The following is a 115,343-nucleotide window of genomic DNA, read 5'->3' as shown; positions in this document are numbered from 1 at the left end:
TTATCTTATTATTTAGAACGCTATTTAACTATATAAAAGCGCTTAAACACTGAAATAACAATAAAAAAAGGGATGCTAAATCATAAGTGATTTACATCCCTAATTTGTATGTTATTTTATATTTTCACTCCCGTAACTATACCCGTTATCATACGAAAAGGACTCTTTTTATTTCACATTACGGGGCAAAACTAATTTGACCAGTAAACAATAGGATAATTGCTATGATCCAAAATATAAAAAATGATGAGGACAGTATTAATGAAAGAATAGCAATTCCCTTCTTCTCTGTTCTTTTCGTCATTGTGATTATTGAAAGTGTGATACCTACACCTGTCAGGGCAATTGTAATATAATCTCCAACTATATTACCTGCATTGGCTATCCTTGTTGGCGTTATAAAAACGAATAGAAAACACAAAATGCCGATGAGTAAAGATACATAGCTTATTATACTGTACTTCTTTTTAGGAACTATTTCAGTTTTCATACTAACCCCACCCCTTCTATATAGCTATGAGTTCATATTAACATGAATAACCATATTTTAGTTAAAATAAACTGGCCACTTCCTTAATAAAGATGGACGATTATCCTTTAATCTCTAGTAATTATTATATACAGAAAATAAAGTGAAACTTTAATCAGTAGAGGTTTTGTTCACCCTCCACTGATTATTAGTTGAAGCAATCAGGCTGCCCGTTATTACGGAATAAAATGAAAGAGTTCTAAAAAATAAAGACTGTACCTTTAAAATAAAAGATTCAGTCTTTATTAATAACTTTTTTTATAAAGAAAACTCTCTATCACTCACTATCTTAAAAAACTCCGAGTAATGTGATAAAGAATAATCCGCTACATCACAATTACCTTGAAACATACATGTTGAAATACCTAATTCTTTTGCAGGTAATAAATCTAATTCTCTATCTCCAATAGCTAAATCAATATTATGCTTTTTATGTAAATGATTATAAGCTAAAGAGTTGGGCTTTCGGGGAAAGCCATCGTCAATTGTAACCATATCTACAAAGTATTCTTCCCAGCCGTAATATTTTAAAATGTCCATAACCCCTGCCCTATGTTTATGGGTCATAATCACATTTTTATCTGCAAATTTCAAAACCTCTTCGACACCTGCAAAAGGTTTCATATCTTTTGGCGTGAATTTCTCCTTCAAAACTTTAATCTTTTCTTCCTGCTCGCATGAAATATTATAATACTGAATTGCATGAGAGTATTATATTTTTAAGTTTTTGTATATTTCTTGTTTTTCTACTGAGTCACCTAATATTTCAGAAAGCATCATTGTATATGCAGGATACGTATCAAATAACGTCCCATCAAAATCCCATAAAATATTCATTCTATTCACCTTCTATTTTCTAATCATTCAATGACTAAATCCGCCCTATCCCTCGGCAATTCCGTTTCTAAGTAATAATCCTCTGCTTTCCAATACCTATTTTCAAATTTTGAAAGGTTTTTCTGTGTCTCCTCACTCTCACGTAGAAACCTTGTCTCTCTTGGACAGTCCAAATAGACCATATAATGAAAGAAATCTCTCCATTCTTTTCGCTGCAGAAAAACTCCTTCAATAACAATTACCCCTACAATAGGAATCTGTACTTTTTCCATTTCACATATATCTGTTTCTCCATGAAAGAAAGGTAATTTCAATTTTGTTTCATGTTGTAGCTTTTGAAAAAATTTCTGCCTTAACCATTCAATGTCCCATTGTAAATAATAATACTCGTACCATTCTTCATATCCAGTATGATATCGTTTATTACGCTCCACTATGTGATCATCAATATGGAAAATATGAAACGGAATGCCTTCTTGTTTCATATTTTCTTTTAAATTTGCTACGAATGTTGTTTTTCCAGATCGACTTAAACCATCTATACCTAAAATGAATCTATTTTCCCTATGCTTCTTCATAATCTTTATAAGTTCGTTTGTGCTCATTACTTCTTCCACTCTTCTTTTAATAAAGAATATAAAATAGTATCATGAGCAACTCCATTTTGAATCATATGTTTTCGAAGTAATCCTTCTTCTTGAAACCCTGCTTTACTTAATAATTTTTGAGAAGCTTTATTTTCTACATATACAACAGCAGCAATTCTTATAAGTTGCAATGTTTCAAACCCGTAAGCTAAAATCGCCTGTAACGCTTCCGTTGCGTACCCTTGTCCCCAATATGTATCATCTAATTCATAACCAATTTCAGCTCGTTTATGATGATTATTAATTAAATGAAATCCGCACGTTCCGATTAATTGGCCCGTCCCTTTTTTCTCGATTCCCCAGCGAAATACACTGCCCTCTTCATAACGATTTTTAAACGTTTGAATCGTTGTTTTCGCTTGCTCAATATTTTCGAAAGAATCCATTCCGAAATAACGTATAACTGATTCTTTCGAAAAATATTCAAACATCGTTTCTGCATCTAATAGTGTAAGTTCTCTTAATCGTAAACGTTCTGTTTCTAGTTTCGGAAATCCCATCTCTCTTTCTCCCTCTATTCTAATGAACTACAGATTTCAATATAATTTCCATCTGGATCAGCAATGTAGGCAATTGTTTGTCCCCACGGTTTCACAATTGGCTCCACTAAAATTTTAATACCTTGCTCTCTAAATTGCTCAATCGTTTCTTGTACATTCTCAACAACGAATCCTAATTCGAAATGCGAAGACTGTAATTCACCTGCTGTAAGCGGTAATCCTGTTAATTCTTTCACATCTTGCCGCGTATTCATCGCTAAAATGGTAGATCCAGTATTAAATTCAATATATGTACCGTGCTCTGCTTTTATAGGTAATTGTAAAATATCTTTATAGAACTTTAAACATTCCTCAAACTTTTCTACATATAAAATGATGTACTTCATTTTCAAATTCATTTTACATCCCCCTTTGTATCTATCCCTAAAATTTCGACAAAAGTCTCATAAAACCTTGTTCCTTGTAGTAATGAGCAAAAAAAATGAGGCCGATTTCTCGGCCCCCCAGCTTATTGGCATAAAACAGGAGATTTGGTTTGGACATAACCAGTTCGTACTTTTATTATATTTTATTTTTTCTGAACTTTAAATACATTAAACACCTATTTATATTGAGAAAGTTTTTTGCTTGCATAAAATTAAAGATTTTAAGAAATGATACAAATGGAGGTGTATACATATGGAACCAATGCTATGTCCAAGCTGTAAAACGAACCGTACACGCTTTAATATTCTTGAGCAACAAGTAAAACCAGTCAAAATAAATCCACAAACTGGTCAAGTAGAAGAAGAATACACAAATGAAACGATGAATGCTTTTCATATGGCCTATCAAGGACCTACTTATCGTGTCCAATGCGCTGTATGTGGGCTTGTTGAAAACCCAGAACAATTTATTAAACCTGCTCAAAATCAGTCTTTCTAATAAAAACATGATTATCCCTTATAGAAATAGATTTTTCTATAAGGGATTTTTTCGTTTAATACGCTAATTAAAAATGGATTTCTTCCTTATTATATATTAACCTTCACACTCTTTTGGTCATTTTTAAATAAGGGAGGTAAAACAAATGATTTTAAATAAAAAGATAATGCTTCCATCAACATTTCTACCATTAACTTGTCACATAGTCATCTTTTACTTTTGGACTTTCGATTGGAAGAAAATAACGACTCCTTACGGTCTAATGATATGGATTGTTTCTACTATTTGTGGTCTTTTACTTTACTACCATTTTTAAAATCAAAAATCTAATAAATTAATATTAATTGCTAGTTCGTTATTGTTAATTATTTCTTCTTCATTTATGATTTTTTTAGGTATTGTTACTGGTATCATCTTTGTAACTGTTAATTCTATGCCTTAAATATACAATATTTTATTATATAAAAAATACCCAACAAAACAAGGGTATATAGAAATTAAAGAGGATGATTTCCATTCAATATACAACCATCTTCTTTAATAAACCCAATCTTTGTTACAATATTTCATTTTTTAACTTTTTAATTTTCCGATATACATTAATAAATATATACAAATACATACAACCTATAAATCCTATCATGCCTTTAAATATATAAGGAATTCTAGATTCTGATGGTCCAAGAAAACATAAGTAAAGCGCTGGCATTATTGTTACAAACATAATTACAAAAAACTGTAACAACTCAGTAAGTTTTTGTATCCTCGTTTCCTTCTCTGAATATATATCAGGTAACTCATTTTCCTCTTCTACTTCTTTACAAAAGTAATTCCACTTCGCAAAACTCGTTACATGTTTCCAGCCACACATTTCATATATTTGGATATATTCTTTTTGTTTTTCTGTCGAATCTTTATACTCTAATCTAAAGTCTGCTTTATATACTACATCTTTCGGCTCAGTTTTCTTAAACGTATACATTACGTTATACTTTTGTAACGCCCAGCCTTGTTGATGCATTTTACGTAAATACGCTTCTTCTTTTTCTAAGCTCCATACTGCGAAAGGTTTGAATATCTTCTTTGTCTCCATCTCTCATTCACTCCCCTAATATACTATTTCCATTCCTTACAGATCTCTGCAATCTGTTATACTCGAGCTCTAACACTTCTCTCCCAAACGGCGTTAACTCATAGCACTTCTTTCTATCTGTAGAGGCAACTTCAACAATTAACTTCTCTTTTAGTAATTTCGTCGTATTTCCATATAAAGTACCAGGGCCGAGCTTTACTTCCCCATTTGTCATCTCTTCTACCATTTGCATAATTCCGTAGCCATGCAACGGCTTCACGAGTGACAATAATATGTAATATGTCGCCTCAGTTAACGGAATATATTTTTGCGCCTTCGCATTCATTATAACTACCTCCGATACATCGCTTTATGATATATCGCTTTACGATACATCGTATATCGATATTGTATAATTATATTCCAAAATATGCAAGAGTAATTTAATAATCAAATATCCATTTCTTTGAATTAAAAAATCATACCAATTTTCTGAATGATTTGTTAAAATATAGAAATATTAGCTCTTTTATAATGAAAGGAATGGTACATATGATAAATAAATTGAAAGAAAACATCGGATCTGTGTTTGTTGGTAAAGAAAATGTTATTGATCTACTGCTCGTTTCACTTCTTGCTGATGGACATGTACTACTCGAAGACGTGCCTGGTACTGGGAAAACGTTACTGGCGAAAACCATTTCAAAAAGTATTGGTGGTAGTTTTTCTCGCGTTCAATTTACCCCTGATGTACTTCCAAGTGATGTAACAGGTATTGAATACTTCAACCCAAAAACAAGCGAATTCGAATTAAGAATTGGACCAGTTATGACAAACATTTTGCTAGCAGATGAAATTAACCGTGCAATGCCGAGAACGCAGTCGAGTTTATTAGAAGCGATGGAAGAACGACAAGTGACACTCGAAAAACAATCTACGCCTCTGCCAAAACCGTTCTTTGTTATTGCGACGCAAAACCCAATTGAATCACAAGGGACTTTCCCTCTTCCAGATGCACAGCTTGATCGCTTTTTAATGACGATTTCAATCGGTTATCCTACTCCTGAAGATGAGCTACAAATGATGCGACGTTTTCGGAACGATTTACCATTAGAAAGTGTCACATCTGTCATCTCATTAGAAGATATTTTAGAATCTCAAAAACGAGTAAAAGAAATATTTGTTTCGGAACCGTTAGAACATTACATTATTAAACTTGCTCATGCTACAAGAAATCATGATTATATCGCTAACGGTGTAAGCCCACGTGCCACATTAGCTTTAGTACGTGCTGTTCAAGCTTTAGCCTTTTTACGCGGGAGAGAATATTGCACACCAGAAGATATACAATTGTTAGTTCCTTCTGTTTGGAATCACCGTATCGTCTTATCAATGGAAGGTGCCCTGCGTACGACAAAGAATGATATTATGCAAAGTATTTTAAAAGAAGTTGACGTACCTGTGGAGATTGAACAAGCATGAATAGACAGCGTGTTGTAACTGTGCCTTTATTTTTTCAACTCCATATTATTCAACTAACCGTTCCAATCGCATTACTTTTCACATTCTTTTTCCCGCAACGAATGCTTATGTTTCTCTTTTTCTTCTATTATTTATTTGCGATTTTTATTTATAAATATGTCGCTTTCATAGAGAAGAAGTTTCAAATCATAAATGAGAAACAAACTACACGGATTTTTCCTGAGGAATCTGGACAGTTTTTTATTCATTTAAAAAATGGAGCCAGCATACCAATCGTTAATGGTGTTTGTTACTTTCATTTAAATTCGTCCCTTATACCGCATAAAGAGCAAGGCATTGAACAAATATCAAAAACGTTATTCTCTTTCCCATTTTCACAACCTGCACATTCGGCACAAAAATGGGGGTTAACATTAACCGCCACGAAGCGTGGTGTGTTTCAAATTGAACAATTTGAATGTGTATTAAAAGATCCATTTCATCTATTGACTGTACATTTACCTGTTTTTGATAAATTAAGGACTGAAATTATTGTGTATCCTTCTCCTAAAGAAGTAGCAGGTTTGCAAGAACTTCAGCAACTTTTGAATGGATCTTATCGAACGAATTTTTCTTTTTACAATGATGAAACATCTATTATCGGTGTAAAGCGATATGAGCGTGAGTCTTTCCGCTCTATTCATTGGAAGGCATCTGCTAAAATGCAGGAATTACAAGCGAAGCAATATGAACCTGTAAAAAATTATAGTTGGACGATTTGTCTTTCTTTAGCTGCCGATCGTGGATTTGGTTGGAAAGATAATGTTGAAGATTTAATTTCATTCGCAACATACATTTGCCAATATGCAACGAAGCATCACATACCGTTTGAATTATTTATTAGTGTATTAGCAGAAGGCGGTGCATTACATGTACCGTTAAATGAAGGACAAACACAATATGCAAAAGCTTTAGAAGAATTAGCCCGTATTTCAGATGATAGTACGTTACTTCCGAAACAAGGATTCCTTCATTATGTAAAGAGAAAGAGAGAACGATCGTCTACAATGATACACATTGGTTTACAAAGAAATGAACTCCCTCTTCTCTCGCAGCCAACGTTTCTCATTACTAGTGAAGGGATGGTGGAACCAGTTGAAAACTTGGCTATATCACATTCATGATTTCATTCTGCTCCTCCTGCTTTCATTATTAACAGAAAGAGATGAACTAATTAGTATTGCAATATTTTTAACAACAGGCTATATTGGAGTATTCCTTATTCATAAATTTATGCAGAAAAAAACAACAGGATTTGTAATACTTTTAGTCCTTCAAATCGTTCTTTTCTCTTTATTTTTACCTTTTTCTCTTTTTGGCACAATCATATTACCACTATTTTTCTTTATCGTACATGCGATCGGACCTGGATATCCAGTTCAAAAATCTTTAGGCGGTATTGTATGGTTTGTCGTTTCAGCTATATTTTATGCACCCTTTCCACCGTTGTGGAAACTATTAATGTTAGCCTTGCATCTTATGATTACATTTTGGTTAACCGGGGCAAATCGCAAACAACAACTACTACGTTTTGCTTCTATCATTACGATTGGCTTAATGAGTATATTAATTGTTCAAGTATTTCCTTTCATTCGACTTATTTTTGGTTTTATAACGGAAGTAGTCGCATTAGGCGTCGGCTATGCTTTAATGCCATTAATTAAAGCAGCGGAATTAAAAGATACTGAAGATGTTTGGGCAAATAAAGGACATCTCTTAAAACCAAAAATTGAAGACGGGAAAAAAACCCCTGATTTTGATCCATTACTCATAAATAGCGCTACAATAATAGTCTGTACAGTCATTGCAATTTACGTCGTTTGGAAAATAGTAAAAAAACGAAAACATTTAAGTTTACCAAATATGCCCGCCTTCGAATCTACTATCATTACTGATAAAGAAGGAATGAGCCAAAATCGTTTTAAACGAAATAAACCGCCACATAACGAAATTCGGAAGGAAATTTTCAAGCTAGAGAGTAAGTTAACCCCTCCTTTAAATAGAAAACGTGGAGAAACTGTTGAGGCTTGGCTAGAAAGAATAAACGATGAAGAAGATGTAAATATTCAAAGTGATATAATTATAGATGCTTATAATACGGTGCGTTATTCAAATGGTGCAAACACTGTACTTCTACATGAATTTAAGGAAGAGATTCATAAGCTTTATGCATATCAAAAAAGTTTGAAGAAACGAAAGAAATAACGTAACAAAAAGACTCCTATATTCATAGGAGTCTTTTTATACTTCTACGTTGCTTTTTAAATGGAAGCATTCTTCCCTGCTTCAATTTCTAATGACTCTTCATGCCACCAAAGTGTTTCTTCAGGGTCTTCTTTAGCGATTTGGTGTGCTTCTTTTTTCGTTTCTACTGTAGGATATGAACCTTTTAGCGCACGCCCTGAAGTCGTAACGAATAGTACACTAAATACAACTAATCCAATAATACTTACACCTGCTAAATAAAACGCCGGTGCGAGCGGGTTACCAGTTGCATGAACTAAGTATGAACATACAAGCGGTGTTGTTCCACCGAATATCGATACAGAAATATTAAATGAGATCGAAAGTGCTCGATAACGTACATCAGTGAAAAAGAGTGATGGTAATAATGAAGGTAATGTTCCTTCATATACACTTAAGAAGAAACCTAGTACGAAAATACCTGCAAATATAGCTGCAATATGTCCGTTACCTATTAGTAAAAATGCTGGAATTGCAAATACAGTTAAACCAAGTAAACCAATTTGCACAACGCGTTTATTACCAATTTTATCACTTAATTTACCGAAATATAGTGCTAGTGGAATCATAAGTGCCATCGTAATAGAAATAATTAATAAGCCTGTTGTTTCTTCGACTTTAAGTACTTGAGTTAGATAAGAAGGAATATACGAAAGAATCATATAATTTGTAATATTAAAGAAGGCGACAATTACTGTGCTTAATAAGAAGTCTTTTTTGTGATATTTAATAATATCCATGAATGAAAATTGTTCATTGTCTTCAGATTCCTCTTGTGCTTTTTCCATCTCTTCAAAGATTGGAGATTCATCTAGATGACGGCGTAAGTATAAACCGACCAAACCAATTGGTGCAGCTATTAAGAATGGAATACGCCATCCCCAGCTGAGCATTTGCTCATCTGTTAACAATAACGTCAAAATGGTAACAATTACCGATGCAGCAATGTAACCTGAGAGTGTTCCAATTTCAAGACCACTACCGAGTATACCACGCTTTTTATCTGGAGAAGATTCTGCGATATAAACCATTGCTCCTGAATATTCGCCGCCTGTAGAGAAGCCTTGAATCATTCGGGCAACTAAAAGTAGTATTGGTGCCCATACACCAATTTGTTCATAGGTTGGTAGTAATGCGATGAATAATGTAGAAAGTGCCATTAAAATAATAGTAGTACTTAACACGATTTTTCGGCCGTACTTATCTCCTATTCTACCAAAGAATACACCTCCGATTGGTCGAACGAGAAAGGCTGCTGCAAATGTACCGAATGTAAGTACAAGTTGCAATCCACTATTATCAACACCTGAGAAGAATAATTGACTTAAAATTACCGCTAAATACGCGTATAATCCGAAGTCAAACCACTCCATTGCGTTCCCTATACCAGTAGCAATTACTGCTTTCCTGGCTTGTTTAGGATTGACAATATTAACGTCTTGAGGTTCAAAATTTAAATCATTATTTTGTTGCATATAATAAAACAGCTCCTTATTTAATTTAACTTCTTTAAGCACACCTTCTCTTATTGAATAAAATTAATTCGAAGCACTTAAGGAAAATCAACGTCTCCTTATCTGTTATTATTATTTCACATAATTAATTATTTGTCCAATTAAATGCTCTTTTTATATAAAATTACACCCTGTTTAACTTGTTATAAAATGACGTTTAGCTTATATAATATATACCTTTACACTACAAATGAAGCTTTCATTTATTTATATTTATAACGTTTCTATAATTGCTTCCTCTAACTTAGAAATCAGTAACTTTTACTTAAGATTTGCATATATTTAAAAAGTGAACTCATTAACTCGAATTCTGTTTTATTACATTTAACTATAATATTATTATAGTTTTAAAGGAGGCTCTTTTATGTTGGAAATAATACTTTTACTTACTACTGTTTCTTTTCTCTTCATTATTTCTGGATTTTTCATTACCTTAAAACAATATAAAGAAATAAAAAATATAAAGACTATATTAACTACAAAAAAAGAAAATGAGAAAACTACATCCAAAAACTCAATCCCTATGCAATTAGACCTTAGCGTTCTCAATAATTTACTCGCTTCTGGAATAAATAAAAAGTCTAACTCAAGTAATGAAAATTGTGAATCTGATAAAAACAAATGATTGTTATGCTTATAACAAAAAGAAAATATATCTCCTATTTTATCTAATCTTATTAACAACTACCTCTGATTAAAAAGGAGACTGCTTATGTGTAAACATTCAATTTCTATTATTATCCCCATACAACATAAAATAAAAAAATTACCTAGAATTTTGGAAGCATGTGAACAACTACAGCCTTTAGAAATTATCCTTACTATTAACGGATATACCCAGGATTCAATTGGGAGTGCAGATTTCTACAATTGTGAAATTATTACACTAGAAGAACCGATAGAATCTCCTAATCTTTATGTAATTGGTGCAAAAAAAGCAAAGGGGCAGTATCTCTTATTTTTAGATGAAAATTACATGGTTCTCCCCTCCTTACTTATACAATTTCTTCAACCATTACTAAATGGATGTGCTGACGTCGTATTAAATAATTTAGACGATTTTTTTTATCAAAAACAACAGCCAAATATAGCAATGATTTGGCAACAAGTTACGAATCATTTTTTTCATCGCCCAGATTTAAATATTAACTCCTTATTATTTCCTCCCTACGCACTGACAAAAGAAGCGCTTGAGGTAATTACTCCAGATAGTTTATCAAATCCAATATTGGCCCAAATGAAAATTATTGAACATAAATTTCGGATTTGCGATCAATTAAACATTTCTATCCCTCAAGTTCCCTCTTTTCCTTCAAGTCAATTCATTCATTATCATCTTGAAGCCATTGCAAATTGGATAAGTAAAATGCAAGATCCAAGAGGAAACTATACCGATAATAATCGAAAGCGGGATATTATTTTAGGGCTTCAAAACGGAGAACAAAAATCCATTCCAAAAATAATTACAGGTAAAGAGTTTTATTCAAATACTTATGGAGATCAACAATTATCAGTTATCATCCCTGTTCAAAATGAAGAAAAAACGATAGAATCTGTCATTTTTGAGGTACAAAAATTAAAACCTTTTGAAATTATTGTTATTGTTAATGGATCAACAGATAAAACAGAGGAATTGGCGAAGAGTTGCGGTGCAACAGTTATAAGCTACGAAGAAGCACTTGGAAATGATACAGGACGTGCTGTTGGTGCCTTTTTTGCAAAAGGTGAAATACTATTATTTATAGATGGAGATTTCTTAATTTCTAGTCATGATTTATTACCATTTGTACAATCTATTCAAAATGGCACAGACTTAGCTTTAAATAAACTAGAGCACTACTATATGTATCGTCTACCGTATTCTATTGTCACCGCATGTAAATATGCTATCAACTTAGCATGTAATCGAAAAGATTTAGGTATGGGATCCACAATTGCTGTCCCTCATGCTTTTAGTCGAAAATGCATTCATACAATTGGGTTTGATTCACTTCTTTCACCAACTTTAAGTCAAGTAAAAACAATTGTAGCAGGCTTACATGTACAAAATGTCCATTCTGTCGACGTTGATAAATTGAATCGTGTTCGACCTGAAAAACACTTCTCTGAGGAAGGTTCCCTTTCATTAGCAACACAACAAATCATTGGCGATCATATAGAAGCAATTTCTTACCTCATCGAACAAAAAAGAGGTAAAGAGTGCTTCTAATTATACATCCTGCCTACTAAATAATATATTATATCATTTTTAATATATGACAGAATAAAAAAGATGGGTTGTAACCATCTTTTTTATTTTTACATCAACTCAAAAGAAAAGTAGAAGGCAGGTTTTTCATTTCTGTATCTTCTTAAGAAGTTTGAAAAGAAAGGCTTGTTAATGAAGATTCAACACTTAAATCATCATTTAGTCCAATTGAGAAACATGCAACTAATGGTAAAGTAATAACAATTGATCCACTAGGATTAATTATAATTGTAGGACTTGTCCCACATTCGCCTCCACAATCTACTACTGCATCAATTCCACTACCAGGGGTAATTGTAATTTTAAGACACACATCTAAACAAACATTATTCGTAATACATGCCATAACTCTCCCTCCTTTCCTTTAACAATATATGCAGTTGATTAAATTCGGACACGACTCTCGTACTAATATTTATAAATTAGATGCTATTTTACTATTCGTTTTATAGGCAATTAACGTTTGATTAAACTATCTAAATTAACTAAGAAACTCAAATCATCTTTCACTGCAATAGAAATACATGCGCTAAATGGTATTACATTAAAATTAGACAAACTTTCATCATTGCACCTTACGAATATTTCTGCACCACCATTTGGATTGACTTTAGTTTCTAAATAAATCTTAAAATACCTTTTATTGATGTAAAAAAGGTATTCTCTCCTTTCTTGCATCTAATATTAAGTTAATTCCGTTACTGCTTTATTTACTCTTTACTTTATATACTTATAATAAATTGAAATAAAAAAGTAAAAACTTCTTCATGTATTTGAAGAGGTTTTTACTTTTCACTTACACTGAATTAAAAAAGCAATTTTAAAAATTTTGTTTTTATTCCAATACGTAACTCATACTTTATCCGTTGCTATTTCAAGCCGATTAATAAAGTAGCTTCCAAATTAAAATAAATCTTTAAAATCCCTATTCTTTAGTAAATAAGAAAACCCTTCTACATGATCACCGGTAATTCTCAATACAGCTGGTGGATGTCCTACTGTTGCGAAGTGTTCATTTGGACGAATACGATTTGGTTTCATTACATCTACAAAATGGACACATTCGACTTTATACCCTTCTAATATTGCCTTTACTTGTGCAACACACGCTGTGTGAAGAGTGTCCCAGCCAATTCCCTCTAAACATTTTCTACTAATAGCATGGGGAACAGCAATTGTAGATCCTACCCCTAAATCTTTACGGTTACAGGCAATATTCAACATATATTTATATAAATTTACAATGTATAGAGGAAATCTAAGATTTAAATTTAAATCATTTAAAACCATATCAACACCATCCGCAACAGCTTGCGTTAACGGATGAAGATCTTTTGCTGGAATAGCAAAATCAGCATCAATAAAGAGAAGTATATCTCCTGTCGCTTCTTGTGCACCAATTGCCCGTCCTACATCATGCCCTAATCTTTCTTCATAAACAATTACTGTTGCCCCTGATTGCTTAGCAATTGCTTCTGTTTGATCTGTTGACCCATTAATGACAACAATTATTTCTTTTGGTTCAATTTTTCTTGCCTCAAGAATAACTTCTTTAATCGTTGATTCTTCATTTTGTGCTGGTATAATAATTGATAACTGTTTTCCATTATAAATAGAGGAATTCATTCCCCATCCTTTATGGAAACGTGAATAATTCTTTTGTTTTTTTAACTGCTCTATAATTTCTCTTTTTCTTCCTCCATCTGTATAATTACCTCTATCATCTTTTCGTTGTAACCAACTCTCCAAAGCTTTTATATTTTCTTTAATCTCATATACTTCTAATTTAGTTAATCCATTTTTATAGAAAGAGGTTTTGTTTGCAGGCATATTATTCAAGGAGGTGTTAGTGATGGCTGACGAGGATTGTAGTCGCCACCCTTTCTCAATAAGAGTTACTTGGGACAGAATAGGGTTCTGCAAGATATCATATCCAATGTCTTCAATTGCTTTTTTAGTAATAGCATATGGCATAGATAACATCGAATCATATTTTAAATCCATACGCCCCAATACATCGTTTACTATTTTTCTATACACCATAGCAATGCTTGGCCATTCTACTCTCATCTTTTCAAAACAAACCGAGTCTATATTATTTAAAATTACATCCTGTTCCTTTTTTAGTAGTGGTTCTATAAATCGCTCTAATTCTACCGAAAAAATAACATCTTCCCCATCTAAAAATAAGACTACATCACCATTGGCGATTTTTGCCCCATGAACTGGTGCTTTCCGTTTACTTTTCTCCTCAATCACAACAACGTTACTTTCAACAAATGTTGGTATAGATTGTATCGCACTCATTCTATCATCAGATACAATAATTATTTCTAGTGGTTTTATATGCTGCACTTTATTTAAAATTTGATTCAATTTTGATTTATCTTCTCCTAAAACTATAACGACTGATAGGTCTACTTCTTTTTGTTCTTCTTTTACAGTCTGATTAGGTTTTACTTTTTTTATATATTCAATTGTTTCACTCTTACCTACAGCTGCATGCCCTGCTTTTTTATCAAAATATAAGTCAATTATAATTTGATTTACTTTCGTGTCTTTATCAAGTTGCTCTAATTCGGAAATAAATGGTAGCAAATGATTTTGAACATCAAATTCACACGCGAAATTTTGCAAAAAATAAATATTCGGTACATATTTAATGTGATTAAAAAATTTCACAACATTAATTCTTTCGCCAAATTTCTCCTCAACTTCTTCTCTTGATAAATTTGGATAAGACAAATCGAAAACTAGATTTATTGGTACAGGTATCCATTTTAATAAATTTGTTTGAGGATTATTAATGAAAGCTGTGGAGCCCTTAACGAATCCAGCTAAAATTAAAGACATAAATCCTCCCCCGGAACTGCCATAAAACAACACATTTTTCGAATCAACTTTTAACTTTGCAAATACTATTTCTAAAATATTTGCTATATCTTGTAAATAAAATCTATTTAACTCTCCCTGTCCCCAGCCTAAAGATAATTTTCCAAGATATAACGTAGGGTCATTATAATATATGACAGTATCTTCAAATTCATCCATCCAAGAATGTCGATGAAAAATAGGTGGACCAATTGGCTGTTCTTGAAACCCACCTGCTCCGGATCCAAAAACAATAGTGTTAGAAGCATCGGGTTTAATACGAATTAAAAATTCATACGTTACTTTATCCCAATCAACCTTGAGTATAAATGGTTCTGTAATTTGAAAATCCATTTGCCATAATTGTTCATATGAAATGTTAATTTTTTTGTACTGGTCTAACAGTTTAATCACCCTTTCCATCTATTTCAAGATGTTCTATTAAGTAAGAGAGAGCTTCAACGTGATCACCAATTATTCTTAATACTGCCGGAGGATGTCCATTGTGACTTACATTCTCCATTAAACGAATTCTATTCGGTTTTACAACATCAACGTAATGTACACATTCTACTCTATACCCTTGTAATATAGCTTTTACTTGTGCAAGACTAGGGCATAGTAAGCTTTCCCAGCCTATTGCATCTAAACATGATCTACTCATAGCATGTGGAATTGCTACTAATGAGCCATTGCTTAATTCTGGACGATTATATGCTAAATTAAGCATATATTTTACGACGTCTACAACATAAAACGGAGGGTGTAACATCGGATTCAAATCATTTAATGCTATGTCTACACCAGCTGAAACTGCTTTTGTAAAATGATGCAAATTACTTCCTGAAACACTAAAATCACCATCAATAAATAAAAGAATATCTCCTGTAGCTTCAAGCGCTCCAATAGCACGTCCAACATTATGACCAAGTCTTTCGTTATATTCAATAATAGTAACACCAAGTCTTTTAGCAATATTAGCCGTTTGATCTGTCGAACCATTTACAACGACGATGATTTCTAGTGGTTCTATTTTTCTCGCCTCAAGTATTACTTGTTCTATAGTCTCTTCTTCATTTTGTACTGGTATAATGACAGAAAGTTGTTTCCCGTTATAAATTGAAGAATGCATTCCCCAGCCTCGATGATACGAAGGATACTGCTTGCTTTCACCTAATCTTTGAATAATATCTCTTCTTTTTCCTGCATCAGTAAACCCTACTCTTCTTCCCTTTTTCTCTATCCATTTGGATATACCAATTAAATATTTTTCTACTTTCTCTTTTTCATTTTCTAATAATTCTTTTTTAAATAAATACCCTTCTTCTTCGAACATTTCATCTTTAGATAACGTTCTTATTGCATATTGATTGTTAATCCGCCAGCCTTGATTCACTATGTTCATATGAGCTAGAACGATATCTTTTATATAATCAAACCCGATATTTACCACTACTTCTTTCGTAAGTGCATATGGTAATGAAAGTATTGAATTGCTTTTTAAATCTGGTCGACTTAAAATTTCATTTAACATTTTTCTCCAAACAATATCCATATTCGGACATTTACCAACTTCTATGAATTTATCTATTTTGTTTAATACTACATCAGCCTGATTTGTAACAACTGGCTCAATAAAATTCTTCATTTCAGTTGAAGATAATAAAAAATTACTATCTACAAATAACAATACATCTCCTTTTGCTGCCTTTACAGAAGCTTCATACCCATCATAATACGTACTATATTTATCCATCAAAACAATATGGCATTTATGTTTCTTTGCTATTTCATACAAATTACTTCTATCGTTAGGAACGAAAATTATAATTTCAAGAGGATTTAGCTTCCATATAGATTGAATTGACTCTTCTAATATTTGCTCTCTTTCACTATACAAAATAATAACCGTTAACGATTTCATTACACGCCCCCTTTACACATCATGTGACATAAAATATTAAGTATTACCATTCCCTATGAATTTGCTACTTTATTAACATATTCAAAAGTGAATTATACTGTGTGAAAACAAACGTCTATTTTTGAAAATATAATCTCTACACTTGTATCCCTCCTCTTATCGTTGTCTGTTACAACTCTCACCATTTAAAAATAAAAAAAGTCCTAATTTCTTTAGGACTCTTTTACACTAATTTATAAATATCATTAATTTTATATACAACCTTTTTCCATGTTATACCTCTATCCGTTGTAGTAAATATTTCTTTTTTATTACAAGCCCAACCTTTACGCCGATTAAAAAAATGTAAACAAAATACATTTTTCAACAATGGATTACTTGATACCTTTATCCATTTTGCTCCTTTTTTTATTATTTGATATACACTTCCATGTTCACTATTTATAACCCAGCCATAATAGGAACTAAAAAAAGAAACAGCCGCTTTACTAGTATTTATTGTTTTATTTGAAATATGCCACGAATTCCCCTTATCAAATGAGTAATTCATTAAAAATACATCATTATTCATTTTAGTTGGTATTACTAACAAGTTATTTTTATAGATTGCTTTATAAGCCATAGTAGTCTCATTATTAATTCCTTCAAGACTTGGAATATCTTTTATAGGATGCCAACTTTCCCCACCATTTATTGTTTTAAATACCGTTGATGTTTCATAATGTTTTTGTAATGAAATAAACCCAATTAGATCATTTATAAATGTTATCCCTAAAATACTATCACGAATACTTATATTTTTTATTACTTTCCATACTTTCCCTTTCGTTTTCAAATAGTATAAATTATGTTCAAATTTATTTGATGCAAGCTTTCTAGATAGTACAATCCATATACTATCCATATTAGTGGCATGCAATTGTACTTGAACATCCGTCGATTTCTCCCACTCTTCTTCAATTGGTAATATAAACTCACTCCATCTTTCCCCTCTATTAACTGTATAAAATATAGCGGGTAATAAATCATCATTCTTTTTTGTTAAACCATATGCCCAAGAGCTTCGAGCATTTATTGGATATCCAAATATTACAATTGAATTTAGAGGGTTAACAACATCCCATTCTACTCCTCCGTTTCGAGTATATAAGATGGCTTGCTTTTTATTTGTATATTGAATACCAGCCCACCCAAATCTATCAGTTCGCATTTGTAAAGAAGTAAATTGAATATCATTATTTTCCAATATATCACCTCATTCTTATCATATATATATTCGTATGCTATTATTTTCAAAACGTTCTATCATTAGCTATTTAAACCACCCGCTTTATCTACTATCTTTATACTTTCCCTTTTCTTCACCACTCAAATATAACGAAATTCCTTCTATTTTTCCGTTATCATATACAAACGACTGTATTTTACAAAATTCAACTATAAAAAATGCACTCCAATTGTAAACTATCCCCAACAATTAGAGTGCACTTTATATAAAATATAGCTTTTAATTTTTAAGCACTTACTACAGTAGCAACCTTATCCATACAAGTAATAAATTGAGTAATAAATATATCAATTTCTTCTTTTGTAATTATATATGGCGGAAGTAAACGGATGATATTCCCTTGTGTTACGTCAACTAATATCCCTTTCTCCATTAGCTCTACCTGTAATTTTTTCACATTTTCATTTGTATCATTTAAACTAATTCCAAACATCATACCAGCATGACGTACTTCCTGAATATAATAAGAATTTTCTTTCTGAATTTCTTGTAATTTATCATTTAAATATAGTGACGTTTCATACGCTTCGTGCATTAAACCTTCTTCAATCAATGTGTTTAATACCGTTAACCCTAAAGCCGTTCCCATTGATGAATGAGCAAATGTTGTTCCATGATCTCCAGGTGCAAATACATCACATAGCTTTTCACCTACAATAATTCCTCCTAGCGGTATCCCGCCTCCTGCTCCTTTACCAATTTGAATAATGTCCGGTGTGATATTAAAATTTTGATACGCAAACAGTTTCCCGGTTCTCCCCATACCACTTTGAATTTCATCAACGATAAGTAGTAGATTGTATTTCTCACATAAGTTTTGAACGCCATGCAAATATTCACTTGATAAAGGATAAATTCCCCCACTTCCTAAAACAGGCTCTAGCATAATCGCAATTGGTTTTTCTTTAATAATGGTCTCCTCTAATTGGTCTATATTCTCACGCTCTACTTCGTATACAGGAATAGATGTTTTAGGGAAATTTTGATATACCTTTTCTTGTCTCGTAAAATGTAGTGCCCCTAACGTCCTCCCGTGAAAACTATCTTTTAACACAACTACTCCGTCACGCTCTTCAGTCGCAATAGATCTATATTTATCAATTAATTTTAATGTCGTTTCTGTCGCTTCCGTACCAGAGTTTGTAAAAAAGACTTTTCCGCTTTTTAAAGTACACTCTACTAATTTCTTTGCATACTCAATTGCAACTGGGTTTAAGAAATGAAACGGTAAATGCAACGATTTCACAACTTGCTCCATTGTCGTTTGTACAATTTTAGGATGATTGTATCCTAGTACATTTACTCCTACGCCAGAAAATAAATCTAAATACTCTTTACCATCTACATCATATAGTTTACATCCTTCTCCTCTTTCCATTGCAACCTCTGTCCGACAATATGTAGACATCATATATTCTTTATCTAATTGAAACCAATCCGACATGTTAAATTCCTCCTAGTTATTTTTCCTTTTTTAACGTTTATTCTCTATATAATCGTTTGTAAATTAAGTTTTAAGATTGAAATTTTAATAGTGGTTTTCTTCCACATTTTTTATTAAAACGTGTGCTTTCTCTTCCCGATATTCATTTTTCCATAATTTCTTCTATTTCAACAGGTCCACTACATATGTGTTTTTTTCATCTAGCGGTATGTTACTGCTTTGAACTTTGTATGTCATACATAATCGAGACTATAAAATCATATTTAGTAACAATCGACGAAAAAATTTGGAGGCTATATCGATGAATGAAAAATATGATAAACATAGGAAAGAATTATTAGAAGAAGACTTTAATAAACATCGAGAACTTACTGAACCAGCTAAATTTCACTCTCAAACAGTTGGTTCACGTGGACCCGTACTAGAGCAAGATAGTGTACTGCATGAATCATTACAACAATTTATTCATGAAAAAATTTTAGAAAGACCTGTTCATGTAAAAGGATTTGGTGCGTTCGGTTATTTTCAAACGATATATTCGATGTCTGAACATACTAAATTAAGTTTTTTACAAAATTCTAATGAGAAAGTTCCTGTTATGGTTCGATTTTCGTTAGCTGTTAGTACGAAAGGAACACCGGATACTGCTAGAAATGTACGCGGTTTTTCCACAAAATTTTATTCAAAAGAAGGCATTTTTGACCTTTTATGTAATCACATTCCTGTTTTTTCTGTTCGTGATCCGATGCGTTTCCCTGAAACGATTCAAGCATTATTGCCTTCACCTAAAAATAACTTAATAGACCCTAATAGATTTTGGAGTTTTGTCGCTAAAGCACCTGAATCTATTCATTTTGTTGTCCGTTTATACTCTAATAATGGTACGGCCAAAAGTCTTCGCCACATTCCAGGACATAGTGTTAATACATATGTATGGAGAAATGCGGAAGGTAATCGAAAGTATGTAAAGTATCATTGGTACCCATTTGAAGGTGTACAGTACATTACTAGTAAAGAAGCAATTAAATTAGCTGCTGAAAATCCTGATTATAGCGGGAAAGATTTATATGATGCTATTGAAAATGGTAAACCAGTGGAGTATGGTTTATACGTCCAGCTCATGGATCCGAAAGATGAAGCGCACCTTTCTTATGATCCTTTAGATGACACAAAAGTATGGGATGAACAGACGTATCCTCTCATACCAGTCGGGAAAATGGTATTAAATAAAAATCCTGAAAATTTTATGGAACAAGTAGAAAAGGTCGCATTCTCTCCTTCTAATTTACTGGATGGTGCAGAACTATCAGATGATAAAATGCTGCAAGGGCGCGCTAACATTTACAGTGATTCACAAAGAAGAAGAATTGGTCCAGAATTTCGCAAATTAACGATTAACCAGCAGCAAGATTGGACACCTGCTAATCAAATTACAACCGGTGAAGGAAGGTACGTTGAAGGTAAACTTGAAAGAACTTCTATAATGAAACAGGATGACTTTACGCAGGCTGGTGAATTTTATACGAAGTTACAGCCAATAGAAAAAGAACATCTCGCTGAAAACTTAGCTAGTGATTTGAAAGTTATATCCGATGATATTAGGGAGATCGTTTTGGGGTATTTCAATCAAGTATCAACTGATTTGAAAACAAGCATTGAGACAAAAATGAAAGAGCATTAAGAAGATTAAAACATGCTTTACGAATAAGAATTCAAATCTATATTAATTATTTTCTTATCAAAATCCAATGAGGTTATTTAATTTGAAAATATAAAGCCAACATATCCCTGTTCTATAATTAGAACAGGGATATGTTGGCTTAGTTTAATGTTTAACATTACATACTTTATTTCGCTAAAAAATGCGATAAGTAGCCTTTCAAAACAAACTATAGTAAACTATTTTACTTGTACCGTATAATTCCCTGTTCCACCACCATACTTATATACACTTAAGTAATATTTCCCTGGCTTTGCATTATAATTTCCAAGCAATTTGTTTCCATCACGTTTTGTTGCATAAGCTACATAATTATTTAAATCTGATTCAGAATATAATACCCAGTTCAGTCCAAGATTTTGTTCGTTCGTAACAGAAATTTGTAAATCTTTTTGATCCTTTACATCAATAACAAATTTATCCCCCTGATCTTGATCGCTCAAGGTTCCTCTTAACAAAATATTCAAAGATAGTGGGTTTGCTGTTTCAAATGAATTATTTGGTTCTTTTTCTACAGCCGTACCTTCTTCCGTATTCACTCCGCTAAACACAACATCATATTCAAATTGCCCAGCATTATTTACACGGTAATTTACAAAATAAGCAGTCAATGTTTTATATCCAGTCCACTCTTTTCCTGAAAGACGTTTCAACATATCATTCGTTGCTTCATTCATCACTTTCCAGTCCTCAACTTCTCCTTTAGCCGCACTTCCTGTATATGTCCCCTGTAGTGTAAATGTATTAAAGAATTGTGATGTATTCTTTGTTACTTTCACATCTTTTAATTTCGCTTCATTCGTAATATCTGAAGTAACGTCCGAAAGCGATTTTGGATCATGCTGAGTTAAATACTCATCTGATACTTGTGGAATTGTATACTTATCACGATTATCAATAAGCATTTGCATATAAGATTGATATTCTTCATTTAACTTATTATCTTTGCTTAATGTAGCACGGTATGCATCGTAACTTGAAACATCATTTGCGCGAATTAAATCATGTACTTTATCGAACATTTCTGGGCGCTTATTATACATATATGATTGCAGTGCAAACGAATAATTATAAAAATCCCACGTTCCATATTTCGCATTTAATGTTTGTGATGCTGTATAACGTTTTGCAGGATCATTAGATAACCCACCAATTATACTTTTTCGCGGTACTACACTATCTAATCGCGTTGCACCTGCAAAGAACTCTGCATTCCCTTCTTCAAACCATGTTAAACGTTCATTTTGATACATTTCCCCTTGGCCCCATAATCCCTGAACTTCGTACCTTCCCTGTAAGTAGTGCGTAAATTCATGGCGGAACAATTCTTCCAGACTATAAATACTTTGCTCTGGTGTACGTTCATATGTAAAGAAAGTTCCTGTCCCTTCAATATAAATCCCACCATTATTCGTTTCATATCCGTACAGTTGACGATTAAATTGATACTCATCTGGGCTATTATAAATAACCATCGTTAACACATCATCAGCATGTCCACTTTCAAGTGGTTTATCGCTACCAACTGTACGATAAAATTGAGAACGCACCTCTTTTGCCGCCCAGTATAGACGTTTAATTTTCTCTTCGCTAACTTTATCCCCAGCTTTAAAGACAATTGCACCATCATCAAACGTATACGTTTTCGGTAAATATTTCTTTTTACCCTCTTCTCGAATTTGATCTAAATTTACAGTTTTTCCATTCGCATCTATTCCTCCATAATTTGTAGTAATTTGTTCTGCCGCAACAAAGTATTGCTCTCCTAAATATGGATAAATTCGCATTGCATCTGTAACAACTTGTTGTCCTTTTGTGGGCGTGCTATGAAGCTTGCCCAATCGGCCAGCATAGTAAATTCCATTATTAATTAACCATCCGTTTTTATTTGTTACTGTACCAAGTAGTGCAAAACGATTTATTTCATTAATAAAGTTATCAATATTTCGAAACCACATCGTATCTTTTGGCTCTTTTCCAGTCGTGTACATATCCGTCTGAATATCAAAGTCAATTCCCTTCATCAACTCATATATAGCGTCTCCTTTTGTTCGGTCTTCAATGAAAGTTGCAAGATTATCGTTATATTGTTTAAAAATTTCACCTGCATATAAAACCGTTTCAACATCTGCTGATGCATTTCCAATTAATTTTCCATATGATGCAATTACTTTATTTTGTTCTGATGTACCAAGTTTGAAATTTGGATTTTTTGCAATTGTTTTTAAAGCTGGTAAACATTTATCATGGTAGCTACGCTCATTTAGTTTGCTTAATTCATCATGGTAAAAACCTAAATAAAACGCTGCACGTAGAGCTTCTACTAATGTTTCAATCCCTTTTGAATCATCTTGCGTATAAGCTTGTCCTTGTTCTGCTAGTTTATTAATAATCGCTTGCATTCGGCTATCATCTTGATAGAATTTAAGACTATCACTATTAAACTGAAATAATTCTGGAATTTGATACCATTTAATTGTCACAAGAAGATCAGTTAATTGTTTGTTATTTAATTGATTTAACTCAGCCATCGAATACTTTTTTTCTTCAGCTAACGGTTTAATATTATCGGTTGGTGCTAGTGGACGTTGCGATAAATCCGCTAATTTTAACCGTTTTGTAAAAGATGCATTTTCTTGTACTTTTGAAGGGTGCGCCAATTCATCAACAGATTTCTGTATTCCTACCGGCTCCATTTGTAATACGTTCTTCACATTTTTCTCTTTTGTCTCTGCTTGAATTTGCAAACCATTACACGTTATTGTCACTAATCCAACACCAAGAATCCACTTAGAAATTTTCGAATATTTAACCATCCCATTGCCCCCTAATAATTTAAAAGAAAATTCAGAATTTTAAAACCAAAAAAACCACTTATTTGTATGTATTTACAGTTCCGCTATAAATACAATTATGATTAATAATGCAATAGTAGCTTGTTTTATACTATTACGAGTACAGATTCCTTACATACAATCTCCCTTCCTTACATGTAATACAAGCAAAAACCGTGCCAATCATATTTCTTATGAATAGCCAACATTCTTTTATAAATACTGTAGAATAAAATATACATAGGTGGTTCGGCAATGTATAAATCATTTGACACAAAATCTAATGTTTATGAAGAACAAATTCATTGAATATTATAAGTTCATTAGCCAGTAAATAATCCCCAATTATTAAATCTCTCAAAAAAAGTAAACAAACATATTCCATAAAGCTAATATGTTCGTTTACCTTTTTCTATTTCACATCAACAGCAAAATATCGTTGAATAAAAACAGTATGAATAAGTATTTTGTTATTCATTTCTCTTTTTCATATAATCTTTTTCACATTGCAACAGCTTGAATTTCACTTTTTTCCCTTTCTTCTTTTTCGTTTTTATAACGAGCCATTCCCCTTTTTCAACGTCTAGTTTTAGGCGTTTCATTACATTGATATTATCTTTTTCTTTATAAAGTAAAAATGCTTCTTGCGCCCTCACAAATAAGCTGGGCTGTTCGCTAAATCCACCACTATCATAAATTTTAGTTAGCGAATTATAATAAGAATCATTTTCCTTTCCACCATACATCAAATGAGCAGCCTCCAGATCTCTTTTACTTACTTCCCAAAAACTATGTTCATCAATATTTAAATTAAATGTGGATTTAATGTCCTGTATTATATTCTTCACATGCTTTTCATCTCTAACTTTTCTTTCTTCGAGACAATCCGAAGATAATTCTGGTGCATCTGATTGGGAATGTACAACGTGTTGTATCGATACACACAGAATAAATACGCTTAAAATGTAAAATATTTTTTTCATATTTACATATCACCTCAAATGATTTAGATACTATATCATTTGAGGCTTACAATATTCTTATGCTAATAATGAGAAAGATCCTATAAAATTTTTATAGGATCTTTCCTTTTAATATTGCTTTATCAAATTCACGGGCGGGGCAACTACCTTACTACTTTTCACATCATATAATCCTATAGGTGTTACTCGTATAAAAGGCAAGTGCGTCGCAGAAAAGAATAAAATTGTAAATGCTGGATCATCATGCGCGTAGCCACGCTCTTGTAGTAATTTCACCATCTGTTTCTCTTCCTGTATTAATTCTCTCATTTTTAAATTAGACATAATCCCGAGCAATGGTAATGCTATTTCGTGTAACACTTCATTGTTTTCTGCTATGACCATTCCACCACCGAGCTCTTTTACTCTACGAAAAGCTGTAAGCATATCTTCTTTTCTTTTTCCGATAAGAATGATGTCACCTGTACCAGAATAAGAGCTAGCAAGCCCACCTAGTTCTTTCGCAAAACCTTTCACAGCTATATTCACTTGCCAACTGCCATCACGAGCAATCATCATAAAGAAACATTCATCATGATCTGTGGACAATTCATCACAGTCTATATTGATTTCACTAGTGTATGGTTTTGTAATAACGTTGTTTAATAAGTGTATCCCCGTTTTATTAGAGAAAATCATATCCTCTTTTTCTATTGACCAATCTAATAATAATGGAGTTACTTTATGTTTACTCCAGTCTATATGTAATGCTTCATGTGTATTTACACCGTCACGCTTCACCCATTTTCCCTTTGCAAGGACACTGATTGGTACTGGGTTTTCTTTACTTTCTAAAATATTGATATTAGCAATTCTACCTGTCGCAATCGAACCATGTACATGTTCCATATTATAATAGCGAGCAATATTATAACTTGCCATATGGTATGCATCTATTACTGACACTCCTTGTTTTATCGCGGTAGAAATCATTACGTTTGTCATTCCATTCTCATAAAACGAAGGATGTGAGCCGTCTGTTGTAAAAAAGAATCTATCAAACTGCTTTACGCCTAGTTCCAACAATTCTTTCAGTAAAACTTCTAAATCTGGGCGGATTGAAGAATTTCTTAGGGAAACAGTGTAGCCTTGCATAAGACGAGTGAAAACTTCCTGCCCTGTCATCGCTTCATGATCACAATCTGTACCTAACAGTTTTAACTTCGCTAAAGTCGTTTCAGATGCACCCGGAAAATGTCCTTCTACTTTCTTTTGCAATCGCTTCGTTTCCTGCACCCAAGTTAACATTTCATCATCGCCATGTAATAGTTTTGGCCATGCTGTTAGCTCGCCGCCTTGAAGAACCGCTTCATGCTGCAGCCACTCTATTATTTCTTCACGATTAAACAAAGATTCTCCGTTTTGCAATTCAGTCTGTCCATCAAAACGGCACCACCAATACATACTTGCTGGAATCTTATTGAATTCATCTAATAAACGAAATGCTTCTTCACGCTTTAATGTGAAAAATAAAGTTAAATTATCATTAATAAAAGTTGTTGTCCCAAACTGCATCGCATGATTCGCTAAAGTTTCAGGATTATATAATTGATATGGATGTGCATGAGGTTCTATGTAACTTGGAACTACATACTTTCCATCACAATCAATGACTTCACATTCATGCAGTTGCACTGGCAGCTTTTCCCCTACATAAACAATCCGGTCATCATAGATCCAAATATTTGCTTGCATCCACTCGCGCATATAGGAATTTAAATAAGTTGCGTTCTTACATAAAATGTGCGGACTTCTTTTACCATCTATTATTTCAACATGTTCTCGTAATTGTTTATTACTCCATTTATAATGATTTTCTCCCATTGTATTCAACTCCAAATCAACTCATAATTATTTTGATTAAAACGAGAAATAATTAACTAACTAAAGTATTTCCCATTCATAACTCCCCTATTGGCGCCCCTATATCCTTCATTATATTTAATAATTTTAAAAATAACAATTTTCAGAACCACATACCTTTTTTATCCAAAATAAAAAGAATGTCATGTAACTGACATCCTTTTTATTTTGTCGTAAACATTAAGATTGATTTTCACTTTGGAATACACTTGATGTCATATCATAAATGCAACTACTGTCCATAGTTGCGAACTTAAAAAAGCACCTCTTTTAAATACAACTATAACAAAATTCTATTCATTTTCTTTTCATCTATTTATTAAATTCAATTTGCATCATTTTATTTAACTGTGGAACAATATCGACCCCACCTATTGAGTTAAGACTGATAGCTAATGTATGTTTGCCTCCAATTACTCCCCCAGCAAAAGTTGCAAATCCAGGAATTCCTCCTCCATGCCCCCAAACTGAAACACCGTTTGGAAGTTTAGTCTCATAGATTCCAAGACCGTATGCGTCACCAACCCCTTTGCCTTCTATAGGAACTGTAGTAAGCATTTCTTTTAGCTCGCGTTCCTTCAGTAACTTACCACCAAGTAAAGATGAAAAGAACTTATTTAAGTCATCCGCATTAGAAATCATATCTCCAGCTGCATTAGCTAAACTCGGATTATAATACGTAATATCTTTGAACTCGCCTGTCCCTTCCATTTTCACATATCCACGAGCATGATTCTTTCCTGGGATGACGGGTGAATTTCCTGGTAAAAACGTATTTGATAGATCCAAAGGTTCAATAATTCGCTTTTCGATTTCTTCCGCATAACTATTTCCAGTTATTTTTTCAATAAGCATTCCTAGTATTACGTATCCTGTGTTTGAATACAACCAATCTTTACCCGGCGAGAAATCTGGAGGCAGCGAAAGGCCTATTTTCACTATTTCTTCTGCTGTATACGTTTTTTTCGAATTCATTATGTCCGCGTCTTTTGACTTTAAGTATTCAGCGATACCACTCGTATGATTCAAAAGTTGTCGTATCGTAATTTGATTACCATCATACCCATTTCCTTGCACGAGACCTGGTAGCCACTTTTCAATTGGATCGTTAAGTTGTAAGCGATTTTCTCCTACTAATTGAAGCACAGTCGTCGCAGTAAACGTCTTCGTCACACTACCAATCCGAAAGCGATAATCCGAATTCACCGGTTTCTTTGTACTTAAGTCCGCCACGCCAGCAGTAAAACTACTAGTTTTTCCGTTGTTAGACGCCTTAGCTAATATTCCTACAGCACCAAGCTGTACTGTTTCCTGCATTACTTGTTTCCAGCCATTACGATTCTTTTGATCATGTACTTGTGACGAACTAGAAATATTTTGAGCTGACTCTGCAGTCACAGTAAAACCAGGTGTGAATAGAACAGTACCCGCTAATAAAACTGCAAAACTTGCTAACTTAATTGAATTACATTTTTTCATAAGGCTTTCTCTCCTCCATTAATATCGGATTGATTCAAGCTATACTTTCATCCTATATGATAAATCTCTCTTTTTTCTTATCCATTCCTTACGAAATACTTACGTTTAAATTTAAATACGGTAAACTGAGGAAGAGTTATGCATGCAAATAAAAAGAGAACATGTTTTCATTTTTTATGTAAACATGTTCTCTTAAACATTTAAAATTCTATATCAACTTTTCATCCTATTCTTTACACAACTAATTTATATTCCTTTTTACCAGCCCGCACTAGCATTCATACCATTTCCAATAATAGAAAGTAATAGCGGCCATAATACTGGTCCTAGTGTAAGAAATATATTTAGAAGTATGAGCATTCTATATCCAACGGTGAAATTGTGATTTTTACGATTAACAAATACTAAACTGATTAATGATATTATAGTTGTTAAAAATAATACTAACATTAGCAACCAATACCACACCATTAAACTAAGACTCCACGGTGTTAATAGCTCATGTATGATACAAAATGAGATTCCTAATACAGCAAAACTAAAACTAGTCACCGATGTTTTTATAAGCCATTTATTTATTTTTTTATCGTATGTATTTTTACAATATAAATCTATTAAAGTATATAAAGATAAATATGCCATTAATACACCTATCCAAGACAATAACCAGTCTCCGTCTCCTTTGAATAATACGTACAGTAACCAACACATACCTACTGCTGAAAAAACAAAGGAACTAAGTATGCTTTTTAATACCGATTTCATTACATTTTCACACCCTTAAAAAATCAAAAATTAATTATAATTTATAAAAATTAAGTATAGGTTAACATGTAATGAAGTATAAGTAAATAAAGTTAATTTTGTTTACCTATTTGAAGACGGTTTCATATAAGAAAATAATTCATGTTAATCAAATTTCCGTATAAAAATAGAAAAGGTGGATATTTATGTATCCACCTTCCCGTCTCCCTCTACCCACTTCATTATTTCTTCCACATCTAAATCCGTATACGTCTTTTCACCATAACGAACAGACTCATATAACGAGATAATATCCCTTGTTCTACAAATTCTTTTTAACCATTGTTGTATCGTTTCATAGGACCTTCTCTGTTCATGAAATGGTAATGTTCTTTCCCATTCAACTAACGTTTTTCTTATCTTATCTGTCGGTAACGGCCGTTCTAACTGATGAATGACTTTTTCATTCTTTATGCTTCTTACCGCAGTTTGCTTTGTGATCGATTCTTTCTCCTGTACTATTTCTGTTCTCGTCAATTTGTTCCTAATATACTTGCAGATGGCATATATAATTAATATTGCGATTATCACATAAAAAACTATAGTAATCCATACATTTGAAAGAACAGAAAGCACGTCACTCGATAGACTTTCTCTTTCGAAAGGTTGAAATTTTTTACCCGTTTTCGTTCTTATACTCGTATCTTTTACTTCTTCATATTCATCTTCATCTATTTTGGAATCATCAAAATTTTCACCTATACTAGTAAAGTCATAATTTCTTTCCGATATTGTCTTAGTCTTACTGAAAAAACGCTCTTTTACTATGTCTTGTACATACACAATACCTTGTGATAACGTTATCGCACTAATCGCAAAGAAAAGTATGATTAAAGTTCTCACACTCCATAACTTCACTTTCATATGTCGCTTTTTATTCACCATGACATAAGCCCCTTCTTATTCTTTCATTACAATCCATTTATTCGTTCTACTGTATTTCTTTGGTGAAGTACCAATAATTAAAGGAACCGCATCCAGTTCCTTTCGACGAAAGCCTGCTGTGTAAAAGTAAGAAGAAGATATAGGCGTATCTTGGTCTGATATCGAGGCAAGTATCCTTAATACATTTTGCAAATGTTTCCGATTATCCCCATTTTTTATATGTAGCAAACCGTTATCTTTTACACTATTGATCCATACTTCAAACGAACAGTTTTGCATAAGAAGTTGTTTGCATATACCTGCTGTTAATTCAATTAGTTCCTCTATATCATTTCGCAAAGAAACACCACTTTTATTTTGCAAGTTGAGATAAATCGCGTATTTATCACATTGTGTTCGCTCATACTTTTTCGCAATTATTGTCCCTGTTTTCGCTGTTGCGCTCCAGTGGATGGAACGAAAATCTTCATTTTCATAAGACTTTACTCCCATTACTTTCGTTTCATCGTATAAGAGTGAAGACATCGCTTTTCGAAATCCTCGTGACCATTCTTGTAATTCAGGAACTTGCATTTTCGGAACAGCTGGTAAGACTAAATAAGAGGGCGTATCAACTTGTTTATATGTTATATGGTTCGTTATAAATCCAAAGAGATCAGTAATAACAATTTCAACTTCTTCCCATTTCGCGATGCCTCTTTTTAACGCTACAGCTTGCAAATCAAATGAAACTGACTCCCTTCCTTTTAAATTAAAATTCATATAATAATTTGAACCTGTACTATGATTTTTGTTTATTTCATCATGACTCCAAGTTAGCTTATTTTCACATTTAAATCGAAATACGATATTAAGAATAGGAAATATCGACTTGTTTGAAATTTTCATTTTGCACATATTCGTTTCACCTATAAAAACATTCGAATTCCCTTGACTGTATTCCCATTCAACACGAGATACTTTACGTATATATATACATGCATAGCACCTATTAAAATTACATATAAAAATACGAGAGATAAAAACAGTAGATTACTTGAAAATACACTTAAAATAACGGCTACAACTGACATAACCCCCATTACGAAAGGCTCCGCTAAAGGTGTATACACAAGCTGTTGATTCATCGTACATTCTCCACTGGCACACTAATCGTATGAAGAATTTCTTTCATAATTTGTTCTTTCGTCGTTTTCATCTCTCCCTCAATCGTTAACGTTAAACGATGAGCACAAACTGATGCAGCGAGCGTCTTAATATCATCTGGCGTACAGTAATCTCTTTCATTTAATATTGCCCGTGCTTGAATTGCTCTCATAAATGCCAACGTTCCCCGAGGGCTTACACCAATTTCAATTAACTCATGGTTACGAGTTGCTTCAATAATTTCAAGGAGATAATCTTGCACATCATTCCCTACTAACACTTCTCTTGCACGCTTTTGCATCGTAATAATTTCTTCACTTGAAATAATAGAATGTAACGTTTCTAACGGATCATTCATTTGAAACCGATTCATCATTTCCTTTTCAGCTTCTCTCGTAGGATAACCTTGGCGTATTGTGAGTAAAAACCGGTCTAACTGAGCATCTGGTAACGGAAATGTGCCCGCTGATTCGAGTGGATTTTGCGTTGCTATAACTAAAAAAGGTTCTGGTAATGAATGGGTCTGTTTCGCAATTGTAACCGTACGCTCTTCCATAACCTCAAGTAACGAAGATTGTGTTCTCGGTACAGCTCGATTAATTTCATCCACTAATACGATATTTGCAAAAATAGGACCTAACCTCGTTTTAAAATCCGATTCCTTCACATCAAAATATTCAAGGCCAATAACATCTCCAGGCAAAGTATCCGCTGTAAATTGTATTCTTTGAAATTTAGCGTCCACACTTTTAGCCAAACTTTTCGCTAATGTTGTTTTTCCTGTCCCAGGTACATCTTCTAATAAAATGTGTCCTCTTGCTATTAGAGCAATGGCTGCTAGTTCTATCGATTCGTCTTTTCCTATAATAACCTTCGAAATATTATTAGTAATTTTCTTTAATGTACTCATATAGTATCTACCACCTTTTAATTATCTAAAAATTAAGAATATACTTTTTTCCAAATTATAACATGTAATTCGAAGATGAAATAGAGTGAAAATGAATCTTTTATTTTTTCTTCATTGCACGCAAAAAAGCACCTATTGTCGTATATTGACAATGAGGTGCTTAACTCAATCCAACAGCCTTCTTTCCCTCTAATTTTTAGTAACAATACATCCTTTTTTCTGCCACGCATGCATTGTTTTCAATTAACTAGTAAAATGCATTCTAATATTACATATAATAAAAACCATTTCGATTTGTTCGTTATAGAACTTCCTCTACATCGACACTCTCTATCTTCACTTCATACATATTTGGGATGTTTGCTTCTTTTGGTACCCATGCATAATAATTTTGATCATTCTCTAACATAAATTGAATTAACTTTGTTTCTGATCCATTCCAGAAAATTTTAAGATTATCAATGTAGTCCTCTAAATCCTCTTTATAATCCAATTGTAATATATAATCTCTTACCGTCAGGGCAAACACAATTAAACTTCCTAATAGATTTTTTTGCTCATTTTCTTCTTCATACTCTTGTGGTAAGAACCACACTTGACCTATTCCTATCGTTTTTTTGTATTTTTCATAAAAACTACTATCATCCATATTCTCATAGTCATGAATCAATTCATTGACCAATGAATGCCATTTTGGCGGAATAATATTTTCCAGTGCAGGATTATGTTCAATTCCTTCTACTATATCCTCGATTTCTTCTGTCTCATCTTCATAGTGATATTCACTTAGGTCTATATGTTTGAATTTCATTTCATTTTTATAATGTGCCAAATCATATGGATAATGATTATTATCTTTTAAACTTGTATCATCAAGTCCGAGTATCTTTACTATTGCAGCTGTCTCAAAGCTCCAATACCCTACATATCCAGGTTCTTTATGCGCATTTTTCCATTCATAATCATAATGGCCTTTAAACCATTCTTTCTCCATATACGTTTGCAATCTTTTAGACGCTTCTTTTTTATCTGTTTGTGCAAGTTCTATAATCTCTCTCGTTTTTGCATATGGATTTTCTTTATAATATCTATTCGTCACTTTTGTGTATCCGATATCACTAGCATATAAGAGGAAATCAATTACTGCGTCATTCATATTTTCCTTCTCAACTAGCTTAGCTAAACTTACAAGATTCTTTTTCTCCGTCTCTAATAAAATCCCTAGAGATATCATCCAAATTAGATTTAAATATCCAACTTCTTTTTTTCCTATATGCTTCAAATTAATAAGAGCGTTGTCAAAATCTCCTTCTATTGTATGGATAGCTTCTCCTAGGGAATATTTTGCATTAACATTATCCAAATCGTATATAAAATTTGACTGATAGAATTCTTCTATGATACTTATATTATCATTAGGATACCTTTGAATACCTTTTTTTTCATCTTCTTCTAAACTTTTAATTTCAACTCTATTTTCCTCAATAAACTCTTTATTATATTCTATTACTTCTCTACATTTTTTTTCTATACATAAATGATCTCTCATACCTTTCAATTCCTCCTGGCTTCTAAACTTATGGCCATTCTCCAATAATGTCTCCCTTTGCATCTATTCTATAAGTTTTAACGTTCCCAGTACTATCAACTTTTGATAGTACTCTTTCCACTTCACCTTTTTTCAATGCATTTGTAATTTTTATTGATAATTTCATATCTCCATCAACAGCCTTCAATATCCTACTTTTTCGCGTCTTCGCACCATTCAACCAATCATTTGACATTTGTCGTCCATCTTTAGTTTTCCCCAATTGTGAACTACCAAACTTAGCTTCATCTATAACGTATTTGATCTTTGATTCTGCATTTGCATTTTCGTATAATCCATCAATTCCTTTTACTATTTTATCATTTATGCCTGATGGTGCACTTTTTCCGACTGGCTTTAAATCAAATCCAGCTTCTTTTAAACTTTGATTATTCAATAAATTGTCACTAGATTTTATTTCACCATAATTCCCTTTTTGCTTATTTGTAGCTGTTTTTGCATCAAAATTATCTACAGTTGTATTTTTGTTACTGCTAGGTTTACCGTTAGCCGTATCCTAAGTATCATCCTTAGCCCCTTTAACTCAACCAATTTCTTCCTAAAGCTTTGAAATCTTACTTTGAGTATAGGCTTTCGTGTCTTTACGACTTAGGGTGATTGCCTCTTCAAATATTAACTACTATAATTACAAGTAAATTAAAACAAACTTAAAAGGAATGAATTCTTTACTATACAGAATTCATTCCTCACTAGTTGCTTAAAATATTTATCTAACTCTTTAGTTTCAATTCACATTCAATGTCCCCTAAACATACATTAAATTTAAATTTCCCTCCATATTTTTAAATTCCTAAAAATGATGGAAAGCTAGCGTACCCTGCAAGCTTATGCTGAATACCACTCTTCCGTAGAAAAATTATCAGCATTTGAATTTCCTTCTAACTCCCATTCGCTAATAAAATTAATTATTTCTCCTAAAATTAGATTTATATCATGATTTTTTATAATCAAACCTCTATGATTATTCCAAGTCAAATCAATTTCGATATTTATATTCAACTCATCCTCACATTTACTTAAAAAGTCATTCATTACTAAGGTAAAACATAAATTTACAAAATTATCAGAAACCCAAATTACGGATGAATCATCATTAACCTTCTCTATTCTAAATCTTAAATTATTGTATGCAATCCACTTTATATTACCTTGTATTTTTTCTTCTTTCATAATTATTTTCCTCCCATACTATGAAATAATCCTGTCAAGACATCCATTGCTGGATTTGTTTTTAAACTGCCATATATCACATCTTCCCATGAACCATACTTTTTATAAAGTTGTTCAGGTGTAGGTCCTTCTGCCCTGCCATATTCAAGAATATTTCTTTCTTTCATTGCATTCAATCCATCTAAATTATTAGATTTTATATACGTTTCCATTCTTCCTTGATTTCGCTCTTCGACTTTCAATCTAGCAATTTCCTCCATAGATAGCCCATCATTTTGAAGATTTTTAATATCTTGTTCTAGTTGTATTCTTTTTTGTTGTATTTTTTCATGATACTTTATTCTTTCGCTTCTTGCATAAGCAACTTCATCACCATTTGTCCAGTCTACCCCAAACTTATTTAAGGCAGATTCCTTCTTAGGTGAATATCCATATACAGCTTCAGTATTTCCCTCAATCTCCTTTGCTATCTTAGGATTATCTAATGGATTTCGAAGTTTAGAATTTATTTCTCTTCTGGTACCACCAGCCTCGACTATATCATCAAGATAATTGCTTACAGTTTTACCCGTACCCTATGTTGTAATCTTAAACTCTCACAATAAAAAAACAAACCATATAAAACCTTATTAAACTACTTCCTTCTCTTGTACTACCGGCAATTCATATGCTGTTTTATATTTCATCATGCCATATATAATATTTACAAGCCTTCTCATAATACATACCAATGCTTGTCCTTTTGTTTTGCCTTCTTTTAGTTTCTTTTGATAGTATGCATGAAACACCGGATTCCGTGGCGTCTTACTTCCTTTTGCTACTTGCACTTGCTGTACTGCTAAATTATAAAATAAAGCGTGTAACGCCCTGTTTCCTTGTTTGCTTTTATGCGCCTTACCTTTCCCACCAGAACCAAAGTAAACAGGCGCAATCCCCGCAAATCTTGCTAATTTATTGGCATTTAGAAATCGTCTTATATCTCCTATCTCAGCTATTAATGCTGATGCCGTCACAAGTTCTATTCCCGGCATCGTGTCTAATTGATAATCTAGTAGATTTACTAACCGTTTTAATTCTCTTTCGATGTATTTCATTTCCTTCTTTTTAAACTCAATATCCCGTACAATACTTCTTACTAAAAAGTCTCGTGTTTCTTGATATTCCTTCATTGTATGTCCATCTTCTTTTACAAGTTTTAATATGTCGCTTGCTTTCTTTACTGAACATGTATTGTTGCTAACATCTAATAAAAATGCTGTTAATTGCTTTATATTTGCCCCCCTCTAAACAAGAGGGTGACGGATATTGCTGCCAAAATGCTAATGCTGTTTTTCCATCTAACTCTGAGAAAAACTTTTTATAACTTGGATAATGGTGGTTTAATTGAATATGTAATTGGTTCTTTAATGAACTTTGTGCTTTTACTAATGCATTCCTTCTTGAAACCAGTTGTTGTATTGACCATAATAAATCGTTTGGCTTTGCATCTGGTAATTGATTAAATTTGTTTATCAATATGCGTGCCACACATTCCGCATCCCAACTATCATTTTTGTGTATCATCACTTGGCTTTTTCGTTCTAAAAATGATAAAGCTGGGTTTACCTCTTTTACTACCTGTTCGTGATCTACTAAATATTTCGCTAACGCTCTTCCATAACCACCAACATCTTCTAAACCAAATACAACTGATAAACCATCACTCACATATGTCTCTACTTCTAATAAGAACTTCGAAAATGCAGATGGTTTATTATCAAATTGTATTTCTCCTAGTTTCTCTTGCCAACAATTAATTATAACAGCCGTATGATGCTCCTTATGTAAATCTACTCCTACATACAAATAGTTCTGTCTATTATGCATAACTCATCCCTCTATTCAATAATTTAATCATATATAAAAATGTCGGCAACCTTAGTTCGAGCGTTCATCTTCCGATGCGCATAGGTACGCAAGCCTATCCATTTTCATAATTTCATAAGTACATATAGTAATATGAGCTAATTTTTTAAGTGAGTTTATAAAATAATTGCTGAATGTTTCCCATTTGTCTGTATTTGACCATATGTGTATATCCCTCGATAAAAGCTCTCCCGGTCTAACATGCGTTTCACTTGTACTTTCGTAAACCGTTTCCCTTTCTCTGTGCGATAGCCTTCTGCATTCAGTCTTTCTGCCAATTGAGTTAGCGACCAATGTTTAAAAAAGTGTCGTAATTCAAATAGTCTCCGTACAACTACTGCTTTTTCCGCATCTACTTCTAGTACTTTTTGTCCTTTCTTGACTGTGTAACCAAACATCACACCGCCACCTGCATAGCCACCTTGTTCCGCTTTTTTCTTTCTACCTCGACTTAGCTTTAATGCAATCTCGAGACGTTGATATTGGTCTAATAGCTCTAGCATGCCATTTACTAAAAAATCATTTGGGTCATGTGTGTATATACTGTAATTTGGTTGTTCAATTGCTTTTACATCAACCTCATGTTTCTTTAGTTCTCGTTGTATTAACACTTTTGCCATATCAGAGCGCCATAACCGAGATGTATTTAGTACAATCACGTGGCTCACTTGTTGATACGCCAAATCTGACAATGGCTCTTGTAATCCTTCACGTTCAACTGTTAATCCATCTTCATCTACTGTCGCTCCGCTAATTCCTTTATCTTCGTATATGTGAAGCAGTTGTAATTCATTCTCGTTACAGTACCGTTCAATTTCTTCTACTTGATACGCCAAGCTGTACCCTTCACGTGCTTGTCCTTCTGTTGAAACTCGTACATAACCAACTACTTTCTCTTCCATATTGAGTCCCTTCCCGTTACAGCAATTACAATCCCTGTAACGTTTACCCGTTTTTTGCGGATAACGTGTGCATAACGTCCATCCGTTAAAACGTACTTTACGATGATTTCCAAAAATAATACAACCCTTTATTTTTTCCTCTACTATCGTCGTACGCTGTACATAGCCATTACAATCTATAAAACAACAATAAAAATTTAACACTTAATGCACTTATAAAATTATAGTGCTCTTTTAAATTTCTACGCTAAAACGCAAAAAAAACACTTGTTGCCTCTAGTTGACAATCAAGTGCTTTCAGTTCATATGTTTTTAAGTAGCATTAAATTTGTAAGTTTTATGGCAACAGTATGACACCTTTTATATGTCGTGACAACTACTACGTTAAAACTTACGAGTTTGTACGAATTCGTTAGTTTTATGTCCATTCCATGCCTTAATATTCATCATCCAGTAAAATGTCATCTCGCCTAAGCTCGTACTTCGTTTTCTATTCTATCATTGCACACAGTACTCCATGATGGTACAACCATCATGGAGTACTTACTTTCAAACACCATATATTTTTTCTATCCACATCAAAAACAAATTCGTTTTCATTCTCTTTTCTTGTCTACCTACGTATTAAACTTTAAATATCCTCATATAAAAAATAAAAAATATAATAATAATACTTATAACTTCTATTCATCATAAACAATAAATGACCTTATTCAGCTTTAAGCTAAACAAGGTCATTTATCTATATTAAAACTCTTCTTCCCATGCTTCTTTTGCATCCAATAACCTTTGTGATAAAAACTCATAAAAATTCTTTGCTGTATTGTAGTCATCAAGTCCACCTTGTCTATCCCATGCTATTACTGGGCACTCATTGTTTTCCATATTACTAGTGTCTAGACAATAAGCATATTCCCCAATATCTTCAATAACTACTAAATTCTCACTCATTCCTAAATCCCTATAACTCTCTGTTTCAATAACAACAGAAGCTATATTAGACTTAGCCACCCCTAAAATATCAACACCAAATAACCCACCAGAGCCATAATTAGTTAAAAACCACTTATAACTTTCTGGCAATTTTAACTGTAGGGTATCTTGAACATAATCAACTTGTTTTTTATCTACTCCACCAGTAAAGTCATCTGATTCCATATTTACCTTAATAAAATTGGTTAATTCCTCTTTATTCATTCAAAATTCCTCCTTTTATAATTCAGCTTTATCTATTTGTTTAGCTCTCCATCTCCAATATTTCGACCTAAAATTTTCATATTGCTTTTTTAACACAGGGTCGTTTCTAAAGCTTCCACCATTCTCCACTAAGCCATGCAATATTTTATAATATTCCTTATGCATACTACCCGGGAGCTCCACCATTGATCCGGGCTCTCTTTGAATTAAATGATGAAGTTCTATAGCAGTCCCATCTTGCCAAATTGGTGCTCTTCCTTTTTTCATCAATTGGAGATTTGTCATACCAGTTTTAGGGTCAATTCTCATATAATCAATATCTAACCTTTGAAAAACCCGTCTGCTAATATCCCTTACTTCTCCATTAACTTTAGTTGTTCCAGTATATTCTACATCCTTATAGTTTTTATATTCTTTACCCGTACCCTTACCACCATCTTTAGACTTCGCAAACTTATAATAAGCTTCTAATAATTCGCCTTGTGGTATTTTGGTTATAATAGTTCCACCAACATTAGAGAATGCATAGGAAGCCTCTTTCTTAAATGATTGTAACATTTCAAGCGTAGGCTTCAATTCTTTTGCTAGTTTTACTGCATTAGCAAATGTACTTACTCCACTTGATGCTTTTGCTCCTTTTGTGATATGGCCTACTTTATTTAGTGCCTTATCGCCTAATATTGTGGTAGCTATTTGTGTTAATCTCAGGAGTAATATAATATTTGTTTTAAAATGGTAGAAAAAGAAATCAACACTTATGAATTGTAGTTTCATTTAATAGATAACTATTATTCTGTAAGTTTTGTCGCTATATTTGAATATCAATTTACTATTATAAGTTTTGATTTACATGTGAAATTTTCAAAAAGTAAAACCTTTTAGTTTACTAAAAAACCTTGAAAGGCATTTAGCCAGTCAAGGTTTTTAACTTACTTTAAAAAATCTAATATTGAATTTACACTTTCTTCAAAACGACTTGGGTTTCTTTCTTTAATACTAGTTAATTGAGAAACAACATATTTCTGAATATCATTGTTTAATGTAGGGATGATTTTTTTATAAATATTCCTCGATGGTTCATGATTCAATATTCTTTTGTGAAGTATCTTTAACCATTCCTTAGCATGAGGAATCATCTTAGGAATAGAATTAGCTAACACTTTCAGCGAAACTTCAGAACTAACAATCTTGTCATACGACTCTATAGCATGAATTAAACCAAACATTACTTCATCATTTTCAGTTAAATCATCAAAGCCTTGACACAATACTTCTATATGGTTAACATCCTCCATTTCTAAAATATTCCCAATAGATTTTTCAAATTTTTCTACTTCATTCTCATCTCTTAATAAACGACTATTCTTTAATTCGGTAAGTTCGACTAAAATGTCCAACTTTCCCCACCTCCTATTGTCTGTCAAAAATATTTGGGTACTTTGTTTTATTTAATTTTATTACTTCCAATAGTCCTGAACGTATCTCAGGAGTGTAAAGTCCTTCTTTTATATAAATATTCCTTGCATCAATTATATCACGTGCTAAAGCGTCACGTGGTTCAAGGTTAAGATAGGCATCTAATTTCTTACCAGTCATTCCGTATGTTTCAGTTTGACGGTGCCTGCCCCCTTTCCCTGGATGAGGGTGCTCCATATTCATACTTACTCCATCATTTTTATGTACCTCTGCTTTTGTTTTCATATATTTTGCAGACGGCATATGGTGAGGAGTTATATTGTCTCCACGTGTTCCTGCATCAATTAATTCTTCATATGTTCCAACTTTCCCTTCACCTGGTAGTAAAGGATTATCTATCCCCTTAGCAACCCCCGCACTCCCAGACGTTGCTTTCTTCACATCTCCAACCTTTTTTAAATCATGAAGTTTATCAACTATTTTTACACCTTTCCCATATGGAGTCATCATCCCAACTGCTAGGAGTTTTTCACCATAGGTAGCTTCTGGGTCAAAGAGTGTGAAAAGATCACCAAAGAGAAAATCGAATCCAAACTTCGCCACACCGATTAAAAAAGGATCGAGTACTGGCCTTCTACCACCGACTGGCTGGCCAAAAATGTTATGCTCCATTTCATAATCATCGGTTTCAACTTGGAAATCCTCACCTATATTCCCTTTTATTGTACCATTTTTAATTCCTTCAAGGTATTTTTGTGTCGCTTGTATCTCATCTTTTGTAAATCTATTATTGATAGATTGATTTTCGCTGCTTATTCCTTCAAAGTCGTTATACACATTGTGCTCTAAATCTACACTTTTTCCAATACCATTGTCAGATTTCCGTATTTTTTCTTCTATAATTATTTGAATTTGCTTTGCCCATTCCATATTTAACTTTTCACTATGAAACGTCCCACTCACAGGACTAAACCCTTTCCCGCTTTGCACTTCAGCGAGTCCGGCTGTGATGCTAGCGGCTAATTGGAGGGCGGTGCTGTAGTTGTTGCTGGATGAATGATTGAATTCATATAGACGCTCTAGTTTTTCTTCCAGTTTTTTTCTCATTGCACCTAATACCGTTACAATCGCACTTACTCCGAGCATCGGTGTAAGTACTTCTATTGCTTCTATACTTGTAATCGATTGATTAATTCCCCGTATTTGTTCTCTTATTTCTTGTTCGATCACATCTGTCGAAGCAACTTTCGCTTGGAACTCGTTTGGAAATGCTTCGTTTTGGCGAATTAATTCTTCACATAAGCATATGATTCCTTGCGCTAATGGCCGGAATGTTTGGACAAGGTAGGCTTTTGCACTACTGTATGTTTGTCCTTGTAATACTGTGTCTATCGCAAAGGCATCAATAGATTGAATAGCTTGTTCCATACTTTGAATCGTAGCATTACATATAGCGTTCATACTTTGAGTTTGACTTTGTACTTCTCCCAAATACATGTTTAAACTCATGTATTGGCCTCCCTTTGTAGTTGCTGCTATTCATAGGAAAGGTCGTTTTCTTTCTCACTGAGATGCCGTTTTTCTTTAAGCAACGTCTCTTTTTCAATTTCTAATTCGAATGTAAGTTTTCTTTCATACTGTCCGATTTCTTGCCGCATATTCGTAAAAAGGTGAAACACTTCTTTGTCGCCGTGCCAAGTTTCTAGTATTCGGTTAAATAAACGATTACTTCTATTTTTCCATTCATGAAAACTAACCTCAGCTCGTTCTTGATTTTGCAGCGCAATTCGGTTTTCATTTTGTTCTTCAAATATAATTCGTAATTTTTGATTACATTGACTGATTCTCGTTTCAATTTCTTGACTCATCTTTTCTCCCTACCTTTTCCCCTTTACGTAGGTTGTTACATTATTGAAAAGTCTTTTGAAGTCCTGTATCCATTTTCTCAAATTCATTTGCTACGGAATGGATATTATCAATTGTTTGTTGAAAAGCAGTACAAAATTGTTTCGTGATCTGTAAATTTTGTTGATTTGCTTCTTGTGCCTTGAAGTTCACAGATAGTGTAGTACGCGTTGCCTTATTTATAGAGCGACTAGTAGCACTTTGCATTCTATCTGAAGCATTTCTCATTTTCGTTGCAAGTTGCGTTGCCGTATGCAAATTACTTTGAAATTCTCCCATTACTTACTCCCCTCTACCTTTTATTTACAAGAAAATTATAACACGGAAAAATATCCCAATAAACCAAATGTTCGAATTTAACATACAATTCAGCACTGTTACTGAGGATGCGAGCAACGCTTATCTATCAACATAACTGAGTCCAAAATGGATTCTACTTATACAAAAAAGATGACTTCAGCCATACTAAAGTCATCTTTTTCTACCTTATTATTTTACTAATTCTCCATTATAAGCTTTTATATTAAGCGGAGCAGTTAAAAATTGTGCTGCTTTACTAACGAAAGATGTGAAGTGTTCACTCGTATTATGGCTCGCAACTGCTGCTTCATCTTTCCATACTTCTACCATCGTATAAACACTTTCTTTTTCTGTATCTTTATATAAGTCATAAGATACATTTCCACTTTCTTCTCTTGAACCATGAATGAGTGGCTGAATTTCTTCTAAAAATGCTTGTTGTTTTGCTGGGTCTACTTGAAATATTGCGTGAATAATAATCATGGTGTTTCCCCTTTCATATTCCATATATTTCTATGACCTAATTAGATTACTTCCACTCAGCAACTTTGTCAATTGGAAGACGTACTGATTGGTAACCACTGTCAGCAGCTTTCCCGATTGAAATTAGCATTACTGGTACGTAGCGTTCTTTATCTAGTCCAAACGCTTCTGCGATTTGATCTTTCTCAAAACCACCAATTGGACAAGTGTCATAGCCGTGAGCACGAGCTGCTAGCATAAATTGCATCGCTACAAGACCACCGTCAATTAATACTGTATCTTTCATTACTTCTGGTGTAACCATAGAGAAGTAAGCTGAAAGTTTTTTCATTTGATCTTCTTTTACTTCTGCTGGCATAAGTCCACGCTCTACTGCTGTACCATAAATTTCTTCTGCGTTATCAAAGTTGTTTAAGTCACCAAATAAAGCGATCATTGCTGAAGATGTTTCTACTTGAGATTGATTGAATTTTGCAAGTGGCGCAAGTGTTGCTTTCGCTTCGTCACTTTCAATCACTACGAATCTCCATGGTTGCATGTTTACTGAAGATGGTGCAAGTGTTGCTTCTGTAAGAATTTCTGTCATTTCTTCTTTGCTAATTTTCACTGAAGGGTCGTACTTACGAATTGAACGACGTCCTGTTAAAATTTCGTTAAAATCATTTGTTTTTACTGAGTTAGTCATAGTTGTATTCTCCCTTTTTTATAATTCTTTTATATTTTCTTGAATGTGATTTAACATATTTAAAAGATTATCGCGTTCTTCCTCACTTAATCCTTTAAATGCAGATGCTGCAAAACGTTCTTTTTCCTCTTGAAATGCTTGAATTTTATTTCGTCCCTCTTCAGTAAGAGAAACTAACGTAATTCTGTTATCATCTGGATTTTTACGTCTTACAATCATTTCATTGGCCTCAAGCTGCTTTAAATGCCTTGTTATCGCAGCATTATCAATATTCACTTCTTGTTGAAGTGCTTTTTGACTAATTTCACCTACTTCATATAACTGAAGTATAAGCTCTAATCGAGACTGGCTCATACCCGTACACCCTTCAAATTTCGAACTTACTTCTTTATTTAGAAAGTGTAATTTATATAAAATAATCGCTTCTTTTGAGCATGAACTTGTCAAATTAACCCTCCTTTACAATCAAAATAAAAACATTTGATGTATCAATAGTTGATATGTCAATTAATATAATCTATATCGATTTAGAATGCAAGCATTTTGTTTTCATTTTATTTTTTCCAAATTAAGGCGCTTTGTAGCGTTACAAATAATGTTAATTGCACTATAATAATACTAATTTAAAGAACTGGAGAGTGATTGATAATGCGGCAATATACAAATAGAAATGAGGAATTGAAAATGGAAAATGAAATGAGGATATTCACAAATGACAATAATAAATATAGGGATTGTCGCGCACGTAGACGCTGGCAAGACGAGTTTGACTGAGCGTATTCTTTATGAAACGAATGTGATTAAAGAAATTGGCCGAGTAGATAGTGGTAATACACAAACTGACTCAATGGAATTAGAAAGACAACGCGGAATTACGATTAAAGCATCTGTCGTTTCTTTCTTTATTGATGCTGTAAAAGTAAATGTCATTGATACACCTGGACACGCTGATTTTATCGCTGAAGTGGAGCGATCATTCCGCGTTCTAGACGGTGCGATTTTAGTTATCTCTGCCGTTGAAGGTGTGCAAGCACAAACAAAAATTTTAATGCGAACATTACAGAAACTAAACATACCGACTATTTTATTCGTTAATAAAATTGATCGTAGTGGCGCAAACAATGAAAAAGTTATGAAACAAATAAAAGAGGTTCTTTCAAATGAAGCATTCCCCTTCTATTCTGTTCTAAACGAAGGAACGAAAGAAGCCCGGATCATTGAATACAAATCATATGACGATTGTATGGAACTGTTAGCACCATTTAATGAATCATTACTTGAATCATATGTAAATAACGAAATAATACCGGACGCACTATTAAGAGAAAAACTAGAACAGCAAATACAGCAAGCGAATGTGTATCCAATCTTTTTCGGTTCAGCAATGACTGGTATGGGCGTAACAGAACTTCTTGAAAAACTTCCGGCTCTCATTCCAGCTCTTACATCGGCACAAGAGGAACCATTATCCGGTGTTGTTTTTAAAATTGAACGTGAACCTTCTGGAGAAAAGGTTGCTTATATAAGAGTTTTTTCAGGTAGCTTACATGTTAGAAAATATGTTGATATACAGCGCGATGAGTCTCTATTCCATAAAGAAAAGATAAAAAAAATGTGCCTATTTCATAATGGAGATACCGTTCAAACTTCTACCGTTCCTAGCGGTGAGTTTTGTAAAGTGTGGGGGCTGAATGATATTAAAATTGGTGATATTATCGGTGAACGTACGGATTATATAAAAGATATTCACTTTGCCGAACCACAAATGGAAGCTGCCATTGATGCGGTACCTAAAGAGCAAATTCATAATTTATACGCTGTTCTTATGGAACTATGTGAAGAAGATCCGCTCATTAAAGTTTGGAAGGACGATGTTCATAATGAACTATATATTCGCCTTTTCGGTGAGGTACAAAAAGAAGTAATTGAAACAACACTTTATGATAAATATAACTTACAGGTTACTTTCTCAAATACGCGAGTTGTATGTATTGAAAAGCCAATTGGCATTGGGAATTCCGTTGAAGTCATGGGTGAAAAAGCGAATCCATTTTACGCAACAATTGGTTTTAAAATTGAACGTGGTGAACTTAACTCTGGCATAACGTATAAATTAGGTGTTGAGCTTGGTTCATTGCCTTTAGCATTTCATAAAGCGATTGAAGATACAGTATTTCAAACGTTAAAACAAGGATTATATGGATGGGAAGTTACAGATATTATCGTCACGTTAACACATACTGGTTATGCTAGTCCTGTTACAACAGCGAGTGACTTTAGAAATTTAACACCGATCGTATTAATGGATGCTTTAAAGCAAGCTGCAACATATGTATATGAACCAGTTAATGCGTTTGCATTAACTGTACCGGAGCAAGCAATTAGTACCGCAATGTATAAGCTCGCTGCCGTTCCAGCAACTTTTAGAGAGCCTATATTAAGTAATAACTCTTACCAGTTAACAGGATCATTACCTGTTGCGAAAACAGAGAGTTTCAAACGAATACTACATTCATTTACAGAAGGAGAAGGCATATTTACAACGAAGCCAGCTGGTTTCACAAAGCTTATGGCTCCCTTCCCTACTCGAAAACGTGTTGATTATAATCCGCTGAATCGTAAGGATTATTTACTTCATGTTTTGAAGGCTTATTAAAAGTAAAAGAGGTGCAATTCGCACCTCTTTTGCATGTATTAATAGGTTAGTTTGTCCTAACAACTTCTTTAAGTTTTCCTATTATTTTCGCTATAGCCTCAATTGAATTTTCCGTTTCATATCCCCCAACATTTACAGAATGATTTGCATTTTTGACAACTTCAATCTGTAAATTCGTTTTATGTAGCTGATCAACTTGATCTGCATTGTATTGGTGATCTTTATCCCCAATAACTAAAAGCCCTTCGTGTCGACTATGTAAGATAGAATCAAAAATTGTATCAAACGTCAGTAAAGGTGTAAGTAGCATCATTTTTGACTGCGCGAATTCTTCTCTCTTCATTAAATCATTTGCAATTGGAATTGTTCCGAGTGACTTCCCTAAAAATATAGTATCGTTGTATTGCTCAGCTTTTAATACTTCCTTCATTACAGGATTAATATCATCCATCATTATTTTTGTTACTTCTTCCATTGGTTTATTCATTACTTGTTCGTCGTAAGAATAATGAATATGTACAACATCAATTTTATGTTCAAGCATAAGCATCGTCGCGTAATAAAATAACGGCTTATCATAATTGTATCCTGAACCTGAAAACATAAAGCAAACGGTACTAGAACCTTTTTCGATATGTGTGTAATAAATTACTTTGTCATTTATATGTATCTCTTTTTTAATCCCCTTCATCCTTTTCTCCTCCGAATACATTTAATCTTGTAAAATGAAATGTTCTGTATGAACTGCTATATTCTTTACTTTCTCTTTTATAAATGCAGGCTGTAAATTATATGCATGTAACTCTTCTACCGGCACCCACTTAAACAAATATGTTCTATCCTCTTCTTCCAAAATATATTGATCCGCTCCATTTACAGGTAATTCATGTAGCTCTACTTCATAATAAAAACTAATTTCATGAAACTTTTGCTCAGAAAGTGTAAAGAAATTTTCTACTGACCATATTAATCTCTTCCCTTTAATAGGAGCAGCTAGTTCTTCTGCAAGTTCCCGTTGTAACGCATCCTCACTGTTTTCTAACATTTTCACTCTTCCGCCCGGTACGTACCAAAAATCTTCACCGTTACCTTGCAGAATAAGTATTTTATTATCCTGTTTACAAATTGCTCCGACTCGGTAATTAAAACATGTTTCCTCAACTTTAAACGTAAGATCCATCCGTAACGCCCCCTTATATAAATATCGAATTATTACAAAACAATTATGTAATTACTGTACAAATAAGGTTACTAAATTTATCCACTCCATTCAATGGTTTTTGAATTTTCTAAACTATTATTTTTCATCATTACAAGTGTATATACATATGTTACAATCATATTGCACACTAGAAAACATTATGGGGGTACGGATGGAAACGTTATTAATCCAGCAAACTGAGAAATCAAATAAGTTTTGGAAAATCGTTGTGAAAGAAAAAGACTATGTTGTGTTTTACGGAAAAATTGGCACAGCTGGCAGTGTGAAAGCGAAAGAGTTTGAAACAGAAGAAGAATGTATGAATGAAGCTAATAAACTAGTTGCTTCCAAACGTAAAAAAGGATATACAGACCCGTTGCCTGGGGAAGATTACATAAAAGAAAAAACGATAACCGAAGAAGAATTTTGGGAGCTACTTCATCGTGCAAAAACGAAAGGTGAGGACCAAGAAGAACAAATAGAATGGCTTACTTCTCACCTTGCTAAACGTACAGTACATGAAATTGTAGCTTTTGATACGCATATGCATCGCCTTTTGAAAGACTCCTATACCTCCCGTTTATGGGCAGCAGCCTATATTATTATGGGTGGCTGTTCAGATGATACTTTCGATTACTTCCGCGGATGGTTATTATATCAAGGAAAAGAGACATACGAAGCTTGTATTGAAGATCCAGAACGATTAATTCCTGTATTAGAAAATTTGAGTGAGTATGACGTCCCAGAGATTGAAGAACTTACTCTATATTTCGGGCAAGAAGTTTACATGGAGAAGACTGGGGATGAAGATGATACATACTTTACACTATACCATGTCTTAACAAATGAAGAGTTTGAGGAAGTTGATATCGAGTTAGATTGGAATGAAGACGATGAAGAAGGTTTAAAAAAGATGTTTCCTAGGCTATGGGAGATGTATGGGGAAGAACCGATTGAGTGGTAGATTTATTATTCGTGAAAAAGTGCCTTGTTTCTTTAGTAACAAAGCACTTTTTTTGATACTATATTTAAATTATCATCTTTCCACTCTCCCACCACTCCATAAAAGTCTTTAAAGAAGGAGCAACCCACGTTCTACTATCATTTTCATGGTTCCATACATATATATCATCTCTTTGTACTTTTCCATTCAAAATGGAATAGCCAAACAAATCACCATTTCCCCCATCAGCAAAAAATAATAAACAGTCAAAAGGCATGTATAAATCCTTAAAATCAACTATATTTCTCATACTCATATTTTCAGTTTTAATTTTTGAGGCAGACCATATAAAGTCACCGTATTCACCTTTTATACCGTTTGTTTCCTGTAATAATTGATATAAATCATTCGGTAACTCCACATATAAACATTTTTGTATATCAGTAAGTTCATCCTTCGTAGCTGGGTTTTTCAAGCTTAAATTTGATGAGATACTGTGAATGGTGTCTTTCCACATCACCTTTTCCTCCTTATGTGAAATCAAGCATATTCAAAGAACTCCGCTAAATTTATTGATACCATCTTTCTAACAATTCCTTCTCCCTCTCGCCTGAAATACCTGCTTTTAATTCCCATTCTTCCGTACTCTCCATCCACTCATACACATCTGTAACTGTCTCTTCTATTCTTCTAAAAGTAAGCCCTTCATTAACCGCACTTTTAATACTAATAGAAAATCCACCTCTCCACGGCTTCTTTTCCCCTTCTAATGGAAAAGTTTCCGGAAGCCATAATGGCATTTCTGTCCAAGGCTGCACATTATGTTCACTCATAAATGATTCGTCTACCCAAACAAATTCAGCATCGCTATTCGTAACCTTTTTACACGTATTTAATAGCTCTTCCATCGTCAATTCATCATTCGGACCTGTTATATTGAATGTACCTGCTTTATTATTTTCTGCCATGTTGAGTCCAAATCTCGCGACATCTTTTATATCAACTATCTGCACTGGACGATTTTTTCTTCCTGGAACTAACACGTTACCTCCTTTTGCTACACGCCCGATCCAGTATGGAAGTCGATCTGTATAATCAAACATTCCTGAAAGAAGTCCTGCTCTTACGTGTAATACACGCCCCGGCCAATACTTCTCTGCTTCTTTTTCGCATAATACTTTCAGCGGACCATAATGCTCATAAGGAGATATTTCACCATTCTCTACAGCCTTTATTTGTTCTTCCGTCGGTTCAGGTTGTAATATATAGTCTTCTTTTATGTCATGCGGAATCCAATCTTTATATACGGAAAGGCTTGAGATGAATATATAGTGTTCAATATTATCTTTAAGTACTTCTCCAACATTTCTAATATGATGTGGAGAAAATCCACATGTGTCTATGACAACATCCCACGTTCGATTTTCTAAACTTGATACATCACCATTTCTGTCACCGATAAGCTGCTCCACTTCTAGAAAAATCTCCCGGTTTGTTCCACGATTAAATAATGTAACTTCATGCCCTCTCTGTAAAGCCTCATCTACAAATGCTCTTCCTAAAAATCGTGTACCGCCTAGAATTAGAATTTTCATGGTTCTCCCCCATTCGTGATTAATAACCCTTCCTAATGTTTAACGATTTTTTATTGAGGAAAGTTACGGGGAGCGTTTAAATTTTTCTACAAGTTCACCATTACTCTTTTAAAAGTATATACTCTTTGATTAATCTCCATCTATCCTTTGCTTCTGGCACAACTTCAGAAGCCATCACCACCATCAATTCCTTCTCTGGAATACAACAAATCATATTCCCCCCATCACCCATTGCACAGTATGAAAAGATTCCATCTTCTTCTCGTAACCACCATAAGTAACCATATTGATTTGGGTTCATTTCTGTCGATTCTTTTATCCATGATTTTGATAGTATTTGTTTTCCATTATGAATACCTTCATTCAAATACATCTGTCCAAACTTAGCCATATCCCGAACCGTTAACGTTAGTCCCCAGCCGCCCGTCGAAATACCATTTGGATCGTGAACCCATCCTTTCACATCTTTTCCGAATAAGTCATCAAATCCAAATGCTTTCATATTATAGTTTGGAATTTCTCTCATGCCCAGTGGCTGAAATAAGTATTCATTCGCAAATTCACGCGCATTTTTTCCTGTTGCGTTCGTTATGATCGCTGATAGTATATGAGCTCCTGCAGATGAATATTTAAAAGATCCAATTTCTCCGCCGTTTCCTATCCTATTTAACGTATATTGTATCCAATCTTGTTGTGTACATAGTTCTTCTAACGGTTCCTGCCAGTCTACAAAAGGGTATGGAGCTGTCATTGTAAGTAGGTGTCGCACTGTTACTTCAGATGACTTTACTTTATATTCAGGGAAAAACTCTATTACTTTTTGATCAACACTTTTTATATAGCCCTTATCTATACATATTCCAATTAGCGCAGAGATTATCGTTTTTGTGACTGACGCTATATGAAATGCATCATCTAGACCGTGACCGTTATAATATCTTTCAAAAATAACATTACCTTTCCGCACTACTAACATACCATTCATATTTTTATATTCTTCTTGTATAATTTGATCTAACTTTTCAGCAGTTTTCATTATTCCTTCCCCTTTAACCTATAATTAAAAAGGTTCAATCGGTACATATATATCAACTATATGTTTATTTTCCGGGTGCTGCTTTGGATCATTTCTATATACTTCAAAAGGATACGAGTCTCTCGGTTTATATCCGCTATTTGGAAGCCACTCACCGTATAAGAAATCCCATGCTCCTTTATATTCATCTTGGCATATTTCAAAAAGTCCTACTACATACTTGCCTGAAGGTATTACCATTATTCCTATGTCGTTCGTTTCTATTGCGGACGCCTCCGGAATTGTTATACATAAACTTGTTCTTAAATGATAGTCCTCAGTAAATTCATGATGATCGTGGTAAATGGTTAATACTTTAATATCATCAAATACATGATAGTTTTGCTTAGCTGCGTAATGAAATAGTTTTTCTATCATTTTTGGAAAAGCTATAGTTAACTCTCCATATGTACCGATATGTCTTATGTATGCGACGTTTATATCGTCCGCTGTTACAATTTCAACATTTCCTCGAACCTTCTTACATTCATTGTATTGAGAAGTTCTTCTTACGTCTTTGCAATTCTTGCTATTGTCGTTTCGATATTGAGATGGACTTACGCCGTAATAATTTTTAAATGTTCGGGAGAAAACTGCTGAATCTGTGAATCCGAAGTGATATGCAATATCTGTAATCGTCATATCTGTCCGATATGTAAGTAGATGTGTTGCCCTTTCTAACTTCAATCGGTTTACATACCGTGATAATGACTCGTTTACTATCCCCTTAAAAATCCGATGAAAATGATACTTTGAAAATCCTGCTATATCAGCTAGCTCTTCAATTGAAAGTGAATCATTTATGTTTGATTCTATATAATCTTGCACTTTATAAATGCGTCGTAAGTATTCATTTCTACTTTGTTTACTCTCCATACTTTTAGCTCCTCACAACAAAAAGGCTAACTTTGTGCTAGCCTACTTTTACACATGTTTCAAAAATAAAACTCTACTCCCGCCGTTCCCATCATAATTTGTATGTACCGATACACCCTCTATCTCATCATCCCCAGCTTCAATTTGAAAGCCAATCTCCCTATGAAACTGTATCGATTTTTTATTAACCGGTGACGTGATTGCTTTTATAACTTTACGATTGTTTGCACGAGCTACATCGAAGAAATAAGAATACAATGTCGATGCGATTCCTCTTCTTCTATACTTCGGATTTACTCCAATAAAATGAACGTACGCTTCCTCTTTATGCGTTTGTGAGAAGAATCCGCATAAGAAACCTAACGTTCCTCCCTCTTCTTCAATGATAAAACTCGTTTCCTGAAAATGGACGAAGAACAATTTCGGCAACATACTAGCCATATCTCTCCCGCCCCACCATTCATTTAATACGGAATGAATCTTTTCATAATCTTCCCCTTGGATGTTTCTTACTCGCATATGTTTCTCCCTCTCACTCACTTCATTTTTTCATAAATTTTAATGACTGTTTCTACTAAAAGGATGAATACCCATATCCCGCAAAATACAAGAACAGACTGGAATAAAGAACCTAGCATAACAATACTTATTAAACCTAATTCTGGGCCTGAAATGGACATTTCATCAAATCCTATATTATGTATAAATGGACCGGTTGAAAAAGCCATTAAAATAGATGCTATTAAATAAATCACACTCATTATTTTTAATATTTTTATAGAAAGATACGAAGTTTGTTCTTGCTCCACTTGTGATAATTCGATTTCCCCGCTTGCAATTCCTTTTTGCAAACAGTCCTCACATAGAAATTCTTCCTTAATTTTTTTACTACCGTGCAATGTACCTGTAATTTCTTTACAGCGCGAACACTTTCGATTTATCATTTTGTTATCACTCCAATCTCGTAAGATTATACTTATACAATTCTATTTTTACCTTATTATTCCTTTTGTGTATTTTATAGAGAGGTGACGTGTTTTATGATATCTAAACTTATTTTTGGTTATAAAAAGCCTACTGAGCAATATGTATTACGACCTAGTTGTTATGCAATTATTTTTAACTCAACTTCTTCAAACATTGCTATTATCCAAAAAGGAGACCGTTATTTTTTACCTGGTGGCGGTATGGAAGGTACCGAAACAAAAGATGAATGCTTACATCGTGAACTACTAGAGGAATTAGGATGGGCAATTGAAATTAATCAATATATCGGTAATGCAATGCGATATTTTTATGCGGAAAAAGAAGATACATATTATTTAAACGATGGGTTCTTTTATATTGCGAACATGGTGCAGACACAAACTGAAAACTGTGAGGAAGATCATGTTTTGCGGTGGATGTCTCCTTTACTTGCTGTAGAGCTTCTCATTCATGATCATCAAAAATGGGCTGTTGAACAAGCGCTTTTATTACAAAAACCAAAAGGATCTCCTTCTATATGAAAGAGATCCTTTTTATTGTTAACTTACTTTTTTCAAATTGAGAGCTTGCTTTTGAATTTCACCCTTTTTTACAACATATAAGCCGATAAAGATTATAAGTCCACCAACGAGTTGCATCATGTTGATTTGCTCTCCGATAGTTACTGCCGCGAAGATAACTGCGAACAATGGTACAAGATACATATAAACCATTACTTTCGTTGAGCCTATTTTACTAATACCGACATACCACATTGCAAGTCCGAAGATTGTCGCGAAGACGATTGAATATGCTAGAGACCCCCAGCTTGGCATGTCTACTGGCCACGTTAATGTATTTACGTTGAATAAACAATATACAACGAGAGGTACAATTCCAATTAAAGTTGACCAAGATGTGACTCTCATTGCGGAATATTTTGTTATAAGAGGTTGCGCTAATATTGGATACCATCCCCACGCAATCGCTGCGACTAATCCAATTATGTTTCCGAGCCATGCATATTCGTAAGTAGTTCCCCCTGTATGTCCTGTTAATAAAACGAATGCTGCACCAATAAACGCTACTATTGAACCAATTTGTACTTTCATCGAAAAACGTTCTTGTTTGTGCAATACTGCTAATATCCCTGTAAAAATAGGTGACATCGCAATTAATAATGAGGCGTTCGTTGCTGAAGTATATTTCACAGATAGCATAAACATCGTTTGATACATTGTCGTACCAACGATACCGACTGCTACTAATCGTAACCAATCTTTTCTTTCAATACGTAATGAGCGTTCCATTATAAAAGTAATAAGTAATAATACCGGTGATGCTACTAAAAATCGTAAACTATTAAATTGAATGGATGACATATATGCCACTCCATACTTTCCTATTGTATAATTTGCTCCCCATACTAATGCAACTGATACTAGGAGCCATTCCATTTGCCATCGTTTCATCCGAATCTCCCCTTCCCTATTTAGCATAGTAAAATTGGCTGGATATAACACCGTCCAATTGGCTGTTTTTTTACCCAGCCAATTTGCTATACTTGATGTATATAAGAGATACGGAGGCGTTTTTTATGGAATGGAAACTAGATAACGACAGTAAAATCCCTATTTATCAGCAAGTTGTTGACTTTATTGAAAAACGTATTACATATGGGGAACTTCCTCCAGGTAGCTTCCTCCCTTCCGAACGAAAATTAGCTACACAGTTAAATGTAAACCGAAGTACAGTAACGACTGCTTATAATGAACTACGTGCCATGGGAATTGTAGAGAGTACGACTGGTAAAGGAACACGCGTGAGTACACATATGTGGGGTGTTTCTCCAACATTAACGCCGAACTGGAGAAATTTCGTAGAAGGTGGTACGTTCTTACCAAACTTACCGTTACTTCGCCATATTCGGGCAGAAGTACAACAAAATGAAAATATTATAGATTTTGCTAATGGAGAACTCGGTTGTAATCTTTATCCTCATAATCAACTACAAGCGATTTTACGTGAACAACCGTTAACGCATTCATTAAGTTACGATCATCCGCAAGGCTATCTCCCGCTAAGACAAGCGGTCGTAAAATATATGAAGGAATATTTAAAAGTTGAGGCGACTGAACAATCCATTATGATTACATCTGGCGCACAGCAAGCACTTCACCTTATCGTGCAATGTTTATTAAATCCAGGTGATGCTGTTGCTTTCGAAAGTCCTTCACACTGTTATTCCTTGCCGTTATTCCAATCAGCAGGTATTCGTATTTTCCCATTACCTGTTGATGAACACGGCATTAACCCAGATGATGTACAGGAGTTATACAGAAAGCACCGCATTAAAATGATTTTTTTAAATCCAAATTTCCAAAACCCTACGGGGACGATGCTTCATCCAAACCGTAGAAAAAAACTATTATCACTTTGCGCAGATTTACGAATTGCAATCGTTGAAGATGATCCATCTAGTTTGCTGACGCTAGAAAAGAAACAACCTTGTCCTACTTTGAAATCAATAGATGAAAACGGAACTGTCATTTATGTACATTCTTTATCAAAAATGATTGCACCAGGCTTACGAGTTGGTTGGCTCGTTGCCCCGCAGTCTGTAGTAGAAAGATTATCCGACGCAAGGCACCAAATGGAATTAGGTATGAGCATTTTCCCACAGTGGCTTATGCAACAATTTTTTGAAACTGTACCATTTCAGTCGCATATCGTACCGTTACGAAAACAACTAGCAGAAAAAAGAGACGTTATCGTCCACGCTCTAAACGAGCAACTTCATGATAAAATCTCTTTTTCAAATCCGACCGGTGGAATATACATATGGGGAAAATTAAAAGAACCGATAAACGAAAAACAACTTATTATGCAAAGTTTAAAACAAGAAATTGCTTTTATGCCAGGTAGTATTTTCGGCGCAAAAGATGGTTATATACGTTTATCTTATGGAAAAGTGAATATTAATCAAATTGAGGAAGGTATTTCTCGTTTGCGGGAGGCTATTTTGGTTTGTGAAAATAACGTGAGATAAAGCTTTCTCGTTTGACAAAAGAAAAATCTACCATTATCATCAACACGAACCTAGTTATAGGAGTGATAAAAATGAAAATTTACGTTGATGCAGATGCTTGTCCTGTAAAAGATGTGATTATCTTTGAAGCTACGAATGCAGAAATCCCTGTTACACTCGTTACTAGCTTTTCTCATTATTCTAATGCTCAGCAACCAAAAGGTGTGGAAACAATATATGTTGATTCCGGAGCAGATGCTGCTGATTACCGAATTATGCAGTTAGCAAAAAAAGAAGATTTAATCGTAACACAAGATTACGGTCTTGCTTCGCTCGCTTTAGCAAAAGGCTGTATCGTACTACACCATAAAGGCTATAAGTATACGAATGATAACATTGAACAATTGTTACAAACACGATATTTAAGTGCAATGGTTCGAAAAAGTGGTAAGCGTACAAAAGGACCTAAACCATTTACAGCAGAAGATAAAGAGAAATTTAGAGCGCTCTTTAAAAGTATGATCGCACTTTAAAAATGAATCGTCTATTTGCTAGGAAAACTTCGCAAAACAAAGAAGAGAATATCGTAATGAACATTCTCTTCTTGAGGTTTACCCGTTTAAAATGAAGGTAAATTATCTAAGTTATTTTCTTTTATTCCATCCGGTTCACTACGTATAATATCTCTGCCATACTTATGAAATACGTCCACATGAGCTAACTTCCCTGATTTCGCTTCATTAAGAGCAGTCATATAATCTAACTCTCTCCCGCTACTTGTTTTAAAAGCAATCAAATCACCTTCATCATTTTTACGAACAGCAACAATTTGTTCTGCTCCTGAAGTAACTTCCTGAGCTATTTCAAATTGAGCTTGCTCTTCCCCTTGATGTAAATAATCATTATATACTTTTTCAAAGTCTTTTTTGTCCATTAAACTCACCTCCAAAACATTTTATTAGTATGGTTGGGAGGTGTTGGTTTTATGTGCTTTTCTGTTAGAAAAACGAATTTTTAATACCTACGCAAATCCTTCAAAGTCTCCAATATATCATCTGTAAAGGCTGTACTACCCTCTGTCTCTAAAGCTCTGAAATATAAACTTCTTAAGAAAGCTCTAATATTTTGTACCAAAATATCATATTGAGGATGCGGGATGTCTTCAACAATTGCTATGCTATGTAGCCAATTGCTCCACTCTTCTTCAGTTAAAAGATTTTGGTTACGTAACGACATAATTGGTGCTACTAATCTCTCATCCTCAAAGTGAATGTATACGTAGTCATGTAAGCGTACCTTCTGACGAACAGCTGCAAGAATCGCATACGAAAATTCCCGATTTTGGATTGTACGTGCTAACGCATCAAGCGCATCTGCTGCATGTGCAGTAGAGTGTGCCCAGCCTTTTCCTTCTACGTAACCTCTTACATCTTCTTCTAAATATACATATTCCAGCACTTGTTCTGCTACACTGTACAGTTGTTCTTCGGATAACAACGGTTCTCTTTCATGAACAGATAAAATAAGTGGTGGAATTAATACGGAGAATGCACGTTTAAATACAGAGTCTGTTCCCTTTTCACCAATTTTATAAAATAAATAATCAGGGCTAATTGCTTGTAGCATTAACCCTCGTAATTCTTTTTGTCTAAACACATCATTTGTAATCCATGTATGAAGCGTACTATAAATTAAATCATCACGTAATTCAGCATCTGGTGATCCGATATAATCTAGCATCCACTGCGCATATGGATATGCATCTACGTCTTCTGGTACAGCATAATTATTATTTTTAATTTGTAGTAGTTCTTCTTTTAGTTCTAGTACTTCTGTCATTTTTTTATCCCCTTTAAATTTCTCTTCCTAAATTATTCCCTATTAGTATCATAAAATTAAACCCATTCTTAACGCAATATAAAATGGAATCATTAATTATCTTCACTATGTAACAGTTCTTCCAATGTTGCTTTAACTTCTTCTTCTAATTCATTAATCGTTCCGCTATAAAGTGTTCCTATGCTACTACTTTTCCGATATCCTTGGTAATAATACCAAAGCGAAATAGTACAGACTTCCCATGATTTTGAAGCATCATATTCAAAATTAATTTCTGATCTATATTCATACTCTAAACAATTCTTAGATGTTAGTTCTTCTAATTCATCACCGTCTATATCTCTTTTAATTGACAGCTTCAAATTTAATTTACCATTTTGCGCAAAACGTTCTTCATATATTTTTTGATACTTACTGCAAATGTCTTCACTTATACTCTCTAGTTCCATTATTTTTTGTTTTAACTGTTCATTTATCTGTTCATTTTTGATTTCTAAATATTGTCCATCCTTCTCTTCATTCACTTTATTATTTTTTTGAAACCATCTAAACAAATGTTCATTCCCCCTATATAAACTGTATTAATGTCTTTTAAATAGAACTACTGGATCATCAAATTTACTATTTTCAAATAAAACATCTGCAAGTTCTTTCGGATTATGCTCATCTATATACATTTTACAAGCCGCGTGATACCTGTTTAAAAACATCTTCTCTGCTTCTTCATAACTTCCAAAAGCTTCAGCTTCCCGCTTAGCACCACGTTTTCTCGCAATCTCAAAATCTGTATCTACAAAGATTTTGTAATCAAATAAATGCGCAACGTCTTTTTTCAATAGAAACGTTCCATCTACTATTAATATCATATTTTTCGTGGCCAATAGCGGCTCATTATGTACAGGCATATCCGTTATTAAGTTATGAGAAATCGTTTCATATTGTAAATTCCCGTTAGGTCCTAAAGGCATTAATAATCTTTCTTTGAAAGCTGTATAATCGTGTGCATCTTCATAATACCCTCTTGCAGATTCTTTTCCTTTTGCATAGCGAATCACTCTTGGATTATGAAAATCATCAATGCTGGCGCGTGTTACTGGTAATCCTCGTTTTTTTATTTCTTCCGCTAGTTCGTTTGCAAATGTTGTTTTTCCTGAGGCTGTAATACCGCTTACTCCAACTCTTATTGGATAGGTTAAGTTTAGCTTTACAATATGATCTGCAATTTCTTTGATTCGTTGTTTTCGGTTCATGATATCTCCCTTTATAATCGGTTTACATAATATAATTATAAGTAACAATTCATGTCACTATTTGTCGGTAAATCGATATCCTTTGTCGAATCGTTGATATATTTTAAGTTATGATAGATATATTTGAAAAATCGTTGATATATTATTAGCTTACTTCCCCTTAACCCCCCGATATAAGGCCGTCCGTAACTCTTGCTTATACTCTTCAATTTCTGGCATTTCGAGTTCTTCTGCTAATCTGATAGCTAATTCAATATCATACGGTACTCGTACAAGTTGAATAGAAAAGCTCGCTGCTTCTTTTTCATTGTAAGTTCCTTCAAATATTAAATAGGAAGCTTGTGTTATTTCAAGTGGGTTTCCTACGCTACCGGCATTACATAACGTTTTCCCTCTGAAATTTTGAACGAATGCTTGGTGAACGTCACCGTAACAAACGACATCTGGTTTTCTTTCCCCTTCTATATTTTCCGTCAGATCACTATTTTCGAACATACTAATACGTTCTTCTCTTGAAGCGTGTGGTTGAATTCTTTCATATAAACTTCTCGGTGAAGCGTGAAACATACGAATGAATTTCCCACTCATATAAAACTCGATTGAAAATGGTAAGTTTCTTAAATAGTCATTTTGTTCTTCCGATAATTGTTTTTGATGCCATTTCAATGCTTCAAATTCAGTCGGCTTTGTAATAAAATCATCCCAGTTTCCCATTACGACTACTTCACATTCTTTACGAATGATTTCAATTGCTTCACTGGAATGAGGTCCTTTTCCTACTAAATCTCCAAGGCAAATAATGCGCTCGATTCCTCTTAATTTAATATCATTCAACACGGATTCTAATGCTTGAATATTACCGTGAATATCTGAAATTACTGCTATTTTATCCATATAAATTACTCCTTTATTTATTAAATTCGCTTGATTGATACCATTTTGGAATATAAGATGAAAAATGAATATGATCTTCTAAAATTCCATTTAATCTTTCCTTCATATCATCTACTAAATGCGGTGTACTTCGATTCGTCCAAACGATATCCGCTGGGAATGTCATCGCGACGTACAATGTATACAGTTTCCAAAAATGAAGCGATGGTTCGCCTCCGAAATAACCGTGAACTTGTCCAACCGCAAATGGTTTACTTATTCTTATAGTAAAAATCGCTACGTTATAAAAATCGTGTATTGGATCACCAAAATCATATCCACCAAAATCGATAACGATAAATTCCTTATTATGAATCATGCTATTTGCTGGATGGAAGTCATCATGTAAAAATCTTATTGGACGATTTTCCAATAAATCTTTATGATTTTCTACAAAGGTTAATACTGGCTTCAAATCCAGAAAATTCACCTCGTAATCTGTTAGTGCCTCTATGTATCTTTCGTATTTATTCCATCTAGATGTTTCCCATTTATTACTTGCACTTTCTCTTTCAATTGAGTGAATCCTCTTTAATACTTCCCCTGCTTTTCTTCCTGCCATATACTGTTCTTCCACCGATAACTTCGTTAAACCTTCTTCACCATTTATACCTCGGGTCCATTCAAATACTTGAACACATTTATTTAATTTCTCAAGTATTATGAAATGAATTAACTTGGGTGTTGGAATATGTAATGACTCTAATTGTTTCATATACGTATATTCTTCTTGTTTACGTTCAAAATGAACAGCATCACATACTTTTACAAAATAGGTTTCTTGATTCTTTAATTCAATTTTATACTTCTCTTCATGTGAAAAACCTTTTGAAATAGCTGTACACGTTGCAATACGAGGCCATTCTAGTATTCTCTCTATCTCTCTAAGCATTTCTTCCACAACGTTCACCTCTATTAATATATGTACAAACTACCTAGCACTTCATGCTCTCGTTTATTTCCACCTTTAAACTCTACTGCAAATGGATATTCGCCATTCTTATTCAAATGTTCTAGTACTAGCCCTTCTCCAATCGGTTCACAAAACTGCACATGAATATCTCCAAATACTACACTTTGACTCTCAGCATTCCATTTTTCATTTTTCACAACTGAGCTTGTAGATAGTCCCATTACTTTTTTCCATTTCCGTACTGTTTCTCGAACGTTTTTTACTGCGTAATGAATCGTTTCAATTTGTTGCACTTTGTTTTTATGTTCAGTAATCGTCCCACTGTTACGTAAATCGTTTCTTCTTTCTTCGTCCGTTTCATTCCACTGTATAAAGAAAGGTAATTTCGGTCCGTTCTCTTCTTGCTTAACGAATAACATTTTCCATTCTAAAAGTCGGCCATCTTTTCTCATACGTTTCCCTTCAAATGGCCCTATCGTATGTAAGCCGTACTTATTAAAGTTAACTGCTAGCTCCTCAATTGCATCTGTTCGGATCGCGATTTGTAGCATTCCTTCTCCATTTTGTAGTTTCACCACTGTTTCTTGTACTAATGGATTTTCTGCTTCTTTCGCTTTTTCTTCATGTTGAACTGCTAAAAATTCTATATATGATAAATCAAAATAATTTAAACTATTCCAAGTACCCCAATTCGTATGCTCTCCGCCTAATACAGTATGAAATCCAAGTTCCTGCATTTGTTTTGCCGCTTCCTCCGGTGTACCATGAACTGCGTGAACGAGATGATCAAATCGTAACATGTCTTTCTCCCCTTTCTCTCCATCCTTTTATTGTATATTTTATTTTTCTTTCATTCAATTCAAAAACTTTAAAACCTAGTTGATTTATACGATTAATATGTATTATAATGAAACAAATTTAATTATTGCTGATTGGAAAAACCAAAGGCACTTTTCTCATACGGGAAAAGTGTCTTTTTCATTTATTATTACAGGGGGATTATTTATGCAGAAATTAATTGTCTTTGCTATTATTGGATTTTTCGCTCAATTGATCGATGGAGCACTTGGAATGGCGTATGGAGTAACGTCTTCCTCTTTATTATTAATGTTTGGTATTGCACCAGCTGTTGCATCTGCATCAGTTCATTTAGCTGAAGTCGTTACAACTGCAGCTTCCGGCGCATCTCATATCAAATTTGGAAACATTGATAAATATACAGTTTCCAGGCTTACATTACCTGGGGCAATCGGCGCATTTGTTGGGGCATGTTTTTTAAGTAATTTGCCCGGAGATGTAATCAAACCATACATTTCCGTATTTTTATTTACTTTAGGGGTTTATATTTTATTACGATTCATCATTCAAAAACAAATTGTCACTTCAAATAAGCGTATGTCTGCAAAACAACTTGTGCCGCTTGGTTTATTCGCTGGATTCGTTGATTCAACTGGTGGCGGTGGTTGGGGGCCCATTACGACACCTGTTCTTCTAGCAAGAGGAAATGAAGCTAGAAAAGTTATTGGATCTGTAGATACGAGTGAATTTCCTGTTTCACTTGCTGCAACAATCGGCTTCTTCATCTCACTTGGCTGGGAACAAGTAAGCTGGGTTTGGGTATTTGCGTTAATGCTTGGCGGTATTGTCGCAGCTCCAATTGCTGCATGGTTAGTCCGCATCGTTCCACCCCATTTACTTGGCGTATTAGTTGGTGGTCTTATTATCTTTACAAATATTCGTACACTGCTTACTACATTTAAAGTGGATCCAACTATTATTTCACTTTCTTACGTTGCAGTTGGTCTTGTCGTTATTATTTCTATTTTCATTGCTGTTCGAAATCATTCCAATCGCCCTCACGCATCAACGGCTGAGTATCCAAATGATCAGAAGCAAATGCTACCATAACTATAAAAAAATACCGCTCAATTTAGAGCGGTATTTTTTATTTTTCTATTTTCCAATTAATCATCGTTTCTGTAGCATTTACTCTCTTCATATGTAACTTTTCTAAAACACGCATCGAACTATAGTTATCTAGGAGTGTCTCTGCAATTATTGTTTCTACCTCTCCTGTTTTGAAAGCCCAATCGATTAGTTCTCTTACAGCTTCTGTTGCATAGCCCTGATTCCAATATTTCTCAATGAATCCATAGCCAATTTCTACTGTTTGATCCTCGTTTGGTTTCCCTTTAAACCCAATATCACCTAAAACGCTATCATCTTCTTTCCGAAGAACATACCACGCCCCCCATGGTAATAAAGTTGCATCTTGTTTTACATTCTTTACATGCCCTACAATATGCGGGCCGCTATTGTATCCTTGCTCATTAGCGACTTGAATCCTCTCTTCTGTACACGGCACTATATAGAGCCTTTCTGTTTCTAATTTCATTTTGATTTCCCCTTTTTGCTTAAACGTTACTCTAATTATAACAAATAATATGACTTTATCATGAATGTCGAATTATATTTTTCTGAATTTTCTTTTTATTTAGAGGGTTTTTCAATATTTTTTGCGAAACATTTGTATAACAATTTTTTCTTTGCTTATTGCTACATAATAGTAGGTTCGGGTGGAGTTTTGCAAGCGTTTCCTATACAGTAACCGATATTTTTTGACTTTTCCTAACAAAATATCTTGCAATATATTCAGAAAGTCATTACAATTGCCATATATTAAAAATCTTAGCAATATATAAATCCTCATCAATCCGATGAGGTAGAGGTTGCGACTTTTAAGAGTACGACGGACGAGACACAGAGAATGTCAGCTGACTCCGTTTGAAAGGAAAAGTTGCCGAAGTTTATATTTCTTCTCTGGAAATATGAGCTGGGGCTGTCTCCGAAAGGAACAGAACTGTCACGTTTACAAAATTACCGTGTAAACGTGGGGTGCTATCTTAACGGAAGGGTATGATGGGGTGGTTATTTGTGAAACGTTCCGCCAAATTCCTTTGGCGGTTTTTTGTATTTTTCTCCCCCGCTCCTTCCTAACCTACAAGAAAAGGAGTGTTGAACATGAATAGCGCAACAAATCAATCTACCTCTAAAACGCAAACTACACAAGGACAAGGTGAATTAAAACGCGGATTAAAATCGCGTCACCTTACGATGATTTCTCTCGGCGGTACAATTGGTACCGGACTATTTCTTGCCAGCGGTGGTGTCATCCATTCAGCTGGACCTGGTGGTGCATTAATTGCATACGCCGCAATTGGAATTATGGTTTACTTCTTAATGACAAGCTTAGCTGAACTCGCAGCTTACATGCCTGTTACTGGCTCTTTTAGCACGTACGCAACAAAATTTGTTGATCCATCACTTGGCTTTGCACTTGGATGGAACTATTGGTATAACTGGGCAATTACGATTGCTGCTGAACTAGCTGCTGTAACATTAATTATGAAATTTTGGTTCCCAGATACCCCTTCTCTTATTTGGAGCGGATTATGTTTAGCTATTATTTTCCTTTTAAACTATTTATCTGTTAAAGGGTTTGGTGAATCTGAATATTGGTTCGCACTTATTAAAGTAGTTACAATTATTATCTTTTTAATTGTCGGCTTTATGATGATTTTCGGAATTATGGGGGGCGAAACGGTTGGCTTCAAAAACTTCACTGTTGCAGATGCACCATTTAACGGCGGTATCATGGCAATTATCGGTGTGTTTATGGCAGCTGGTTTCTCATTCCAAGGGACTGAACTATTAGGAGTAGCTGCTGGTGAAACATCTGATCCAGAACGTAATATCCCAAAAGCAATTCGTTCAATCTTTTGGCGTATTCTTTTATTCTATATCCTTGCAATTCTCGTTATCGGTTTATTAATTCCTTATACAACTGAAAGTCTTGCTGCAAGTGATGTTACAGTAAGTCCGTTTACACTTATTTTTGAAAAAGCGGGCGTTGCCTTTGCTGCTTCTGTTATGAACGCTGTTATTTTAACTGCTGTACTATCTGCTGGTAACTCTGGTATGTATGCATCAACTCGTATGCTTTGGGATTTAGCTCGCCAAGGAAAAGCACCAAAGTTTCTTGGTAAATTAGATAGCCGCGGTGTACCTGTTAACGCGTTAATTGTAACGTCAATTGTTGGTAGTATTGCTTTCATTGCTTCTTTATTCGGTGACGGTGTTGTATACATTTGGTTATTAAACGCATCTGGAATGTCTGGTTTTATCGCATGGGTCGGAATTGCAATTAGTCATTACCGTTTCCGTAAAGCATATATCGCACAAGGAAAAGATTTAAATGACTTACCATATAGAGCAAAATGGTTCCCATTTGGTCCAATCTTCGCATTTACACTTTGTATCATCGTAATTTTAGGACAAAACTACGGCGCATTTATGGGTGAATCAATCGATTGGAATGGCGTACTCGTTTCTTACATCGGTTTACCACTCTTCTTAGTACTATGGTTAGGATATAAATTTACGAAAAAAACAAAAGTGATTCCACTTGATAAATGTGAACTAAAATAAAGTGAAACGAGCAAACAAATTTGTTTGCTCGTTTTTTGTTGCAAACCTCTTTACTTCCCTATTGCTCCTGTTTTTGCAATAATAAAGGAAATATAAATAAAGGTTGGGATACAATGAACATTCGCATTACTGATGAAGCAAAAGCAGCTATACATAGATTAGAACGTGAAGATAAAAAGATCGTTCGCATTAGAGGAACCATGACTAACTCTTGTAGTATTTTCGTTGATGTCGATTTAATTTGGGATACATATAACGCAGATGATGTTGTATATGAAGATGCAGAGCTTATCGTACAAATGGATTCATTCACGAAAGACTACACTGGTGATACGGTGAAACTTGATTATAAGACGACAGGTTTTAGTATTACGACTCCGAGTGAGACGTTAGTTTATGGATTGTCGATTAAAAAATAAAAATTGTTTTCATTTGACCACCGAGGTGAAAAAATGGGTAAATATGTTCCGTTAAAATTTTTATTTAACGAAGAATTAGCAGAAAAAATGGCTGATTCTATTTGTAAACACGATCCTACTTTCTCTAAAAGAAACTTTGTATCTTCCGTAACATGTAAAGTTGAAAATTTAGAGTTAAAGCAGCGTATTGAAGTAATAGCAGATGAATTACATAATGCATTACAAAAAGATTTTAATGAAGCAATACATATATTACTAAAAACATTAGGCCCAGAAAATACAACAGAAGTAGGCACGTTTACAAAGGGATATATGTACATGCCTCTTGCAAAATACGTTGAAAAATATGGACTTAACAACTTTGAAACCTCATTCAACGCCATGTATGAAATAACGAAAAGAAATACTGCTGAATATGCCATTCGGCCCTTTCTTGAAACATACCATGAAGATACACTAAACATATTACAACAGTGGATTCATGACGAAAACAGCCACATTAGGAGATTAATTTCTGAAGGTACAAGACCAAGGCTTCCTTGGGCTAAAAAAACAGGAGCTCTGAAAGGTGATTTTAAGAACAATTTACAACTTCTTGAACCATTAATGAATGACCCTTCTAAATATGTTCAAAAATCTGTAGCCAATCATATTAACGATATTACGAAAGAAGATAAAGAACTCGTTTTTCAATGGTTACAGCAATTACGTGATAAACAGCATCCTATTAATCCTTGGATTATAAAACATGGGTTAAGAACAGTTATTAAAAATGGTACTTTACCAAAAGATTTTTGTTTTTGAGTATATTAAACAAAAACGCTATCCTTTCCTATGATTCTAGAAAAAGAATAGCGTTTTTCTACTCGTCCAGTATTTAGTAGGTATAACTTTTTATATTTCAAAAGACTTTTCTCTCTAAAAATATTTTTCATACAAATTTTCACATTCTAAAAAATCTATAAATTTCTTATAATGTGTCACTGTTCTTTCTAAAGCAATCATTAAAACAAAAATAAAATAAATTGCTTGGATTCCATTCATATAATTAAAGAGTGATTCAAATATATATACAATACTTGCAATCATAGAACAAAACCATAAATAAAACTTCATTTTCAACTTTTTAATTTTTTGCTTAGTTGTCTTACAATACTGGCCATGAACTCTTATAAACAAATAAATTGCTGTATGTAAAATAATAATTGAAAATTGAAAACTTCGATTATCCTCCGAACTAAATTCAGAAAAATCTATTTCTAATGAATGTAATACTATCCAAATAGAAAATAAAGATAGCAGAAATACATATAAAAAACCAATTAATAATTCAAAAATAAAGAGCCAAGGTTTATTTATGATTGAGTAAAATGGATTTAGATATTTTATGGTTAATAAAAATTTTCTCACTAAATCAGTAATAATAATTGATGTATTAATTATATTCATATAGAAAAGTAATGTTATTGGAACTAATAACATTATAGTGATGCCCCAAACAGTAATCTTAATGCCTGATAAAAAGAAAACAGCTCCATAAATTATAACTGAAAAAATAAAAGTTGATATTGGAACAAACATTAAAAATGTAAAAGTTCTTATTAAGATTAAATCCCCTAAAAAATCTTTTATTATGGAAACGTGTATTTTTTCCTCCTTGTATTTTTTCACAGTATCAACTATTTCTTTCTCAGATAAAAGAAAACACTTCAATCTATTAAACATAAAAAAACCCCTTTATATTAAAAAGATTAAAATATATACCAAACTGTTATTAAAATTTCATAAAAATAATTGTAAATTTTGTATAAGCATTTTTTTCACTTTCAACTGTAATTAAGGCGTGATGTGCCTCTATAATAGCTTTGACAAGTGCCAATCCAATTCCGGTCGATCCGTGCTTTTTAGAACTACTTGATTTATAGAATCGTTCAAAAATATGAGGTAATTCTTCATCTGAAATTCCCTCTCCAAAGTCTTGGATTACTAGTTCTGTATAGATTGGAGAATTTTTGGCCTGAATCATTATTTTACCACCGGGTTTAGAATGTTCGATTGCATTCTTCAACAGGTTTAACAAAGCTTCCTGCATCCATAATTTGTCGTGAATAACGACTATTTCTCTTGGTGCATTCCAATCAATCAAAATATTTTTATCACTTATCATGCTTTGCAAGCGATTTAGTACTTCCTCAGTCGTATCTACTAAGTCCCCTGGCTCTTTATCAAACGAAATCGCTTTCGCATCAATTTTTGCTACTTTTAACAAATTCTGAATTAAGACATTCATTCTAGAAATCTGAATATCATTATTTTGTAGTAATTGAGCTTGTTGCTCTCGGGATAGTTTCTCATTTAACAACATTTCATTATAGATAGAAATAGTTGAAAGCGGCGTTTTTAACTGATGAGATATATCCTGCAACATTTCTCCTAAAAACCGTTTCTCTTCAAGCAAATCATGCATATTTTTTCTAATGATATCCCTCATTGAACGAAATGAAATCGCCAGTTTCGCGAAATCCCCCTCTTTATTTTCATTGATGACAACCGAGTAATCTCCCTCGATTATCTTTTTTGCAGCTCTAGTAAGCTGGCTAATCTTATTGAAAATAATTTTTTGTTGCATGTAGTTTGCAACAAAAAGTAAAAATCCAAAAGCAATCAATCCCCACATCATAAATTGATTGTGATTAATAATTAGATTATTTAAGTGAGGAAAAAATTTTGAATCCAAGTCTTCATATAATCCATATTGCTTTAGGATCTCTGTCCCTTTTTCCTGGTATTTACTTGAGTGAGACGAATGACTTGATAAGACTTTCATAATTTCCGCTTCATTTTCTGGATTCTGCTCTACCAACCTAGCTGTAATTTCCCCCCATGTTGCAATAGAGTCTCTTTTCAAATGATCATAAAATAATTGTTGAATAATAAATTGGTAAATCACAAATATAGATAAAAGGACGGCTAGTATCGTCATATAGCTTTTTAACTCGGTATTTTTCATTATCTTGCTCACCCAATCACGTCCTTGCTCCAACGATAACCATATCCTCTTTCGGTAACGATAAACTGTGGTTTTTGAGGATTGTCTTCAACTTTAGCTCTTAAACGCTTTATGTATACAGATAATGTGTTTTCATCAAAAAAAACATTTTCTCCTTCTGTTATTTGTTGTAGGAGTTCATCTCTTTTTAATGCTTTGTGAGAATTCTTCATGAAATTCAATAGCAGCTTGTATTCTAAATTCGTCAATGTAATACTTTCACAATTTTTATAAACCTTGACTAGGTTCGTATCGATTCTTATATTCTCAGATCTTAAAATTTGAGATGGCGTTTCTAGCGACGCTTGTTTACGTAATTGTACTTTCACTCTGGCCATGAGTTCCCTAACCCGAAAAGGTTTGGTTATATAATCATCACCGCCTATATCCAGCCCCATTACCACATTTGCTTCTTCATCTAGTGCAGTTAAGAAAATAATAATCGAATTCTCGTTTTTCTTTTTAAAATACAAACATAAGTCATAACCATTACCATCTGGTAGGCCGATATCAAGGATGGACAAATCAAATGTATTGTGAACAAACTGGTGTTTAGCTTCTTTTACACTGGACGCTCTAATCACCTCATAACCTTCATTTCTCAATGAAAATTCGATGGCTATGCCAAGAGCTTCATCATCTTCAACTAGTAATATTTTTTTATTCAAGTATGCCCTCTCCTTTTTCCCCTAGCTTATATTCCAATTACAATAGCCTGGCTATAATCTAGCCAGGCTTATAATATTATTGTTCTCTGATATTATCAATAATATTATCTTGTTGAATTTTTTTCAATGGATTTAAGACTGATAAATAACTAATTATTAAAGCTGAAACAAACGTAATGATACAAGCCTCATAGGGAATTGTCCATGTCATTTTCAACATATCAGATATAGCTAAATATATAATATAAGACAATATACAGCCAAAAAAGATTCCTTGTAAACTTCCAGAAAAACCGTAAATCAAAGCTTCATAGGTAATCATTTTTTTCAAATCCTTTTGTGACATACCAATGGATTTCAAAGCGGCCAATTCTTTTCGTCTAGTCATGATACTTATAGTTATAGTATTGAGGATATTAACGATACTAATTAAAGAAATGACTGTGATGAAACCATATGCAAGCACTTGTAAAGTAAGTTTTTCTTCTTTTTTTGTTTTATTTTCTTGATAATTATTTACGATTGTAATGGAATAGCTTTTTCCAATCGTGTTTTCTATTTCCTTTACTGTCGCGGAAGATTGAGTTACATCCTTTAATTTAGTTTCAAAGCTATTCTCCTTTTTTTCGTATACTTTAGATATATTTTCAAGTGATTTCAATTGATGCAAAACTTGTTCACTTTCAGCTAAATGATCTGGATTATTATCCACTATCTTAATTGTAATATCCGATTTAACAGATAACTTATCAAAAGGTTTAGATGCAAATGCAACACTCATTAAATACGAGAAAGTAATAAATAACACACTACTTATAATAATTGATAAGATTGTAATAGTATAGCGATTTTTATTTCGCTTAACATTTTTCATAGCCATGCTCAAAGGAATAGATAAAGGTTTTTTCACCATGGAATTCTTTTGTTTTTTGATTTGTTCCTTTTTAATTGACAACCTGCTACTAATCGCCAACAAAGGGGAGATTTTCCCTGCAAAATAAGCTGGGTACAAACTTGACGCTATTACAGAAAGCAAGGTAATAATCGAACTGATTAGTAAAATATTCCAATCGACATAAAATATTGAGACCGCTTTACTATTTTCCATTAAAAGTGAAAAAGTGAACTGCAGAGAGGCAAGTGCTATTAGGCTACATATAATTCCAATTGGTATAGCGATGACAGCCAGAAAAGTAGCTTCTCTCAGAACGATTTGTCTAATTTGCTTTCGTGTTGCACCAATGCTTCTCAACAAGCCAAACTGCCTCGTTCGTTCTACGACACTGATTTGAAAAGCGTTGTAAATCACAACAATTGTCGCTATCACAACAATGCTGATTGTAATAATTAGCGTAGCCATAATCGAATTATTGTAACCTGGTTTCTCTAATTGAATTAATTCATTACTTATATTAATATTATTCTCTCCGGAAATGGTCTTGAGTCCCTCTAAAACCTCATTAAAGTTTGCTTTTGAGCTAATTCCAACTAATATTTTTCCTTCACCAGCGCTAAACTTACTCTTATAGGTTAGTAACCGTCCCACCTTATTTTCCTGTGTATATGTACTATCACTTAGAAAACCAACCAATTTGTATTTTTTTTCATTTAATTCGAATGAATCACCTATTTGAATATTTTCTTTTATATAAGGTAATACCCAGGGATCAACAGCAACTTCTTGATCATTAGATGGCAATCTGCCCTTAATAATACTGTATTTTAAAAATTTCAAGGAGTTATCATCAGCAAAATTCATTTGTACAGCAGCCTCTCCAACTTGGACTGTTTCTCCCTGTGACATTAAACCAAATGATTCAATTTGCGGGTTATATTTAATTTTTTTCAATATCGATTCATCGTAATTTAATACAACGGCATGAAAAGAATACCCTTGCCTCTTTTTCGTATTCTCGATTTGAGAAATCTGAGTACCGTTCATAAATAGGCCGATTGTAGAAATTAACGAGACAGAGAGTACGATTCCTATCAAAGTTAAAATTGTTCGTTTCTTATTTCCCTTTAAGTATCTCCTGCTTAATTGTTTATAATTACCAATCAAGATTAGTTTCCTCCCGTCTTAGGCTTATTCGTGGATAGCCACTGATCGGAAATGATTTGGCCATCTTCAATTGTAATAATACGGTCAGAAGTTGATGCAATTTTTAAATCGTGAGTAATCAATACAATAGTTTGATTATATTTTTTTGCTGTCAATCTTAATAAATCCATGACTTCTTTTGTATTTTGAGTATCCAGATTTCCTGTAGGTTCATCAGCTAAGATTAAATGTGGGCGATTTATAAGTGCCCTCCCAATTGAAACCCGTTGTTGCTGACCCCCTGATAATTCAGATGGTAAATGATTTCGTCTTTCATGAAGTCCCAGAATTTCAATAATTTCGTCCATATAAGGATTATCTACAGGTTCATTATCTAGTAAAGTGGGCAAAGCTATATTCTCTTGCACATTCAATACAGGAATTAAATTAAAGAACTGAAATATAAAACCAACTTTTCTTCTTCTAAATATCGAAAGTTCATTATCTGAATAATTATAAATATTGTTCTCTCCAATAAATACTTGTCCTGAACTCGGACGGTCCAACCCTCCCAAAATATGCAACAATGTACTTTTACCTGAGCCAGAAGCTCCTACGATTGAAACAAATTCCCCTTGCTGTATAGAAAGATTTATGCCCTTCAAAGCATCTACCCTACTATTTCCTTCACCATAACTTTTGACTACATTTTCTATTCTTACGATTTCCATTTATATCACCTTATTTTCATTTTAATTTAGTCTTGTACCTCTACAAAGTTTATTTTATTCTGATTATTCGAAGAGAGCTTATCAATCTGTTGTAAAACTTTGTCTACTTCTTGTTTGTTTTTATAATCAAAATTACGTTTTTGAAATTGAATCAATTTCATTATTGACTCTGATTCAGAAATTGTATTATATTCTTGGTCGTTTAGAATAACAAGATTCATTGGAACATACCCAATCCAAATTTGCTGTTTAACATACTGGGCAGATACCATCTTACCGTTCAAATTCAACTGGTTATTTTCAAAATTATCAACCGTTGAATTATCACCCGCATAAGAAAATAATAGATTCTGATCACTAGATACTTTATTTTTATCTTTCACCCTCTCAGAAATAATAGATGCTGAATTTGGATCTTTTCTAGCTCTTAGAAGTCCCTTATTAAATAATTTTACCGCGGTAGAACTATTAATAACTGCATATTCTGTAGTGTTGATTTCAAATTCTTCATTTGTATCATTTTGTTTCTTATCTTCTTCTGATAATGGAATCCTTTTTGTTGTTGTGACGTACTTTACCTTATAGTCTATTGATTGTTTAGTGTCATCTTTAAACTCTTGTTTAACTTTTTCTACGTCAGTTGCAGTACCACTAACTAGAATCCCATCGACTGGTTGTCCTGGACCTTGCACATAACGTTTTACTCCTAATCCTATTCCTATAAAAATAGCAATAACAACCGTATAACTTATAATTTTTTTCATTAGAATACTCCTTTAGTAAATGATTTATATCTGGATTATAGATGAGTTTTTTTCATAAGTTAATGACTTCTATCTAACTATGTGACTTCTAATCTTACAATTTTGTAAGATTAGTATTCCCCATGCTCAACAAGCTAAATTTATATAATAATAATCTTATACGTTATTATTCTCTTTTTTATTGAAACGGGTCAAATCACAGGCAATAATCCGACCTATAATGATTAATGTTACAGATAATAACTTAAGGCCCGTCTTATATATAATCTAAATCTTTAAAATAAACAAAGGATATTACTCCTAATACAGCACCAACTATCCCTAGCATCAAACCCTTATACTTTTGTATAAACATCTTATTCCTCTTTTCGTACAAATAAATTATTCCATATATAACAATGCTAAATTATGGAATGTTTCCAAAGAATTAAAACATTTTTATATTCAGTTTATATGTCTACTTCTTTACTTATCCCATAGATAAGTAAATCCAAAGGGATACAAAAACGTCACTTCTTTTATAAACAGTACGACTTTATTGTTACTTAATAGTAGTGAGAAATATCACATATCTCATAAAAGGGCTGGGCGGAAATTTAAGTTTACTAAATACCTTTTCTAAAGTTTGAGTGCACCCTTTTTCTGTACACTCCATCCAATCTTTCATCAAACAACTACCTTCTCCTATAATTTCAAAGGATTTCCACTCGATTATCCCGAATATATAAATTACTATTCTCACAAGGAGCAAATTTATATGAATCTATTCGAACACGAAACGTAAAACTGTTCCCCTTTCATAAGAGGTCCTCCTTTTTTCTTTTCTCACCATATCATTTACTTACAAAATAGGAGGATACAATTATGAAACGTGATCCATTATTTTTAACTTTATTAGAAAGTGCTAATACAAACTTTAGCGGTTGGGATTTTTCTTTTATTTCAGAAACGGGTCGAATGAAGAGCGAGCCTTTATCGTGGTCGTACGGCAGTACTGCTTTCCAGCTTATGCAACGCGCTAAATCAATGCTAGATATGGGAACTGGCGGCGGAGAATTTTTATCTATGTTACAACCGTTCCCGTCAACTATTTATGCTACTGAGGGCTACGCTCCAAACGTGCCAATTGCTCGAAAGAAATTAGAGCCTTTAGGGGTTACTGTTGTAGAGGTGAACGATGATACTGCATTGCCATTTCAAGATGGTCAGTTTAATCTAATCCTAAACCAACATGAATCATATGCTGCTTCTGAAGTAAAAAGAATTCTTTCTCCAAATGGAACATTTCTTACACAACAAGTTGGCGGTCTCGATTGTGCGGAACTTAATGACCAATTTGACACACCACTAAATAGTGAATTTGCAAGTTGGTCGCTTGAAGCGGCATGTAATGAACTACAGGAAAACGGATTTACTATCTTAGAAGCAAAAGAAGAATTCCCTTTCCAACGATTTTATGATATTGGCGCTATCGTCTATTATTTAAAAGCAATTCCATGGCAAATTTCTGATTTTACTGTCAAAAGGTATTATGAGGAATTATATCGTATACATGAAATCATCTTACAAAAAGATTATTTTGATGTGAAGCAACATCGGTTTATCATTAAGGCGATTCGTGACTAACGGAAAGGAGGTGGCAAAGCCACCTCTTTTTTGTTCCGTTTACGTATGTTCTCTACTCTTTCACCATAAGAAAAGTTATATCATACATATTACAATTATGACCAATGAATTGTATTTCTGAAGCATATAATCACTTCGCATATATAATGAGAACAAAAACGTGATTTTTCACTTTCCTCTTCTATTGAGAAATGAGTTGTTTTTCATATCGCTTGTTCGCATCATCTTCTGTCAAACATGCAGTTGTGTAATTAATAATATTCCGGTTATCGTACGTGAATATATGTTTTAACTTATTTTCTTCTGTTAATACTGTCGGTAAGTATTTTGGTAAATTGCTAACTACTCCTCTATTATTACCATCTAATATCCAATCAATTTCTTTCCATTCTAATAACCCTTCAGCCGTACGTAATGGTGTGTTCATTTGCATTCCATCTGGCAAATCAGCAACGAACACATACATTCCTTCACTAGCCTGGGGCTCATCTTTACCTTTAAAACCAACAGTCCCTTTATACGTTACACTTGAAAGTTCTATGCCCGTTTCCTCAAACGTTTCTCTAATTATTCCTTCGTATGGCGTTTCATTCTCTTCTATTTTTCCTCCAACACCATTCCACATCCCCATATTCGGCTTTTTATTTCTATTTAATAGCAGTATTTTATCGCTTTTTCTAATAAAGCAAATTGTGTATTTGTACATACGATCATTTCCTTTCATTTTCCACATGAGTTATTTGGCTTATTTTCAAGTAAAAACACTCGCCTTACAATTCCTTACTACATAATATATAGTACAACTTTCATGCGTAAACACGTTACGTCAAACGAGAGAAGTCTTTTTAGAAAGGAGAATTTAAAATCGATACTATAAGCAATGAATTTCTAAAACAATATTACGACAGCCTTGTGTGGTTAAAAGATACACATTGGTTTGGAGTTCCAATCTGTAAACTTCCCTCTGATCTCTTTTTGTATCAAGAAATCATTTATGAATTAAAGCCCGATTTAATTATCGAATGCGGGACTTTTCACGGTGGTAGTGCACTGTATTTAGCTTCTATGTTAGATTTAATTGGAAAAGGTCACGTACTTACTATCGATATAACTCCGCAGCCAAATCGGCCATCACATAATCGGATTACGTATTTAACAACATCTTCTGTTTCTGTGCAGGCCATCCAAACAATAGTAAGTATGCGCAAACCTGATGATGTGATTTTAGTTATTTTAGATTCTGATCATAGTAAAGAGCATGTATCCAAAGAACTCTTACTATATAAATCTATCGTCACTACTGGCAGTTATATAATTGTAGAAGATACCTCCATTAATGGAAATCCGCTTCTTCCCGATTGGGGTCCTGGCCCGATGGAAGCTGTGGAAGAGTTTTTAACTAAAAACAATAACTTCATAATCGACGAGTCTAAACATAAATTTTTCATATCATTTAATCCAAAAGGTTTTTTAAAGAAAATAAAGTAAAACTTTAATAAGTGGGGTTTTGCTCATCCCCCACTTATTCTATCATTTTCATTTTTGAAAAAGGATAATATACAAATTCCACCTTGCCAATTATGTTATCTTCTTCAATATATCCTAAGCCATTGCGACTATCTCTACTTACTTCGCGGTTATCTCCCATTACAAATAACTTATTTGGCGGAATTTTTGTCTTTTGAAAGTTATAAAACACTTGTGTGTTGTTAAATAAATCTTTGTTCGTATATGGTTCTTCTTGCTTTTTATCGTTCACATATACCTTTCCGTTCGTTATGTTAATTACATCACCCGGAAGCCCTATTACACGTTTCACATAATATTTCGATTCATCCGCTTCCTTTATAATGACAATTTCTCCGTGTTGTAAATTAGAAAGACGTACTACCGCTTTATTTACAAATACGTAATCTTCTTCATATAAAGTCGGCTGCATCGATTCCCCTTCCACTTTACATAAAGTAAAAGAATGGTAGCCTATTACCATCACCAATATAAATAGTATGTACTTTCCCCAGCCTCTCTTAATTTCCTTTTTCATATCCATTCCCACCTTATAAAGCGCTTTTTAACTCAAAAAATATATCACTGCACAATATGTTTCCATGCAGTGATACTATTTTTACTGTGCCTTGTTCGGTTGTTCTACTGGAATTGAATTTGTATTTGATCTATTTGTTTTTAATTCAAAATACGCATCCAAAATCTCTTTACCAATCGCAGAATTAATTCCTGATTTATCATCATTCACCCATGGTACAACAACTGAAAAAGCTACTTCCGGATCCGCATCATATGGTGCATAACCGGCAAGAGTTAAATTATAACATTTTTTTCGGTTGTTGTTCTCATCTCTTCCAATATCACTTTCTCCACCATATACTGTCTCAGCTGTTCCTGTTTTTCCCGCTGGTTTATATGGTAGACCTTTAAACGTTCCGGTACCTGTTCCGTCAGCTTCTTGAAAAACTCTTCTAAATCCTTCTTTTACATGATTAATGTACGAAGTGTCCATATCCACTCGATTTAATACAACTGGTTCAATCGACCGAACGACTTTTCCTACATCCTCTGGTCTATTCGGTTGCTCTCTAACTTCTTGTACAATTTGTGGTTTCATTCGGTAACCGCCATTTGCAATTGTGGAAATATATTGCGCAAGCTGAAGCGGCGTATATGTATCATACTGTCCAATCGCGTAATCAAGTAAAAATCCGGGTATGTTATCAGTTCTACCTACTTGACCAATTGATTCATTTGGCAGGTCAATACCAGTCGACACACCTAGGCCAAATTGTCTAAAATAGTAGCGCATTTTATTAAATGTTTCTTGTTTAATGTCTAGTGGATTGTTTGGGACATAATTAATGCCTGCCATTTTTAAAGCCGTATTAAACATATAAACGTTCGATGACACTTGCAAAGCTCTTAAATCATCAATATCCCCAAATTCTTTCCACGATTTCTTCGGCTTAGAACTTCCTTTAAAATACATTGGTGCATCAAAGAAATGTGTATACGGCTTAATCGCTTCTGTTTGATATCCAGTTAATAAAGTAGCCCCTTTTACAGTTGACCCTAACTCATAAGAACTTGTCATCGTTCCTAATGCATAATCTTCTATTTGCATACCGCCATCTTTATTTACAATTTTCTTTCCTGCCATTGATAAAATTTGACCGTTTTTCGGATTCATCATTACTACGAACGCACGATCCATCATCGGCTCTGCAGCATGAAAGGCTCGTAAATTCTTTTCAAGGCTTCCCTCTACTCTTTTCTGTAAATCCATATCGACTGTTAACATCAAGTTATTTCCACTTTTTCCTTCAGTCACTTTTTCTGTTCGAACAATCTTCCCTGTTTTATCCATAATATTTTTAGACTGTTCTTTCGTTCCGTGTAGTGCATCTTCGTATTGTTTTTCGATGTAACTTTTACCAATACGGTCGTTTCGATTATAATCACGAACTAAATAATAATCTAATTGTTCTCTTGGCAACCCTTCATTTTCATTAGAAACGCTACCTAGTATAGAGCGCAGTATTTTATCATTTGGGTATTCACGTTCCCAATCTACTGTTGTATCTACCCCCGGTAAACTTGCCAACCTTTCACTAACGACAGCATATTCATTTTGACTTACATCTTTTTTAACGATTTGCGGCGTCATTTTATATCCCGCATTCATTTTGCTTTTAATTACTAATACTTCTATATCTTCCTTTGAAAGCTCATTTAATTCTTCTTGCGTAATTCTTTCCCGGCGCAGTTCTTCTACTTTTTTATCTAACTCTTTTCCTTCTATTTCTTGCTTTCTAAATTTACTCTCATCTTCTTTCGTTACTTTCGCCGCTGCCCGCTTTTCATTTAACTGCATCCAAAAATCTTTCTTATCTGTCTCTGTTAACTTATCCATGTCCTCTTGCGACATTTCAATTAGCTTAGCTAAATCTCTTGCTACTTGTAAAACTTCTTTCGAGTCTACTCCTCTCATTTTCGTATATGTAACGGTTCGTAATGGTTTATTATTTACAATAACGTGACCTTGCCGATCAAACATTTTCCCTCTAGGAACGGGAGTGCTTACCGTTACATCTTCCTTTTTATTTACTTCATTTCTATACGTTTCTCCATCAATGATTTGTACTTTACCTAATTGAATTATAATAGCTGAAAATAAAAGAAAGACAATAAAAAATAGTACATTTAACCGAAATGGAATATGAGTCTTTTTCTTTTTCGATTGTTTTTTCTGCTCCTTTTTCTGTCTCATTTCGCTCCCTCGCTTCATTCTATTAACATTTCTACGCAAAATCATTATGTATCAAATTTATTTATATGATATATATAGAATTTTATATTAATTATAAAAGAAATAAAAGATTTAATTTTCAGTTTCTTTGTTTTTATATCCTATTTATTACCATTCCCTTAATGCACAATAACATGAATATTATTCTAAAAGAAAAATGGGGCAAATTGATTTTTATAAATTATAGAGATGTTGTTACTACATTATCAAAATGTTTTCATATGGCTTAAAACAGTGATTACTCAAATAAAAAACTGAGGCAGATACCTCAGTTTTTTCGATAACTTATTTCATTGAAGATAACCCTTCAACAAACTCACCAATCTTATTTTGAAAAACAAAATCAAAGTTATATTCCTGTCCTGTTAACTCTTCATTTACTAAAATAGTTGTTGCTCCTACTTCCCTCTTTGCGATTTCCGGGAATGAAGCGACAGGTTGTACTTTTAATGACGTTCCCATAACGATAAGCACATCTGTTTCATATAAACGCTTGATAGCATTTTGATATTGCGGCAATGTATCTCCGTATAAAACAACATCTGGATTTAAAATGAAATTACACTTCTCACAACGCGGTACTTCATGATCAATCATAAACTGTAAATCATAGCCTGATTTACATTTTGGACAATGTGCTGTTTGAAGTGTTCCATGTAAATCAATGACATGCTTACTGCCACCTAATTGATGTAAACCGTCAATATTTTGCGTTAAAATCGTAATATCTTTCCCTTGTTCTTCTAGCTCAGCTAAAAAGCGATGGCCACGATTTGGTTTATATTGATGGAACGTATTAATTTGAAAGATTTCTTTATAATGCTTCCAAAATTCTTTCGGACTTCGGTTATAGTACCCTCTTGATAAGTACATCTCCACATTCGCATCAGCATACAATCCATTTGCTGAACGAAAATCTGGAATACCACTTTCCGTACTTGCACCAGCGCCTGTTAATACTGTAATTTTCTTCGCTTTTTCTAAAATTGAACGTACTTCTTCAAATTGTTGCACAAAAATCACCTCTATGTATTTTCCTATTCTTATTATACCAGTTGTTTACAGGAGGTGTTGTACAATTCATTTTACTTAATGCGTTGCGCCACCAACCTCTACAATATCCACCTCAACGGTCGTCGTTACTTCAACTGCCAACTCTATCCCTTTACGAATAGTAGAAAGTGACATACTCGGTTGCCCTGGATAATTACTCGCTTGTTCTGGTAAAAACGGAATATGAATGAATCCGCCTTTTATTTTCTTATCATGTTTCTCTAGTTCATGCATAAGTCCATAGAATAAGTGATTACAAACGAATGTGCCTGCCGTCTGTGAAACAGATGACGGTATACCCTCTTCGCGAAGTTTTTTTACGATTGCTTTCATCGGAAGTGTAGACCAATACGCAATCGCTCCTTCTTCTACAACCGGTACATCTACCGGCTGATTCCCTTCATTGTCAGCGATTCTTGCATCATCAATATTAATTGCGATACGTTCTATCGTAATATCTGGTCTGCCCCCAGCTTGTCCAATGCATATAATAATTTCCGGCGCTAGTTCTTCTATATACTCTTTTAATACGCTTATTGATTTATGAAATACAGTTGGTACTTGTTTGCTTATTATCTTGTATTCTCCAATTGTTTTTTCATGCAAACCTTTTGCTACTTCCCAAGCTGGATTGATATTTTCTCCGCCGAACGGATCAAACCCTGTTAATAATACTGTTTTCATAGTTTTATCCTCCTAATTAGAAACGATATACTAGGCCGTACATAATAAACATATTTATGATAAAAATTGAAAGAGCAATTGGTACTTGCGCTTTAATAACCGCATTTTTATCCTTTAGCTCTAAAAGCATCGCAGGTACGATATTAAAGTTTGCTGCCATTGGTGTAAGCAGCGTCCCGCAATATCCAGCAAACATACCGAGCGCTGCCATAATTGCTGGGTTTCCGCCGTGCATTTGAACTATTAAAGGTAAGCCAATTCCGCCAGTAATAACAGCAAACGCTGCGAATGCATTTCCCATTACGACTGTAAATAGCATCATGCCTAAACAGTACGCCATAACGGCAACGAACGGATACTCTGTCGGTAGCACTTGTCCGACTAAGTCTGAAACAACTTGTCCAACGCCAGACTTCGCGAATATACCGCCAAGTGCTGCTAACATTTGTGGTAAAATTACAGCCCAGCCAACAGCTTGTAATAGTCTGCTTCCTTCTTGTACAGGTGTTGTTATTTTTGATTTTGTAATACGCATCGCCGCAACAAATGCGAGTAATGCACCAAGCGCTAGTGCAACTAATGTTACTTTATCTGGATCAACAAGAGAGACATTTCCCCATTTAATTTTCCCTAAGGTCAACGTACCGATAATTGTAAAAATAGGAATTAATAGTGCAGGCATAAAAATTTTATTTTTTAATTTCTCAGCATGTTTCACACGTTCTTGTACTGGAACTTCTTTTTCCTCTGATTTTGTTACTTTATTTAGCGAGGCTAAAACGACCATAGCGAGCACGATACAGCCAACGTAAAACGAAGGAATTACATTTCCAAATAAAAATGTAACTGCAAACAATGCCCAAAATAAACTAGAACCGAATCTGTTTGGATGTTCACGATCGAATGCGATACGAACAGCGATAAAAGCAACGATTATCCCTAATACATAATAGATTGTATCCATTGTGATGATGTTCATATTAAATTGCCTCCTTCTCTTCTTTTCCTTCTGCCTTCATTGTTTTCTCTATATATTTATCAAACCTTCTAAATCTAATCCAGCTTACAATAAGTGCAGATATTGCTGTCGGAATGCCCCAAAGTGCCATATCCCATACTCCGACATGCATACCTACTGAATCGAAGAATCCTTTCATTAATAAAATAGCTCCAGTTGCGATGAAAATATCTTCTCCGAAAAACCAAGCTGTATTTTCAGCAGCTGCTGCGTTTGCTTTAATCTTTTCTCTTAATTTTTCAGGAAGTTTACCGTATTTACCTTGCGCGGCCCCTTCTGCCATCGGTGCAACGAGCGGCCTTACTGTTTGCGCATGCCCACCAATATTAAGCCCTAGTGCTGCTGATGATTCTCTTATCGTAAAATATGACATTAATACTCTTCCAGTTGTTGCTCCTTTTGATTTCGTTATAAGTGCTTCTGCTCTTTCTTTTAAACCGTAACGCTCTAAAATTCCGATTACCGGTAAAGTTAATATAATTGGCATAGACATATATCTATTTTCTATGAAAAATTTACCGAACATGCTGATCACATCATAAAAACTTAATCCTGAAACCATACCAGTAACAATACCTGCAACCATAACTACTAAAAGTGTATTTAATCTAAATAAAAAGCCCACTGCAACAAGTAGTATTCCGATTAATTTAATCATCCCAGCACTTCCCCCTATTTTTTATTTCGGTGCACAAATAGAAATATCATTAAGTTTGAATGTTCTGTATATTCTTTTTGCAAATTGCACTGCTTTTTCCCCATCACCGTGTAAACAAATTGTTTGCGCCTGAACTGCTACTTTCTCTCCATTGACCGCATTTACATGGCCTTCTTTCACCATTTGAAGTACTTGCTTTATCGCTTCGTCTTCATCTTTTATAAGCGCATTTTCTTCTGTACGGCTCGTTAATGTACCATCTTGCTTATATGTACGATCCGCAAAAGCCTCTTGTACAAGAGTTACTTTGTATTTTTCTGCAGCCTGTATAAACGCCTCGCTATTTGCTAATCCATAAAGTAATAGACTTGGATTTATATGATAAATTGCCTTTGCAATTGCATCTGCAATTTCCGGATTAGACGCCGCCATATTATATAGAGCTCCGTGCGGTTTCACATGATGCATCTTCCCTCCAGCCACTTTTACAAACCCTTCTAATGCGCCGATTTGATATAAAACATAATCATATACTTCACTTGCTGAAACATTCATGTTTCTTCTACCGAATCCAATTAAATCAGGAAATCCAGGATGCGCCCCTATTGCTACGTTATGCTCCAAAGCTTTTTCAACAGTTTGACGCATAACAGACGGATCACCCGCATGAAAACCGCAAGCAACGTTTATAGAGGAAACGAACGGAAGAATTTCATCATCATTCCCCATTTTATAAGCGCCAAAACTTTCTCCTAAATCACAATTCAAATCAATTGTAGTCATGATATTTCCCTCCTGCTCTCAGCTTCGTAAAGCGATGAATTTCTTTAATAGATTCCTATTTACTTCTTGTTCTATGTGCAATTGTTCCGCTTCTTCAAGCGTAATTTTCTCAAAAGAAACATAGTCCCCCGGCTTTAGCTGGGCAAGAAGAGGTAAATCTACTGAAATGATATTTCCCATTCTCGGATAGCCACCTGTCGTTTGCCTATCTGCCATTAATATAATCGGCTGTCCACCATTAGGAACTTGAATGGTTCCAAATGTAACAGGACTCGATAAAATCTCTTTTTCTTCAATCCTATTTAATACTTCTCCCTCAACCCTATAGCCCATACGGTCAGCATGATTAGATACCTTATACTCTTTCGTAAAAAATGCCTTTCTACTTTCTTCCGTAAATTGATCGTATTCAAAGTCAGTTATGACACGAAGCTTTGGATGTTTCTTATACTTTGGTAGTACGCTGTTGCTAATTGCCCATTTCGTTTTTATTCGCTCATCTTTTTGTAAGTCTTGAATGAAACAATTCGCCATTTCTGGTTGTGCACCAATTTGGAAGTAGTCACCCTTTTTCAACATTCTTCCTTCTATACCACCAATCGCAGCACGTATGTACGTACTTTTACTTCCCATAGTGCGATCAATATGGATGCCACCCGCAAAAGTCACATACGCTCTGCAACCACTTTTCACCTTTCCAAAACAAAGCATACTACCTTCTTCCGCTAAAATGGGACGCCATAACGGGATACGTTCTCCATTCAATAACGGTTCCATGTCTGCTCCGCCAATCGCAAGTAAAGTCGGTTTCTTTATTAACAATTTAGGTCCCATAATCGTAATTTCGAGTCCGGCTTCATCCTCTTCATTACCAACTAACATATTGATCATCCGAAGTGCACTTTGATCCATCACCCCGCCAACTGGCACACCGTATTGTTGATAATGAGATCGCCCTAAATCTTGGACTGTTGTAAACATTCCCGCATGCAAAACCTCTACATCCATTTTTTAGCCCCCTCAAGCGATACGTACTCTTCCTTCGTTATTGGAATAAATCGTAAATACATACCACTTTGAATATATGTTGGTATTTCTTCTTCCGGATTAAATAATGAAATAGGAGTTCGGCCGATAATATTCCATCCTCCTGGTGTTTCAAGCGGATATATACCTGTTTGATTTCCGCCAATACCTACTGAACCAGGAGAGATTTGTAACCGTGGTGTTTCTTTTCTAGGTGTTTCTAATTCTTTTGAAAGTCCTCCTAAATACGGGAACCCTGGTGTAAAACCTAGCATATATACAAAATATGTAGTTTCACTATGTATTCGAATCACATCTTCTACTTGTAAACCGTGATAATGCGCGACTTCTTCTAAATCTGGTCCATATTCTCCCCCGTAACAAACGGGTATAGAGATATGTTTCACATCCTGTTTTACTTCTTCTTTATAAGAATCACACAGCTCCTTTATATACTGGCGAACGTAATCATGTGACCTTTCACTTCTCTCATTTCCCTTCCATACTTCGTATACATTGTAGTAAACAGCTAATGAAGTAAACGACGGAACGCACTCTATCATTCCTGCAAACGGATGTTGCTGCAATGCTTGAAATAACCGCTGTACTTTCTCATATATATCCCTCTTAATTTCTTCACCAAATGTAACAATAATTGCTTGATCCCCTAACGCAGAAAATTTCATCCTACTCCCTCTTTCTATGCCAAAAAGCCGAGTTCTTTCGAAATGCGATGCGCTGTTTCTTTCACCTTCGCAATAAAATATGAAATGTTACTTTCGTTGTACTCAATTGCTAATCCCGAAATACTAATGCCTGCTACAACCGTTCCATCGCTCGCGAAAATGGGTGCTGCTATCGCGGCTGTATGATTTTCTAACTCAGAATAACTAATGGTGTAGCCTTCCTTTTTTGCCATTTGCAACACTTCTAACAATTGTTTCTTATCCACGATTGTTCCATCTGCAAACTGTTTTAAATCTACTTCCTCTATGTATCTCCGTTTCTCTTCCTCAGAGAAATACGATAGTAAAATTCTTGGACATGCGCCAGCATAAAGAGGTGCTCTTCTTCCAACCGCCGTATACACGCGTACCGGCTGAACACCTTCCATTTTTTCAACATAAATTGCGTCATTTCCATCCTGAATTATTAAATTAACTGCCTGTCCTAAACTATCTCTAAGTTCTTTCATATAAGGAATTGCTATATTTCTTACTGATAATCGGTGTGAAACAAGTTGACCGAACCGTAAAAATACGACCCCTAAACGATATTTCCCCTTTTCGTTTTTTTGTAAAAACTCCATCTCTTCCAACGAACCAATTAAACGATAAACAGATGTTTTCGGCATATTTGTAAGCTGAACCATCTCAGTTAAACTTAGCTCTTCATGCTCATAAAACAACTCTAAAATATCCATTGTCTTAACTGCCGTTTTATTTATACTCATTCTATCTCCCTTTCGTTCCGAATTACGGAACTTAAATTCCGTTTTTCGAAACAAACATATAATTTAAAATTATAAAATATTCTTTCAATTCAATCAATAGATTTTAAGCAAATAAAAAAGTATGGAAGAATATCTCTCCCATACTTCACCACACTTTATAACGCTCTTATTTGTTCCAACGGCCAGAAAACAGCTTGTCCTTTTCCGACAATTTCATCTTCTGAAATAAAGCCAAACATGCGACCATCCTTAGAAACTTCACGATTATCCCCTAAAACAAATACTTGGCCTTCTGGCACTTTCGTTTTCCCAGTGATTTGTTCTAACGTAAAGTCTGGAGTTAATACACGGCCTACTGCTTTTTCTTTAAACTGTTTTAAATATGGTTCTTCCATCGCTTTTCCGTTTACATATAAAACATCATTTTTATACTCAACTGTATCGCCTGGCAAACCAATTACTCGTTTTACTAAATCGTATCCTTCTTTCCCGTGGAAGACGATAATATCAAAGCGATCTAATCCACTTATACTATAACCAATCTTATTCACGAGAACTCTTTCGTTATTTTTTAAAGTGGGCATCATTGATTCACCTTGTACTAAAGAAGGTGTAAATAAAACACCGCGAATAATAGCAATTAATACAAGGGTAAAACCTATCGTTTTAGCCCAAGAGAATAATTCTTTCTTCGTATTTTCCTTCATCGTTTCTCCTCTTTCTTAAGCACTTATTTTATTATTTCAACTAATTCTTGTACTAAATTAGGATCTATTTCAGAAAAACATGATTTTTCTTCTCTTACCGCTGTACCGACATGCGCCTGCGTGATTCCAGTTTCATCTAGCAATCGCTTTATATTTTCTTTCGTCACGCCAGCTCCAGCTACAAGCTGAATTTGACCATCGCTTACCTTTTGCATTTCTGTAAGCACCGGAATATTCTCTACTATATTTCCTTGTCCACCTGAAGTTAAAACGTGAGTCACTTTATGAAACTTCTTTAAAGTTCTCATCGCTTCTACTGGATTTTCTATATCATCTATCGCACGGTGGTACGTTACATTTATTCCATCTACAACAGATAGTAAGTCCGCTAATTTCTCTTCATCCACTTCATTTCGTTCATTTAATACGCCTAATACTACACCAGCTGCTCCTAACTTCTGTGCAACTATAATATCTTCTTTCATCATTTCAATTTCTTCTTCCGTATATGTAAAAGACTTCGCATGCGGACGAATCATAACATGAATTGGTATACTTACCGCTTCTACCGCTTTTTTTATAAAAGCATAGCTCGGTGTTAAACCACCTTCTGTATAAGATGAAATTAATTCAATCCGCTTCCCGCCACCGCTTTCAATTCGTTTTACATCTTCTAAACATGTTGCAATAACCTCTAGCATGAGATGACCTCTTTTCGTGCTTTTTTCTTATTATAACATTAGTAAAAATAAGAAGCCTAGCTTTCTCCTTTAAAACTTAAAAAAGAAGAATGAAAAGAAAGATTTTTTATTAGCAACGATTATTGATAACATCCTATTATTCATGTACACTCCTACCATAATGAAAAAGCCCGTCATTTTGACGGACTTTTCTAATTTCAAGCTTTTCTTTCCTCAGTTTTCATATCAATGCCTAATTGATCTTCTAATAACTTTACACCTTTCTTTGTAAGATGGACAGCTCGGTTCTTATCCGTTTTCGTAATCCATCCCTGTTCAAAAAGCAGTTTTGCAATTGCAGACCCTAACCAACCAGAAATATGGTAGCGTCGTTCACTCCAATCAAGACAAGGTTTTGCAAATACCCTCCTTTTTATATCTGCCTCATCAACATTTATTCCAAAATTCAGAAACCATTTCTTACCTTGTTCCGTTACAATGTATTCTCCATCCTCTAAAATTATAAATTGCCTATCTAGTAATTTTTCAGTTATCTCTACACCGAGTTTGCCTGCAAGATGATCATAACAAGTTCGAGCATAACGAATTTGTTTTAGTTGGCTTGATTGTTTTAAAGAGCGAACTTGAACTGTTGGTGCAATTGTCCCTAACTTTTCAAGCACTTCTGCAACTTCTTGATTAGCAAGTCGATAGTAACGATGTCTACCATGTTGTTCAACTGTAAGTAAATTCCCTTCTACTAATTTAGAAAGATGCGAACTAATTGTTGGATGTGACACTTTTGCCATATAAGCCAATTCACTAGCAGGTAGTGCCTGATTATTCATTAGACAATCTAAGATGATTGCTCTTGTAGGTTCAGCAATTAGTTTAGCTATATATGAGATATTCGGATATACATTCATATTTCGATGATACCCTAACTATTAAATTGATACAATTATTTTAAGTTTAATAGTAAAGGAGAATGTATTATGAATGCAATTGATCTTAGTATATTAAATTTAAAAGAAACGAGAAGGCGCTCAGAAAAATTATGGAATTCTCTTCCCGATAATTTTCTTAATTGGAAGCCTGATCCTGAGGCTATGTCCTTTGGTGAAATGATTCGTCACGTATGGAGCTCAACTTTTTACTATCATATGATTATAAAAAACAACGGTTCAATAAACGACATACGTACCCCGTATGATGACGAGCCAATTACTTGTGTAAAAAAAGAAATTGAATTGGCACAATCACACTTTACTGACTTCATAGAATATGTTCAATCAATAAGCATAGCCGAGCTAGATTCAAGACTTATTGATCGAAGCGATGTTGGCTATCAACGATATTTAGGTGATATGCTATTACGAATTGCCTATCATGATGCGGTCCATGCGGGTCAATTTTTACAATATTTGCGAATGGTTAACTTGGAAAGACCTTTAATTTGGGATTAAATACGAAAAATGTTTATACAGCCTCCAAACTGGCATTACAATAAGAATTTTTCAACAAGAAACAATCACAACACCATGATAATCATTTATATTAAAAACCTACATCTCCATTAAGTACTTCATACACATAAAAAGCACGGGTTTGATTACTAATCAAACCCGTGCTTTCAAAACAACTATAATATCCATAAACAATAAAATGTAAACTTCAAAAATCACGACCGAAACGCCGCATCCGCCAGCATAGACAATGTTGCATCATCCATCGGTGGATTGTGTAATCCTGCTCTGACGTTTAAATAGTAACGATGGAGCGGATTTTTTTCTGATAAACTTTTTGCTCCTACGATGCGCATCGATTTATCCACTATAGATATCGCCGCATTTGTTACAGCATATTTCACAGCTGCTAATTCTGCTTGCAGTGATAGTTTATCTTCTGCCTCATCGTACTTTTTCGCAATTTGATATAAAAAGACACGAGCTTGCATAAGCTCAAGTTCTAACTCTCCAACTAATTTTCTAACATTCGGCAATAAACTAATAGAATGATTTAAACTATTTGGCTTGTATGATTCCGCAAATTGAACTGCATAATTTCTTGCTGATTGTGCAATTCCTAAATAACATGCTGGTATATGTAGCAACCAGCCAATACCCTTTTGTTTCACTTTCCCGCCTTTTACATCCGTAAAAAAGCGGTTGTCTATCTCTACATTTTGTAAGACAAGGTCGTGGCTAGCAGTCCCTCGCATTGCAACGCTATCCCACGTTTCTTCAATAGATACACCGAGTGTATTTCTTGGAATAACAAACCCACCAACTTCTTCACGGCCTTCCATACTTGCTGAAATAATAAAATAATCAAGTACTGGCGCCATCGTTGTAAAATTTTTTCTTCCATTTATAACCCACTTCTCGCCTTGTTGAACCGCTATTGTTTCTGGTTTGCCGCCACGCGTCGGACTCCCTGTTTTCGGTTCTGTTGCTGCTCTGTTAAAGAGCGCACCATTACGTACTTCTTCGCAAAACCATTTGAACATCTCATCATTCCAAGAGCGATTTTCCGCTAGCTCCTTCACAATGCCAAGATGCCAGCCAATCGATAATGCAGTAGCTCCGCAGCCTTCCGCGATTTTCTCTTGAAATAAAACAAAGTCATATAAAGAAATCGCACTACCACCAAATTCCTTCGGTAATGTTAATTTCGTATATCCGATATCTTTCAAATCATTTATATTTTCATACGGAAATGATCCTAATTCACTTAGCTGATGCTCCCTTTCCATGAACTTCGGAATCAATTTATTTATTTGTGCAATAATGAAAGATTGTTCTTCTGTTTCAACAAATGAGAGTGCCATACTATAATCTCCTTTATGTTCGATTCATCAACCGCTCACTTTTTCATTATGATTATACGAAGCTACCTCTCTATTGTTTCACTATTCCGATAAAAATACAATGTTTTTGACTAATAAGAAAAGTTCCTATTTAAGGATAGGTTCTTTTCTTATGTTAATCTCCCTTCAATGCCTTTAATGGCAAAGAGGTTACATATCCAATATACGAGAATAATTCTTTAAAGAAGAATGGAATTTCTGTGTCTAACGTTTTATATGCTGATGTCGGCGTTGGTGAAGCATACGCTTCAATATTAATATGTTTTGCAATTCTCATTGCGCGTTTCATATGAAGTGGATCACTTACAATCGTGTATGTGCGTATTCCGTTCTCTATTCCAACTTGCTTCGCATTTTTTAAATTTTCTTCAGTGAAAAGGGATTTAGTTTCAATTAAAATATCTTCCTCTTTTACACCTTGTTTCATTGCATATACTCTTGCAGTACGTGCTTCCTCAAGTTCTGCCTCGAACTTTGTACCACCTGTAAAAATAATCTTTTTAATATTTCCGTTCTTATATAAAGAAATCGCATGATTAATTCTTTCTTTAAATACAGGAGATGGTTTTCCGTTCCATGAAGCTGCTCCTAGTACGATACCAGCATCCGTTTTCACGTCATCATTTGCTTTAAAACGATAACTCCAAATATCGTAAGCTGCATAACTTACATATAAAATAGCAGAACAAATCATTAGTAAAAATACTTGAAAGATTCGTCTTTTCTTACTCTTCTTATTTTCTTTCATTTGTAATTGCCTCCGTACATCATCCATACTTCTATAAAAAACATTTATATCAAATCGTTTTGTTTGAGTTTATTTAAAAGAAGGAACTTTACTTGTTATTTATGTATAAAAGGGTTTTCATTTAAAATTGAGGATTATCAATTCATTTTCATTTGCGGTTTTCATTACATTTTTTAAATTCATAAGTTTATTACCATACAACTACATTGTAACGAATTTTTTCTCAGAAGGGAACGATGAAACAAAAGGAATTAAAATAAAGTAGCATTTTGTAAGAAAAAAGGTATATTTTTCATATCTCACGAACAATATACCTTTCAAAACACGAATTATAACTTTTCTTTATACAACTCTAATTTTTCTAACAATTGTTCTTTTACGCCTGGCCATTCACTCGAGATAATACTGTACACCACCGCATCTCTCACATAACCATTCGGTAATTTTCTTTCATTTCGAAGCACACCCTCTTTTACTGCGCCTAACCGTTCAATTGCTCGTTGTGCTTTTTTATTTCTTGCATCCGTCTTAATTTGCACTCTCAGCATATGCAATTTTTCAAAAGCATACTGAAGAAGCATATACTTACACTCTGTATTTATACTCGTACGTTGCACACTCGGATGATACCACGTTTGCCCTAACTCAACTGTCTTATCTTCTACTGAAATATTATATAAACGTGTACTTCCTACAATCTTATTCGACTGTTGATCTACGACTATGAAAGGTATTTGAGTACCTCTTCCGTAACCCTTTATCGCTTTTTGAACGTATTGTTGCATATCTTGCACACTATCCATTTTAGAGATTAAATACGCCCAAATATCCCGATTTCCTTCTACAATCGAAAACAAAGTTTCGACATCAGTATTATCCATTAACCGCAACTTTGCTCTTTCGTGAATAATTTCCATTTTTAAGCCCCCTTTGTTGTTACTATATCATAAGAATCAAAAACGTATTATAAGAATATCCCGCTTTTAAACAAAAGAAGCCCTCTTTTTACAGACGGCTTCTTTTTTATAACTTTACCTTATTAAAACTTTAAAGCAACAAATAAGCAATCGGCGTAATAATAAGTAACGTTAAAATCGTTCTCTGCACATATAAAATAATAAGTTCAGATACTTTTAATGGAATATCTGTTGATAATATACAAGGAATGGAAGCGGAGAAAAACAAAATAGATGATACGGAAACAACTGCAATAACAAACTTTGTCACGAGTGGTGCACTTACTACTAATAATGACGGTAAAAACATTTCTGCAATGCCAACTGATGCGGCTTTAGCAGCTAAGTCTGCTTCTGGTAATTGTAATAGCCATGTAAACGGATAGAAAATATAACTGATCCAATCAAATATTGGCGTAAACTTCGCTAAGACGATACCAATTAATCCTACTGACATAATGGATGGTAAAATTCCCATTGTCATAATAAATCCGTCTTTTAAATTCATTGCAATATTTTTCATAATGCTCGGTGCAGACTTTGATACTTCTAACGCATCTTCCCAAGCACGTTCTAACATTTTCTCTTTATAAACAGGCTCTGGGAACCCTTCTTCTGTTACATATGTATCTGGTTTTCTACTAAGGGGTGGGATTCTTACGGTGATAGCAGTCACGATGAATGTTACAACAAGTGTAGTCCAAAAATAAACATTCCATAAATGCATAATATCTAATGTTTTTGCGATGATGATCATAAATGTAGCGGATACTGTAGAAAATCCTGTAGCGATAATCGCCGCTTCTTTTGTCGTATACTTTCCTTCTTTATACACGCGATTCGTAATAAGGAGAGCAAGCGAATAACTTCCAACGAAAGACGCAACTGCATCGATTGCCGATCTCCCCGGCGTATTCCATAATGGCCTCATAATCGGACGACAAAATGTACCGATAAATTCAAGCAATCCATATCCGACTAATAACGCTAAAAACGCCGAGCCAATTGGAACGAGCAAACTTACTGATATGACTAGCTTCTCATATAAAAACGGTCCAACATCTGGCGCAAAGAACCAATCTGGTCCTACTTTTAAACAATATAATATGCCAAAAACAACGCCAACTACTTTTAAAATAGAAAAACAAATGTCTACGATAGATGCATTCCATTTCTTCGTATAAAATGGATAAATCGCACCAATTGCCATAACAAATAATGCATAATAAGGTACTATGCCAGGAACCAAAGCCCTAATCCACGATACGATATGATCAATCATAATAGACGATGCACCGTTTATCGTAACAGGAACGAAAAACATAAACACTCCAACGAGACTAGCAAGTATAAATCGAAGAATAATCCCCTTCTCTTGCCCTGTCTTAATTACATTACTCTTTAATTCAATTTCCCTCAAAATTCGACACCTCCTATTATCTAAATATTCTGTATAGTTATGTCGTATTCCTTCTTTCCGTTTCTACTATTTAATCATATGAAAAAGCCTATTTTAAAATAGGCTTTTCTATTACCCTTTATAATCATCCACAATCACTTGCGTGATACGATACGATTCTTCTGCTACTTTTTCATTACTATCCCTATTCGCATCATATGTAATTAACGCCTTCCAAAGTGCCCATCCTCTCGCTCTATTCCACGTTTCTTCATCCATGCGTAATACTTCTTTAAATACATTTCTACTATTTTCATCAAAAAACGTCCACGCCATCGCTGCATCACAAGCAGGATCTCCTACACCTAAAATACCAAAATCAATTACAGCACAAAGCTTTCCATCTTTAACGAGTAAATTCCCTGGCGCTACATCTCCATGAACCCAAACTGGCTTACGATCCCATGTCGAACTAAGTGCTACATTCCAAAGGTGCTTTAATAATGCCTCGTCAAAAACATCCTTATTATTTTCAATAGCAACTCTCGCCTCTTCATCATATACAGATATAAGTCCGCCTCGGTAAAAATTATGTGTTCCAGCTAAAGGTCCGTTACTCGCATTAATAGATTGCAATTCCACTAAAAAAGATCCTAAGTCCGCCGCAAATTCACTTAAGTCACGAACATTTTCTTTCGTGACTGTATCCCCTTCTATCCACTTATTAATAGACCAAGGCCATGGATACGCTTCAGATGGATCTCCTTTCGCAACTGGTGTAGAAATTGGTAAAGAAAGCTCCTTACTTAATATAGGTAGCCACTTATTTTCTTTCTCTACTTGCGGCGCATATGCCGCCTCACTTGGCAATCTTACACTCATCTCATCCCCTAAGTGAAACGTCCTATTATCATGCCCACTAAACTTTACAGGTTTCACTTCTAAATGGGCCCATTCGGGAAACTGTTCCTGTATTAACTTTTCAACTAAACTTACGTTAATTGGATGCATTCACATTCTCCTTTTCTTTTGAAACTTACTAAGCCCATCCGTACTTCCAACATATCCAAAACCATTTTTCTTATAAAAATCATTTAACGTACGATTATGCCCCACGCAATCTAACTTCAAATACTCTTTATCACATTGCACATTCTCTTCTACCCACCGTAAAACCCTCTCTCCTATTCCATTCCCCTTATATTTTCGTTTCACCGCAAATCTATGAATATATAATGAATTAGAAACTTCCTCTTTACCAAAAATATGTTCATCCCATTCATTTTGTTTAGGAGAAACTGTAACCGTACCAACTATTTCATCTTCTTTCAGAACAACATATGTATATTTCTCTCTTATACATTCTAGTATTTCAGCCGTAGCTTCCTCTCCTAAAAGATACTGCCACTGATCCACTTCTTTATATTGTAGCCATTGTGCTACCTCTTTTAATAAAAGGATAATACTATCACTTTCATTTTCAGTAGCAATTCGAATTGCATATTCTTTACTTATATTTCTCTCCATATTGCCTTTCCCCTTTCAAATTGCTACCATACTGACAAACGAGTCCTTCCATCATTTTCATCTGTAATATATTCTACATAAAATCCTTGATTCACTGCGTTTTCATACATTAATTCAATCGATTTTTGATCTTTCGCATAAATTTGTATGTATTGAGCATCCACCGCTAATACAACTACCTCACACTTGCTTTCCTTAAACTCTTCGTATGTTTCAATATCTATCGCTATTTCTCCTTTAGGATATGCTTTTAAATCTGCAAAAATAAGATAATATATGTTGTCTTTAACTAACTTTTTCAACGCTAACCCTTCCACTACACTTGGTTCTTCTGGAAATAATGCCTCATCCAATTCACCACGTGCTATTAAGTAGGACTCCTCATCCCTCACTCGCCAATCAAATACAGTAATATCAATTGGCTTTAATACTTTCCAAAGTAAATTATCATATCCATCTAGAATATCTACTGTAATCCCTCTTTTCATATGTCTGCTCCTAGCTTATTTATTTTTGTTCTATACATTATATATCAAATTTAATTACTATATTTTGTCGATACATAAGTACATCATAAAAAAACCGCTCCACTACTAGCGAAACGGTTTCCTTCTACTTACATTTACATATCTTATTCAATCGTTGCACTGCGTTTTAAAATAACTTCTAATATATTCACCACATCAGTCATTCTTAATGCTCACTTCGACTTCACGAAGTAATATAAAAACCATACTGCATGATTTTGTTCATCCGCAGCTATTCTCCGTAACAACTCTTTCAAATGTGCATCCGATGTCTCATCTGAAATTTCCAAATAAAAATCTACTGTTTTTTGTTCATCTTGTATAGCGAACTCTAATCCTTGTAAATACGTATTTGGGCAGTCTTCAGTAATTTGTGGTTTTGGCTGCCTACCAGTTAAGTTCGTATAAATTTGTACAAAGTTGTGGAAATGCTTTATTTCATCATTACGAATTTCAAGAATTTGTTTTTGTTCTACTTGATTTGGAGCCATATTCGCTAATTTTGCATAGCAGCTTATAGCGCTATACTCTCCATTTATAGCTTTTTCAATATCACTAATTAACTTATCATTCTGCCTATACCAATCATAATAATTCGAATTATACATCATATCCCCCCATACTTTCGCTTAACATTTTATGCATTTAGAAATAGTAGGAGCCTGTGTATATAACGGGACGGCTTTAGATTGAAAGAAAAGTTTGAGAAAAGGGTCTATTTTGTAAAGGAATTGCTTATGCATAAAATAATACTATTATATACTGTTGCTATAAACTCTCGCGGGAGTTAGGAAAATAAATTCGCGAATCAACGATTGGTTCAACATGATGCGGTGCGAAGCTATTATGAGTTCAGTGACATAACTAGGAGGTTCCACTATGCCATCTTTATTTAAAACTATGGAGTTCCAGCTAAAAACCGAACGACTTGACCTGAGTATGTGGGAGGAATCCGATTCAGTTTGGATGAGAAAATTAATTGGCGAACGTGGTGTGGACATGCCGACCCTCGACTCCGTTCGTAACCGGCTTATTGAGATGCGCAAGAAGGCAGACGAAAATGGTATTTCCCTTCTCACTATTCGAAGGAGAGACGAAGGCGATTTCATTGGATACTGTGGCTTAATTATCGGTCGTTCCACACTTGAAGAGCCGGAGATTGCATACGAGTTGTTCCGCAGCGCTCATGGTAAAGGTTATGCGACTGAGGCCGCATCTGTTGTACTGGACGCGGCGATTGCTACTGGGCGCCAAAGACTTTGGTCGACTGTAGGTGCTTGGAATATCGCTTCCCTCCGGGTACTAGAAAAGATAGGATTTAAGCGGCATCACAGTACGTGGGATGATGAACGTGGTGAGATTGTTTGGAACGTACGCGATCTTTAGAGATTTCGCCTTAATTCTAAACACTACACTTTTCAACAATCAGGCATTTACATTGAGAAAAAATCACAAACAAGCCGTTTCACTAATTAGTGAAACGGCTTGTTTTTAAGCGTTCAATTCTGTTTTATGCCCTTTTACTACACTACGTTTGAGTGCAGTTGCTAATATAGTAACCATACTTACTATACCAATCCAAACGAGTACAGTAACAGGTGTATTCCAGCTTAACCCTTTTCCGAAGAAGAAGATTTCTCTTAGGCCTTCAACCATAAATTTCATTGGTAACCATGAGTAAACCCAGTCTTGATAAAACGGAGACAACATCTCAGGTGCTAATGATAATAACGGTGCCCCGAAGAATAGTAATAAAGCGAATAAACCGATTCCTTTTAGCCCAACTAATGATAGTACTGCAGATATCATTAAGAAGAAACTAAAAGAAGTAATGGATAAGAATAGAGCTGTATCCGTGAAGTTCGAAATATTTAATCCTACCATCCCATCTGCAATCCATGTAAGACCAAACCCAATTACAAGTGTCGCAATAGCTCCTGTTACGATTTGTTTTACTTTTAACAGAAAGTTTTCTTTTCTTGATCTTACTGGCATTTTACTAATCGCAATAAAAATAATCGCTGCACTAGCTAAACTTGCAATCCATAACGGCTGGAACAATGATATTGGTGAATTACCGTTCGCACTATTTTTGCCAACCTCATTCACATTTTTCACGTTCTTTACAATAGGTGTTACTAATTTCGCAGCTTGATCTGTTGTTACAGTAGCTCCTTTTGCTTTCAGCCCTTCTAATATTTGCGTACGAACATTATTGTTCATATTATCAACGATCACCTGTAATATTTGCCCTGCCATAGTTGATGCAGCCGTATTCATTCCTTGATTAATATATATTTCTATCTCAGGTGAAGATGGCTGTGGCGTTCGTAACGACGCTTTTTTTGTGCTAAATTCTTTCGGGATGACTAATGCCGCGTAATACTCTTTATTGTTTAATCCCTTTTGAACGGCTTCTTTATTTTTTACTTCTACCCACTTCACTGCGGGTTCTTCCTCTGATTTCGCTGTTTTTTTCATGTTATCAACCATCGTTTGCCCCATATTCATTTTCGGTTGATTTGGAATTTCTACACCTTGATCCTCATTTACAATTGCAATTGGCAAGTTTTTCGGCTTTGGTTGAACAGTTGGAAATAACGTTAATGAAAAAATAAAAACAACAAGTAGTGCAATAACTGGTGATAAAAATAAAAGTTTATTTTTAAACATTTTCTTTTCTCCTCCTTTAATTTGATCTATAATAACCAACAACGTGTTGTTTATTTATATTTTGAATTATATGTTCGAATTGAACCTTATACAATAATCAAAAATCGTGAATGTGTTGGTTATAAGACACATTTTCCAAATGTGTTGAGTAAAATTAAGGAGGGATATGCTTTGCGCGATAATAATTTAGATTTGCGTGTTGTTCGTACGAAAACTGCCATACGAAATGCATTGGTGGAGCTAATTGAAGAAAAAGGTTTTGACGCCATTACAGTGAAAGATATTACAACGAAAGCAAACATTAATCGCGGTACTTTCTATGCGCACTATCAAGATAAATTTGATTTAATGACAAAATGCCAAGAAGACATTATGTACGAGTTTTCTAAAATTGCTAAACAAAAATTCCCGGAAGTTATCGCTGACCTTGGATCAAATCCTTCTCCAACAATGCCATTTATACTTATCACTTCTATTCTTGAATTTCTAAATGAAAATAGTGATTTTATGAAAGCTGTATTAAGTCCAAAAGGAGATTTATCTTTCCAAACAAAACTGAAAGATTTTATGTGGAAAACAATATTTGAAGATACGAATGGTGCTCTCATTAATAAGGAGAATTTACTTGTCCCAAGTCAATACTTAGCTTCTTATATGGCATCTGCTCATATTGGTGTGATTCAGCAATGGTTAAATACCGGGCAAAAAGAAACACCAGAGGAAATTGCTCTTATTTTATCTACAATCGCAGTTCATGGACCTTTTTATGCGGCTGGTTTAAAGAAATAAGTCAAGTATATATGAAAAGATCATCCACTATAATAGCAGATGATCTTTTATTTCATTACAACACTTCAATATACCCTTCTGTTCCATGTACCCGAATTCGTTGTCCGTCTTTTATTAATTTCGTAGCATTCTCTACTCCGACAACTGCTGGTAATCCATATTCACGTGCAATCACTGCTCCGTGCGTCATAAGTCCGCCAACTTCAGTGACTAACCCTTTTATAGACACAAATAACGGTGTCCAGCCCGGATCAGTAAAAGCAGTAACTAATATATCTCCTTCTTCTAAATTCGCTTCTTCCATGTTTAAAATCACGCGAGCTCTTCCCTCTATAACTCCTGAAGAAACAGGCAAACCTACAATCGCATCAGCTGGGAGGTTTTCTCGTTTATATTTACCTGTAATGATTTCTCCATCAGACGTCATGATACGAGGAGGCGTTAGTTTTTCATATAATTTGTAATCATTTTTTTGTTTTTGTATCAGCTTGTAATCTAGTTTACTCGTGCGAACAACTTCGTGAAGTTCTTCAAAAGTTAAATAGTATATATCATCGACTTCACGAATGGCACCGCTCTGGACAAGTTGCTCAGCTTCTTTCAATAACGCCTGCTTATATATGAAATAGCGATTAATCATACCGTATTTTGGATATTCACGATAGCCGATACAATTGCGGATGTTACGAATCATTCGCTTCGTCTCTTCTACTTTTTGTTTACTATCCGGCAAGTGCTGTAATCGCTCTATTAACTCTTCTTCTTTTTTCAAAGCTTCTTGCAGTCCTTCTTCAAATTTCCGCTTACTAGCACCCGCTTCAAAGTCTCTTATATTATTTAAAATCATTGGGATAATGGTTGTTGGCTTTTCACTCCAGCGCGTTTTCGTAATGTCGATTTCGCCGCTGCATCTCATTCCATATTTATTTAGAAAAGCATCGATTGCCTCTCGAGCTTCTTCTCCACCTTTAAACTGAACTAGTTCATTTAAAAAGCTATCATCTTCTACATGTTGTAAATACGTAATAACTTCTTTGTACGGCCGAATCACATCAGCGACATCCATTAATGCTAAACCCATTTCAGATGTAATATTATTTTGTACGGATTGAGAAAGCGTGTCTGCTGCATTTTTTTCACCTAACCATTGCTCCATCTTTTCATTTATCCATGTTGAAGCATTCATACCAGCCATAATGACAGCGATACTTTGCGGGTTAAACAATACTTTCTTTAATTGCTGAATATCTTCCAAAATAAAATCAAGTACGTCCACTCCTGATTTCAGTTGCATATTTTGTTTTAACTCTTCAAGTGATGCTTCACTATTCTTTATTAATTCCGTAACGATTGCTGGATCATTTTCGATTTCTGGTTGCGCGCTTGCAGGTGGCACACCTTTACCAACACTCTTTTCTTTTTCATCATCTGGTAATAATTTAATAAAATTATCTCGCTCAACTATAGTCGTTAATGCATCTCTTACGAGTGGATCCGATTTTCCTAAAGTGTTTATTAAGTAATCTCTGCTAGCAGGTAAAGCTAATTGTTGCGTAGCATCGACAAATAACCTGCCTCCCGCTTTACGCATAGGGGCACTAGTCGTTAACAAGAAAAAAGATAAACCTAATGGTTTCATCGCATCGGTCATCATTTGTTGGTGACCAACTGATATATACACGTGATTTTCCCCATCATTTACTTCTGGAATTGGATATAAAGTCGTAATCGGTCTGCTTTGGACTATATAAATTGTATCATCAACTAAGCACCATTCAATATCTTGCGGACAACCAAAATAAGCTTCGATTTGTCTTCCGATGCTTGCTAGTTGTAAAATCTGTTGTTCAGTAAGTGTTTGAACTTTTTGCTTATTAGGAGCAATTTTCTTTCTCTCTGTTCCGCCTTCTTTTCGTCCATAGATGGCTAATTTTTTCGTTGCGATGACCTTTTCGACGATTTCGTCTTCTTTTACCTTATAATTATCTGCAGAAACCAATCCAGATACTAGCGCTTCGCCAAGTCCAAAGCTGGCATCGATTGACAACACCTTCCTATTCGAAGTAATCGGATCCGCAGTAAATAAAATCCCTGAAGCCACAGGGAAAACCATTTTTTGAATGACAACACATATAGAAACTTGATTATGATCAAAACCGTTTTGCATGCGGTATATAACCGCTCGATCTGTAAATAAAGAAGCCCAGCACTTTCTTACATGCTGTAAAATCGCTTCTTCTCCGATAATATTTAAATACGTATCTTGTTGACCTGCAAATGAAGCATACGGTAAATCTTCAGCCGTAGCACTCGAACGCACGGCATACGCATGTTCATTTCCAAAACGCGAGAGATAATGAGCTACTGCTTCCACTACATCAGTAGGGATTTCTACTGCCATAATGACTTCTCTAATCTTCTTACTCATTTCACCAATTTGAGCACGCTCTTCCATTTTCAACTTTGTTAGCTGCTGCAACAAAGTTTGAAACTCTTCATTTTGCTCGATAGCCTTTTCATATCCTACCGTTGTAACACAAAAACCTTCGGGTACTTGTATACCTTGAATGTTTGTTAACTCCCCTAAATTCAAACCTTTTCCACCGACGAGCAAAAGCTGCGTGTTTTCTATTTCCTGAAAATCGAGAACGAAAGAACTCATGTAACATCTCTCCTTACTTTACGTGTGTTCTTGATTGTATCAGTAGTAAACGAGAATAAACAGTCTATTTCGAACTTGATTTACATGATATAATTAACTTAGGAAGAGATAATTATTTTTATTTCTCCACCTCTCATTCACTTCAATTCCATCTCCAAAACTAAACATTTTTTCATTACGAAAAGCATCTGTACAATTCATCGTCTTATTTAATGGCGTTTTATTAGTTACTGTTATGTATTTTTTATATAAATACACATTAAAATATAAAGATTAATTTTTATTAACCCATCACCCTCCTCAAAAAAACTGTAGAAACTATTATATAAATTCATATGTCTCCACCTTAATTCTAGGACTTAATTTTTTTGTACTCCCCCCACTATTCTTTTTTTCAAATGCCTCAAAATGGATTTGAGAAATTAGGGAACTATAATGTCGTATTGAAACATATTAAGGGGGATAAAAGGTGGACAAGGAAATGAATTATGGAAGTGATTACAAGTTTATTCCAGCAACTTCAATTGAAAGTGGTCATGGCATCGAAGTATTGCCTGATTTATTTTGTTACACGATTCAAATCGTCAACATCTGTTTTGTTGGAAATCCCGAGAGCAATGATTTTGTTTTAGTTGATGCTGGAATGCCTAAATGTGCAAATGAAATTATCTCTGTCGCTGAGGATCGATTTGGTACAAACAGCCGCCCAAAAGCAATTATTTTAACTCACGGGCATTTTGATCATGTTGGTGGAATAATTGAACTCATTAAGTATTGGGATGTTCCCGTCTATGCCCATCAAATGGAGATACCTTTCCTGACCGGACAACAAAGCTATCCTGAACCAGATCCAACAGTTGAAGGTGGTATGGTAGCGAAAATGTCCCCTCTGTTCCCTAACGAACCGATTGATTTAGGAAGTAGCATAAAAGTACTTCCTACAGATGGAACTGTTCCCCATATGCCAGAGTTTAGATGGATTCATACACCAGGACACACTCCAGGTCATATTTCATTATTCCGAGAAAAAGACCGAACATTAATTGCTGGGGACGCTTTTGTTACGGTGAAGCAGGAATATCTATATAAGGTAATTACTCAAGAACAGGAAATAAGCGGTCCGCCTCGTTATTTAACAACAGACTGGAAAGCCGCTAAAGAGTCAGTTATTAAGCTAGCGAAGTTAAAGCCTCTAACCGCTGTTACTGGACATGGGATACCGATGTCAGGTGAATTGCTATCAACAAGCCTCAATACACTCGCTCAAGAATTTGATAAAATTGCTACACCTGATTATGGAAAATATGTAGATAAAAACATAAATTAAACAAAAAACTAAAATGTATCACAAAATCAAAACGTCAAAGGATATTAAAATATGTAAAAAACAATAATCTTAGACAACATCTTTATTTTAAGAATGGAACTATCCTTATTGAATAAAACTCGATATTCCGCAAACACTACCTGTAGTGTAGCCTGCTTCTTACCCAGGTTGTACTTCTTACCATAAAAAAGAGCAGTCATAATAAATAACTGCTCTTTTTACTTTTAACATACTTTTTTAAATTTTGTTCATACCATACTTAATCCATAATACGATTTAACTAAATTTTATTTCAAAGTTTTTAGTTTCAAAAAATCCGATACATCCCATGACCTTACTACATTATTAACTTTTGTTCTCTGTCTGCTACCCCTAGACCATTGCAAACAAAGTATAAAAATTAGAACAATATCAATGAAATCCCCGCCATAATACATCAGCACGCCTCCCATTTCAGCTTGTTCAGTAACTACACCAGCAGGCGGATGAGCATATATGTATTTTGATAATATCCCATGACCAGCTGATGCAATTATTAAAATAATTGATCGGTACATATAGCTATACCTATGGGATATTAAATCAACATAAATCATTGATGTGGTAAACAGATATCCTGCAATAAAAACGTGGAAATGTATGAACAAATGAAGAAGTATACTTTCGTGCATCATCGAGTATAAGCTAGTCGTATAGAGAATCCATAGTCCTCCTAAATTAAGCAAGGTTGCGATAATTGGATGAGTAAGAAGTTGTAGAGGCCTACTCTTTAGTATCCTTGAAAGACGTCGTGCTGCTTTCACATTGAGCGTTCGTAAAAAAAGAGTCATTGGAGCGGCTAATGCTATAAAAATTGGAGCAAGCATCCCAAGGAGTAAATGCACAAGCATATGCACTGTGAAATCATTATGAGCACGATGAGCTAAGGGCCCAACAACTGCTATTGCCACACAAATAAGTCCTAAAATCCAGAAGACACTTCGATATAACGGCCATCGTTTGTAATGGCGATTTGATAAAATTGTGGCTACTATATAAATTATTAACATAATTAAAATGAATACGAATAGTAAAATATCCAGTGCATTCCATATTTCATGATGAAGATGGTTATTATTCATTTAAGCTTTTACCTCTCAATAATCTTTCATCAGTTCTTGTCTGAAAAACTAGCAGAATGCCAATTAAGAGCATTACAGCCGCAATTATATTCCATATTACGTCGTAGATAAGAACATTATCTACGTATCGAATCTGATGTATTTTCATTAGTTTATGTTGAATTATACCGTCATATAATTGAAATCCACCACTACCAAGCATTAACCCGCTCCACCATCTTTTCAACCAAAATGCATCTCTACGACGAAGATCAGCAACTATGAACAAGGAACCAATCGTTGCAAACCAACTAAAAGCATGAAAAAGACCATCTGAAATTAATCCAATATCTGTTGTAGATTTATCATAGAAATGGTGCCAATGTAGCAGTTGATGAAAAATAGTTTCATCTATAAAAGCTACTAACCCTAGGCCAAACAAGATACCTGACCATAGATTACGGGTCAGATAAACAGAAGAGGTTAAATAGCTTGTGTTTTTGGTTTTGGTTACCATTAAACCCTATCCTTTCCACTCATGTATATTCTTATTTTTCCCAAAAGAAAAAAGTGCTAAACATACTTAGCGCCAAAGGTAATTAATGTTCAGTTAGAAATATTATATAGATACTTATTCTCTAAGCATATTTAATATTTGATGACAACTCACTAAAATAACTTTAAGGAGTTCACAGATTCTAAAGTAGCGTTAGTATAATTTCTTTAATATTTTCGAATCAATCTATATTTTTAGCTTCTAATCAATTTATTAACAATGGAAATTACCATTTAGTTTTAACTATTTGATTTTCTATAAATAAACTATAGTTTTCCTCTAAAGATAATTTCCATATCTTCATTTTAATATTGCATTTGTATTGCCTTTTGCACATTTTGAACATCATTTTTTAATAGTTTCTTTAAATCGTAAGCTGGATAGTAACCACGTTCGTACATAAAGTTAAAAACCTGTGCATGTAATTGTATAGCACCATTTATTTGACGGGTTAAAACTTCTCTAAGTCGCGGCGTTGCGGTTTCGGTAATAGCTATTGCATAGTTTCGAACAGATGTCTTTGCTAATCCAAGTAAATCTCCAGCGTAAAATCCAGTGTCATCACGATGCTGTGATTGGAATCCAGGAGCATAAGGATAAAATTGTACTAACTCTTGTAGATTGTTTTGGATGGCATTTATAGCTTTAATATATAACGATTGAAGTGCTTGATCAGGTACATTCCTAACCGATTTTTTTAATTTGATTAAACCGTTTGTTTGAAATGCTACTAATTCATGTAACTCCAATGTTTCATGCCAAGCTAGCTGATTCGGATAAGACATAGACGTTCCCCCTTAATATTCATTCATGCCACACTATGCAAAAAAATTCAAAAAGGGCCTATACTACTGAATTTATTTCAATCTAATTCATGATTACTTTTCATCCTTCTATGTTAATCACAATAAAATATCCTTAATTCCTCTTCCCTACTTTTTTATATCCTTAATTTTGATTTTCAAAATGACTTCCTCGCCTTTACAATCTATAAATTTAATTTTTTCTTCCTTAAAAATCCCCATCATAATACATCCCTTCTTGTTTCGTTATAAACCATATTAGTTAGAAACTATAAATTTGAACATTGTACCTACATATTCCTTATATATTTTTTAAATGTTATAGCTACTTAAATTTATACATGATTAAAAATTAACTATTAAAGTAACTACATTGAAGGGGATTCTTCATTAAATCCTTTTATTTTTATAGATTGAAAAATAATTATTTTAGTCGTGTTAGTCACCCATTCCTAAATAATTAATAGGCTATATATTATGACTTAGGAGGGATAAAAAGATGACTATACTTTATGATAAAGACTCTTTACAAAAAATTTTCACTACCCTTCCACATTGGCAACAAGAAGCTTTTCGTTCTTTCAAATTGAAAATGACAGATAAAAATAAACCTTTCCCTTGTATACCAGCCCAACACGGTTTTACAGCCAATCACCTCAGATACGGATTCATTGGTGATCCTAGAGATACGAATACTAGCGAGGACTTTGCTGCATTACTTAAAGAATATACTGAATGTTCTAGAGAAACAGGTCAATATGCCTCATTTATTGTTTTTATTCATACACCAATAGATTTAGAGCGAGAAACTACAGTTAAAGATTTTGAACATATTTATTGGTCTCTCCTTAATACAACTAGCCGTTTGGACGAGATGGAATGGCCTACACACATTCCAAATGACCCTATGGAAAACACTTGGGAATTTTGCTTTCATAATGAATCATATTTCGTTTACTGCGCTACACCCGCCCATGTCAATAGACAAAGTAGACATTTTTCATGTATGATGCTCGCTTTAACCCCTAGATGGGTTTTACAGGGGATTATGAGCTCTGAGAAACGCAGTAGAAAACTAAAAAACTTAATACGTCAACGTCTAGCCGCTTATGATAAAGCTCCTATTCATCCTTCTCTCAAAGATTATGGTCAAAAAGATAATTATGAATGGCAGCAATATTTTTTACGTGATGATGAGACAATTCCATCAAAGTGTCCATTTTCTCGAATAATAAAATACTTGCATAAAAATAAATAATCCCCTCTGCTTTTTATTATTTAGTTGTACAAACTTTAACCACTGAATAGATTTAATATAGATCAAATTCAGTGGGAGGAGCATGTTATACGTGGGGATATTTTTAAGCTATGTTTTCTTGGGTTTATCATTATCTGCTCCAATGGGGCCTATAAATGCTGCACAGTTAGAAAAGGGTATTAGAAGTGGGTTTTTTCACGCTTGGATTCTCGGCATAGGAGCCTTACTTGCAGATGTTATCTACATGGCACTTATTTATTTAGGGGTAATTCATTTCCTTGAAAAAGATATTATAAAACTTTTCTTATGGTCTTTCGGAGCTTTTGTTTTAATCTATACAGGCATCGAAAGTTTAAAAAACGCGAATCAAATTAGCATTAGTAATACTAGAAATGACGATTCAATTATTAAAAGCTTCTTTTCTGGTTTCTTTATGTCTTTATCTAATCCATTAACAATCCTATTTTGGCTTGGCATTTTCGGCTCGATATTAGCAAAAGCCGCTTCTTCTTATAATAAAGAGCAGCTTTTGTTATATAGCTTAGGGATTATTTTAGGTATTTTTATATGGGATATTACGATGGCAAGTACATCTAGTATGTTTCGTAAAATTTTGAATGCTCGTATATTGTCTCTTATAACGGTAGTATCTGGCATATCACTTATTATTTATGGATTATATTTTGGTTTTCAAACTTACCAAATTATTTTTCAATAACTTCTATTATTTAGTTCTGACATACTATTCATGGTGTGAAAAGAAAGATACTTCATATAGCTGGATTCCTTTTTCGTGAGACAAAATGAACAATTATAGTAACAATAATAACTATTCCTAAAAATAACAAGCTCACTAAGAAACCAAAACGCGTTGTTTTTTGCAATAGTGTTCCACTAACAGCTAGTGCAATCATAATAAGACCAATAATACTTTTTATCTGCATCCACCCTTTTGGATTCATTAGTCTCCAAAAGGAAAGAAGAATTAAACTCCATGTATACAACAACATTAATCCAGCTGCAGTTGTTACATATTCATATATATTTTTTGGTAGTAATAAAGCGCTAAGGATAGAAGCACCAAGCCCCATTATGATAAGAATTAAAGCTGGAAAAGAGATATTCTTCTTGTTTTTTTTCGCAAACATCGCAGGTGCATCACCCTCTTCAGCTAAGTTCATTAATACACTTGTCACTGCAAATAATGAACCAACTAACGTTGAAAAGCCCGCTAAAATTAATACTACATTTAAAATAAATGGCACGTACGGCAAATTATAATCTTGTAATGCTATTACAAAAGGACTTTCTTTCGTATTAAACTGGTTTAATGGAACCATCATAATTGCCAACCCTAAAGAGACTACGTAAATAATCGTTAAAATCATTAACATTACTCTTCCTGATTTCTTTGCATCTTTAGGGTCTTTAAGCCTTATTGTCATTAACCCCATAATTTCAATTCCTCCAAATGCATAAAATGCATAAATTAGAGAGGACCATGTGCCTTTTAATCCATTTGGAAACCAATCTTTAAAATTCCGCGGAATTTGTGCTTTATATAAACCACCCTTTATAAATCCTAAAATAACTAAAATAGCAATTACAATAAACCCCATAATAGCAGCAATCTTTATAATAGCCATCCATTTCTCTAAACGTTCGAATATTTTTACCCCTATAAAAATAATTAATATAGCCGCTACTCCATATATAGTAGCAAATATCCATAATGGTATTTTAGGAAACCAATAGCGTGAAAAGATTCCTAACGCACTTAACTGGCTACCCATAATAAGCAGTTCAGAACACCAATATGTCCATCCATGACTAAAACCCGCCCAATTTCCAAAAGCTTTTCTTGAATAAATGCGAAAAGATCCTTTTTGTGGATCTTCTACAGCCATTTTTGCCAATGCCTCAAATACAATATATGTAGTGAATCCAGTTAAAATAAGAATAAGAATAATTGAAGAACCACCTATTTTAATTCCTATACTAGATCCTAAAAAGAAGCCTGTTCCTATCGTACAACCAATCCCAATAAGTGAGAGTTGCCACCATTTTAAATCTTTTTTTTCTTTCGTTTCATTATTAACATCATGACAGGTCATATTACTATTCTCCTTTATTCATTTCGAGAATGTCCCTCATGATTACTTAAATACTTCTCAGCAAGCTTTTCAACAACATCAACGACATCATGAGCCTTTATTTTATGGTTTGCTACTCTTTCACTTCCTACAGAAATCTCAACTGTAAATAGCGCTTCATATTTCATTTTTTCTGCCCCTTTCGCATCAAATATAACCTCTTATCTTTTATTTCACAAAAATTAATTATGTATTTAGAACCTCGAGAGTATAAAAGTTAAACAAATAAATTCGAGTTATAGTTGTAAATCTAAAAAAATGTATGAGAAAGGAGAGACAGCATGCCTCTCCTCTATATCCATTTCGTATATAAAATTAACGAGTAACGCCACCGCCAAGTTGTTGCTCAGCTAATGATACAAGACGTTTTGTAATTTCACCACCAACAGATCCGTTTGCACGAGCTGTTGCATCTGCACCAAGTTGCACTCCAAATTCTTGAGCAATTTCATATTTCATTTGATCAAGAGCTTGTTCAGCACCACGTACTAATAATTGGTTGCTGCTTCCACTGTTATTGTTTGACATGTTAATTCACCTCCTTCTTTCTTTAATATGTTAAATTACATGATAAAATATATAGTTAATTAATTGGTAATTACGACCACGAATTCAAAGGTATAATTGATGCTCTTTAAGCCCAAAATAATAGTGTATAGGAGAACGAAATATAACATACGTGCCATGGGATATCATAAATAGACCTCCATTACAATATAAAACGGGTTACGCTATATAAAAGCATAACCCGTTTTATATGGAATGTTTTATTCAATATACTTTTAAATAGTGGAGGAAAAAAGATGAAACATATTGTTGCTTTATTAATTAAATATACAGCCGTAACTGCGGTATTATTAGTCATACTCGGTATTTTCCAAGGTATTTCAATTCCTAGAGTATTATTAATTTCTCTTTTCCTTACGGGAACTGCCTATTTAATCGGAGATCTCTTCATTTTACCTAAATACGGAAATGCGATTGCTACAATGGCAGATTTCGGTTTAAGCTTCTTTGGAATTTGGTTATTAACATCCTTGTTTACTAATTTAGATGCTACTCATAATATTGGATTTTCTTCATTTTTAGCTGCTTTAATTATTGGCGGAATAGAAGTTTTCTTCCATATTTATATGCAGAAGTTAGTACTGCGTAATGACAATGAATTAAGAGAACATAATCATATTCACCATGATAAATACGCTATGGAAATATCAGATGAATATATAGATTCTTCCACAATAAATAAATCCAAGCTTAAGGATACATCTAAAAAATAAAAAAGTGGCCAACGCCACTTTTTTATTTTTGTTTATTAAGCTTGATCAGAATTTCTTACATGTAATGGAGGTGGAACTACCCATCCCTTTTTCTTACTTAAACGTAGCAGAGTTACACCTGCCTGCGCTTTTTTCATATGAAATTGTCCAAACAACATGCCTACATCTTCTCGAAGGCATTTTCCCATTACTTGACTACATGTCACAAGTCCAGCTGCTAATCCTGTAGAAACAGCTGCAGCAATTTCAACATCATTAATACGTGCTCCAGGAGGAATGTCTTCGATAGATGCAACTGGTCGTTCTGGAGGAGCAGGCGGTAAAGCGACCCCATTAATCTTTAAAAGAGCTTTTAATTCTTCTATTTCCGAATTCATATCATTTTCAATTAAGCCTTCTAAAAACTTCTTCAAATCTTCATCACCTGTGTGATTCATAAACACTTGATGGCTTGCAATTGCACCCTGTGCAGCAAGAAGATAACTCCAAATGTCAAATACTTCTCCGTAATGTAAAGGTTCATTTTGAGGATTTCCACTTAATATACCCATTTTTAAATTCCTACCTTTCGAAAATATCATAATAAATATTGATTTCAATATTGAAATCAAATTTTTAAGTATGCTTTTTCCTGCAAAAGATTTTCTACTATGCATGGAAAACACCTTTCCAACACTGCGTGTTTATTGTTTAGGAAAGTAGTTTACAAATTAAATACTCAAAGATTATGAAAGAAGATTATCAATAATCTTTGAGTGAGAATCTGTTTAATATAAGGTTTTTTATTTTTATGAATACACAAAAGAAATTGATTTACATATTTGCTATATTTTAAGCTAATTTACTTAGCGGTTAGCTCTACCACCAAGTTGTTGTTCTGCCATTGCTACTAAACGTTTTGTGATTTCACCACCAACAGATCCGTTTGAACGAGCTGTTGTATCTGCACCAAGTTGTACACCAAACTCTTGTGCAATTTCATATTTCATTTGATCAAGAGCTTGTTCAGCGCCTCGAACTAATACTTCATTACGACTTCCACTATTATTTTTTCCCATATTGTTTCACCTCCGATGTTTTTAATATGCTACAAATTATGAAATAATAATTATCCTTTTTATGGAAATTAGATTATGAATAAAAATTGATTTTTTTCTTAAAGTAGGGCAAAACATATAAGAAAGAATAACTGATATAACATACTTTCATAACAACACTATGTATACTTTCTAATTCCCTTCAGTAAATAAAAGAAAGATTTCTATTTCACCAAGAGATTAAATAAAATTATGTTTTGAGACATAATTCAAAAGGAGATATGAGATGAAAGCTGTAACCTATCAAGGACCAAACCAAGTACAGGTTAAACAAGTGGATGATGCAAAATTAGAGAAAAAAGATGATATTATTGTAAAAATTACTTCAACCGCTATTTGCGGTTCTGATTTACATCTATATCAAGGCAACATGCCCTTACCTCAAGGATACATTATCGGCCATGAACCAATGGGAATCGTTGAAGAAGTCGGGCCAGATGTCACTAAAGTGAAAAAAGGCGATCGTGTTGTCATCCCCTTCAACGTTTCTTGTGGACATTGTTTCTATTGCCAACATGAAATGGAAAGTCAATGTGATAACTCAAACCCTCATTACGATTCTGGTGGATACTTTGGTTACACAGAGAAATTTGGTAATCATCCAGGAGGACAAGCAGAATATTTAAAAGTTCCATTTGGTAATTTTACTCCATTTGTTATACCGGAATCATGCGAACTTGAAGATGAATCCCTACTATTTCTATCAGATGTTTTACCAACAGCCTATTGGAGTGTAATAAACGCAGGCGTTAAGCCAGGTGATACTGTTATCGTCCTTGGTTGTGGACCTGTTGGATTAATGACACAAAAATTCGCTTGGATGCAAGGTGCTAAACGTGTAATTGCAGTGGATTACTTAGATTATCGGATGAATTATGCAAAAAAGATTAACAATGTTGAGGTATTTGAGTTTACAAAGTTCCCTGATATGGGAGAACATTTAAAGGAAATTACACATGGCGGCGCCGATGTAGTCATTGATTGCGTAGGCATGGATGGAAAAAAATCAACACTAGAATTTCTAGAACAAAAATTGAAATTACAAGGTGGAACTCTCGGCCCTATTCAAATTGCTACGAAAGCCGTAAGAAAATACGGAACGGTTCAAATGACTGGTGTTTATGGTGGCAATTATAATGCATTCCCACTCGGGGCATTTTGGGTTAGAAATATTAATCTTAAAATGGGACAAGCACCTGTCATTCATTTTATGCCGGAACTATTTGAAAAAATAACAAATAAAGAATTTGATCCAAAAGAGATTATTACACACAAAATTCCCCTTGAAGAAGCGAGTTATGGTTATCAGATTTTTAATAATCGTGAAGACGACTGCATAAAAGTCATTCTGAAGCCTTAAAGCTACAATTCATTATTCTTAATGAAAAGATAAGTATCTATCCCCTATTTTCATCTCACATCTAAAATAGTTATTTTCAAAAACTTTGCATTTTGAGGTAATAAATACTTGGTAAAAACATGAATTAAAGTATTAAGTAACCAAATAGCGGACACGATAACAATGTTAACTAACTTAAAAGAGGTGTACTTCATGTTTTATTATAAAGAAGAACTGATTAATATTATCAAGCCGGACAAGCCAGATCCAGCTGCCGCAAAAGTTTTACAAGAAATATTAGGTGGACATTATGGCGAAATGCGTACAATGATGCAATACTTCTTCCAAAGCTCAAATTTTAGAGGGAAAGAGAAGCAATATCGTGATTTACTTCGAGGTGTTTTTTTAGAAGAAATAAGCCATGTAGAACTTGTACAACATACAATTAATCAACTATTAACTGGATCTGGTGAACCTACACCAGGAAATGCAGGTGTTGACACAGCACCACTTGATGAAGCGGTTAAACATGCCAATCCTCATCACTTTATTGTAGGTGCTCAAAGTTCATTGCCCGTTGATGCAGCTGGCAACCCATGGAATGGATCTTGGGTATATAGCCATGGGAATTTAATTAGCGATTTATTAGATAACGTAGTACTTGAATCTACAGGTGTACTTCAAAAAACTAGAATTTATGAAATGAGTTCCAATCAAACTTTTAGAGAAACACTTGCATTTTTAATTGTACGTGATAATGCACATCAAAATGCTTTCGCAAAAGCTTTAGAGACATTGGGTGTTGAATGGGGGAAACTCTTCCCTGTGCCGAACTATGATATTAATAAATACCCAGAGTGCAGAAAGTATGTAGACATGGGATTCCATAACGCACAATTTAATTTTAGCTTAGATCCAACAAGAATGGGAGAAATATTCCAAGGTGAATCACCAAGTAGAAACAAAGGAAAATTAGCAGTAACGGACCCGCCAAAAGGTTTTCCTGTACCAGAACTTCCTGAAATGCCAAATGAGCATAGTCCTGGATTAAAAGATATGGGTCTTTGAGATTATTATGGCCAACTATTGATTCATGGTTGGTCATAGTTTTTTATAAAGATTCATGTAAACTTGTTGTTAACATGATAGGATATTTTAATAAATCCTCTTTATTTAAAATTGATGTTGATTATATTGCTGCTCCTCTTAATTTTGTTTCTATGAACTATTAAACGCCACTGTTACTTACTTATAATCTCCCTACCTCTATTCACGTATAAAATCCCTATATTGTAAACAAAGAGGAGGGACTTGTCCCCCCTCTTCTTTTAATTTTTCTTTAAAAGAGTTGCTCCTGCAATCCCTGGGTGTGTCATTTCGAATGGATCTAGAATTAACTCTAAGTCCTCTTGTGACAATACACCATTTTTCACACAAAGTTCTCGAACAGATTGCCCTGTCGCGATTGCTTCTTTCGCAACGCGAGCTGCTGCTTCATAACCGATATGAGGGTTCACGGCTGTAATAATTCCTACACTTTTCTCAACATACTCTTTTAAGCGATCTTCATTCGCTTCAATTCCTTTTAAGCAATTATCTGTAAAGGCACGGAAACCGTTATTCATAATGCTAATCGATTGCAGTAAGTTGAAAACAAGTACTGGTTCCATCACGTTTAATTCTAATTGTCCTGCTTCTGAAGCAAGGCAAATTGTATGATCATTACCTATTACTTGGAACGCAATTTGATTAATAACTTCTGGCATAACAGGGTTTACTTTCCCTGGCATAATAGATGAACCTGGTTGACGAGCTGGTAACATAATTTCTGCTAAACCAACACGTGGACCTGATGCCATTAAGCGAAGGTCATTCGCAATTTTAGACATATTCATCATACATACTTTCAGTGCTGCAGATACTTCAGTATAAGCATCCGTATTTTGCGTCGCATCTACTAAATCTTCTGCACCAACAAGCGGTAATTCACTAATTGCAGCTAAATGTTTTACAACTGCTTCAATGTATTCTGGATCTGCATTTAAGCCTGTACCAACTGCAGTTGCCCCCATATTTACTTCATATAAATGTTGACGCGATTGTTGAATTCGTTTCATATCACGTTCAAGTACGCGAGAGTATGCTTTAAATTCTTGTCCAAGACGGATTGGCACAGCATCTTGTAAATGTGTACGACCCATTTTAATAACATGGTCAAACTGTTCTGCTTTTAATTCAAATACATCATGCATATAACCCATCGTTTGTAATAAGCCTTCTAATGCATTTAATGTTGCGATATGAATCGCCGTTGGGAATGCATCGTTTGTTGATTGCGCCATGTTTACATGACTATTTGGACTAATATAATGATAGTCTCCCTTTTCCATCCCTAATAATTCAAGAGCACGATTGGCAATGACTTCATTTGCATTCATGTTCATTGAAGTACCCGCTCCGCCTTGGATTGGATCTACGATGAAATGATCATGCCATTTTCCATCAAGAATTTCTTGAGCAGCCTCTGCGATCGCACCGCCCTTGTTCAATTCCAATCTTCCTACATCTGTATTCGCAAGCGCTGCTGCTTTTTTTACAATTGCGAACGCTCTAATTAAACTTTCATGAATTTTATACCCTGTAATCGGGAAATTTTCAACAGCGCGTAAAGTCTGAATTCCGTAATATGCCTCAATAGGTAATTCCTTTCCTCCCAAAAAATCATTCTCCACTCGCACGTTCTTGTTTGTCATTGCCATTTTAATTTCTCCCCCATATTAAATGTAAAACCTAAATAAATCATATGAAGTCATTACCAATCCTTATCAGATTTTATTGTTAAATCGTAGGCTAAAGGCTCTTCAATAATTTTTTTAATCTCTTCTAATTTATTAGTTTTCCCAAGCGCCCACATCAATTTTGCTATGATGGCTTCCGTATTCATATCTCCAGACAATATTACTTGATGTTGCGCCACTTTCCGTCCTACTTCATAGAGAAGTATGTCTTCTCCTTCTTCCAGGCATTGAGTAGTAATCACT

General features: G+C 34.2%; 117 protein-coding genes, 6 pseudogenes and 1 riboswitch (1 of these 124 only partly in view). Of the genes and pseudogenes, 28 read left to right on the top strand and 95 right to left on the bottom strand.

What is annotated here, in order from left to right:
- Nucleotides 1–178 precede the first annotated feature (178 nt).
- From MKY38_RS07460 to MKY38_RS07440, 5 genes and pseudogenes are all read right to left on the bottom strand, one after another.
- The gene (locus tag MKY38_RS07460) at nucleotides 179–490 is read right to left on the bottom strand and encodes a hypothetical protein (protein WP_000845561.1); all 312 of its coding nucleotides are present in this window, start codon (nucleotides 488–490) and stop codon (nucleotides 179–181) included.
- A 297-nt stretch (nucleotides 491–787) separates the two neighbouring features.
- Nucleotides 788–1,366, bottom strand: a pseudogene (locus tag MKY38_RS07455) (HAD-IA family hydrolase).
- A gap of 23 nt (nucleotides 1,367–1,389) precedes the next feature.
- The gene (locus MKY38_RS07450; RefSeq protein WP_065224552.1) at nucleotides 1,390–1,971 is read right to left on the bottom strand and encodes a kinase; all 582 of its coding nucleotides are present in this window, start codon (nucleotides 1,969–1,971) and stop codon (nucleotides 1,390–1,392) included.
- Complete coding sequence (locus tag MKY38_RS07445) at nucleotides 1,971–2,513, bottom strand: GNAT family N-acetyltransferase (protein WP_065224553.1); 543 nt, start codon at nucleotides 2,511–2,513, stop codon at nucleotides 1,971–1,973. Before MKY38_RS07445 ends, MKY38_RS07450 begins: the two co-directional genes overlap by 1 nt.
- 14 nt (nucleotides 2,514–2,527) lie before the next feature.
- A complete protein-coding gene (locus MKY38_RS07440) occupies nucleotides 2,528–2,911 on the bottom strand; it encodes a VOC family protein (RefSeq protein WP_065224554.1) in 384 nt (127 codons plus the stop codon).
- Between the two features lie 280 nt (nucleotides 2,912–3,191).
- Between MKY38_RS07440 and MKY38_RS07435 the strand changes: the two genes are divergently transcribed.
- Nucleotides 3,192–3,437, top strand: a complete 246-nt coding sequence (locus MKY38_RS07435) for a hypothetical protein (protein ID WP_000433602.1) — start codon at nucleotides 3,192–3,194, stop codon at nucleotides 3,435–3,437.
- Between the two features lie 145 nt (nucleotides 3,438–3,582).
- A pseudogene (locus MKY38_RS07430) lies at nucleotides 3,583–3,879 on the top strand (hypothetical protein).
- Nucleotides 3,880–3,993: 114 nt separating this feature from the next.
- On the opposite strand, the gene MKY38_RS07425 reads toward MKY38_RS07430, so the two are convergent.
- Complete coding sequence (locus MKY38_RS07425) at nucleotides 3,994–4,530, bottom strand: DUF2812 domain-containing protein (protein ID WP_341048569.1); 537 nt, start codon at nucleotides 4,528–4,530, stop codon at nucleotides 3,994–3,996.
- Nucleotides 4,531–4,537: 7 nt separating this feature from the next.
- A complete protein-coding gene (locus MKY38_RS07420) occupies nucleotides 4,538–4,855 on the bottom strand; it encodes a PadR family transcriptional regulator (RefSeq protein WP_000991882.1) in 318 nt (105 codons plus the stop codon).
- A gap of 185 nt (nucleotides 4,856–5,040) precedes the next feature.
- On the opposite strand from MKY38_RS07420, the gene MKY38_RS07415 reads away from it, so the two are divergent.
- From MKY38_RS07415 to MKY38_RS07405, 3 genes are read left to right on the top strand one after another with little or no spacing between them, the layout of a single operon-like run.
- Nucleotides 5,041–5,991: an AAA family ATPase gene (locus tag MKY38_RS07415; RefSeq protein ID WP_407707416.1), complete on the top strand. Its 951-nt coding sequence runs from the start codon at nucleotides 5,041–5,043 to the stop codon at nucleotides 5,989–5,991.
- Complete coding sequence (locus tag MKY38_RS07410; RefSeq protein ID WP_065224556.1) at nucleotides 5,988–7,154, top strand: DUF58 domain-containing protein; 1,167 nt, start codon at nucleotides 5,988–5,990, stop codon at nucleotides 7,152–7,154. Before MKY38_RS07415 ends, MKY38_RS07410 begins: the two co-directional genes overlap by 4 nt.
- Nucleotides 7,126–8,235: a DUF4018 domain-containing protein gene (locus MKY38_RS07405; RefSeq protein ID WP_070179860.1), complete on the top strand. Its 1,110-nt coding sequence runs from the start codon at nucleotides 7,126–7,128 to the stop codon at nucleotides 8,233–8,235. Before MKY38_RS07410 ends, MKY38_RS07405 begins: the two co-directional genes overlap by 29 nt.
- Nucleotides 8,236–8,291: 56 nt before the next feature.
- On the opposite strand, the gene MKY38_RS07400 is transcribed toward MKY38_RS07405, so the two are convergent.
- Nucleotides 8,292–9,749 (bottom strand): MFS transporter, encoded by a 1,458-nt coding sequence (locus MKY38_RS07400; protein ID WP_001186926.1) that lies wholly within the window; start codon nucleotides 9,747–9,749, stop codon nucleotides 8,292–8,294.
- A 403-nt stretch (nucleotides 9,750–10,152) separates the two neighbouring features.
- Here MKY38_RS07400 and MKY38_RS07395 point away from each other — a divergent pair, with 403 nt between their 5' ends.
- Both MKY38_RS07395 and MKY38_RS07390 read left to right on the top strand, forming a co-directional pair.
- The gene (locus MKY38_RS07395; protein WP_065224558.1) at nucleotides 10,153–10,413 is read left to right on the top strand and encodes a hypothetical protein; all 261 of its coding nucleotides are present in this window, start codon (nucleotides 10,153–10,155) and stop codon (nucleotides 10,411–10,413) included.
- Between the two features lie 87 nt (nucleotides 10,414–10,500).
- Nucleotides 10,501–11,997, top strand: a complete 1,497-nt coding sequence (locus MKY38_RS07390) for a glycosyltransferase (RefSeq protein WP_070179861.1) — start codon at nucleotides 10,501–10,503, stop codon at nucleotides 11,995–11,997.
- A gap of 142 nt (nucleotides 11,998–12,139) precedes the next feature.
- Here the strand turns inward: MKY38_RS07390 and MKY38_RS07385 are convergent, their stop codons facing one another.
- The 6 genes from MKY38_RS07385 to MKY38_RS07365 all read right to left on the bottom strand — a co-directional run bounded on the left by MKY38_RS07385 (nucleotide 12,140) and on the right by MKY38_RS07365 (nucleotide 19,563).
- On the bottom strand, nucleotides 12,140–12,382 hold the full coding sequence (locus MKY38_RS07385) for a hypothetical protein (RefSeq protein WP_065224560.1): 243 nt from the start codon (nucleotides 12,380–12,382) through the stop codon (nucleotides 12,140–12,142).
- A gap of 110 nt (nucleotides 12,383–12,492) precedes the next feature.
- On the bottom strand, nucleotides 12,493–12,714 hold the full coding sequence (locus MKY38_RS29275; protein ID WP_070179862.1) for a hypothetical protein: 222 nt from the start codon (nucleotides 12,712–12,714) through the stop codon (nucleotides 12,493–12,495).
- 225 nt (nucleotides 12,715–12,939) lie between these two features.
- Nucleotides 12,940–15,261 carry a glycosyltransferase gene (locus tag MKY38_RS07380; protein ID WP_114555556.1) on the bottom strand — a complete coding sequence of 774 codons (2,322 nt, stop codon included), beginning with the start codon at nucleotides 15,259–15,261 and terminating at the stop codon, nucleotides 12,940–12,942.
- A gap of 52 nt (nucleotides 15,262–15,313) precedes the next feature.
- Nucleotides 15,314–16,831: a glycosyltransferase family 2 protein gene (locus MKY38_RS07375; RefSeq protein ID WP_078385384.1), complete on the bottom strand. Its 1,518-nt coding sequence runs from the start codon at nucleotides 16,829–16,831 to the stop codon at nucleotides 15,314–15,316.
- A 223-nt stretch (nucleotides 16,832–17,054) separates the two neighbouring features.
- On the bottom strand, nucleotides 17,055–18,077 hold the full coding sequence (locus tag MKY38_RS07370) for a hypothetical protein (protein ID WP_341048561.1): 1,023 nt from the start codon (nucleotides 18,075–18,077) through the stop codon (nucleotides 17,055–17,057).
- 268 nt (nucleotides 18,078–18,345) lie between these two features.
- Nucleotides 18,346–19,563: an aspartate aminotransferase family protein gene (locus MKY38_RS07365; RefSeq protein ID WP_078385382.1), complete on the bottom strand. Its 1,218-nt coding sequence runs from the start codon at nucleotides 19,561–19,563 to the stop codon at nucleotides 18,346–18,348.
- A 301-nt stretch (nucleotides 19,564–19,864) separates the two neighbouring features.
- On the opposite strand from MKY38_RS07365, the gene MKY38_RS07360 reads away from it, so the two are divergent.
- Complete coding sequence (locus MKY38_RS07360; RefSeq protein ID WP_001003610.1) at nucleotides 19,865–21,244, top strand: catalase; 1,380 nt, start codon at nucleotides 19,865–19,867, stop codon at nucleotides 21,242–21,244.
- Between the two features lie 218 nt (nucleotides 21,245–21,462).
- On the opposite strand, the gene colA is transcribed toward MKY38_RS07360, so the two are convergent.
- From colA to MKY38_RS07245, 24 genes and pseudogenes are all read right to left on the bottom strand, one after another.
- Nucleotides 21,463–24,099: a collagenase ColA gene (gene colA, locus MKY38_RS07355; RefSeq protein WP_065224565.1), complete on the bottom strand. Its 2,637-nt coding sequence runs from the start codon at nucleotides 24,097–24,099 to the stop codon at nucleotides 21,463–21,465.
- Nucleotides 24,100–24,587: 488 nt separating this feature from the next.
- Nucleotides 24,588–25,100 (bottom strand): hypothetical protein, encoded by a 513-nt coding sequence (locus MKY38_RS07350; RefSeq protein ID WP_000719372.1) that lies wholly within the window; start codon nucleotides 25,098–25,100, stop codon nucleotides 24,588–24,590.
- Nucleotides 25,101–25,208: 108 nt separating this feature from the next.
- A complete protein-coding gene (locus MKY38_RS07345) occupies nucleotides 25,209–26,963 on the bottom strand; it encodes an adenine deaminase (protein WP_341048554.1) in 1,755 nt (584 codons plus the stop codon).
- A 351-nt stretch (nucleotides 26,964–27,314) separates the two neighbouring features.
- Nucleotides 27,315–28,481, bottom strand: a complete 1,167-nt coding sequence (locus tag MKY38_RS07340) for a serine hydrolase domain-containing protein (protein ID WP_016124771.1) — start codon at nucleotides 28,479–28,481, stop codon at nucleotides 27,315–27,317.
- A gap of 258 nt (nucleotides 28,482–28,739) precedes the next feature.
- Nucleotides 28,740–29,246, bottom strand: coding sequence for a DUF3902 family protein (locus MKY38_RS07335; protein WP_065224568.1), 507 nt, complete (start codon nucleotides 29,244–29,246; stop codon nucleotides 28,740–28,742).
- A 183-nt stretch (nucleotides 29,247–29,429) separates the two neighbouring features.
- Nucleotides 29,430–30,170 carry a hypothetical protein gene (locus tag MKY38_RS07330; RefSeq protein WP_065224569.1) on the bottom strand — a complete coding sequence of 247 codons (741 nt, stop codon included), beginning with the start codon at nucleotides 30,168–30,170 and terminating at the stop codon, nucleotides 29,430–29,432.
- 15 nt (nucleotides 30,171–30,185) lie between these two features.
- Nucleotides 30,186–31,297: pseudogene (locus MKY38_RS07325) on the bottom strand (DUF58 domain-containing protein).
- Nucleotides 31,294–32,226 (bottom strand): AAA family ATPase, encoded by a 933-nt coding sequence (locus MKY38_RS07320; protein ID WP_000105661.1) that lies wholly within the window; start codon nucleotides 32,224–32,226, stop codon nucleotides 31,294–31,296. The pseudogene MKY38_RS07325 and the gene MKY38_RS07320 overlap by 4 nt, the downstream one beginning before the upstream one ends.
- Before the next feature lie 301 nt (nucleotides 32,227–32,527).
- Nucleotides 32,528–33,775, bottom strand: a complete 1,248-nt coding sequence (locus MKY38_RS07315; RefSeq protein WP_078384928.1) for a PoNi-like cognate immunity protein — start codon at nucleotides 33,773–33,775, stop codon at nucleotides 32,528–32,530.
- 28 nt (nucleotides 33,776–33,803) lie between these two features.
- Complete coding sequence (locus MKY38_RS07310; protein ID WP_048568607.1) at nucleotides 33,804–34,211, bottom strand: hypothetical protein; 408 nt, start codon at nucleotides 34,209–34,211, stop codon at nucleotides 33,804–33,806.
- Between the two features lie 449 nt (nucleotides 34,212–34,660).
- Nucleotides 34,661–35,005 (bottom strand): hypothetical protein, encoded by a 345-nt coding sequence (locus MKY38_RS07305; protein ID WP_000656836.1) that lies wholly within the window; start codon nucleotides 35,003–35,005, stop codon nucleotides 34,661–34,663.
- A 2-nt stretch (nucleotides 35,006–35,007) separates the two neighbouring features.
- A pseudogene (locus tag MKY38_RS07300) lies at nucleotides 35,008–35,580 on the bottom strand (hypothetical protein); the annotation flags it as partial.
- Between the two features lie 54 nt (nucleotides 35,581–35,634).
- Nucleotides 35,635–36,871 (bottom strand): annotated as a pseudogene (locus MKY38_RS07295) (IS110 family transposase).
- A 155-nt stretch (nucleotides 36,872–37,026) separates the two neighbouring features.
- Entirely contained in the window at nucleotides 37,027–37,812 is a 786-nt protein-coding gene (locus MKY38_RS07290; RefSeq protein ID WP_341048550.1) for a recombinase family protein, read from the bottom strand.
- Nucleotides 37,813–38,559: 747 nt separating this feature from the next.
- Nucleotides 38,560–39,009, bottom strand: coding sequence for an SMI1/KNR4 family protein (locus MKY38_RS07285; RefSeq protein WP_070179869.1), 450 nt, complete (start codon nucleotides 39,007–39,009; stop codon nucleotides 38,560–38,562).
- 15 nt (nucleotides 39,010–39,024) lie between these two features.
- Nucleotides 39,025–39,294, bottom strand: a complete 270-nt coding sequence (locus MKY38_RS29270; protein ID WP_269667704.1) for an HNH/ENDO VII family nuclease — start codon at nucleotides 39,292–39,294, stop codon at nucleotides 39,025–39,027.
- A gap of 63 nt (nucleotides 39,295–39,357) precedes the next feature.
- Nucleotides 39,358–39,711 (bottom strand): annotated as a pseudogene (locus MKY38_RS29265) (T7SS effector LXG polymorphic toxin); the annotation flags it as partial.
- Between the two features lie 227 nt (nucleotides 39,712–39,938).
- The gene (locus tag MKY38_RS07275) at nucleotides 39,939–40,406 is read right to left on the bottom strand and encodes an Imm30 family immunity protein (protein ID WP_000353837.1); all 468 of its coding nucleotides are present in this window, start codon (nucleotides 40,404–40,406) and stop codon (nucleotides 39,939–39,941) included.
- 13 nt (nucleotides 40,407–40,419) lie between these two features.
- Entirely contained in the window at nucleotides 40,420–41,934 is a 1,515-nt protein-coding gene (locus MKY38_RS07270) for a T7SS effector LXG polymorphic toxin (protein WP_170965423.1), read from the bottom strand.
- A gap of 26 nt (nucleotides 41,935–41,960) precedes the next feature.
- Nucleotides 41,961–42,293, bottom strand: coding sequence for a DUF3958 family protein (locus MKY38_RS07265; RefSeq protein WP_341048544.1), 333 nt, complete (start codon nucleotides 42,291–42,293; stop codon nucleotides 41,961–41,963).
- 40 nt (nucleotides 42,294–42,333) lie between these two features.
- Nucleotides 42,334–42,609, bottom strand: coding sequence for a TIGR04197 family type VII secretion effector (locus MKY38_RS07260; RefSeq protein WP_000503639.1), 276 nt, complete (start codon nucleotides 42,607–42,609; stop codon nucleotides 42,334–42,336).
- Nucleotides 42,610–42,819: 210 nt separating this feature from the next.
- Entirely contained in the window at nucleotides 42,820–43,113 is a 294-nt protein-coding gene (locus MKY38_RS07255; RefSeq protein WP_000583805.1) for a putative quinol monooxygenase, read from the bottom strand.
- A gap of 46 nt (nucleotides 43,114–43,159) precedes the next feature.
- Nucleotides 43,160–43,798 (bottom strand): nitroreductase family protein, encoded by a 639-nt coding sequence (locus MKY38_RS07250; protein ID WP_000185390.1) that lies wholly within the window; start codon nucleotides 43,796–43,798, stop codon nucleotides 43,160–43,162.
- 18 nt (nucleotides 43,799–43,816) lie between these two features.
- Nucleotides 43,817–44,245, bottom strand: a complete 429-nt coding sequence (locus tag MKY38_RS07245; RefSeq protein ID WP_000204172.1) for a MarR family winged helix-turn-helix transcriptional regulator — start codon at nucleotides 44,243–44,245, stop codon at nucleotides 43,817–43,819.
- Nucleotides 44,246–44,510: 265 nt separating this feature from the next.
- Here MKY38_RS07245 and MKY38_RS07240 point away from each other — a divergent pair, with 265 nt between their 5' ends.
- A complete protein-coding gene (locus tag MKY38_RS07240; protein ID WP_341048541.1) occupies nucleotides 44,511–46,454 on the top strand; it encodes a translation factor GTPase family protein in 1,944 nt (647 codons plus the stop codon).
- Between the two features lie 46 nt (nucleotides 46,455–46,500).
- Here MKY38_RS07240 and MKY38_RS07235 read toward each other — a convergent pair whose 3' ends face one another.
- Together MKY38_RS07235 and MKY38_RS07230 are read right to left on the bottom strand one after the other, a co-directional pair.
- Nucleotides 46,501–47,145: an alpha/beta family hydrolase gene (locus tag MKY38_RS07235; RefSeq protein ID WP_065224576.1), complete on the bottom strand. Its 645-nt coding sequence runs from the start codon at nucleotides 47,143–47,145 to the stop codon at nucleotides 46,501–46,503.
- A 21-nt stretch (nucleotides 47,146–47,166) separates the two neighbouring features.
- On the bottom strand, nucleotides 47,167–47,634 hold the full coding sequence (locus tag MKY38_RS07230) for an NUDIX hydrolase (RefSeq protein ID WP_065224577.1): 468 nt from the start codon (nucleotides 47,632–47,634) through the stop codon (nucleotides 47,167–47,169).
- A gap of 193 nt (nucleotides 47,635–47,827) precedes the next feature.
- Here MKY38_RS07230 and MKY38_RS07225 point away from each other — a divergent pair, with 193 nt between their 5' ends.
- Nucleotides 47,828–48,619 (top strand): DUF4240 domain-containing protein, encoded by a 792-nt coding sequence (locus MKY38_RS07225; RefSeq protein WP_341048537.1) that lies wholly within the window; start codon nucleotides 47,828–47,830, stop codon nucleotides 48,617–48,619.
- A gap of 64 nt (nucleotides 48,620–48,683) precedes the next feature.
- On the opposite strand, the gene MKY38_RS07220 is transcribed toward MKY38_RS07225, so the two are convergent.
- The 6 genes from MKY38_RS07220 to MKY38_RS07195 form a co-directional block, all read right to left on the bottom strand.
- Nucleotides 48,684–49,115 (bottom strand): SMI1/KNR4 family protein, encoded by a 432-nt coding sequence (locus tag MKY38_RS07220; protein WP_070179876.1) that lies wholly within the window; start codon nucleotides 49,113–49,115, stop codon nucleotides 48,684–48,686.
- A 52-nt stretch (nucleotides 49,116–49,167) separates the two neighbouring features.
- Nucleotides 49,168–50,193 carry an SDR family oxidoreductase gene (locus tag MKY38_RS07215; RefSeq protein WP_341048534.1) on the bottom strand — a complete coding sequence of 342 codons (1,026 nt, stop codon included), beginning with the start codon at nucleotides 50,191–50,193 and terminating at the stop codon, nucleotides 49,168–49,170.
- Nucleotides 50,194–50,293: 100 nt separating this feature from the next.
- Nucleotides 50,294–51,229, bottom strand: coding sequence for a serine hydrolase domain-containing protein (locus MKY38_RS07210; protein ID WP_341048532.1), 936 nt, complete (start codon nucleotides 51,227–51,229; stop codon nucleotides 50,294–50,296).
- A gap of 24 nt (nucleotides 51,230–51,253) precedes the next feature.
- Nucleotides 51,254–52,144 carry an AraC family transcriptional regulator gene (locus MKY38_RS07205; RefSeq protein WP_341048530.1) on the bottom strand — a complete coding sequence of 297 codons (891 nt, stop codon included), beginning with the start codon at nucleotides 52,142–52,144 and terminating at the stop codon, nucleotides 51,254–51,256.
- Between the two features lie 48 nt (nucleotides 52,145–52,192).
- The gene (locus MKY38_RS07200; RefSeq protein WP_063536727.1) at nucleotides 52,193–52,663 is read right to left on the bottom strand and encodes a GNAT family N-acetyltransferase; all 471 of its coding nucleotides are present in this window, start codon (nucleotides 52,661–52,663) and stop codon (nucleotides 52,193–52,195) included.
- A gap of 17 nt (nucleotides 52,664–52,680) precedes the next feature.
- On the bottom strand, nucleotides 52,681–53,088 hold the full coding sequence (locus MKY38_RS07195) for a DUF3980 domain-containing protein (protein WP_341048527.1): 408 nt from the start codon (nucleotides 53,086–53,088) through the stop codon (nucleotides 52,681–52,683).
- A gap of 96 nt (nucleotides 53,089–53,184) precedes the next feature.
- On the opposite strand from MKY38_RS07195, the gene MKY38_RS07190 reads away from it, so the two are divergent.
- Nucleotides 53,185–53,652 (top strand): NUDIX hydrolase, encoded by a 468-nt coding sequence (locus MKY38_RS07190; RefSeq protein WP_000623966.1) that lies wholly within the window; start codon nucleotides 53,185–53,187, stop codon nucleotides 53,650–53,652.
- Nucleotides 53,653–53,670: 18 nt separating this feature from the next.
- Here MKY38_RS07190 and MKY38_RS07185 read toward each other — a convergent pair whose 3' ends face one another.
- A complete protein-coding gene (locus MKY38_RS07185) occupies nucleotides 53,671–54,582 on the bottom strand; it encodes a DMT family transporter (protein ID WP_065224585.1) in 912 nt (303 codons plus the stop codon).
- 125 nt (nucleotides 54,583–54,707) lie between these two features.
- Here MKY38_RS07185 and pdxR point away from each other — a divergent pair, with 125 nt between their 5' ends.
- Nucleotides 54,708–56,159 carry a MocR-like pyridoxine biosynthesis transcription factor PdxR gene (gene pdxR / locus MKY38_RS07180; protein WP_065224586.1) on the top strand — a complete coding sequence of 484 codons (1,452 nt, stop codon included), beginning with the start codon at nucleotides 54,708–54,710 and terminating at the stop codon, nucleotides 56,157–56,159.
- A 71-nt stretch (nucleotides 56,160–56,230) separates the two neighbouring features.
- Entirely contained in the window at nucleotides 56,231–56,671 is a 441-nt protein-coding gene (locus MKY38_RS07175) for a YaiI/YqxD family protein (protein ID WP_000708768.1), read from the top strand.
- Between the two features lie 86 nt (nucleotides 56,672–56,757).
- Here the strand turns inward: MKY38_RS07175 and MKY38_RS07170 are convergent, their stop codons facing one another.
- The 7 genes from MKY38_RS07170 to MKY38_RS07140 form a co-directional block, all read right to left on the bottom strand.
- The gene (locus MKY38_RS07170; RefSeq protein ID WP_000358161.1) at nucleotides 56,758–57,072 is read right to left on the bottom strand and encodes a DUF3892 domain-containing protein; all 315 of its coding nucleotides are present in this window, start codon (nucleotides 57,070–57,072) and stop codon (nucleotides 56,758–56,760) included.
- An 80-nt stretch (nucleotides 57,073–57,152) separates the two neighbouring features.
- Nucleotides 57,153–57,977 (bottom strand): DUF2785 domain-containing protein, encoded by an 825-nt coding sequence (locus MKY38_RS07165; protein WP_070179881.1) that lies wholly within the window; start codon nucleotides 57,975–57,977, stop codon nucleotides 57,153–57,155.
- Between the two features lie 92 nt (nucleotides 57,978–58,069).
- Nucleotides 58,070–58,531 (bottom strand): hypothetical protein, encoded by a 462-nt coding sequence (locus MKY38_RS07160; RefSeq protein WP_000490271.1) that lies wholly within the window; start codon nucleotides 58,529–58,531, stop codon nucleotides 58,070–58,072.
- A gap of 27 nt (nucleotides 58,532–58,558) precedes the next feature.
- Entirely contained in the window at nucleotides 58,559–59,227 is a 669-nt protein-coding gene (locus MKY38_RS07155) for a uridine kinase (RefSeq protein ID WP_078384917.1), read from the bottom strand.
- A gap of 150 nt (nucleotides 59,228–59,377) precedes the next feature.
- Nucleotides 59,378–60,121, bottom strand: coding sequence for a metallophosphoesterase family protein (locus MKY38_RS07150; RefSeq protein ID WP_341048523.1), 744 nt, complete (start codon nucleotides 60,119–60,121; stop codon nucleotides 59,378–59,380).
- 13 nt (nucleotides 60,122–60,134) lie between these two features.
- Nucleotides 60,135–61,061, bottom strand: coding sequence for an aminoglycoside phosphotransferase family protein (locus MKY38_RS07145; RefSeq protein WP_065224591.1), 927 nt, complete (start codon nucleotides 61,059–61,061; stop codon nucleotides 60,135–60,137).
- Between the two features lie 14 nt (nucleotides 61,062–61,075).
- Nucleotides 61,076–61,873, bottom strand: coding sequence for a VOC family protein (locus tag MKY38_RS07140; protein ID WP_065224592.1), 798 nt, complete (start codon nucleotides 61,871–61,873; stop codon nucleotides 61,076–61,078).
- Between the two features lie 205 nt (nucleotides 61,874–62,078).
- Between MKY38_RS07140 and MKY38_RS07135 the strand changes: the two genes are divergently transcribed.
- Nucleotides 62,079–62,981 (top strand): sulfite exporter TauE/SafE family protein, encoded by a 903-nt coding sequence (locus MKY38_RS07135; protein ID WP_341048519.1) that lies wholly within the window; start codon nucleotides 62,079–62,081, stop codon nucleotides 62,979–62,981.
- Between the two features lie 37 nt (nucleotides 62,982–63,018).
- On the opposite strand, the gene MKY38_RS07130 is transcribed toward MKY38_RS07135, so the two are convergent.
- Nucleotides 63,019–63,468 carry a GNAT family N-acetyltransferase gene (locus MKY38_RS07130; protein WP_114555950.1) on the bottom strand — a complete coding sequence of 150 codons (450 nt, stop codon included), beginning with the start codon at nucleotides 63,466–63,468 and terminating at the stop codon, nucleotides 63,019–63,021.
- A gap of 320 nt (nucleotides 63,469–63,788) precedes the next feature.
- A riboswitch (Lysine riboswitch) is annotated at nucleotides 63,789–63,982 on the top strand.
- Nucleotides 63,983–64,094: 112 nt separating this feature from the next.
- Between MKY38_RS07130 and MKY38_RS07125 the strand changes: the two genes are divergently transcribed.
- The 3 genes from MKY38_RS07125 (at nucleotide 64,095) to MKY38_RS07115 (ending at nucleotide 66,784) form a co-directional block, all read left to right on the top strand.
- Entirely contained in the window at nucleotides 64,095–65,561 is a 1,467-nt protein-coding gene (locus tag MKY38_RS07125; protein WP_001083386.1) for an amino acid permease, read from the top strand.
- A gap of 113 nt (nucleotides 65,562–65,674) precedes the next feature.
- Entirely contained in the window at nucleotides 65,675–65,980 is a 306-nt protein-coding gene (locus tag MKY38_RS07120; protein ID WP_065224595.1) for an iron-sulfur cluster biosynthesis family protein, read from the top strand.
- 33 nt (nucleotides 65,981–66,013) lie between these two features.
- Nucleotides 66,014–66,784, top strand: coding sequence for a DNA alkylation repair protein (locus MKY38_RS07115; protein ID WP_065224596.1), 771 nt, complete (start codon nucleotides 66,014–66,016; stop codon nucleotides 66,782–66,784).
- 114 nt (nucleotides 66,785–66,898) lie between these two features.
- Here MKY38_RS07115 and MKY38_RS07110 read toward each other — a convergent pair whose 3' ends face one another.
- The 6 genes from MKY38_RS07110 to MKY38_RS07085 all read right to left on the bottom strand — a co-directional run bounded on the left by MKY38_RS07110 (nucleotide 66,899) and on the right by MKY38_RS07085 (nucleotide 73,233).
- Nucleotides 66,899–67,705 carry a hypothetical protein gene (locus MKY38_RS07110; protein WP_070179884.1) on the bottom strand — a complete coding sequence of 269 codons (807 nt, stop codon included), beginning with the start codon at nucleotides 67,703–67,705 and terminating at the stop codon, nucleotides 66,899–66,901.
- 49 nt (nucleotides 67,706–67,754) lie between these two features.
- A complete protein-coding gene (locus MKY38_RS07105; RefSeq protein ID WP_065224598.1) occupies nucleotides 67,755–68,990 on the bottom strand; it encodes a HAMP domain-containing sensor histidine kinase in 1,236 nt (411 codons plus the stop codon).
- Between the two features lie 8 nt (nucleotides 68,991–68,998).
- A complete protein-coding gene (locus tag MKY38_RS07100) occupies nucleotides 68,999–69,697 on the bottom strand; it encodes a response regulator transcription factor (protein WP_001035094.1) in 699 nt (232 codons plus the stop codon).
- Nucleotides 69,698–69,773: 76 nt separating this feature from the next.
- Entirely contained in the window at nucleotides 69,774–71,759 is a 1,986-nt protein-coding gene (locus tag MKY38_RS07095) for an ABC transporter permease (protein ID WP_065224599.1), read from the bottom strand.
- Nucleotides 71,760–71,761: 2 nt separating this feature from the next.
- The gene (locus MKY38_RS07090) at nucleotides 71,762–72,469 is read right to left on the bottom strand and encodes an ABC transporter ATP-binding protein (RefSeq protein WP_000407086.1); all 708 of its coding nucleotides are present in this window, start codon (nucleotides 72,467–72,469) and stop codon (nucleotides 71,762–71,764) included.
- A 26-nt stretch (nucleotides 72,470–72,495) separates the two neighbouring features.
- Nucleotides 72,496–73,233, bottom strand: a complete 738-nt coding sequence (locus MKY38_RS07085) for a lipoprotein BA_5634 family protein (RefSeq protein WP_046392843.1) — start codon at nucleotides 73,231–73,233, stop codon at nucleotides 72,496–72,498.
- A gap of 864 nt (nucleotides 73,234–74,097) precedes the next feature.
- On the opposite strand from MKY38_RS07085, the gene MKY38_RS07075 reads away from it, so the two are divergent.
- On the top strand, nucleotides 74,098–74,859 hold the full coding sequence (locus MKY38_RS07075; protein ID WP_341048516.1) for a class I SAM-dependent methyltransferase: 762 nt from the start codon (nucleotides 74,098–74,100) through the stop codon (nucleotides 74,857–74,859).
- A gap of 181 nt (nucleotides 74,860–75,040) precedes the next feature.
- Here the strand turns inward: MKY38_RS07075 and MKY38_RS07070 are convergent, their stop codons facing one another.
- The gene (locus MKY38_RS07070; protein WP_251199672.1) at nucleotides 75,041–75,583 is read right to left on the bottom strand and encodes an NUDIX hydrolase; all 543 of its coding nucleotides are present in this window, start codon (nucleotides 75,581–75,583) and stop codon (nucleotides 75,041–75,043) included.
- Nucleotides 75,584–75,723: 140 nt separating this feature from the next.
- Between MKY38_RS07070 and MKY38_RS07065 the strand changes: the two genes are divergently transcribed.
- Nucleotides 75,724–76,347: a cephalosporin hydroxylase family protein gene (locus MKY38_RS07065; RefSeq protein ID WP_277543272.1), complete on the top strand. Its 624-nt coding sequence runs from the start codon at nucleotides 75,724–75,726 to the stop codon at nucleotides 76,345–76,347.
- Nucleotides 76,348–76,381: 34 nt separating this feature from the next.
- Here the strand turns inward: MKY38_RS07065 and lepB (MKY38_RS07060) are convergent, their stop codons facing one another.
- From lepB (MKY38_RS07060) to MKY38_RS07000, 13 genes are all read right to left on the bottom strand, one after another.
- Nucleotides 76,382–76,903 (bottom strand): signal peptidase I, encoded by a 522-nt coding sequence (gene lepB, locus MKY38_RS07060; RefSeq protein WP_016122761.1) that lies wholly within the window; start codon nucleotides 76,901–76,903, stop codon nucleotides 76,382–76,384.
- Nucleotides 76,904–76,984: 81 nt separating this feature from the next.
- Nucleotides 76,985–79,138, bottom strand: a complete 2,154-nt coding sequence (locus tag MKY38_RS07055) for a peptidoglycan D,D-transpeptidase FtsI family protein (protein WP_137050096.1) — start codon at nucleotides 79,136–79,138, stop codon at nucleotides 76,985–76,987.
- 324 nt (nucleotides 79,139–79,462) lie between these two features.
- Complete coding sequence (locus MKY38_RS07050; RefSeq protein ID WP_114555948.1) at nucleotides 79,463–80,191, bottom strand: NAD-dependent protein deacylase; 729 nt, start codon at nucleotides 80,189–80,191, stop codon at nucleotides 79,463–79,465.
- 75 nt (nucleotides 80,192–80,266) lie between these two features.
- Entirely contained in the window at nucleotides 80,267–80,914 is a 648-nt protein-coding gene (pcp, locus tag MKY38_RS07045; protein WP_078384907.1) for a pyroglutamyl-peptidase I, read from the bottom strand.
- 16 nt (nucleotides 80,915–80,930) lie between these two features.
- Nucleotides 80,931–81,893, bottom strand: a complete 963-nt coding sequence (locus MKY38_RS07040) for a DUF979 domain-containing protein (RefSeq protein WP_001021658.1) — start codon at nucleotides 81,891–81,893, stop codon at nucleotides 80,931–80,933.
- A gap of 1 nt (nucleotide 81,894) precedes the next feature.
- Nucleotides 81,895–82,590, bottom strand: coding sequence for a DUF969 domain-containing protein (locus tag MKY38_RS07035; protein WP_000593392.1), 696 nt, complete (start codon nucleotides 82,588–82,590; stop codon nucleotides 81,895–81,897).
- Between the two features lie 21 nt (nucleotides 82,591–82,611).
- Entirely contained in the window at nucleotides 82,612–83,373 is a 762-nt protein-coding gene (gene pxpA, locus MKY38_RS07030; RefSeq protein ID WP_114555947.1) for a 5-oxoprolinase subunit PxpA, read from the bottom strand.
- 18 nt (nucleotides 83,374–83,391) lie between these two features.
- Nucleotides 83,392–84,381, bottom strand: coding sequence for a 5-oxoprolinase subunit C family protein (locus MKY38_RS07025; protein ID WP_114555946.1), 990 nt, complete (start codon nucleotides 84,379–84,381; stop codon nucleotides 83,392–83,394).
- A complete protein-coding gene (pxpB, locus tag MKY38_RS07020; RefSeq protein WP_000672280.1) occupies nucleotides 84,372–85,085 on the bottom strand; it encodes a 5-oxoprolinase subunit PxpB in 714 nt (237 codons plus the stop codon). Before pxpB ends, MKY38_RS07025 begins: the two co-directional genes overlap by 10 nt.
- Before the next feature lie 14 nt (nucleotides 85,086–85,099).
- Nucleotides 85,100–85,852 (bottom strand): IclR family transcriptional regulator, encoded by a 753-nt coding sequence (locus MKY38_RS07015; RefSeq protein WP_000026361.1) that lies wholly within the window; start codon nucleotides 85,850–85,852, stop codon nucleotides 85,100–85,102.
- A 155-nt stretch (nucleotides 85,853–86,007) separates the two neighbouring features.
- Nucleotides 86,008–86,559: a signal peptidase I gene (gene lepB, locus MKY38_RS07010; protein ID WP_046392850.1), complete on the bottom strand. Its 552-nt coding sequence runs from the start codon at nucleotides 86,557–86,559 to the stop codon at nucleotides 86,008–86,010.
- Nucleotides 86,560–86,582: 23 nt separating this feature from the next.
- Nucleotides 86,583–87,260: a copper homeostasis protein CutC gene (locus MKY38_RS07005; protein WP_065224607.1), complete on the bottom strand. Its 678-nt coding sequence runs from the start codon at nucleotides 87,258–87,260 to the stop codon at nucleotides 86,583–86,585.
- 197 nt (nucleotides 87,261–87,457) lie between these two features.
- Nucleotides 87,458–88,165, bottom strand: a complete 708-nt coding sequence (locus MKY38_RS07000) for an ArsR/SmtB family transcription factor (protein WP_065224608.1) — start codon at nucleotides 88,163–88,165, stop codon at nucleotides 87,458–87,460.
- A gap of 69 nt (nucleotides 88,166–88,234) precedes the next feature.
- On the opposite strand from MKY38_RS07000, the gene MKY38_RS06995 reads away from it, so the two are divergent.
- The gene (locus tag MKY38_RS06995; protein ID WP_000991272.1) at nucleotides 88,235–88,705 is read left to right on the top strand and encodes a DinB family protein; all 471 of its coding nucleotides are present in this window, start codon (nucleotides 88,235–88,237) and stop codon (nucleotides 88,703–88,705) included.
- 215 nt (nucleotides 88,706–88,920) lie between these two features.
- Here the strand turns inward: MKY38_RS06995 and MKY38_RS06990 are convergent, their stop codons facing one another.
- From MKY38_RS06990 to MKY38_RS06955, 8 genes are all read right to left on the bottom strand, one after another.
- Nucleotides 88,921–90,069: an acyl-CoA dehydrogenase family protein gene (locus MKY38_RS06990; RefSeq protein ID WP_137050098.1), complete on the bottom strand. Its 1,149-nt coding sequence runs from the start codon at nucleotides 90,067–90,069 to the stop codon at nucleotides 88,921–88,923.
- Nucleotides 90,070–90,223: 154 nt separating this feature from the next.
- Nucleotides 90,224–90,856, bottom strand: a complete 633-nt coding sequence (locus MKY38_RS06985) for a YdcF family protein (RefSeq protein WP_000662216.1) — start codon at nucleotides 90,854–90,856, stop codon at nucleotides 90,224–90,226.
- A gap of 329 nt (nucleotides 90,857–91,185) precedes the next feature.
- Nucleotides 91,186–91,773 carry a GNAT family N-acetyltransferase gene (locus MKY38_RS06980; protein ID WP_078439859.1) on the bottom strand — a complete coding sequence of 196 codons (588 nt, stop codon included), beginning with the start codon at nucleotides 91,771–91,773 and terminating at the stop codon, nucleotides 91,186–91,188.
- 130 nt (nucleotides 91,774–91,903) lie between these two features.
- Nucleotides 91,904–93,232 carry a YjiH family protein gene (locus MKY38_RS06975; RefSeq protein WP_137050099.1) on the bottom strand — a complete coding sequence of 443 codons (1,329 nt, stop codon included), beginning with the start codon at nucleotides 93,230–93,232 and terminating at the stop codon, nucleotides 91,904–91,906.
- 111 nt (nucleotides 93,233–93,343) lie between these two features.
- On the bottom strand, nucleotides 93,344–94,222 hold the full coding sequence (locus MKY38_RS06970) for an aminoglycoside phosphotransferase family protein (protein WP_078439857.1): 879 nt from the start codon (nucleotides 94,220–94,222) through the stop codon (nucleotides 93,344–93,346).
- The gene (locus tag MKY38_RS06965; RefSeq protein ID WP_065224612.1) at nucleotides 94,223–94,738 is read right to left on the bottom strand and encodes a GNAT family N-acetyltransferase; all 516 of its coding nucleotides are present in this window, start codon (nucleotides 94,736–94,738) and stop codon (nucleotides 94,223–94,225) included.
- Nucleotides 94,739–94,761: 23 nt separating this feature from the next.
- Entirely contained in the window at nucleotides 94,762–95,226 is a 465-nt protein-coding gene (locus MKY38_RS06960; protein ID WP_000820201.1) for a DUF2691 family protein, read from the bottom strand.
- A gap of 212 nt (nucleotides 95,227–95,438) precedes the next feature.
- Entirely contained in the window at nucleotides 95,439–95,873 is a 435-nt protein-coding gene (locus tag MKY38_RS06955; protein WP_000282830.1) for a ferritin-like domain-containing protein, read from the bottom strand.
- Nucleotides 95,874–96,144: 271 nt separating this feature from the next.
- Here MKY38_RS06955 and MKY38_RS06950 point away from each other — a divergent pair, with 271 nt between their 5' ends.
- Entirely contained in the window at nucleotides 96,145–96,651 is a 507-nt protein-coding gene (locus tag MKY38_RS06950) for a GNAT family N-acetyltransferase (protein WP_001139531.1), read from the top strand.
- A 105-nt stretch (nucleotides 96,652–96,756) separates the two neighbouring features.
- Here the strand turns inward: MKY38_RS06950 and MKY38_RS06945 are convergent, their stop codons facing one another.
- The gene (locus tag MKY38_RS06945; RefSeq protein WP_341048505.1) at nucleotides 96,757–97,938 is read right to left on the bottom strand and encodes a YhgE/Pip domain-containing protein; all 1,182 of its coding nucleotides are present in this window, start codon (nucleotides 97,936–97,938) and stop codon (nucleotides 96,757–96,759) included.
- Between the two features lie 171 nt (nucleotides 97,939–98,109).
- Here MKY38_RS06945 and MKY38_RS06940 point away from each other — a divergent pair, with 171 nt between their 5' ends.
- Nucleotides 98,110–98,727, top strand: coding sequence for a TetR/AcrR family transcriptional regulator (locus MKY38_RS06940; RefSeq protein WP_065224614.1), 618 nt, complete (start codon nucleotides 98,110–98,112; stop codon nucleotides 98,725–98,727).
- Between the two features lie 55 nt (nucleotides 98,728–98,782).
- Here the strand turns inward: MKY38_RS06940 and ppsA are convergent, their stop codons facing one another.
- A complete protein-coding gene (gene ppsA, locus MKY38_RS06935) occupies nucleotides 98,783–101,389 on the bottom strand; it encodes a phosphoenolpyruvate synthase (protein ID WP_065224615.1) in 2,607 nt (868 codons plus the stop codon).
- A gap of 469 nt (nucleotides 101,390–101,858) precedes the next feature.
- Between ppsA and MKY38_RS06930 the strand changes: the two genes are divergently transcribed.
- Nucleotides 101,859–102,716 carry an MBL fold metallo-hydrolase gene (locus MKY38_RS06930; RefSeq protein ID WP_070179890.1) on the top strand — a complete coding sequence of 286 codons (858 nt, stop codon included), beginning with the start codon at nucleotides 101,859–101,861 and terminating at the stop codon, nucleotides 102,714–102,716.
- Between the two features lie 287 nt (nucleotides 102,717–103,003).
- Here the strand turns inward: MKY38_RS06930 and MKY38_RS06925 are convergent, their stop codons facing one another.
- The 3 genes from MKY38_RS06925 to cotF all read right to left on the bottom strand — a co-directional run bounded on the left by MKY38_RS06925 (nucleotide 103,004) and on the right by cotF (nucleotide 105,157).
- Nucleotides 103,004–103,837 (bottom strand): cytochrome c oxidase assembly protein, encoded by an 834-nt coding sequence (locus tag MKY38_RS06925; RefSeq protein ID WP_065224617.1) that lies wholly within the window; start codon nucleotides 103,835–103,837, stop codon nucleotides 103,004–103,006.
- Nucleotides 103,830–104,333 (bottom strand): DUF2243 domain-containing protein, encoded by a 504-nt coding sequence (locus MKY38_RS06920; RefSeq protein WP_065224618.1) that lies wholly within the window; start codon nucleotides 104,331–104,333, stop codon nucleotides 103,830–103,832. The genes MKY38_RS06925 and MKY38_RS06920 overlap by 8 nt, the downstream gene beginning before the upstream one ends.
- 344 nt (nucleotides 104,334–104,677) lie before the next feature.
- A complete protein-coding gene (gene cotF, locus MKY38_RS06915; protein ID WP_065224619.1) occupies nucleotides 104,678–105,157 on the bottom strand; it encodes a spore coat protein CotF in 480 nt (159 codons plus the stop codon).
- A 517-nt stretch (nucleotides 105,158–105,674) separates the two neighbouring features.
- On the opposite strand from cotF, the gene MKY38_RS06910 reads away from it, so the two are divergent.
- Nucleotides 105,675–106,433: a YqcI/YcgG family protein gene (locus MKY38_RS06910; RefSeq protein WP_065224620.1), complete on the top strand. Its 759-nt coding sequence runs from the start codon at nucleotides 105,675–105,677 to the stop codon at nucleotides 106,431–106,433.
- Nucleotides 106,434–106,524: 91 nt separating this feature from the next.
- Nucleotides 106,525–107,151 carry a LysE family transporter gene (locus tag MKY38_RS06905; RefSeq protein ID WP_065224628.1) on the top strand — a complete coding sequence of 209 codons (627 nt, stop codon included), beginning with the start codon at nucleotides 106,525–106,527 and terminating at the stop codon, nucleotides 107,149–107,151.
- Between the two features lie 52 nt (nucleotides 107,152–107,203).
- Here the strand turns inward: MKY38_RS06905 and MKY38_RS06900 are convergent, their stop codons facing one another.
- The 3 genes from MKY38_RS06900 to MKY38_RS06890 form a co-directional block, all read right to left on the bottom strand.
- Complete coding sequence (locus MKY38_RS06900; protein ID WP_065224621.1) at nucleotides 107,204–108,547, bottom strand: amino acid permease; 1,344 nt, start codon at nucleotides 108,545–108,547, stop codon at nucleotides 107,204–107,206.
- Between the two features lie 14 nt (nucleotides 108,548–108,561).
- Nucleotides 108,562–108,714 carry a hypothetical protein gene (locus MKY38_RS06895; RefSeq protein ID WP_006920787.1) on the bottom strand — a complete coding sequence of 51 codons (153 nt, stop codon included), beginning with the start codon at nucleotides 108,712–108,714 and terminating at the stop codon, nucleotides 108,562–108,564.
- Nucleotides 108,715–108,901: 187 nt separating this feature from the next.
- Complete coding sequence (locus tag MKY38_RS06890) at nucleotides 108,902–109,114, bottom strand: alpha/beta-type small acid-soluble spore protein (RefSeq protein WP_000069660.1); 213 nt, start codon at nucleotides 109,112–109,114, stop codon at nucleotides 108,902–108,904.
- Between the two features lie 275 nt (nucleotides 109,115–109,389).
- On the opposite strand from MKY38_RS06890, the gene MKY38_RS06885 reads away from it, so the two are divergent.
- Entirely contained in the window at nucleotides 109,390–109,866 is a 477-nt protein-coding gene (locus tag MKY38_RS06885; protein ID WP_341048496.1) for a YndM family protein, read from the top strand.
- 35 nt (nucleotides 109,867–109,901) lie between these two features.
- Here the strand turns inward: MKY38_RS06885 and MKY38_RS06880 are convergent, their stop codons facing one another.
- Both MKY38_RS06880 and sasP read right to left on the bottom strand, forming a co-directional pair.
- Entirely contained in the window at nucleotides 109,902–110,417 is a 516-nt protein-coding gene (locus tag MKY38_RS06880) for a DUF3231 family protein (protein ID WP_001986359.1), read from the bottom strand.
- Nucleotides 110,418–110,711: 294 nt separating this feature from the next.
- Nucleotides 110,712–110,924, bottom strand: coding sequence for a small acid-soluble spore protein, SasP family (gene sasP, locus MKY38_RS06875; protein ID WP_000517671.1), 213 nt, complete (start codon nucleotides 110,922–110,924; stop codon nucleotides 110,712–110,714).
- A 265-nt stretch (nucleotides 110,925–111,189) separates the two neighbouring features.
- Between sasP and MKY38_RS06870 the strand changes: the two genes are divergently transcribed.
- Nucleotides 111,190–112,323: a zinc-dependent alcohol dehydrogenase gene (locus MKY38_RS06870; protein ID WP_065224623.1), complete on the top strand. Its 1,134-nt coding sequence runs from the start codon at nucleotides 111,190–111,192 to the stop codon at nucleotides 112,321–112,323.
- Between the two features lie 192 nt (nucleotides 112,324–112,515).
- Complete coding sequence (locus MKY38_RS06865) at nucleotides 112,516–113,370, top strand: manganese catalase family protein (RefSeq protein WP_000500356.1); 855 nt, start codon at nucleotides 112,516–112,518, stop codon at nucleotides 113,368–113,370.
- 260 nt (nucleotides 113,371–113,630) lie between these two features.
- On the opposite strand, the gene aspA is transcribed toward MKY38_RS06865, so the two are convergent.
- Entirely contained in the window at nucleotides 113,631–115,061 is a 1,431-nt protein-coding gene (aspA, locus tag MKY38_RS06860) for an aspartate ammonia-lyase (protein WP_001251924.1), read from the bottom strand.
- A gap of 53 nt (nucleotides 115,062–115,114) precedes the next feature.
- A protein-coding gene (ansA, locus tag MKY38_RS06855) for an asparaginase (RefSeq protein WP_070179892.1) crosses the window boundary here: on the bottom strand, nucleotides 115,115–115,343 show its 3' end. 776 nt of this gene lie beyond the right edge of the window; 229 of the gene's 1,005 nt are visible here — the last part of the coding sequence; its start codon lies off the right edge, out of view — the gene reads right to left on this strand; the stop codon is at nucleotides 115,115–115,117.

Source organism: Bacillus sp. FSL R5-0585 (assembly GCF_038004545.1).
Classification (GTDB): domain Bacteria; phylum Bacillota; class Bacilli; order Bacillales; family Bacillaceae_G; genus Bacillus_A; species Bacillus_A cereus.
The sequence above is the reverse complement of the archived record's forward strand: the minus strand, read 5'-3'. Positions and strand labels throughout refer to the sequence as shown.

What these genes read in the sequence shown, in the direction of transcription:
- MKY38_RS07460 (WP_000845561.1), bottom strand. Translation starts at nt 490, where the DNA reads ATGAAAACTGAAATAGTTCCTAAAAAGAAGTACAGTATAATAAGCTAT.
- MKY38_RS07450 (WP_065224552.1), bottom strand. Translation starts at nt 1,971, where the DNA reads ATGAGCACAAACGAACTTATAAAGATTATGAAGAAGCATAGGGAAAAT.
- MKY38_RS07445 (WP_065224553.1), bottom strand. Translation starts at nt 2,513, where the DNA reads ATGGGATTTCCGAAACTAGAAACAGAACGTTTACGATTAAGAGAACTT.
- MKY38_RS07440 (WP_065224554.1), bottom strand. Translation starts at nt 2,911, where the DNA reads ATGAATTTGAAAATGAAGTACATCATTTTATATGTAGAAAAGTTTGAG.
- MKY38_RS07435 (WP_000433602.1), top strand. Translation starts at nt 3,192, where the DNA reads ATGGAACCAATGCTATGTCCAAGCTGTAAAACGAACCGTACACGCTTT.
- MKY38_RS07425 (WP_341048569.1), bottom strand. Translation starts at nt 4,530, where the DNA reads ATGGAGACAAAGAAGATATTCAAACCTTTCGCAGTATGGAGCTTAGAA.
- MKY38_RS07420 (WP_000991882.1), bottom strand. Translation starts at nt 4,855, where the DNA reads ATGAATGCGAAGGCGCAAAAATATATTCCGTTAACTGAGGCGACATAT.
- MKY38_RS07410 (WP_065224556.1), top strand. Translation starts at nt 5,988, where the DNA reads ATGAATAGACAGCGTGTTGTAACTGTGCCTTTATTTTTTCAACTCCAT.
- MKY38_RS07400 (WP_001186926.1), bottom strand. Translation starts at nt 9,749, where the DNA reads ATGCAACAAAATAATGATTTAAATTTTGAACCTCAAGACGTTAATATT.
- MKY38_RS07395 (WP_065224558.1), top strand. Translation starts at nt 10,153, where the DNA reads ATGTTGGAAATAATACTTTTACTTACTACTGTTTCTTTTCTCTTCATT.
- MKY38_RS07390 (WP_070179861.1), top strand. Translation starts at nt 10,501, where the DNA reads ATGTGTAAACATTCAATTTCTATTATTATCCCCATACAACATAAAATA.
- MKY38_RS07385 (WP_065224560.1), bottom strand. Translation starts at nt 12,382, where the DNA reads ATGGCATGTATTACGAATAATGTTTGTTTAGATGTGTGTCTTAAAATT.
- MKY38_RS29275 (WP_070179862.1), bottom strand. Translation starts at nt 12,714, where the DNA reads ATGCAAGAAAGGAGAGAATACCTTTTTTACATCAATAAAAGGTATTTT.
- MKY38_RS07380 (WP_114555556.1), bottom strand. Translation starts at nt 15,261, where the DNA reads ATGGATTTTCAAATTACAGAACCATTTATACTCAAGGTTGATTGGGAT.
- MKY38_RS07375 (WP_078385384.1), bottom strand. Translation starts at nt 16,831, where the DNA reads ATGAAATCGTTAACGGTTATTATTTTGTATAGTGAAAGAGAGCAAATA.
- MKY38_RS07365 (WP_078385382.1), bottom strand. Translation starts at nt 19,563, where the DNA reads ATGTCGGATTGGTTTCAATTAGATAAAGAATATATGATGTCTACATAT.
- MKY38_RS07360 (WP_001003610.1), top strand. Translation starts at nt 19,865, where the DNA reads ATGAATGAAAAATATGATAAACATAGGAAAGAATTATTAGAAGAAGAC.
- colA (WP_065224565.1), bottom strand. Translation starts at nt 24,099, where the DNA reads ATGGTTAAATATTCGAAAATTTCTAAGTGGATTCTTGGTGTTGGATTA.
- MKY38_RS07350 (WP_000719372.1), bottom strand. Translation starts at nt 25,100, where the DNA reads ATGAAAAAAATATTTTACATTTTAAGCGTATTTATTCTGTGTGTATCG.
- MKY38_RS07345 (WP_341048554.1), bottom strand. Translation starts at nt 26,963, where the DNA reads ATGGGAGAAAATCATTATAAATGGAGTAATAAACAATTACGAGAACAT.
- MKY38_RS07340 (WP_016124771.1), bottom strand. Translation starts at nt 28,481, where the DNA reads ATGAAAAAATGTAATTCAATTAAGTTAGCAAGTTTTGCAGTTTTATTA.
- MKY38_RS07335 (WP_065224568.1), bottom strand. Translation starts at nt 29,246, where the DNA reads ATGAAATCGGTATTAAAAAGCATACTTAGTTCCTTTGTTTTTTCAGCA.
- MKY38_RS07330 (WP_065224569.1), bottom strand. Translation starts at nt 30,170, where the DNA reads ATGGTGAATAAAAAGCGACATATGAAAGTGAAGTTATGGAGTGTGAGA.
- MKY38_RS07320 (WP_000105661.1), bottom strand. Translation starts at nt 32,226, where the DNA reads ATGAGTACATTAAAGAAAATTACTAATAATATTTCGAAGGTTATTATA.
- MKY38_RS07315 (WP_078384928.1), bottom strand. Translation starts at nt 33,775, where the DNA reads ATGAGAGATCATTTATGTATAGAAAAAAAATGTAGAGAAGTAATAGAA.
- MKY38_RS07305 (WP_000656836.1), bottom strand. Translation starts at nt 35,005, where the DNA reads ATGAAAGAAGAAAAAATACAAGGTAATATAAAGTGGATTGCATACAAT.
- MKY38_RS07290 (WP_341048550.1), bottom strand. Translation starts at nt 37,812, where the DNA reads ATGGAAGAGAAAGTAGTTGGTTATGTACGAGTTTCAACAGAAGGACAA.
- MKY38_RS07285 (WP_070179869.1), bottom strand. Translation starts at nt 39,009, where the DNA reads ATGAATAAAGAGGAATTAACCAATTTTATTAAGGTAAATATGGAATCA.
- MKY38_RS29270 (WP_269667704.1), bottom strand. Translation starts at nt 39,294, where the DNA reads ATGACAAATCTCCAATTGATGAAAAAAGGAAGAGCACCAATTTGGCAA.
- MKY38_RS07270 (WP_170965423.1), bottom strand. Translation starts at nt 41,934, where the DNA reads ATGAGTTTAAACATGTATTTGGGAGAAGTACAAAGTCAAACTCAAAGT.
- MKY38_RS07265 (WP_341048544.1), bottom strand. Translation starts at nt 42,293, where the DNA reads ATGAGTCAAGAAATTGAAACGAGAATCAGTCAATGTAATCAAAAATTA.
- MKY38_RS07260 (WP_000503639.1), bottom strand. Translation starts at nt 42,609, where the DNA reads ATGGGAGAATTTCAAAGTAATTTGCATACGGCAACGCAACTTGCAACG.
- MKY38_RS07255 (WP_000583805.1), bottom strand. Translation starts at nt 43,113, where the DNA reads ATGATTATTATTCACGCAATATTTCAAGTAGACCCAGCAAAACAACAA.
- MKY38_RS07250 (WP_000185390.1), bottom strand. Translation starts at nt 43,798, where the DNA reads ATGACTAACTCAGTAAAAACAAATGATTTTAACGAAATTTTAACAGGA.
- MKY38_RS07240 (WP_341048541.1), top strand. Translation starts at nt 44,511, where the DNA reads ATGACAATAATAAATATAGGGATTGTCGCGCACGTAGACGCTGGCAAG.
- MKY38_RS07235 (WP_065224576.1), bottom strand. Translation starts at nt 47,145, where the DNA reads ATGAAGGGGATTAAAAAAGAGATACATATAAATGACAAAGTAATTTAT.
- MKY38_RS07230 (WP_065224577.1), bottom strand. Translation starts at nt 47,634, where the DNA reads ATGGATCTTACGTTTAAAGTTGAGGAAACATGTTTTAATTACCGAGTC.
- MKY38_RS07225 (WP_341048537.1), top strand. Translation starts at nt 47,828, where the DNA reads ATGGAAACGTTATTAATCCAGCAAACTGAGAAATCAAATAAGTTTTGG.
- MKY38_RS07220 (WP_070179876.1), bottom strand. Translation starts at nt 49,115, where the DNA reads ATGTGGAAAGACACCATTCACAGTATCTCATCAAATTTAAGCTTGAAA.
- MKY38_RS07215 (WP_341048534.1), bottom strand. Translation starts at nt 50,193, where the DNA reads ATGAAAATTCTAATTCTAGGCGGTACACGATTTTTAGGAAGAGCATTT.
- MKY38_RS07210 (WP_341048532.1), bottom strand. Translation starts at nt 51,229, where the DNA reads ATGAAAACTGCTGAAAAGTTAGATCAAATTATACAAGAAGAATATAAA.
- MKY38_RS07205 (WP_341048530.1), bottom strand. Translation starts at nt 52,144, where the DNA reads ATGGAGAGTAAACAAAGTAGAAATGAATACTTACGACGCATTTATAAA.
- MKY38_RS07200 (WP_063536727.1), bottom strand. Translation starts at nt 52,663, where the DNA reads ATGCGAGTAAGAAACATCCAAGGGGAAGATTATGAAAAGATTCATTCC.
- MKY38_RS07195 (WP_341048527.1), bottom strand. Translation starts at nt 53,088, where the DNA reads ATGATAAATCGAAAGTGTTCGCGCTGTAAAGAAATTACAGGTACATTG.
- MKY38_RS07190 (WP_000623966.1), top strand. Translation starts at nt 53,185, where the DNA reads ATGATATCTAAACTTATTTTTGGTTATAAAAAGCCTACTGAGCAATAT.
- MKY38_RS07185 (WP_065224585.1), bottom strand. Translation starts at nt 54,582, where the DNA reads ATGAAACGATGGCAAATGGAATGGCTCCTAGTATCAGTTGCATTAGTA.
- pdxR (WP_065224586.1), top strand. Translation starts at nt 54,708, where the DNA reads ATGGAATGGAAACTAGATAACGACAGTAAAATCCCTATTTATCAGCAA.
- MKY38_RS07175 (WP_000708768.1), top strand. Translation starts at nt 56,231, where the DNA reads ATGAAAATTTACGTTGATGCAGATGCTTGTCCTGTAAAAGATGTGATT.
- MKY38_RS07170 (WP_000358161.1), bottom strand. Translation starts at nt 57,072, where the DNA reads ATGGACAAAAAAGACTTTGAAAAAGTATATAATGATTATTTACATCAA.
- MKY38_RS07165 (WP_070179881.1), bottom strand. Translation starts at nt 57,977, where the DNA reads ATGACAGAAGTACTAGAACTAAAAGAAGAACTACTACAAATTAAAAAT.
- MKY38_RS07155 (WP_078384917.1), bottom strand. Translation starts at nt 59,227, where the DNA reads ATGAACCGAAAACAACGAATCAAAGAAATTGCAGATCATATTGTAAAG.
- MKY38_RS07150 (WP_341048523.1), bottom strand. Translation starts at nt 60,121, where the DNA reads ATGGATAAAATAGCAGTAATTTCAGATATTCACGGTAATATTCAAGCA.
- MKY38_RS07140 (WP_065224592.1), bottom strand. Translation starts at nt 61,873, where the DNA reads ATGTTACGATTTGATCATCTCGTTCACGCAGTTCATGGTACACCGGAG.
- MKY38_RS07135 (WP_341048519.1), top strand. Translation starts at nt 62,079, where the DNA reads ATGCAGAAATTAATTGTCTTTGCTATTATTGGATTTTTCGCTCAATTG.
- MKY38_RS07130 (WP_114555950.1), bottom strand. Translation starts at nt 63,468, where the DNA reads ATGAAATTAGAAACAGAAAGGCTCTATATAGTGCCGTGTACAGAAGAG.
- MKY38_RS07125 (WP_001083386.1), top strand. Translation starts at nt 64,095, where the DNA reads ATGAATAGCGCAACAAATCAATCTACCTCTAAAACGCAAACTACACAA.
- MKY38_RS07120 (WP_065224595.1), top strand. Translation starts at nt 65,675, where the DNA reads ATGAACATTCGCATTACTGATGAAGCAAAAGCAGCTATACATAGATTA.
- MKY38_RS07115 (WP_065224596.1), top strand. Translation starts at nt 66,014, where the DNA reads ATGGGTAAATATGTTCCGTTAAAATTTTTATTTAACGAAGAATTAGCA.
- MKY38_RS07110 (WP_070179884.1), bottom strand. Translation starts at nt 67,705, where the DNA reads ATGTTTAATAGATTGAAGTGTTTTCTTTTATCTGAGAAAGAAATAGTT.
- MKY38_RS07105 (WP_065224598.1), bottom strand. Translation starts at nt 68,990, where the DNA reads ATGAAAAATACCGAGTTAAAAAGCTATATGACGATACTAGCCGTCCTT.
- MKY38_RS07090 (WP_000407086.1), bottom strand. Translation starts at nt 72,469, where the DNA reads ATGGAAATCGTAAGAATAGAAAATGTAGTCAAAAGTTATGGTGAAGGA.
- MKY38_RS07085 (WP_046392843.1), bottom strand. Translation starts at nt 73,233, where the DNA reads ATGAAAAAAATTATAAGTTATACGGTTGTTATTGCTATTTTTATAGGA.
- MKY38_RS07075 (WP_341048516.1), top strand. Translation starts at nt 74,098, where the DNA reads ATGAAACGTGATCCATTATTTTTAACTTTATTAGAAAGTGCTAATACA.
- MKY38_RS07070 (WP_251199672.1), bottom strand. Translation starts at nt 75,583, where the DNA reads ATGAAAGGAAATGATCGTATGTACAAATACACAATTTGCTTTATTAGA.
- lepB (WP_016122761.1), bottom strand. Translation starts at nt 76,903, where the DNA reads ATGAAAAAGGAAATTAAGAGAGGCTGGGGAAAGTACATACTATTTATA.
- MKY38_RS07055 (WP_137050096.1), bottom strand. Translation starts at nt 79,138, where the DNA reads ATGAGACAGAAAAAGGAGCAGAAAAAACAATCGAAAAAGAAAAAGACT.
- pcp (WP_078384907.1), bottom strand. Translation starts at nt 80,914, where the DNA reads ATGAAAACAGTATTATTAACAGGGTTTGATCCGTTCGGCGGAGAAAAT.
- MKY38_RS07040 (WP_001021658.1), bottom strand. Translation starts at nt 81,893, where the DNA reads ATGAACATCATCACAATGGATACAATCTATTATGTATTAGGGATAATC.
- MKY38_RS07035 (WP_000593392.1), bottom strand. Translation starts at nt 82,590, where the DNA reads ATGATTAAATTAATCGGAATACTACTTGTTGCAGTGGGCTTTTTATTT.
- pxpA (WP_114555947.1), bottom strand. Translation starts at nt 83,373, where the DNA reads ATGACTACAATTGATTTGAATTGTGATTTAGGAGAAAGTTTTGGCGCT.
- MKY38_RS07025 (WP_114555946.1), bottom strand. Translation starts at nt 84,381, where the DNA reads ATGGATGTAGAGGTTTTGCATGCGGGAATGTTTACAACAGTCCAAGAT.
- pxpB (WP_000672280.1), bottom strand. Translation starts at nt 85,085, where the DNA reads ATGAAATTTTCTGCGTTAGGGGATCAAGCAATTATTGTTACATTTGGT.
- MKY38_RS07015 (WP_000026361.1), bottom strand. Translation starts at nt 85,852, where the DNA reads ATGAGTATAAATAAAACGGCAGTTAAGACAATGGATATTTTAGAGTTG.
- lepB (WP_046392850.1), bottom strand. Translation starts at nt 86,559, where the DNA reads ATGAAGGAAAATACGAAGAAAGAATTATTCTCTTGGGCTAAAACGATA.
- MKY38_RS07005 (WP_065224607.1), bottom strand. Translation starts at nt 87,260, where the DNA reads ATGCTAGAGGTTATTGCAACATGTTTAGAAGATGTAAAACGAATTGAA.
- MKY38_RS07000 (WP_065224608.1), bottom strand. Translation starts at nt 88,165, where the DNA reads ATGAATGTATATCCGAATATCTCATATATAGCTAAACTAATTGCTGAA.
- MKY38_RS06995 (WP_000991272.1), top strand. Translation starts at nt 88,235, where the DNA reads ATGAATGCAATTGATCTTAGTATATTAAATTTAAAAGAAACGAGAAGG.
- MKY38_RS06990 (WP_137050098.1), bottom strand. Translation starts at nt 90,069, where the DNA reads ATGGCACTCTCATTTGTTGAAACAGAAGAACAATCTTTCATTATTGCA.
- MKY38_RS06985 (WP_000662216.1), bottom strand. Translation starts at nt 90,856, where the DNA reads ATGAAAGAAAATAAGAAGAGTAAGAAAAGACGAATCTTTCAAGTATTT.
- MKY38_RS06980 (WP_078439859.1), bottom strand. Translation starts at nt 91,773, where the DNA reads ATGGAAATTATTCACGAAAGAGCAAAGTTGCGGTTAATGGATAATACT.
- MKY38_RS06970 (WP_078439857.1), bottom strand. Translation starts at nt 94,222, where the DNA reads ATGCATCCAATTAACGTAAGTTTAGTTGAAAAGTTAATACAGGAACAG.
- MKY38_RS06965 (WP_065224612.1), bottom strand. Translation starts at nt 94,738, where the DNA reads ATGGAGAGAAATATAAGTAAAGAATATGCAATTCGAATTGCTACTGAA.
- MKY38_RS06960 (WP_000820201.1), bottom strand. Translation starts at nt 95,226, where the DNA reads ATGAAAAGAGGGATTACAGTAGATATTCTAGATGGATATGATAATTTA.
- MKY38_RS06955 (WP_000282830.1), bottom strand. Translation starts at nt 95,873, where the DNA reads ATGTATAATTCGAATTATTATGATTGGTATAGGCAGAATGATAAGTTA.
- MKY38_RS06950 (WP_001139531.1), top strand. Translation starts at nt 96,145, where the DNA reads ATGCCATCTTTATTTAAAACTATGGAGTTCCAGCTAAAAACCGAACGA.
- MKY38_RS06945 (WP_341048505.1), bottom strand. Translation starts at nt 97,938, where the DNA reads ATGTTTAAAAATAAACTTTTATTTTTATCACCAGTTATTGCACTACTT.
- ppsA (WP_065224615.1), bottom strand. Translation starts at nt 101,389, where the DNA reads ATGAGTTCTTTCGTTCTCGATTTTCAGGAAATAGAAAACACGCAGCTT.
- MKY38_RS06925 (WP_065224617.1), bottom strand. Translation starts at nt 103,837, where the DNA reads ATGAATAATAACCATCTTCATCATGAAATATGGAATGCACTGGATATT.
- MKY38_RS06920 (WP_065224618.1), bottom strand. Translation starts at nt 104,333, where the DNA reads ATGGTAACCAAAACCAAAAACACAAGCTATTTAACCTCTTCTGTTTAT.
- cotF (WP_065224619.1), bottom strand. Translation starts at nt 105,157, where the DNA reads ATGTCTTATCCGAATCAGCTAGCTTGGCATGAAACATTGGAGTTACAT.
- MKY38_RS06910 (WP_065224620.1), top strand. Translation starts at nt 105,675, where the DNA reads ATGACTATACTTTATGATAAAGACTCTTTACAAAAAATTTTCACTACC.
- MKY38_RS06900 (WP_065224621.1), bottom strand. Translation starts at nt 108,547, where the DNA reads ATGACCTGTCATGATGTTAATAATGAAACGAAAGAAAAAAAAGATTTA.
- MKY38_RS06895 (WP_006920787.1), bottom strand. Translation starts at nt 108,714, where the DNA reads ATGAAATATGAAGCGCTATTTACAGTTGAGATTTCTGTAGGAAGTGAA.
- MKY38_RS06890 (WP_000069660.1), bottom strand. Translation starts at nt 109,114, where the DNA reads ATGTCAAACAATAACAGTGGAAGCAGCAACCAATTATTAGTACGTGGT.
- MKY38_RS06885 (WP_341048496.1), top strand. Translation starts at nt 109,390, where the DNA reads ATGAAACATATTGTTGCTTTATTAATTAAATATACAGCCGTAACTGCG.
- MKY38_RS06880 (WP_001986359.1), bottom strand. Translation starts at nt 110,417, where the DNA reads ATGGGTATATTAAGTGGAAATCCTCAAAATGAACCTTTACATTACGGA.
- sasP (WP_000517671.1), bottom strand. Translation starts at nt 110,924, where the DNA reads ATGGGAAAAAATAATAGTGGAAGTCGTAATGAAGTATTAGTTCGAGGC.
- MKY38_RS06870 (WP_065224623.1), top strand. Translation starts at nt 111,190, where the DNA reads ATGAAAGCTGTAACCTATCAAGGACCAAACCAAGTACAGGTTAAACAA.
- MKY38_RS06865 (WP_000500356.1), top strand. Translation starts at nt 112,516, where the DNA reads ATGTTTTATTATAAAGAAGAACTGATTAATATTATCAAGCCGGACAAG.
- aspA (WP_001251924.1), bottom strand. Translation starts at nt 115,061, where the DNA reads ATGGCAATGACAAACAAGAACGTGCGAGTGGAGAATGATTTTTTGGGA.